This is a genomic window from Kitasatospora sp. NPDC088160 (assembly GCF_044741445.1).
Taxonomy (GTDB): Bacteria; Actinomycetota; Actinomycetes; order Streptomycetales; family Streptomycetaceae; genus Kitasatospora.
The window spans coordinates 237,521-350,345 of the sequence record NZ_JBIUSS010000007.1 but is presented as its reverse complement, the minus strand read 5'-3'; the positions used below and the strand labels follow the sequence as shown (position 1 = coordinate 350,345).

Sequence of the window (112,825 nt, the reverse complement as noted above, 5' to 3'; positions counted from 1 at the left end):
TTTTCCGCTCCGTTTCCGGCGCTTCGTTCATCCAACTCGCTGGTGTCTTCTGCGGCTTGACGCCCCGTCCGACGTTTCAAACTCTAGCCGATCCCTACTCCGAAAAGCGAATCGGCCGCAATCCAATAAAACGAACACGCCGAATAGGAACCAAGCCGCGACAAGACGCGACCCAGCCCGAACCAGGACATGGCATTTCAAGAGGATTGGCCGCCCCGGGACCGTCCGCGCCGACGCGTGTCCGGTGCTCCCTGCCGAGCGACTGGGAGACAGTACCCCCAATTCAGTGCCCGAAACAAACGCCCAGCCCCCGCCGCAACGTCGAGCGACGGACGTGCGACCGTCCCCGGTCACGGCGTCAGGTCGCAGCACCGTCGGCAGCCGTCCGGGCGAGGCACAGTTGTTCCTCCTCCACGATCAGCGCAGCCAGCGACTGCTCCGAGACGTCGACCGCTTCAGGAGTCGATTCGGCCACGTCACTGCGGCGCGCGTAGTCGTCGAACAGTCGGCTCTTCGCGCGGAGAATCTCCACCATCCGCTGGTCGACGCTGTCCGCGGCCAGCAGGCGGTGCACCTGTACACGCCGGACCTGGCCCATTCGATGGGCTCTGGCTATCGCCTGGCTCTCCAGGGTGGGCTTCACCTGGGGTTCACAGAGAATGACGACCGACGCCGCCTGGATGTTCAGTCCCACACCGCCGGCCTGGATCTGGCTCAGCAGCACCGCATGGCCCTGCACGGCGGCGAACTCGTCCACCACGTCCTGTCGTCGGACAGCGTCCAGGCCTCCGTCGAGCAGGCCGAAAGCACGCTGCCCCAGAGCGTCCTGGACGACCCGCAGGACATCCCGGAAGAACGAGAAGACAACGACCTTCAACCCGTTCTCCGCAGCCTCGTCGACGACCTCCATCAGCCGCAGCAGCTTCGCCGACCCTGCCGGGTCCGCGTACGCGGCACGGCGCATGGCCATGAAGTTCCCCTCGGCGACCGCCGAGCGGTAGGCGACGAGATCGGACGCGGACAGTTCCTCCCATTCGTCGACATGAACGACGTCGGGGAGTTCCGTCAGGACGTCCCGCTGGTTGCGGCGCAGGTAGGCCGGTGCAACGGCCTTGCGAAACGACGTCGGGCCTGCGGCGGCCGAACTGCTGTGGATTCCGGGCAGAAGATCAGGCTGCAGATAGCGGACCAGGTTCCGGAACTCCTCCACCCGGTTCTCCATCGGGGTGCCGGTGAGGAACAGGACGCGGTCGACGCGGTCGGTCCACTCGGCCACCGCCTGCGAGCGCTTCGTGCTGTGGTTCTTGACGTAGTGGGCCTCGTCCACCACGACCATGCCGACCGTGACGTCCTCCGGGACCTCCAGGCGACGCAGTCCGTCGAAGGTCACGACGGCGACACCTCCGCTGCCGAGCCATTCGGTGCGCGCCGCTTCCCGCTCCTGGCCGTGGAATCGGAACGCCCTCAGCGTGCTGCGCGACTCGATCTCCCTGATCCAGTTGATGAGGACGCTGGCCGGGCAGACGACGAGGAAGTGTGCGCTCCCGTGCGCCCGGAGATGCGCGAGCGCGGCGATCGCCTGGATCGTCTTCCCGAGGCCCATCTCATCGCCGATGATCACCCGCTTCTGCGCGAGGGCGAAGCGGGCACCGAACGCCTGGTAGCCACGGAGCGAGACCGTGCACCGGGTGTCGTCCAGCGGCTCGGCCCGGACCCGGTCCGACAGGCTCTCCGGGAGGAAGCCTTCGGAGGCGGTGAGCCCGTCGGAGCCGGATCCCGCGAACTCGCCCAGAATGCTGTAGAAGTCGGCCGAGCGGACCTCGAACTCCGCCCAGGCCTCGACGTCCGTGGCCAGTGGGCGGAGGAGGTCCACCGAGGCCTGGGCGAAGAGCATGGACGCTCCTCGGTCCTCCGTCTCCGCGAGCAGGGCGTCCAACCGATCGACCGCAGCGAACGCCTCCTGTCGGCGCTGCCGCCCGGCGAACAGGCCTCTCACAACGCCCCGGGCCGGCTGGGCGGCGGCGATCAGGGCGGCGGCCTCGCCGGCGACACGCTCCGCCAGTTCCCTGGCCCGTCTCGCCTCGGGCCCGGCGGCGACCAGCCGTTGGAGTGCGACGACCAACGCGGTGCCGGCCGCGTCCTGGTGGTCGACGTCCAGCCGGATCGCCACGGCCTGCTCGGCGGCCCGGGCGATCTGCCCGGCGGCGGCGATGGCCTGGAGAGCGCTCTGGGCTCCGATTCCGGGCAGCAGTTGGAGCGTGTAGGGCGTGGCGTCCACCACCTGCCGCACGGTCCTGATCCCGGCGGCCTCCAACGCTCCGACGCGCAGACGCCCCTCGGTGACGTCCTTCAGCCGGGCCACGGGAATGCCGTCCAGTTCGTCGCGGACCAACTGGCCCCGCAGACCGGCCGCGGCCCGGCGCACGTGCTCGACAGCACCCTGGTGATCGTCGACGACCGCGCGGGCGACCGCATGGAGCCGCTCCCCGTCCGCGAGCACGATCTTGGGCTTCCGGACGGCCCGCTGCCTCTCTCCCACCTACGGCTCCTGTCCCGACTCGACCATGCGGCACCCTCTCCGGGCGTCCACATGATTCCATCCAGGCACCGCCGACCGCCCCGGATTCCGAACCACACCCCGGCCACCGACTGCCCCGGCGGAGTCTCCGGGCCGGGTGCGTCCGTGCGTCCGTGCGTCCATCTCGATCGACGGCGGGCACACGGCCGTCAGCCGGCGGTCACAGCGCTGCCAGGCCTGCCTCCAGGTCGTCCAGGCCCAGGGAGCCCTGCCGCAGGGCCTTCATGTGCCAGCGCTTGAGGTCGAAGTCGGCGCCCAGCCGGCGGCGGGCCGCCTCGCGGCCGGCCAGCCAGGCGCGCTCGCCGAGCTTGTAGCCGATGGCCTGGCCGGGCCGGCCGAGGTAGCGGACGATCTCACTGTGCAGGTGGGCGGGCGCCAGACCGACGTAGTCGGCCATGAAGGCGGTGGCCAGCTCCGGGGTCCAGCGCTCGCCCGGGTGGAACGGGGAGCCCGCCGAAACGACGCTCTCCAGGTGCATGCCGAGGTCGACGATGACGCGGGCGACGCGCATCATCTGCTTGCCGAGGTAGCCGAGGCGGCGTCCGGGATCGGTGAGGAAGCCGAGCTCGTCCATCAGCCGCTCCGCGTACAGGGCCCAGCCCTCCACGTTGGCGCTGATCTTGCCGAGGGTGACCTGGTAGCGGGACAGCTGCTCCGCCGCCGCGGTCCAGGAGGCGAGCTGCAGGTGGTGCCCGGGGACGCTCTCGTGGTACCAGGTGCTGACCAGTCGCCAGGTGCGGAACCGCTCCTGCGCGTCGCCGTTGGCCAGCGGGAGGAAGGTCCGGCCCGGGCGGGCGAAGTCGAGGCTCGGCCCGCTGTAGTACGGCGCGGCGGCGCTGCCGGCCGGGGCGATCCTGGTCTCGACCCGGCGCAGCGGGCCGGTGATGTCGAAGTGGCGCCCGTCGAGTGCCTCGATCGCGTCGTCCGTGAGCTGCTGCAGCCAGCCGCGCATCCGCTCGGCGCCGCGCACGGTGTGTCCGTGCTGGTCCAGGTGGGCCCGGGCTTCCTGGACGGTGGCGCCGGGCAGCACCCGTTCGGCCTCCGTGCGCAGCTCGGCCCAGACCCGGTGGAACTCCTCCCAGGCCCAGTCGTAGGTCTCGTCCAGGTCCAGGTCGGCGCCGGTGTACCGGCGGGCCCCGAGCAGGTAGCGCTCGCGGCCGACGGCGTCGGGCGTGCCTTCCGCAGCGGACCGGTAGCTGTCGCGGAGCCAGTCCCGGAACGCGGCCACGGCGGCGGTCGCCTCGTTCGCGGCGGTGTCCAGTTCGGGGCGGAGCCGCTGCGGCGCGGGGGTGACGAACTCGGCGAACCAGCCGGGGCCCCCGGCCGTCTCGCCGGTCCACGCGGTGAGCTGCGCGCACAGCACGTCGGCCTGGCGGGGCGCGGCGAGCAGCTTGCGGGCGACGCCCTCCGCCAGCGTGGCCCGGTAGCCGTCCAGCGCGGCGGGCAGGTTGCGCAGCCTGCCCAGGACCGGGGCCCAGTCGTCGTCGGTGGCGGTGGGCATCATCGTGAAGATGCCCCGGAGCTGGTGCACCGGCGTGTGCAGGTTCCGCACGGCGCGGAAGTTCTCGCCGGCCTCGTGCACCCGCACCTCGGCGTCGAGCCGCTCGCGCAGCAGCCGCGCGCACACGAGCTCCGCCGGATCCCCGTCGGGCCCGGCCTCGGGGACGGCGTCCAGGCGCGCCAGCGCCTCCCGCGCGAGCCGGACTGTCTCCTCGACGCCGTCCGGCGACAGGTCGGGCATCCGGTCGTCGCCCGGGGCCAGGCCCAGGGACGTGGAGGTGACGGGATCGTGTGCGGCGACCCGGGCCACGTAGTCGTCGGCGATCTGTCGTGGAGTCATCGTCAGCTCCTTCGGTCGGCGATCGGTCGCGGTACCAGGCGTAGGAGGCCTTCGGGGTGCGCCACTGCGCCGCGAAGTCGCTGCGCCGCAAAATCGCTGCGCCGCGAAGCCGACGTGGACGAGTCCGGAGCGCCGGCGGAAGCCCTCAGGCCGTCGAACACGTCGTGATTGTAGCCAGGCTCCGCCCGCCCGCCCCGGACGGCCGCCAAGTCCGCACCGCAGCAGACGGGTTGGGCCACGGCCGGGCACGAACGGCCCGGCACGAACGGCCGGCCCCGACGAGACGGCCGGCCCCGACGAGACGGCCGCCCCCTCCGGCGCGCAGTGGCGCTGATCACAGCGGGTTTCGCGCCGTCGGCGAAATGCAGGGGCCGCCCGGGTTGTTTGCACAGGCAACCAATTCCGCCCCGGCGCACTCCACCGGCACCCACGAGGGATCCCATGACCGTCACCGAGCCCGCAGCCTCCCGCGCGGCCGAAATCCTGTCCCGGCCCGTCACGCTCAACGGGCTGACCGTTCCCAACCGCATCGCGATGGCGCCGATGACCCGCAGGTTCTCCCCTGGCGGCGTGCCCGGCGAGGACGTGCGCTCGTACTACGCCCGCCGCGCCGCCTCGGGCGTCGGCCTGATCATCACCGAGGGGACGTACGTCGGCCACGAGTCCGCCGGCCAGAGTGACGACATCCCGCGCTTCCACGGCGAGGAGCAGCTGGCCGGGTGGGCTCGCGTCGCCGAGGACGTCCACGCGGCGGGCGGCACCATCGTGCCGCAGCTCTGGCACATCGGCATGATGCGCCGGCAGGGCGACCCGCCGTTCGCCGACGCTCCCGCCGTCGGCCCGTCCGGGATCCGGCTGGACGGCACCGAGGGAACCGGCCGGGCGATGACCCGGGCCGATCTGGACGCCGTCATCGGCGCGTTCGCCGAGGCCGCCGCGGCCGCCGAGCGGATCGGCTTCGACGGCGTCGAGCTGCACGGCGCCCACGGCTACCTGCTCGACCAGTTCCTGTGGGCGGGCACCAACCGCCGCACCGACGCCTACGGCGGCGACCCGGTGGCCCGGACGAAGTTCACGGCCGAGCTCGTCGCCGCGGTGCGAGCGGCCGTCTCCCCGGAATTCCCGGTGATCTTCCGCTACTCGCAGTGGAAGTCCGAGAACTACGAGGCCCGCCTCGCCGAGACCCCCCAGGAGCTGGAGGCGGTCCTCACCCCGCTCGCCGAGGCCGGCGTCGACGCCTTCCACGCCTCGACCCGCCGCTACTGGGTCCCCGAGTTCGACGGCTCGGACCTCAACCTGGCCGGCTGGACCAAGAAGCTCACCGGCCGCCCCGCCATCACCGTCGGCTCGGTCGGCCTGGACGGCGACTTCGTCGGTGCCTTCAGGGGCGAGGGCTCCCCGGTCCAGGCCATCGACAACCTGCTCGACCGGCTGGAGCGCGACGAGTTCGACCTGGTCGCCGTCGGCCGTGCCCTCCTCCAGGACCCGCAGTGGGCCGCCAAGGTCCTCTCCGGCCGCCATGCCGAGCTGCGCCCGTACGACGCCGACGCGCTCCGCACCCTCAGCTGACCACCAGCCCCCGAGGACCCGGCCGCGCGGCAGGTACAGCGGCAAGTACAGCGGGGCCGGGTCCCTTCGGAGTCCCGCAGGATCGCGCCGGCCGTAAGAGATGTCAACAAGCTTGCGCGAGCCGTGTTTTCGGACGAAGTCGACACGGACGAGGCCGTGGCGCCGGTGGTGGCCCTCGGTCCGCCGAACAGGCCGTCATCAAAGCCGACACCGCCAACTCACCCCGCCGACCCGGCCGAATGCCTCCTCGGCCTGCTGCTCCCACTGCCCTGCGAAGGGTCCCGTGCGGCCTTATGGTGAAGAAAAGACCTCCCGGACGGACCCCTGAGCAGCCTGCCGACGCACGGCGGCGACTTCCCGGAGGAGCGCTGATCATCTTCCCGGAGGAGCGCTGACAATGAGTACCTATCGAGTGGCACAGGCGACCGCCCCGGGCGGTGCGCTCCGACCGGCCGAGCGAGAGGTGCCGCAGCCGGGACCCGGCCACGTGAGGATCGCCGTGGAGGCGTGCGGCGTCTGCCACTCCGACACACTCTTCGTGAACGCCGCGCTACCAGGCGTGTCGTTCCCCGAGGTACCCGGACACGAGATCGCCGGGCACATCGAGGAGTTCGGCGAAGGCACTCGGGACCGTGGATGGCAGATCGGTGACCGGGTGGCGGTCGGCTGGTTCGGCGGCAGCTGTGGCCACTGCAAGCCGTGCCGCCAGGGCGACTTCATCGTGTGCCGGAACTTGAAGGTCCCGGGATGGGCGTACGACGGAGGCTTCGCCGAGAAGGTGGTCGCGCCCGCCGACGCGCTGGCCCGGATCCCCGACGAACTGGCGGCGGGCGATGCCGGGCCGATGGCCTGCGCGGGCGTGACCACGTACAACGGGCTGCGGCGCAGCAGCGCCCGGCCCGGCGACCTGGTCGCGGTGCTCGGGCTCGGCGGCCTCGGGCACCTCGGGGTCCAGTACGCGGTCGCGATGGGCTTCGAGACCGTGGCGATCGCCCGGGGCGCCGAGAAGGCCGGCTTCGCCGAGCAACTGGGCGCCCACCACTACGTCGACAGCACCGCCGGCACCCCGGTCGCCGAGGCGCTGCAGTCCTTCGGCGGCGCCAGGGCCGTGCTGGCCACCGCCGGCAACTCCGAGGCCATCGCGTCCACCCTGGACGGGCTGGCCCCCCGCGGGGAACTGGTGGTGATCGGGGCGGACACCGCTCCGATGGCGATCAGTCCGGCCGGACTGCTCATGGGTGCCAACGTCGTCCGGGGCCACCCGTCCGGCACGGCGCAGGACGTGGAGGACACGATGGCGTTCAGCGCCCTGCACGGCATCCGCCCGATGACCGAGACCGTGCCGCTGGACCACGCCGAGGAGGCGTACCAGAAGATGCTCGCCGGGAAGGCCCGCTTCCGGATGGTGCTCACCACCGGCTGATCCGGCTCGACCACACGGGCTTCCCCCGGCTACTCGACCACCACAGGCCTCCCCCGGCTACTCGGGCTACTCGATCACGGGCTACTCGATCACGGGCCAGGCCATCGAGGCGCTCGGCTGCAGCGACTGCTCGGCCCAGATGATCTTGCCCCAGGGGGTGTAGCGCACGCCCCAGCGCTCGGCGAGCCGGGCGACGAGGAACAGGCCGCGACCGCCCTCGTCCTCGGCGGCCGCGTAGCGCAGGTGCGGGGCGGTGCTGCTGGTGTCGGCGACCTCGCAGATCAGCGTGCGGTCGTACAGCAGCCGCACCCTGATCGGTTCGGTCCCGTGGCGGATGGCATTGGTCACCAGCTCGCTGAGCACCAGCTCGGTGACGAACACGGCCTCCTCAAGGCCCCACTCGGTGAGCTGCCGGGTCGCCTCGGCCCGCGCCCTGCCCACGGCCTCGGGGGTCGCGGCCACGTCCCACTCGCTGGTCCGATCGGGCGCCAGCACCCGGGTACGGGCGACGAGCAGGGCGATGTCGTCGGTCTGGCGGACGGGCAGCAGGGCGTCGAGCACGGCGTCGCAGACCTCCTGGGGCGATCGGTCGGCGCGGGCCAGGGTGGCGGTGAGGACGTCCAGGCCGACACCGATGTCGCGGGTGCGGTCCTCGATGAGGCCGTCGGTGTAGAGGACCAGGTTGCTGCCCTGCGGCACCCGCACCTCCGTGGCTTCGAAGGGCATCCCGCCCAGGCCGAGCGGCGGACCGGCGGGAAGGGTGAGGACCTCCACCGTGCCGTCCGGGTGGACGAGGGCGGGCGGCGGGTGGCCCGCCCGGGCCAGGGCGCAGATGCCGGTGGTGGGGTCGTAGATGGCGTAGAGGCAGGTGGCGCCGGTGATCGCGAGCTCGCCCTCGGCTGCCGCCGTCTCCTGGTCGATGTGGGCGACCAGTTCGTCCAGGTGTCCGAGGAGCTCGTCCGGCGGCAGGTCGAGGGTGGAGAAGTTCTGGACCGCGGTGCGCAGGCGGCCCATGGTCGCGGCCGCGTGCAGGCCGTGGCCGACCACGTCCCCGACGACGAGCGCGACCCGGGTGCCCGACAACGGGATGACGTCGAACCAGTCGCCGCCGACCCCCGCCTGGGCGGGGAGGTAGCGGTAGGCGATGTCGAGGGCGCTCTGCTCGGGCAACGCGCGCGGCAACAGGCTGTGCTGGAGGGTGACGGCCATCGTGTGCTCGCGCGTGTAGCGGCGGGCGTTGTCGATGGACACGGCGGCCCGGGCGGCCAGCTCCTCGGCCAGGGACAGGTCCTCGTCCTCGAAGGGACCTCGGTCACGGCTGCGCCAGAAGCAGGCGATGCCCATCAGCACGCCCCGTGCCGACAGCGGAACGGCGATCAGCGATGCCAGGCCGAACTCCAGCACCGCCTGCGTGCGCTCGGTGTCCTGCATGCGCCAGCCGGCGTCGGTCGCCAGCTCGGCGACCAGCGTGGGGCGCCCCCTGACGAAACCCGCCGCCTGCGGGGTGCCCCGATCCCACCTGACCAGCTCCCCTTGGGGGTACAGCGGCGAATCGTCCCGGACGCCCGCGAGCGCCACCCGCCGCAGCTCCACCGGGGCATCGACCACCAGGGCCCGTGGTTCCTCGCCGTCCAGGACCGCCTCGGCGAGGTCGACGGTGGCGTAGTCGCAGAATTCGTGGGCGGCCGTCCGGACGAGCTCCTCCGCGGTGCGCCGGACGTCCAGGGTCGTGCCGATGGCCAGGCTCGCTTCGTACAGCAGCCTGAGCCGGCTGCGGGCGACCTCGGCCTTCCCCGCGAGGGCGCGCAGTTCGGTGGAGTCGCGCAGGGTGGTGACGCTGCCCGCCGGGCCTCCCCCGCTGTCGGTGGGGCGGCTGTTGACGGCCAGCAGGCGGTCTCCGACGGGGAGCACCTCGTCGGTGACCGCGCGGTCGGAGATCAGCAGTTCGGCCGTGCGGGGGGCGAGGCCGAGGTCGGCGACGGGAAGCCCCTCCACGTCGGCGGGCAGGTCGAGCAGGCGGCGCGCCTCGTCGTTGGCGAGCAGGACCCGGCCGTCGCCGCCGACGATGGCCACGCCCTCGCGCACCGCGTGCAGCACCGCGTCGTGGTGCTCGTACATCCGGGTCATCTCTTCCGGCCCCAGGCCGCGGGTCTGCCGCAGCAGACGCCTGCCCACCAGCGCCGTACCGGCCGTGGCCAGGCCGAGCGCCAAGGCGCCGACGCCCAGGACGACCGGCAGCTGGCGGTTGAACGCGCTGCTCACGTTGGAGACCTTCATCCCGGACGACACGATGCCCACGACCGCCCCGTGGGAGTCCTCCACCGGGACGACCACCTGGTACTCGGAGCCGAGTGGGCCGTGCACGTCCTCGACGGTGACCTGGCCGTGCAGCGACGGCCCGATGGTGCCGATGAACATCTTGCCGATCAGCTCCGGATCGGGGTGGGTGTACCGGATGCCGTTGCGGTCGGTCACCACGATGAAGTCGACCCCGGCAGCCGTGCGGGCCTCTTCGGTCAGCGGCTGGAGCACCGCGCTGGGGTCGGGGCCCTGCATCGTCGCCACCAGGCCGGGACCGTGGGCGAACGCCTGGGCCGCGGCGAGCGTGCGACCGCGCGCCGCGTCGAACCGGTCGCTGCGGGACTGGACCAGCAGCACGACGACGGCCGTCACCACGAGCAACAGCACGATGAGCACCTGTAGGACGAACATCTGACCGGCGACACTCCGGATGCTCATCACCGACCACAGGCGATGCGCCGACTGCTCCCGCGGGGCTGAGCGTGGGTGTCGCCGCTCACGACGGCTACCCGATCGGCGCAGGGGCAGCCAGGAGGAGCGGCCCGTGTCTCTGGCCATACACCCATGATCCACCGCGCCCCGGGCACGAGCGGGCCACACTACGCTGATGGGGGCGAAGCGCAGGTGGCAGCATGTCCCGCCGCAACACCGAACGGCTCACCCGCCCCGCGACCAACCGGGCACACGCCGTCGAAGGGACCGGACCCGGAGCCGGCCGGTGGGCAGGAGCGGCTCCGATCAGCTCGAACCGACGCCGAAGGTCCGCGGTTCGCAGGAGTCGCCGCGGCAGTGCGGGGAGGCACACCCGGTCGGTGCCGAGTGAGCCGCCAACCTGTCCGGGCCGACTGGACCCAGGTTCAGGAGTCGGCGGACAGCGACCACGGCCGGAAGGCGGGGTCGATCGCTGCGCCGGCTCGCCGACGGCTCCGGCCGCAACGGCTGCTACGACCTCGATCGGTGGGTCCGGTGGGCGGCGATCAGGTCGCGGTACCAGGTGTAGGAGGCCTTCGGGGTGCGCTGTTGGGTCGCGAAGTCGACGTGGATGAGGCCGAAGCGCTGGTGGTAGCCCTCGGCCCACTCGTAGTTGTCGAGGAGGGACCAGGTGTAGTAGCCGCGGATGTCGACGCCTTCGGCGATGGCGGCGGCGAGGGCGTCGAGGTGGGCGGACATGAAGTCGATGCGGGGTTGGTCGGGGGTGGTGGACTCGGTGACGGAGCAGCCGTTCTCGGTGATGGTGATGGGTGGGAGGGATTTGCCGTAGGTGTCGCGGAGGTTGAGGAGGAGTTGGCGGAGGGCGTCGGGGACGACGGGCCAGCCGAAGGCGGTGTGGGGGACGTCGGGGATGTCGACGAAGTCGAAGGGGAGGCCCGGCTCGGTGGGGGCGGCGATGCGGGTGGGGTTGTAGAAGTTGAGGCCGAGGCCGTCGAGGCCGGGGGCGGCGATGAGGTCGGTGTCGCCGGGGTGGATGGCGCCGTACAGGTCGTCGGGGACGCCGAGGGCGGAGAGGTCGGGGTAGCGGCCGAGGAGGACGGGGTCGGTGAACAGGCGGTTGTGGAGGGCGTCGTAGGCCTGGGCGGCGGCGAGGTCGGCGTCGGAGGGGGTGGCCGGCTCGACCGGGGTGAGGTTGTTGGAGAGCATCACCTCCAGGCCGCGGTCGTGGAGGATCGAGGCGGCCAGACCGTGGGCGAGGAGCTGGTGGTGGGCGGCCGGGAGGGCCTCCAGCATCAGGGTGCGGCCGGGGGCGTGGGTGCCGAGGGCGTAGCCGAAGACGGTGTGGACGAAGGGCTCGTTGAGGGTGATCCAGGCGGGGACGCGGTCGCCGAGGCGGTCGGTCACGATCGCGGCGTAGTCGGCGAAGTGGTGGGCGGTGTCGCGGTTCAACCAGCCGCCGCCGTCTTCCAGGGCCTGCGGGAGGTCCCAGTGGAAGAGGGTGGGGAGCGGGGTGATGCCGGCGTCGAGGAGGGCGTCCACCAGGCGGTCGTAGAAGGCGAGTCCGGCGGGGTTCACGGGACCGCTGCCTGTGGGGAGCACGCGGGGCCAGGCGATGGAGAAGCGGTAGCCGTCGAGTCCGAGGTTCTTCATCAGCGCGATGTCCTCGGGGTACCGGTGGTAGTGGTCGCAGGCCACCGCGCCCGTGTGGCCGTCGCGGACGGCGCCGGGGCGGGCCGCGAAGACGTCCCAGACGGAGGGCCCGCGGCCGTCCTCGGTCACCGCCCCCTCGATCTGGTAGGCGGCGGTGGCGGCGCCCCAGCGGAACCCCGTCGGCAGGTCGTAGCGGTCCGGCATGACTGCCTCCTGACGTGAACGTGAGGGGAACTCATGTTACTGACGCGACACCGAAACGCCAGGGGCAACCGGCCACCACGACAAGGGAAACCCGGCCGGAGGAGCGCGGCGCGCGCCCCGGCGGGAGTGGTCGGACGGGCCCCGACCGCCCGCGCGCCATCCCACCGGGCCCCGTCCGGTGGCCGACCGCCGGGGAGGGAGGTTGCATGGGGTGACCGGGCCCCAGCGATTCGGGAGGCTGCCGTGTACGAGATGTGGGCCGAGCACGACCCGGCGGTGTCACCGCCGGCCGTGGTGTGGCACGTGGTGACGAAGAACGACTCGTCGACGTCCCTGTGCGGACGTTTCCTCGAACCCGCCCAGCGCGTCGCGCCGGCCGCGGGCGGCGGGGAGTCGGCGGGCCCGGACCGCTACTGCGATCCATGCCTGATCACCGTTCGCGAGGCCATGGCCGCGGCGGCTCGGTGACCGACGCCGTCAGGTCGCCCCGGGTCCGTCCGACCGATCTTGGCGGGACAGGACCTGGGCGTCCGAGGGCGGCGACGGCAACGGCGACGGCGAGGGCGTGAACAGGAGCACCTGAGCGGGAGGTTGGGCGGTTCCGACCGTCCGGGCCGGTCAGTACGGCCCGGCCAGTGCGGCCACCCCCGGGAAGCGGGCGATCGCCTGGCCGGCGGTCGGCGGGTGGGCACGCCGGGGTCGCAGTGCGCCGAGGGCCACCGCGGGCCTGGCCAGCCGGGCGGGTCTGGCGGCGAGGGAGAACACCTCGAAGTAGGCGGCCGAGACGGCGGGGTCGGTGAGGGCCGCGCCCAGCACCCGGCGGGTGTACCAGCGGGTGAACACGGCGGCGGGCCCGGCGGCGGTGGCGGGGTGGCTCGACAGCGCGTCCGGGAAGCCCTCGTCCTGGTCCTTGGCCATGTCCCAGGGCGTGTCGACGACCCTGGCGATCCGCCGCTGGATCAGTGCGCTCACCCCTGGGTGCAGGCCTTCGCTGTCGACGGCGGCGCGGATGGCGGCGGCGCACTGGGCGGCGACCGTCATGCCGTGCCCGTACACCGGGTTCAGCGCCGCCACCGCGTCGCCGGTGGCGGCGAACCCGGCCAGCGGGCCGCCCTCGTAGCATTCGTAGCGGCGCCGGCGGTTCAGTGTCCCGTGGCAGGTGCGGATCGGGCCGAGCGGGCGGGCGGCACGGGCGAGGTCGTGGACGACCGGGTGGTCCAGCGCCTTCAGGAAGTCGTGGAACTCGCGCTCGCCCCTGGCGGGTTCGCCGCCCCGGGTGCCGGAGAGCGTGACGATCCAGCGCCCGTCCTCGATCGGGATGATGGTGGCGCCCCGACCGGGCCGGCCACGCCCCGGGACGGGCACGATGCTCACCACCGGGAAGCCCTCGTTTCCGCCCGGCGTCTCGAACACCCGGGCGGCGTAGGCGAGTCCGGCGTCCACCGTCTCCTCGCACAGGCCCTTGACCCCCAGCGCGCGCAGCCACTCCGGGGCGCGGGAGCGGCGGCCGGTCGCGTCCACGACCAGGTCGGCCCGCAGGGTCTCCCGCGAGCCGTCCGGGTTCTCGATGTGGACCCCGACGATCCGGCCCGGGCCGCCCACCAGGCCGAGGACGGAGGTGCGTTCGCGGACCGTCACGTTCGCCTGCTCGCGCAGCCGCCGCCGCACGACGTGGTCGAGCAGGTGGCGGCTGCACGCGATCAGGTAGGCCGGCGAGTCGAAGCCCTGGAGCCAGCCCGGCCCGAGGCGCATCAGCAGGCCGGCGGGGATCGAGCGGTAGTGGGCGCCGGCGGCAAGCAGGGCGTCGAGCGTTCCGGGCAGGACCTCCTCGACGGCGTCCGCGCCGCCGCCGAGCAGGATGTGGCTGAACTCGCCCTGCGGCAGGCCCCGGCGCGGGCCGGGCAGGACGGGCAGGACGTCCTGTTCGAGAACGGTGACGGTCCGGGCGTGCGGCGCCAGGGCGGCGGCGGCCAGCGTGCCGGCCAGGCCGCCGCCGAGGACGAGGGCCGTGCTCACCCGGCGGCTCCGGTGGAGGCGAGGCCGTCCCGGCGGGTCGCGCGCATCCACACCGGGCCGGGGCGCAGCGTGGCGAGCGGCAGCTCGCGGACGGTCCGGCCGGGGACGTGCTCCAGCCGCCAGGCCCGCATGATCGTGGCGAGCAGCAGGACGGACTCGGTCATGCCGAACTGCTCGCCGACGCAGCGGCGCGGTCCCGCGCCGAAGCCGATGAACGGGCCGCGCTGCGGGTGGACGCCCACCCACCGCTCGGGGTCGAAGCGGTCGGGGTCGGGGAACAGGGCGGACTGGCGGTGCAGGAGGTAGGGGCTGTAGACGACCGTCGTGCCCTCGCGCAGGCGGTGCGCGCCGAGTTCGGTGTCGGTGGCCGTGACGCGGGTGAGCAGCCAGCCCGGGGAGTACAGCCGGACGGCCTCGCGGACGACCCGGGTGGTGAGCTCCAGCCCGTCCACGCTCGCCGACGTGCCGGCCGCCGGGGTGGCGTCGGTCTCGGCCGCGTCCACACCGAGCGCGTCCGCCTCCGGCGCGTTCACCCCGAGCACGGTCACCCCGGTCGCGTCCACGTGGGCCGCGTCCACCTCGGCCCGGACCCGATCGGCGATGTCCGGGTGCTGGGCGAGCAGGTGCAGGGCCCACACGGTGGAGTTGGCGATGGTGTCGAAGCCGGCGGCGAAGATCGTCATCACCTGGTCGGTGACCTCCGCGTTGGAGAGCGCCTGCCCGCCCGCGTCGGCGGCCACCAGCGTCGACACCAGGTCGCCCCGGTCCTCCGGATCCGCGCGGTAGGCGGTGACGACCTCGTCGACCAGGCGCACCAGCCGGCTGCGGGCGGCGTCGTAGCGGCGGTTGGCCGGCAGCGGGATCCGGTTGAGCCGGTGGGGCAGCAGCATGCGCCGGTAGGAGCCGCCGATCAGCAGCACGAAGTCGTCGACGGTCTCCTGGAGGCCGGTGAACGGCAGCCGGGTGAACAGGGTCGAGACCAGGCTGCGCCCGGCGGCCAGGCTCAACTCGGCGGTGATGTCGACCTCCTGCCCGTCGCTCCAGGACCCGGCCAGCCGCCGGGCCTCCCGGGCCATCACCTCCGTGTACCGCGCGATCCGGTCGGCGCGGAAGGCGGGCTGGACGTAGCGGCGCTGGCGGCGGTGGTCGGCGTGGGGGCAGGTCACCAGGCCGTTGCCGGCGAAGTCGCGGACCCGTTCGAACAGGAACCCGCCCTTGTCGAAGACCCGGTCCTCGCGCAGGACGTGCCGGGTCAGCTCCAGGTCGCAGACCACCACCGCGGAGACCGGCCCCAGTCTGATCTGGACGAGGCCGCCGTACCGGGGCAGGGAACGCAGGAACGCCAGCGGGTCGCGCAGGAACGGCACCAGGTGCCCGAGCAGCGGCAGGCCGCCGGGCGGACGGGGGATCATCGCGGTGACTCCGTATGGTAGCGGGCGGCCGTCGCCGTCCAGTGGATGAGCGCGCGGGTGAAGCGGACCAGTCCGAGGGCGAAGGCCCGCACCTCGCCGGGCGACGAAGGGTCGCGGGCGATGCCGTCCGCCAGGAACTCCAGCGTCGTCGACTCGGCCTCGCACAGCGCCCCGAGCCGGGCCGACGCCTCTTCGGGGGCCAGGCCCTCGTGGACGGTGAACGAGCGCAGCAGGTTCTTGCCGTTCCCGGCGGCGGACTCCCCCTCTGCGGAGTAGAGGTCGTTGACCCAGCAGACGACGTGGTTGAAGCGCATCAGCAGGTCCGCCACCCTCGGGTGCCGGAACACCTCGTCGGCGAGGTCCAGGCCGTGGGCGAGCTCGATCCAGCCCGCCGCGCACGACACGGCACCGTCCTGGTCCCGTCGGCGGAGGTACTCGGGGACGGTCTGCACGGCGCCGGCCGGGGCGGCGGCCCCGAGGTCCTGGAAGGGGGTGTCACGGAAGGGGGTGTCGCGGAGCGGGGTCTCGTCGAGGTAGCCGAGCGAGGTGTCCAGGTACGCGCGGAAGTACGCCGCGTAGCGCGACCGCCACTGCGGCGGCGTCAGCTCGGCCGTCTCCCGCCACAGCACCGCGAACGCCTCGACGAGTGCGTCGCCGGGCGGCTCGATGCCATCCGAACCGCCGTCCGAAGCACCACCCGAGCCGCCGCCCGGAACGCTACCCAGAACGCCGTCCGAACCGCCGCCCGAACCGCCGCCCAGGACGTCCGTGAGTGCCCGGACGGTCCGCCGGGCCGCCGTGACGGGCCCGCCGATCCACTGGTCGTCGAAGCGGTCGTCGAGGATCCAGGTGAGCACCAGCCACTTCGCCGCCGCGACCAGCCGCGGACCCCGGGGAACATCGCCCCACGCCTCCGCCACCAGGTCCAGGTGGCCCTGTGCCAGGAACCCTTGGACGTCACCGCCGAGCACGCCGCTCGCCACCAGCCACGCCCCGACGTCCCGGCGGAGGGCGTCGGCCTCGCCGTGCGGCGCCGGTCTGGCGACTCCCGCGAGGAGGTCCGGGCCTCCGGGGTGCTCGGCGGCGAGGCCGCACATGCCGCGGTACGGCGAAATGCCCATGCCCGTGCTCCCCCTCGCTCACCACCTCCGACCGGCCGGTCGGAGAAGGACCAGTCTGGCCAGCCACCGCGACTGTTCAAAGCGCAACCATCGCTTTTCCCCCGCACGAGTGATCGCGCCGTCACCACGTCGACACGGACCGTGACCAGTCCCACCCCCTCCCGACGCGCCCCACCCCTCGGCGGCCAGGCTCTCGCCGGGCGTCCGATAACCGGTTGGGACGTGGTGCCGGAGTGGCTACGGTGGCGGGATGGCGACTCAGGTGATTGTGCTGAACGGCGGTTCCAGCTCGGGCAAGTCCGGGATCGCCCGGTGCCTGCAGGCGGTGCTGCCGGAGCCCTGGCTGACGGTCGGGGTCGACACCCTGATCGAGGCGGCGCCCGCGTCCCTGCACGATACGGACGGGGGCATCGGCTTCGCGGCCGATGGCGGGGTGAGCGTCGGGGCGGCGTTCCGGGCCTTGGAGGCGGCGTGGATCGCGGGGGTCGCGGCCATGGCGGGGGCGGGCGCGCGGGTGATCGTCGACGAGGTCTTCCTCGGCCGGTCGGAGTCCCAACTCCGCTGGGAGAAGGCACTCGTGGGCCTGGACGTGCTGTGGGTCGGGGTCCGCTGCGAGGCGGCGGTGGCCACCGGCCGGGAGCTTGCCCGGGGGAACCGGATCCTGGGGATGGCCGCTTCGCAGGCGGAGCTGGTCCACCAGGGCGTGCGCTACGACCTGGAGGTGGACACCTCGCGCACCGAGTCGCTGGAGTGCGCGCGGAGGATTGCCGCCCACCTCGGGGGCGGCGCCGCCGGATCCGCCCCCGTGGGCGGGTGACCTGGGCCTGGGCCCAGGCCCAGGTCAGGCCCCTGGCCCTGACCGACGCGGAGTCGGCGTCGGTCAGGGCCAGGGGCACGGGCAGGGCTCAGGCCTGAGGTCAGGGGTTCTCCCGGTGCCGCCACCGCACCGGGTCGGCGGCGCTCGGCACCGACGCGTCGGCTCCCGGCGCTCCGGCCCCGGTCCGCGCCAGCGGCCGGTAGTCGGCGCACGACAGCACGAGCAACTCGTTGTCACCGGGCTGGAATTCGTAGTCCACCCGCTCCACGCGGCTCGTGATCCCGAGGACGTCCAGGTGTTGGCGCAGCCCGTCCAGCTCCCCGTAGCGGACGCCGGTGTCGTACACCATGACGGGGAAGAGCCGGACTTCGCGGCGGGCGATCCGGGCGAGTTCCAGGAGGGCCGCCAGGTGGAAGTCCCCGTCCAGCCGGTTGCCGTACGAGAAGAGCAGGTGCGAGCTGAGGACCAGGTCGAAGGAGTCGTCGGCGAACGGGAGTTCGGGCAGTGAGCCGGCGACGTAGCGGTCCGGGCGGGCGGCGATGTCGGCCTGGAAGTCGCGGGCGTTGGCGATCCACTGCCGGGTGAGGCGGTCGGGGTCGCCGTACCACGTCCAGACGAAGTCCGATGCCTCTCGGACCAGTTGGTCGCGCTTGTGCCGGGTCTCCCGTTCGACGAGGACGCCGAGGTCCTCCCGGTGGCGGGCGTACTCGCGGTCGACGGCCACCGCGTCGATGCCGCGCCGGCCGGCCTCGGCCGTGAAGCTGGCCGCGCCGCCCGGGCAGTCCAGGATGCGCCGGCCGGGGGCGAGGTCGCCGTCGGTGAGCGCGAACATCGCGCGGTACTCGTCGAAGCAGCGTGCGCTGACCAGCACGGTTCAGCCCCTCCCGATGTACGGCATGGTGGTGGGCAGGACGGTCAGGGACTGGACGTTGGTGTCCGGCGGCATCGAGGCCATCAGCAGGACGGCCTCGGTGAAGCGTTCCACCGGGATGGTCGCCTCGACCGCCATCGTGCCGTCCGCCTGCATGGCGGCGGGCTGCGGGCCGCCGTCGACCGGGGTGACGTTGCCGACGTCGATCTGGCCGACCGCGATGCCGTGCGCGCGGCCGTCCAGGGAGAGCACCTTGGTGAGGCCGAGGACGGCGTGCTTGGCGGCCGTGTAGGCGATGGAGTTGGGCCGCGGGACGTGGGCGGAGGGCGCGCCGTTGTTGATGATGCGCCCGCCCTGCGGGGACTGGGTGCTCATCACCCGGAAGGCCTCACGAGCGCAGAGGAAGCCCCCGGTGACGATGGTGTCCAGGACGCGGTTCCAGTCCTCGAACGGGGTCTCGGTGATGGGTCGGCGCGGGGCGGCGGCGCCGGCGTTGTTGAACAGCAGGTCGACCCGGCCGAAGCGGTCGCGGACGGCGTCGAACAGGGCCGCGACCTCCTCCGGTTGGCGGATGTCGGTCGGGACGGCCAGCACCCGGGCGGGGTCGACCTCCGCGAGGGCGATGGTCTCCTGGAGGGCGTCCTTGCGTCGCCCGGCCAGCGCGACGGACCAGCCTGCGCCCAGCAGGGCCAGGGACACGGCCCGGCCGAGCCCGCTGCCGCCGCCCGTGACGACGGCCGTCCGCCCGTGCGGCGCCTGTACGCTCCCGGTCACATGTCCTCCGTGTTCATCCAGATCCGCAGCATCCGCCGGGAGTTCGGCGCAGGCTCGTCCACGTAGGCCGAACGCCCGTGCAGGACCCGGCTGTTGCGGATGATCAGCAGGTCTCCGGCGGCCATCGGGAGGCCGAAGGCGATCTCGGGCCGGTAGAGCACCTCGTCGAGCACACCGAGCGCGTCCCACTGGCGGTCCGTCAGCGGCGGGCCGCCGCGGTCGGGGGACGAGCGGACGGTGCGGGTCTGGTAGTAGCAGGCGATGGTCCCGTCCTTCTGGGTGTAGAGGATCGGGGAGACCACGACCTGGGGCCCGGCCCGACCGGTCCGGTCGAAGGTCCAGTCCTCGGTGAGGGTGGCGAGGGCGTCCGGCCGCTCCCGCTTGATCAGGTCGTAGACGTGCCGCGCACTCGCCAGCTTGGTCAACCCTCCACCGTTGTAGGCGGGTTGGATGCAGAGCAGGACGAGCAGGTCGCAGGTGTCGCAGTGGAATCCGAGCTCGGTGTTGCCGTCGCCGTCCTGGTCGTGCAGCACCTGGGTGAGGTCGCCGCGCCCGTTCTGCGGGACGATCTCGCCGAAGTCCCGCAGCAGGAACGACAGGGCCGCCGCGACCTCCTCCTCCGGGGCGGTCGGATCCATCAGCCCGGTGACGTGGGCGACGCCGACGGAACGGGCACCGCCCTGGACGAGCGCGCGCAGCTTCGCCCGGACCGGCTCGGCCGCGCCCCACCGCCCGGCCCGCGCGTCCGCCCAGAGCAGTTGTCGCTCGCCCTCGTCGAGCGGGAGCGACCACTGCTCCCGCCGCGCCTCCAACTCCTCGCTGCTCCAGCCGATTTCGGACACCGTGTCGTCGTACATGTGCGGAACCACTCCTCTCTACCGCTGGGCGGCGGCCGCCGCCACCGCCTTGGACCAGAGCGCCAGCGCCTCGTCGACCTGCCCGGCCGTGACGGTCAGGGCCGGGATCATCCTGACCACGTTCAGGTGGATACCGCAGATCAGCAGCAGCAGGCCGAGGTCGGCCGCCGCCTGCTGGGCGCGCTTGGCGGTGTCCGGGTCCGGAGAGCCGTCCGGGTGGCAGAACTCGTTGCCGATCATCAGTCCGAGGCCCCGGACGTCGGCGACGCCCGGCGCTCCGGCGGCGACCGCCCGCAGGCCGTCCAGCAGCCGCGATCCCTGTTCGGCGGCGTTGTCGACCAGCTGCTCGTCCCGGATGACGTCCAGCGTGGCCAGCGCGGCGGCGCAGGCCACCGGGTTGCCGCCGTAGGTGCCGCCCTGCGAGCCGGGCCGGGCCCGCCGCATCAGGTCGGTCGGCGCGGCGATCGCGGACAGCGGGAAGCCACTGGCCAGGCCCTTGGCCGTGATCAGGACGTCGGGCACCACGCCCTCGTGGTGCAGGTGGGCCCAGAACCGGCCGGTGCGGCCGAAGCCCGTCTGGATCTCGTCGACGACCAGCAGGATGCCGTGCCGGTCCGCGCGCTCGCGCAGCCCGGCGAGGAACCCGGCGGGCGCGGGCACGTAGCCTCCCTCGCCGAGCACCGGTTCGACGAACATCGCGGCGGTCTCGGAGGGGGCGCTGACGGTCGCGAGCACCTGGTCGAGTCCGCGCAGGGCGTGCTCCACGGCCTGCGCCTCGCTCAGCCCGAGGCTCAGACCGAGCCGGAAGGCGTCGGGGAACGGCGCCACCGCGACACCGGGCATCACCGGGCCGATGCCCGCGCGGAAGCGGCTGCCGGCCGTGGTGAGCGCGGCCGCGCCCATGGTGCGGCCGTGGAAGGAGCCCTCGAAGACGATCACGTTCTGCCGGCCGGTGGCGTGCCGGGCGAGCCGCAGCGCCGCCTCCACCGCCTCGGTGCCGGCGGTGGCGTAGAACAGCGAGTCCAGGCCTGGCGGCAGCACCTCGCCGAGCCGCTCGGTGAGGGTGAGCAGGGGGTCGTGCAGCACGGTGGTGTACTGGCCGTGGATCAGCCGGCCGGCCTGCTCGCGCACCGCCTCCACCACGCGCGGGTGGCAGTGGCCGGTGCTGGTCACCCCCACGCCGGAGGTGAAGTCGAGGTAGCGGCGGCCGTCGGCGTCGAAGAGGTGGAGTCCTTCGCCGCGGGTGGCGACGACGGGGGTGGCCTGCTTGAGCACCGGGGAGAGCTGGGACACGAGGTCCGCCTTCCATGGGTCTGGGGGTACGGGTCGGTGGGGGCGCGGCTCACGGGGCGCCGGCGCGGCGGACGGGTCGGTACGGCGGACGGGGGTCGGTCCTACGCACGGGAGTCAGTGCGGCGGACGGGAGTCAGTGCGGCGGTGCGACGGGCGGCAGGTAGCCGGCCTCGGCGGCCCGGGTGAGCGCGGCCGACCACCACTGCGAGGTGGGCTCGGCGAACCGGACGCCCAGCCGGTCCAGCACGGAGGTGGTGTACGCGCGGTCCACGAGGACGTTGCGCTCCTCCTGGAGGGACCACGCGGCGGCCAGCCCCGCCGCCGTCGGGTGGTCGCGTTCGGCCCGGGCGATCGCCGCCGCGAAGGCCTCGTCGTCGGTGAGCCGGACGGGGTGGCCGTGGCCGGCGAGCCAGCGGACGAGTTCGTCGTGCGGCGTCTCGTGCGGGCTCTCGACGTGGTAGGCGCCGGGCGCGGCGTACGGGTCCAGCGCGATCGCGGCGATCCCGGCGGCCACGGTGTCGACGTAGGAGAACGCGTAGGTGGTGCGCGGCCGGCGCGGGGCGGCGCCGGCCAGCAGGTAGCCGCGGATCAGCTGGTAGATCCGGTTGTCGCCGATGTTGGCCTGGAAGGCGCCGGTCCGGCTGTGCGCCGCGATGTGGCCGCTGCGGTACAGGTAGGCGGCCCGCCCGGTGGCCGCCCAGGCGCGGACGGTCTGCTCGGCGGCGAACTTGGTCCGCTCGTACGGGGTGCGGAAGTGCTGGCCGATCCGCAGGTCGGCCTCGCTGAAGCGGCGGGGCGGGCCGTCCACGCCGCCCGCGACGGCGAGCGTGGAGACGTGGTGGACGCGGGCCGCCGGGGCGTGCTCGTCGATCCAGCCGAGCAGCCGCCGCACCGCGGTGTGGTTGGTCCGCTCCAGGTCGTCGGGCGAGGCCACCAGCCGGACGTCCGCGGCGGCGTGCACGACGAGCTGCGCGCCCCGGGCCCACGCCAGTCCGGCCGGGGACAGGCCCAGCCCCTCCCGGTCGATGTCCCCGGCGACGACCTGGATCCGGCCGTCGTCGGCGCCCGCGCCCAACCGCCGGACGGCGCCGGCGTCGTGCTCGGCCCGGACCAAGCAGGTGACGTGGGCGCCCCGCTGGACGAAGGCGTCGAGCAGGTGCCGCCCCAGGTAGCCGGTGGCGCCGGTGAGCAGTACCCGGGCGGGTTCGCGCACCGTGGTGCGGGCCGCCGGTACGGCGGGTGCCCGGGTGCCGGGGTGGAGCAGCTGGCCGGAGGTCGACAGCGGCGCCCGGACGGGACGGGTGGCGGTACCGGCACCGACACCGGCCTCGGCGGCCACCGTCCCGGCGAACGCGGCGACGATCCGCTCGGCGGCTGGGTGCGGCAGACCGGGCCACCCGTACACCAGGTCGGCGACCAGCCGGTTCTCCACGATGCGGGCGGTGAGCCGCAGGTCGTACAGCGGGTCTCCGCCGGTGCAACGGGCCACTCCGGCCTGCTCGTCCGCGACGGTCCAGTCCAGTGCGGGCTCGTCGGGCAGCCGGAAGGTGCCGAGGAAGTTGAACCCGACGGCGGAGCGGGTGCCGGGTGCGTCCATCGCCTGGACGGGGGCCTCGCGCAGGCGCTGCGCGGCCCCCTCGGGGCCGGCCGACGCCTCGACCACCAGCCGCTTGACGGCGGTGAACCAGCCGACGGTGTCCAGGAATTCGCCCGGATCGCCGGCGGTGTCCCGGCCGTGGGTCTCCACCTCGACGGGCAGCCGCGGGTGGCCGCTCCAGCCGGTCACGGCGTCGGCGAAGGCCGCCAGCAGGAAGGCCTCCAGGCCGGTCCCGCCGCCGTGGCGGCCGACCAGCCGAGCGGTGCCGTCCTCGTCGAGCGTCCAGCCGACGGCCGCCGGCTGCGCGCGGACCACGGACTCCGGCGCGGACTCCGGAGAAGGCGACACCGGCGCCGGGGGCGGCGGCGCGGCAGCGGCCCACTGGTAGAAGTCGGGGGTCGGCGGCAGGTCGGCCGGCTTCTGGTCGAGCACCGCCCGGTAGGCGTGGGCGAGGTCGTCCAGCAGGATGCGCCACGACAGCCCGTCGACCACCAGGTGGTGCGCGATCAGGGCGAGCCGGTCGTCGGTGCCGGGCGGGCCGGTGAACAGGTGGGCGCGCAGCAGCCGGCCGGCCAACGGGTCCAGGCTGCGGTGGAGTTCGGTGCAGACCCCGGCGACGGTCTCGGCGATCGGGGCCGTCCCGCGCGGGATCCGGGAGAACGACAGCGGGTCGAGGTCGGCCACCGGCCGGGGTGCGTCGTAGCCCTCCGGCGAGACGGGCCGCCGCAGCGCCGGGTGGCGTTCCAGGACGGCCGCGAGCGCGGCCGAGAGCGCGGCCGGGTCGACGGCCGTCCGGCAGCGCAGCAGGACGGACTGGTTCCAGTGCCGCAGGTCGTCGACGGACCGCTGGAGGTACAGCCACCGCTGCGCGGGGGCGAGTTGACTCCCCCGGTCGCCGCTTCCGGTCCGCCCGGCCGGAGCGGAGGCCGGAACCGGTACGGCTGCGGCGGCTGCGGCCAGGCCGTGCGCGGTCGGGTGCCGGTAGAAGTCGTCGTAGTGGACGCGCAGGCCCGACCGGCGCAGGAAGGCGACGGTGCGCATGGCGAGGATGGAGTCCCCGCCGAGGTCCAGCACGTCGGTGTGCGGCCCGACCCCGGGCAGGCCCAGCGCGGCCGCCCAGAACCCGGCGATCGACCGGGCCAGCGCGTCCCCGTCCGAGGACGGCCCCGACTCCGCCCGGGCCTCGACCAGTTCGGCGACCAGCTCGGCCAGCCGATCCCGGTCGAGCTTGCCGTTCGGCCCGACCGGGAACTCCGGCAGGGTCAGGATCGGCTGCGGCACGGAGTAGCCGGGCAATCGGTCGCGCAGGTAGGAGCCGATCCCGGCCAGCCCGGCGCCGTCGGCCGACAACCGTACGGCGGCCAGGAGTTGGTTCCCCACGGCGGTCTCCCGGACCAGCACCGCGGACCGGGCGACGCCCGGGAAGTCGTCCATCGCCCGCTCGATCTCGGCGAGGTCGACCCGGTAGCCCCGGATCTTGACCTGGCGGTCCACCCGGCCGAGGAAGACCAGGCTCCCGTCCGCCCGGCGTCGACACAAGTCGCCCGTGCGGTACATGCGTTCACCGTCGTGGCGGACGAAGCCGCGCGCCGTCTCGGCGGGCCGGCCGAAGTAGCCCGCGCTGACGCCCCGGCCGCCGATCAGCAGCTCCCCCACCGCGCCGTCGGGCACCGGCCGCCCGTCGCTGTCCAGCAGGGCGAGCCGCACCTCGCCGATCCCGGTGCCGATCGGGACGGTCGGCTCCTCGGCCGGCAGCTGGCGGGCGGTGGCGGCGAGGAAGCAGGTGGCACCGACGGTCGTCTCGGTCGGGCCGTAGTGGTTGACCAGCCGGGCGGTGACGCCGGTGTCGAGCAGGGCGGCCGCGAACGGGCGCGGCAGCGCCTCACCGCCGAGCAGCACGGTGTGCAGGGGCGGGGCGTCGCCGGGCCGACCCTCCAGCAGGACGGTCAGGTGCGAGGGGGTGGTCTTCAGCACGGACACCCCGGCGCGCCGCAGCGACGCCCAGAACGCCTCCGGGTCGCGCACCTCGCCGTCCGGCACCACGTGCACCGAACCGCCGACCGCGAGGGCCAGCAGCCAGGCGGTGTGGCCGAGGTCGGCGGCCAGCGTGGTGACGTGCGCGACGCACGGGGCGTCGGCCTCGGTGAAGCCCAGCCGGTCGGCCAGCGCCCGCGCGTAGTGCACCGCGTTGGCGTGGGTGACGGCCACCGCCTTGGGCTCGCCGCTCGACCCCGAGGTGAAGGACAGGTACGCGGGGTCCTCGGCCGCACCGAACATCAGCTCCTCGGCCCCGCAGAGCATGAGGTCCTCGGCCCCGCCGGGCATGAGGTCACCGGTCGTACCGGGCACGCTGCCCGGCGCGTCGGGCAGGCCCTCGGGCCCGGCCAGCCGGTCGACGTCCACCACCTCGGCCGGATGGCCCTCCGGCCCTGGGAAGGCCGCCTCCGTGCTGAGCACCCGGCCGATCCGGACGGCCGCCAGCCTCCGGGCGAGGTCGGCCGCCGACCAGTCCGGGTCGGCCATCACCGCCGCCGCGCCCGAGCGCAGCACGCCGTGCAGCAGCACCAGCATGCGGGCGTCCCGGGGCCCGAGCAGGGCGACCCGGTCGCCCGGGCCGGTGCCGGACGCGGCCAGCCGGGCCGCGATCCGGCCGGCCGCGGCGTCGAGGGTGCGGTAGTCGAGGGTGCGGTCGCCGTCGGTCAGGGCGGTCCGGTCCGGGTGCTCCCGGGCGAGCCGTAACAGGAACCCGGACAGCGACCGGGCGGACGACGCGGCCCGGTTGGACGGCGTGGACGGTGCGGACGGCGTGGACCGGACGTGCTGCGTCGCGAAGGTCACTCCGGCTCGCCTCCCGTCCGGGCCGCCCGCCCGGCGCGGACCGGCCCCGTCGCGTGCGGGTCCACGACCAGGGGGTCGCCCGCGAGGAACGCGTCCAGGCGCGGCCGGTCGGGCAGGCGTCCGGCCAGCTCCCAGGCCAGCATGCGGTGCAGGCCGTCGATGTGGATCAGTCCCTCCCGGACCAGCAGGTCCGTGTAGTCGGGGTGGTCGACCGCGCCGGTGCTCAGGTAGACCGGGGTGAACGGGGCCCACCGCAGCAGCCGGAGCTTGGCGGCGCAGACCGGGTTCGCGGCCGACCAGGCGGCCTCGTCGGAGCGGATGCGCTCGGCCGCCTCGGCCACCGTCAGGCCGGAGCGGGGCACGAGTTCGCGCGCGCCGCCCTCGCTCAGGTGCCAGGGCAGGACGACGCCGAGGACGTCCGAGCGCGAGAGCCGGACGCGCCACCAGCCGCCGGGGATCCGGCCGGCGCGTTCGACGTTCTCCTCGCCGTCCCGGTTGCTGTTCGCCTCGTGGGCGCGCTCCACCGGGTGGTCCCGCAGGTAGGCGTGGTGGACCTCGGCGTAGGCGACGGCGGTGACGATCTCCACGCGGTGCTCCTCAGACAGTTCCGATCATGCTGTTCCGGCCAGGGCGTTCCGGTCAGGCGGTTCCGATCGAACAGTTCCGTCAGGCGGTTCCGACGTACTCGGTGAAGTGCCGTTCCGCGAACAGCTCCGGCCACCGGCCCTCCGCCAGGCCGAGTTCACGGGCCCGGGCGAGCATCAGCCGCCAGTGCGGCTTCACCGGGCGCCAGCGCGCCCCCACCTGGCAGTAGGACGCGTCGATGAAGTACCGGGGCCTGCCCGGGCCGTCCGGCGCCGGTCTGCGGGTGTGGAACAGCGCCGAGTTGAGAAGCACCGTGGAGCCGGGCGGCAGCCGGTCGATGACCACCTCGCCGGGCAGTTCGGCGGTGCCGTGGTGGGCGTACGCCGTCTTCCCGACGGTACGCCGGTGCGAGCCGGGCAGGACGGCCAGGCTGCCGACCTTCTCGTCGAGGCCGCCGAGGTAGTGCAGCGCGTGGACCATCAGCAGCGACGGGTCGGCGCGGTCGTTGGGCTCGCAGTCGTGGTGCCAGGCCTTGCCGGGGATCCCCGGGGCCTGGCGGTCGCTGTGCAGGTGGTGGAAGACGAAGGACGGCCCCATCAGACCGGACAGCGTCCGTAAGAGCGGTGGGTGGGTAAGGAGTTCGCCGTGGGCCGGCAGTTCCAGTTCCAGCACCGGGGGCGGGCCGTGCCGGGCGGGGTCGGTGCAGGCGGCGATCGAGCGGGCCCGTAGGCCCTCGTCCACCCAGCGGTCGACCTCGGGGGCCAGCCTGGCCCCGAGCGGCTCCGGCACCAGGCCGGGCAGGACCAGGTATCCGGATTCCAGGAACTGGCGGTGTTGCTCGGTGTCTAGGGCTTCACGCCCTCCGGAAGTCTGCGTCACCGAACCGGCCCCCTCCTTCCGGATGACGGGTCGCACAGTCGGGCACGGCGGATGGGACCTGAACGGGTTCTATGAAACGCACGGGATCATCCAGACCTCGGGTGGCGCCGGGTTCGTCCGTCGTCGCCACAGCTGACACACGTTCACCACGAAAGGGCACGAGTTGATCACGCAAGGTAGTCCGCTGAGGAGTATGAACCGTTGTTCGTGTCCACCACAAGACCATCGCCGACTCCTGGACATCTTCCCGCCACCGTGACGTTCAGCTCCAGCCACCGATCTACTCGTTCCCCACCCGAAACTCCGGACCCATTGAGCCCCGGTGATTCGCCGCTGGCACAGCGGATGCGGCACAGTGACGTCATGAGCGGCGACACCAGGAGTCACGAGAGCGCCGGGCGGGGCCCCGTGACCAGGCGCCGTCCGGTCCAGCAGCGCAGCCAGGAGCGGTACGGCCGGATCCTCGACGCCTGCGCCGGGCTGCTCGACGAGGTCGGCGCCACCGCGCTCACCACGAAGCAGGTCGCCCAGCGCGCCCAGGTGCCGATCGGCACCCTGTACCAGTTCTTCGCTGGCAAGGAGGACCTGCTGGCCGCCCTCGCCGGCCGCAACCTCGACCGCTACCTCCAGCGGCTCGACCACCGGCTGGCGACCGCCGCGCCCCTCGGCCCGGCCGGGTTCACCGACCTCGCGGTGGAGGAGTTCGTCGCGATGAAGCGCGCGGTGCCCGGATTCGGCCAGCTCGACTTCGGCCTCGCCGACGCGACCGCCCCCGCCGGGCTGCGGGACGACCGGCACCTGCTCGACCCGGGCGTGGACAACAACACCGCCGTCGCGCTGCGCCTCCAGGCGCTCGGCGGCGAGGTGTTCGCCACCGGCGACCCGGCGGCGCTCACCCTCGCCCTGCGGGTCGCCCTGGAGGCCGCCGACGCGGTGCTCAAGCTGGCCTTCCGCGGCGATCCGCAGGGCGATCCGGCGCTGATCGCGGAGTGCAAGCGGCTGGTCCGCGCCTACCTCGCGGAGCAGCCGCCCGTTGGCTGAGACCGGTCCCCGCACGCCCCTCGGGTCCCGCCTCGCCCCCGTGTCCCGCCCGCCCGCGCCGTTGCGAGCCCGCCGCCGCAGCAGCACAGTGGAAGGCGGAACGGCCGCGGAGGCGGCCGCCACGACCCGAGGAGCAGACCATGCACGCAGCGGTAGGTGACCAGCTCCACATCCACAGCAGGTCGGTGGGCATGACGGACCAGAAGGGAGAGATCGTCGAGGTGCGCGGCGTCGACGGCGAACCGCCGTACATGGTCCGCTTCGAGGACGGCCACGAAGGTCTGATCTACCCCGGCCCCGACTGCGCCATCGAGCACCGCCCGGCGGACCGCTGACCGACTCCCCCGCCGCCCCGCACCCCACCCGGGCGGGGTGGTGAGCAGCGGCGCGAGCCCGGCGAGCGTTCCGGGCAGCGGGGCCGTGGGGGCAGCCGGCCCATCCGGGTGGCCAGGTGGCTCAGCGCAGCGGGAACACCTCGAACGGCGCCGCGAACCGCACCCCGAGCCGGCCGCCCGCTCCCCGCCCGGCACCCTCCAGGAACTCGCGCGCGTCCGCCATCGCACCGCCCAGCCCGCCCAGCCCGGCCAGGTACGCCTTGTGCTCCTCCAGCGAGGCCACGCCCAGGTCGAAGTGCTCGGTGGTGTCCACCGCGTGGCCCGACTCCGGCGAGGCCGCCGCCCACACCTGCCGGACGCCGTTCCACGGCTCGTGGCCCTCGGCCAGCAACTCCCGGAACACCCACCGGTTACCGGCGTCCCGAGCCGCGTCCAGGGCGGCCCGCCCGACCGCGATGTGGTCGGCCTGGTTGGGGGCGGTCCCGCCGTACGTCTCCCGGAAGTTGCTGGTGATCACGATGTCCGGCCGGTGCCGGCGCACCGCCCGGGCGATGTCGCGGCGCAGCGGCAGCCCGTACTCCACCATCCCGTCCGGGTACCCGAGGAACTCGACCACGTCGACGCCGACCACCCGCGCCGAGGCGATCTGTTCCGCCTCCCGCAGCGGCCCGCACTCCTCGGGGTCCATCGAGTCGATCCCGGCCTCGCCGCTGGTGACCATCACGTAGACGACCTTCTTGCCCTGCGACGTCCACCGTGCGACGGCCGCGGCGGCGCCGTACTCCATGTCGTCCGGGTGCGCGACGACGGCCAGCGCGGTCCGCCAGTCCTCGTCGACGGGCTGGTAGGGCTCGACGGCCTGCTCACTCATGGTGCTCGTCCCTCTCGGCTCGGCTCACAGTCGCCTGGTCCTACGGTCGTTCCGCAGGCGACTCTAGAAGACCCCCACACCCACACCCCGTCGGACACCCTCCCGGGCCGGCGGGGTTGCCCCTGACGCACGGGTCAGGGGTTAGCGTCCGGGCACCCGCGGTGGATCGGCCGCCGCGTCGGTTCTGGAGGAGTGCTGCGATGACGCTGCCCACGACGGCCCGGGTCGTCCGGTTGGTCACCGAGCCGGGCGGGTTGCCCGGGCCCGGGGACTTCGCGGTGGTGGAGGAGCCGTTGCCGGCGCCGGGGACGGGCGAGGTGGTCGTCCGCAATCGGGCCTTCCTGGTCTTCCCGGGCCTGCGCACGCTGATCGGGGGCGAGCTCACGGGGGCGCCGTTGCCGGCGATCGGGCCCGGGGACGCGCTGTACGGGCCGGCCCTCGGGGAGGTGCTGGCCGCTCCGGCGGGCGGGCCCCTTCGGCCGGGCGACCTGGTCACCCACCTGCGGGGGTGGCGGGACCTCGTGGTCGCGGACGCCGCAGGGTTCACTCCGGTCGACCCGGGGTTCCCGGACCCGGTGGCGCTGCTCTCCCCCGGCACGGCCGGCTACGGCGGGCTGACCCGCTGCGCCGGGGTGCGCCCGGGGGACGTGGTGCTGGTGACCGGCGCGGCGGGCGCGGTCGGCACGCTGGCCGGGCAGGTCGCCCGGCTGCTGGGCGCCTCCCGGGTGATCGGCACCACCGGCTCCCCCGCCAAGGCGAAGCGGCTCACCGCCGAACTCGGCTACGACGCGGTACTGGTGCGCGGCGAGCGGCCGTTCGCCGCGCAGCTGGCCGAGGCCGCGCCGGAGGGCGTCGACGTGCTGCTGGACCTGGTCGGCGGGGAGCAGCTGACGGCCGCCGTCGACGCGGCCCGGCCGGGGCCCGGTTCGCCCTGGTCGGCGCGCTGTCCGGGCAGTTGGCGCCGGAGCGGCGGGGCGGCAGTTCGCCGGCTCTCGTGGACAGCTTCCGGGTGATCATGCTGGGCCTGACCCTGCGCGGCTTCACCGGCGTGGACCAACCGGACCTGGAGGCCGAGTGGCGGCAGCGGTTCGGCGGCTGGCTGCGCACCGGCGAGATCGTCTTCCCGTCGACGCGGGTGGCGGGCATCGACCAGGCGCCGCAGGCGTTGCGGAGGTTGTTCGACGGGGACACCTTCGGGGCGACGATCGTCGACCTCGCATAGCACCGAGGAGGAACGGCCATGCGGATCGGGGACGCGGCGGCAGCGGCGGGCACCACGCCCAGGGCACTGCGCTTCTACGAGCAGCGGGGGCTGCTGCCGCCGCCGGCCCGGTCCGCCTCGGGCCAGCGCGAGTACGGGCCGATCGAGGTCGCCCGGGTGCGGGCGATCCGCCGGCTGCTGGCCGTCGGGCTGACCGTCGACGACCTGGCCAGCCGCCCGCACCGCCTGGACCTGCTCACCGAGGAGCCGCCGCGCCGCTGCTCGGACTCCCCCGGCCTGGAGACCTTCGCCCCCGTGGTCACCGCCCGGCTCGCCGCCCTGGACGCCGAGATCGCCCGGCTGACCGCCCTGCGCGAGCGCCTCGCCCGGCACGTCGCCGCCGGGGGCGCGGACCTGCCGGGCTGACCCGGTCCACCGTCCGGAACGCGGCTCGCCCGGAACGCCGCGACGGGGCAGGCGCGGCGTTCCGGGCGAGGTCTGCGGGGGGAGCTAGCTGGCGTCCGGGGCGAGTCGGCCGTCGAGGGGCTCGGGGTGGGGCTCGGGGCGGGGCTCCGGGGCGGGCCAGCCGATCCGGGTGGCGCAGAGCGAGACGACCGCGGCGGAGACGGCGACGGCGGCCATGCCCCACACCAGGCTGGTGGCGTCGGCGATGAAGCCGATCACGGCGGGCCCGGCGAGCAGCCCGGTGGTGCCCATCGCGGCGACCAGGGAGAGCGCGTCCGAGCCCTGGCGGGCCGCGGCGACGTAGACGCACGGGGTGACCGCCGCGACGCCGAGGCCGACGCAGGCGAAGCCGATCAGGGTCGGCACGACGCCGCCGACGAGCAGCGCGAGGGCCAGTCCGGCGCCGGCCAGCAGGCTGCCGGTCCGCACGATCCGGCCGTCGCCGAAGCGGGTGCGCCAGCCGTCCGCGAAGATCCGGGCGAGCACCATCATCACCGAGACGACGGCGATGCCCAGCGGGGCGAGCCCGGCACCGGCGTTCACGACGTCCTTGAGGTAGAGCGCGGACCAGTCGTTCATGGCGCCCTCGGTGACGGTGCCGAACACCATCGCCAGGCCCATCCAGAGGGTCGCCGCGGCCGGGAGGACGAAGCGGCGGCGGTCCTTCTTCGCGGCCGGTGCCTGCTCCTGGTCCGGCCCGTCCTGCGCCGCGGCCGGCGCGTCGTCCGTGAGCAGTCCGGGCCGGGCGGCCACGACCAGCACCGCGAGCAGCGCGGCGGCGACCCCGAAGTGCACGGCGAGCGTGCCGGTGAAGGCGGTGACGCCGGAGGCGAGCAGCGCGGCGAGCAGCGAGCCGGCGCTGAAGGTGGCGTGCAGGCGGGACATGGTGGTCCGCGCGTAGCGGGCCTCCAGCGCCGCGCCCTGGGCGTTCATCGCGACGTTCAGGCAGCCCACGGCGACGCCGTCGCAGAACAGCACCAGCAGGGTGAGCGGGTAGTCGGGCACCACGGACAGGGCGACCAGGACGACGCCGAGGGCGAGCGCGGAGAGCACGGACAGCAGGCGGGAGCCGAACCGCCGCATCAGCACCGCGACCAGCGGGAAGGACACCGCGGCGCCGACCCCGCAGGTCATCAGCAGCAGGCCGATCTGGGCCTCGCCGAGGTCGAGCCTGGTCTTCAGCGCGGGGATCCGGGAGACCCAGGTCGCGTACTGGAATCCGAGCAGGAAGAACAGTGCGGCGATGGCCAGTTGGGACCGGCGGAAGTCGTCGCGAACGGGGGACATGTGCATCAGCCCACTTCGGCTCTGGGTGGGAACCCGGGGGACGGGTCGGTGGAGGAGGTCAACGCCTGGACGGCGGCCGGGACGGCGGCCGGGGCCTGGACGGCGACAGAAGCAGCGGCCGGGCCCAGCGGCATCGCCATGTAGAGCGCCTCGGGGCCGTAGCTCCCGGGCAGTCCGATCTCGGGGCGGGCGCGGTAGCCCAGTGGGGCCCACACCACCTGCGAGCCGCGGACGGCGACCAGGGACATGGTGCGGTAGCCGCGGGCCCGGGCGGTCTCCTCCAGGCCGCGCAGCATCCGGTGGGCCAGGCCGCGGCCGCGCAGCTCCTCGGCGACGACCAGGTCGTGGAGGTGCATGTTGGTCGCGCGGACCCCGCCGGCCTCGGCCCGGCTGAGGTCCGGGCACCGGAACAGCGGGTAGGGCAGGGCCAGCAGGTAGCCGCCGAGGCCGTCGGCGTGCTCCAGGACGAAGCAGGTGTCGGGCGAGGCGCGGTGGCGGGAGCGCAGCGCCTCGCGGCCTTCGGACAGGCCGCTGGCGGCGTAGGCGCGCTCCTCCAGCGCGACGACGCCGTCCCAGTCGTCCTCCTGGAGCAGCCGGATGCGGAGGTCGGTCATCTGCCGGTGTCTCCGTCCGGGCCGCCGGTCCCGCCGATGCAGGTGTAGGGCAGCGGCTCGAAGCCGTTGAACCCCTGGGTGGTGTAGGCGGTGGCGTAGGCGCCGCAGGAAAGGATCCAGACCGGTTCGCCGGAGGCGATCGCGCGCGGGACGCGGACCAGGCCGTCCTCCTGGGCGTACGCGTCGTCGCTGTCGCAGGTCGGGCCGGCGACGACGGCGTTGACGAACTGGCCGCCGGGGTGGGTGGGGAATTCGAGCCGGTACTGGAGCTCGTCCATCTCGTACAGGCCGTTGAACTTGCCGCAGCTCAGGAAGAGCCAGTCCTCGCGGGTGCCGTCGAGCTGGTGCCGGGAGGAGAGCCGGGCGACGTGGGCGCGGATGGCGCCGTGGTCGGCGACCAGGTGCCGGCCGGGCTCCAGCAGGAACTCCAGCGGCGCGGCGTTGACGGTGCGCAGCCGGTCCATGCCCTCGCGGATGACCGCGAACATCTTGTCCAGCGGTGGGTCGAGCGGGCGGCCGTGCCGGTCCAGGACGCCGAGGGCGGGCAGGCCGCCGCCGAGGTTGATCCGCTGCGGGGTGATGCCGCGCCAGTTGAGCGCCTCCAGGACGGCGGCGAGCGAGTCCACGGCGGCGCCCCAGGCTTCGGCGGTCATCTGCTGGGACCCGACGTGCACGGAGAGTCCGGACGGGGTGAGGCCGGCCGAGCGGGCGGCGTCCAGGACGCGCAGGGCGTCCTCGGGCGAGCAGCCGAACTTGCGGCTCAGGCCCCACAGGGCGCCGTCGCCCGAGGTGGCGACCCGGCAGAACACCCGGGAGCCGGGGGCGTGTTCGGCGATGGCGGCGACGTCCTCCAGGCTGTCGGTGGCGAAGTCGCGCACGCCCAGTCGGTAGGCCTCGGCGATGTTGCGGTCGGACTTGATGGTGTTGCCGTAGTGGATGCGGTCGGGGCTCACCCCGGTGCGCAGGGCCTGGGCGATCTCCTGGGGGCTGGCCGCGTCGAAGCCGGAGCCGAGGGCGGCGAGGCGCCCGAGCACCTCGTCCACCGGGCAGGCCTTCATGGCGAACCGGACGGCGACGTCGGGCAGTTCGCCGATCAGGTCGGTGTACTGGCGCTCGATGCCGTCGAGGTCGTAGATGATCCGGTCGTCGGTGGCGGCGGCGAGGGCGGCGCGGATCGCCGTCCGGTCGTGCGCGGCCGGGTCGGGCGCGACGCCGGTGTGGGCGGTGGTGTGGTGCGCCGGGGCGCGGTGGGCGATGGTCTGACGTATCACGAATGGCTCCCGGTGCGGCTACCGCGGCAGCCGGTCGGCGGGCGTGGCCTTGCTCGCCCGCATGAGCGGGCCCCACGCGTCGATCAGCAGCGCGAAGTCCTCGATGTCCGCCTGCGCTTCGTCGAGCAGACGCGCCCGCTGGGGCGCCAGGTGGTCGGCGAACTCGGCGTACTTCCCGCCGAGTCGCCGGTAGCAGTGGTCCAGCGCGTCGAGCCGTCGGTGGTTCTCCGCGCGGTCCGTCGCGGCGCTGCGGCGGGCGGAGTCGGCGATGACGTCGGCGCGGATGTGGTTCGCCTCGTCGAGGAGGGCCCCGCCGGCCGCCTCCATCTCGGAGTAGACCGGGTACAGGTAGAGCATGGAGAGCAGGAACTTGGCGTAGCGCAGCTGGTAGGCGGTGAAGCCCGCGCCGGTACGCCGTTCCGGGGTGTAGTAGTTGACGATGTGCCGGTTGTGGACGACGCCGGGCAGGGTGGCATCGCGGACGAGGTGCAGCAGGAAGTAGTCGCTGCCGATGGTGGCGGTGGCGGGCGGCAACGGGACGCGGTCGTAGACCTCGTGGTCGAGGGCGACGTTGCACATGTCGATCCGCCAGATGTCGGGCAGGTCGAGCACGGCGCGGTCGTGGCGGAACGGGTCGGTGCCGCCGCCGGTGAAGGAGTCGGCGACGAGTTCGCGGCGTTCCTGCTCGCTCGCGCCGGTGGGCGCCCAGAGCGCGACGACCTGGTGGTAGGCGTCCGGGTCGAGTTCGCGGATCTCGCCGATGTCGACGGAGAGTTCACCGACGAAGGAGCCGCCGACCAGGGCGACGGGCTTGTCGGTGTGCGCCGGGTCGAGGGTGACCTCGGTGACGGCGGCGGCCGCGTCGGCCGCCTTGAGGCCGAGCGTGGCGAGCTCGTGCTCGATCGGGAACACCGGTTCGCCGTCGAGCAGTTGGTACGCGCTGTCGGAGTCGCGGCGGTGCACGGAGGCGCAGCCGAGCGCGCCGGCGAGCAGGAACGCCCGGTTGGTGCAGGCGCCGTAGGAGACGGCGTCGGGGATCATCAGGTCGAGCAGCTGGTCGCCGAGCGGCCCGTCCGGGCCGGCGGCGCCGGAGCGCTCGATCACGTCGCGCAGGAAGCCGCGTTGGGCGGCCTCGTCGAGGTGGTGGACGACCACCTCCCCGGCCCCGGACGCGGTGCCGGAAGCAGCGCCGGAATCGGTGCCGGAGGCGGCACCTGACGCGGCACCGGACCCGACGGCGGGCAGCGCGGCGACGGCCTCGGCGTGCCGCCGGTAGGTGGCCGGGTCGGCGGAGTCCAGGATCAGCAGGTGCACCCGGACGCCGAACCGCCGTGCGGCGTAGGCTGCTTCGGCGCCGATCGCGGCGATGGTGGCCGCGCACTCGCGGTTGGTGGGCAGGGTCAGGCAGACGGCGCGCATGCCGGCTCCCCCGCGGACTCGGCGGGCTGCTGCGGGGCGGGCCGGTCGCCCGTGGAATCCGGGTCGTGCCAGGAGCGCAGTCCGAGCAGCCGCTCACCGAGTTCGGTGAGTTCGGCGGGCCCGTAGCGCAGCGACTCGTGGCGGGTCGCGTCGCCGACCAGGGTGCGGTTCCAGTCCGGGGTGGCGAGGGTGCGCCAGGATTCCACCCGGGAGCGGCGCATCTGCGCGGCCTCCTCCAGCGCGGGCATCATCGACAGGTACTGCACGGCGCGGACGCCGTTCTCGGAGGTGTTGCGGGCGACGCCGTGGGCGAGCAGGCCGTTCCAGATCAGCAGGTCACCGGCCTTCAACTCGGGCCGCACCACCGGGAACTCGGTGCGGTCGACGTCCGGGCGGATCGGGTCGCGGTCGGCGGCCTGGGCGGCCTGCCACTCGTTGAAGCGGCGGAACAGCTCCGGGTCGCACTGGAAGCCGCCGTGGTCGGGCCGGGTGTCGTCGAGCGCGATGATGCCCTGGACGCGCTGGGGCAGCATGCCCTGGGTGGTGTCGACGTCCCAGTGCAGTTCGATGTCGAAGCCCCGGTCGGTGGGCTCGATCAGCGCGCGGTCGCGGTTGCGGATGTTCGGTGGGTTGAGGTTGAGCCGGTCGAGGGTGACCCAGAGCTCCTCGCAGTCCCAGACGTCGACGAAGGCGTCGTAGACCCTCCGGGCCTGTCTGCTGTCCCAGATCAGCTGGTGGTGGTAGGCCTCGACGAAGCCGTAGATGTGCAGTTCCCGGTCGAGTTCGTCGCGGTAGTCGCGTTCGCGGTACCAGTCCTCGGGGCGGTCGGGCGAGAGGCCCTGGAAGTCCCAGGCGAAGTCGAGCAGGCGCCGTGCGGCCTCGGCCGGGATGGCCTCCTTGACCACGATGTAGCCGTAGGTCTGCCAGAACGCGAAGTCCTCCTCGGAGAGCACCCGCAGTGGGCGCTCCTTGCGGACCTCGCGCAGCGCCGTGCGCGCGAGGTAGCTCTCCCCGTCCTCGCTGAAGTAGGGGCGCGCCGAGGCGGCTCGGTGCAGATATCCGTCAGGGCTCGGCATGGGCAGTCACTCCATGGTTCGTAGTCGACGCAGCGCTTCCTGGACGCACAGTGCGGGCACGGCGAGCCGACGGCCCGTCACCGGCCGTGCGTGGAATTCAGCCCGTGGACCGCATGCCGTCCGCATACGCTCCGCCTCGCCCGGGCCCCGACCGTGCAAGGTTCCGCCACGTCAGGGGGCCAACTCGTCCGTCCGGCACGGCCTCTCACCCTGCCTCAGCCCCGGCCGAACCGCGCCCCTCATACGTTGGACTAGACCAACTAATGGTGTCAACCCTCGACGGCTGGTTACCAATAGGGAAATCCGCGCAGTTCAGATGACCCCTCGGGGTTCGCTTTATGTTTCGGAGAGTGACATAAGCCGGAGTATGTTTCGGGAATTGACATACCCGGACGTGAACCGAAACGAGTTCCCCAGCGTTGCGCCCCGTCCTTCGCGCCGTACGTTGGGCCTATGGCACACCGCCCCGCCGCCACCCGGCTCACCCCGCCCGGCTGGCTGACCGCGAGCCTGCGCCCCAAGGCCGCGCCGGTCCCCTGGGCCGCCGCCGCCCGGGCCTCGGTGGCGCTGGCCGCGCCGCTCGCGGTCGGCACGGCCACCGACCGGCCCGGGTACGGCGCGCTGGTGTCGATGGGTGCGCTGTCCGGGGTCATCGGGGACACCGCGGACGCCTACCGGATGCGGGTGTTCAACATCGCCGTGCCGCAGCTCTTCGGCGCCCTCGGGATCCTGCTCGGCACCCTGGTGTACGGTGCGGGCTGGACGGCCGTCGCCGTACTGACCACCGTCGCCCTGGTCTCCGGCATGATCTCCTCGATCGGCGCGGTCGCCTCGGTGTCCGGACTGCTCCTGCTGCTCAACGCGGTGGTCGGCGCCGGACTGCCGCTGCCCTCCCCCTGGTGGCTGCCGCCCGGACTGCTGCTGCTCGGCGGCCTGTTGGTGCTCGGCCTCACCCTGCTCGCCTGGCCGCTGCGCGGCGGCGCGCCGGAGCGCTTCGCCGTGGCCGGCACCTACCGGTCGGTCGCCGACTTCCTGGAGGCCGCCGGCACCCCCGGAGCCGACGACGCGCGGCAGGCGCTCACCCAGTCGCTGAACCAGTCCTACGATCTGCTGCTCGCCCGGCGGGCCCGCCGGCACGGCCGCTCCCCCACCCTGGTCCGGCTGCTCGCCCAGCTCAACGCTGCCATCCCGGTGGTGGAGGCCGCCTCGGCGGCACAGCTGCGCCCGCGCGAGTACGGTCCGCTGCCGCCCGCCTACCCGGCGGCGGTGCGCGAGCTGGCCGCGGCCGTCGAGCGGGGCCGCGTCGGGTCGACCCCGCCGCCCGGACTGCCCGATCCGGCCGGACCGTCCACCCGCGCCCTGGTCGCCGCGATCGGCCACGCCCGGGCCGTCGCGCACGAGCCCGCACCCGACCCGTACGCCGGCGACGACCCGCTCGGCCGGCCCGCCGCACTGCAGGTCCGCGCCCGCCGGGCCGCCCACGCGCTGCTGCTGTCCCGGGCGTCCTGGCGGTACGGGCTGCGGCTGGCGCTGTGCATCGGCCTCGCCCAGATCCTGGTGTCGGTGATCGCGGTGCCCCGCTCGTACTGGGTGTCGCTGACCGTCACCTTCGTGCTGAAGCCCGACTTCGGCTCGGTGTTCTCCCGGGCGGTGCTGCGCGCGCTCGGCACCGCCGCCGGGCTGCTGATCGCCATTCCGGTGCTGGCCGAGGTGCCGCACGGCTGGTGGGACGTGCCGGTGATGGCGGCGCTGGCAACCCTGATCCCGGTGCTGTCGGCGAAGGGGTACGCGTTCCAGACCGCGGCGATCACCCCGGTGATCCTGCTGCTCTCCGACCTGCTCAACCACCGGGGCTTCCACCTGGTGCTGCCCCGGCTGTACGACTCGCTGATCGGCTGCGGCATCGCGCTGCTGACCGGCTACCTGCTGTGGCCGGATTCCTGGCACACCCGGATCGGGGAGCGGCTGGCCGACGCCGTCGCGGACACCGCCGCGTACGTCTCGCTGGCCTTCACCACCGCGCCCGGGGCCGACCAGCCGGCCCGCGCCCGGTACCGGCGGCGGCTCTACCGGGACCTGTCCGCCGTGCGCAGCGAGTTCCAGCGGGCGCTCACCGAACCGCCACCGGTCGGGGCCCGGGCCGAGGCCTGGTGGCCGCTGGTGATCGCGGTCGAGCGGATCGTGGACACCACGACCGCCACCCGGGTCCGGGTCGAGCACGGCGCTCCGGCGCCGTCCCCGGCCGAGGTCGGCGCCGTCGTCCGGGAGCTGGGCGACCTGGCCGGGGCGCTGCGCGGCGGCGGGCCGCTGCCCGAGGCCGGGCCGGACGCCCTCCCGCCCGACTGCGCGCTGGGCCGGCTGCACCGCGAGGTGCAGGCGGCGCGGGCGGTGGTGCCCGTCTGAGGGCCGGGCCGGCCGGGGGCCGGGTCAGTCCTGGAGCGCCCGCCCTGGCGTCCGCCCCGCGAAGGCCCGGTCAGTCCTGGATCCGCCGCCAGGGCCGGTCCGCCTCCAGTTCGAAGGCCAGCTCCAGCAGCAGCCGCTCCTGCCCGTGCGCGGCCGAGAGGTGCACACCGATCGGCAGGCCGCTCGGCGCGGCGCCGGTGGGCAGGGCGATGCCGGGGCCGCCGGTCACGTTGTTGACCGGGGTGAAGGCCACGTAGCGCTGGAGGCGCTCGATCAGCTCGTCGAAGGCCACGTTCGGGCTGAGGTGGCCGATCGGCGGGGCGGCGTGCGCGAGGACCGGCGAGAGGATCACGTCGTGGGTGCGGAAGAGGCCCGCGTACGCGGCTTCGGCGCCGCGCAGTCGGCGCAGCACGGCCGGGGTGTGCAGGAACTCCCGCTGGTAGAGCCTGCGCAGCCCGGTGGTCAGGCCGTCGAGCCGGTTGATCCGGAAGCTGCGGTCCAGCATCAGCCGGCCGCTGACCGCGATGGCGAAGGCGATGTAGCCCCAGTAGAGGACGAAGTCGCGGGAGATCTCCTCGCCGAACGGCAGGGTGGTCTCCTCGACGTGGTGGCCCAGTGCCTCCAGCCGGGCGGCGGTCTGCTCGACGGCGGTGCGGGTGGGTCCGTCGGTGGTGGCGAGCGGCGAGTCCACGACCAGTCCGATCCGCAGCCGGCGCTGCCCCGGGCCTTCGACCAGGCCGAGCGGGGGCAGCGCGGGGTTGCGGTGGTGGCGCTCGGCGGCGGCGTAGAAGGCGGCGGTGTCGCGGACGGAGCGGGTGAGCACGCCGTCGGTGACGAGGTCGATCGGCAGCTTGCCGCCCTGGGCGTTGGTGACCAGGCGGCCCCGGGTGGGCTTGAGTCCGACCAGTCCGCAGCAGGCGGCCGGGATCCGGATCGATCCGCCGCCGTCGTTGGCGTGCGCGATCGGCACCACTCCGGCGGCGACCAGCGCGGCCGAGCCGCCGGAGGAGGCGCCGGCCGAGTGCGAGGGCTTCCACGGGTTGCGCACCGGCTGGGCGGTGGCGAACTCGGTGGAGGCGTTGAGGCCGAACTCGGGCAGCCGGGTCTTGCCGAGGACGGCCAGGCCGGTGGCGAGGAACTGGTCGGTGAAGCGGGAGTTGCGCCGGGCCGGGCGGGCCTGGAAGGCCTCGCTGCCCATGCCGGTCGGCAGGCCGCGCAGGTCGACGTTGTCCTTGAGGAAGGTGGGGACGCCGTACAGCGGGCCGTCGGTGCCGTCCGGGCCGAGCCGGGGCCGGTCGTAGGACGGGTGGGCGACGGGGGTGAGCGTCCGGTCGACCCGGGCGGCGCGGGCGGCGGCGGCCGCGGCCAGTTCAACGGGGGCCACCTCGCCGGCGCGGACGAGGGCGGCCAGGGCCACGGCGTCGTGCGCGCCGAGGGCGTCGTCGGTGAACCCGTGGGCCCGCTCGTCGGTCATCCGAACTCCCCAATCCCTACTGACCGGTAGTCGCGCAAGAGTTCGCAGTGTAGGCGCGGGGCCGCGCCGAGGGATACCCCACCCCCGGCTCCCGCCGCCGAACCCTGACGGCGCACGGGCGTTCGGCATGCGCCCCCGTGTTCACCCCACCCGCCGGTCGGAGATCGTTTCGCCGACGGCCCCGGGGAAAGGCCGGATCACGAACCGATCCGGTCCACCCCCCACCCCAAGGTGACGCCCGTGCCCACCCAGTACACCTCGGCCACCGCCCCCGGCGCCCTCCCCCTGCTCGGCCACGCCCCCGCCTTCGTCCGCCGGCCACTGGAGTTCGTCGCCGGCCTGCCCGCCCACGGCGACCTCGTCCGGCTGCGGCTCGGCCCGCTGGACGCGTACGTCGCCTGCCACCCCGAGCTGGTCCGCCAACTGCTCACCGAGGACCGCACCTACGACAAGGGCGGGCTCGTCCTCGACAAGGCCCGCGAGGTCTTCGGCGACGGCCTGGCCACCTGCCCGGCCGCGGCGCACCGGCGCCAACGCCGCATGCTGCAACCCGCGTTCCACCGCGACCGACTGCCCGGCTACGCCGCGATGATGGCCGAGGAGATCGCCGGCACCACCGCCTCCTGGAGCGACGGCGACGTGGTCGACGTCCCCGCCGCGATGTACCGCCTCACCACCGCGGTGACCGCCCGCTGCCTGTTCGCCGCCCACGAGCGGGCCGGCGCGCTGCCCGTCCACGACAGCATGGACGTCATCACCCGCGGCGTCGGCCGGCGCGTCATGATGCCGCTGCCCGGCGCCGACCGCATCCCCACCCCGGGCAACCGCCGCTTCCGCCGCGCCCGGCAGGACCTGAAGGAGGTCACCCGGCGGCTGATCGCCGACTACCGCGCCGCCGGCACCGACCACAACGACCTGCTGTCCATGCTGCTCAGCGCCCGCGACGAGGACGGGCGGGGGCTCACCGACGCCGAGATCCACGACCAGGTGGTCACCTTCCTGCTCGCCGGCATGGAGACCACCGCCGCCACCCTCTCCTGGGCCTGGACCCTGCTCGCCGCCCACCCGGCCATCCGCGACCGCCTGCACGCCGAGCTGGACACCGTGCTCGACGGCCGCCCCGCCCGCCACGAGGACCTGCCCGCCCTGCCGCTCACCGCCCGGGTGGTCACCGAGACGCTGCGGCTCTACCCGCCGGTGTGGATCCTCAGCCGCGTCGTCGCCGCCGACGCCGAACTCGGCGGCCACCGCGTCCCGGCCGGCGCGACCATCCTGTTCAGCCCGTACCTGCTGCACCGCCGCGCCGACGTCTTCGCCTGCCCCGCCCGCTTCGACCCCGACCGCTGGCTCACCAACACCCGCCCCTCCCCCGGCACCTACGCCCCCTTCGGCCTCGGCCCCCGCCGCTGCATCGGCGACGTGTTCGGCACCACCGAGGCCGCCCTCGCCATCGCCACCATCGCGGCCCGCTGGACCGTCACCCCCACCCCCGGCCGCCCGGTCCGCCCGACCCGCAGCTCCTCGCTGTCCCCCCGCCCCTTCACGGCCACCCTCGCCCGCCGGCCGTGGTGACCGGGGCTCCCGCCCCGCGCGGGCGGCGGACGGGAGCCTTGCCCGACGATGCGTCACATGGTGCGCGGCGGGCGGGGGACGCCCTGCCAGCGGTAGAGCATGGAGTCCCACGTGTAGGTGTAGGCGAAGGTGACGTCGAAGCTGGTGGTCCGCTCCAGGTGCGGCTGGCCGGGGGTCTCCGGGTCGAGCCAGGTGGTCGCGCCGTAGACGGACGCCCGCGGGTACACGCAGATCGTCCAGCGGAACCAGCCCGAGGAGAGCTGGACGTCCTGGGACGGCACGTTGCCGCCCGGCGTGCCGAAGCTCCAGGCGTACGTGCCGGCGTCCAGGAACAGCCGCCGCTCGACGCATTGCTGCGCCGGCGTCACCGAGGCCGGCAGCGGCACCAACTGCCCGTAGCCCTGGAGGAATTCACGTTCGGTCGCGGCGGATGCCGTACCGGCCGTCGGCCCGGCCACCAGGGCGAGCAGGACGGCCGTCAGGGCCGGGATCCAGGAGAGTCTGCGCAGCATGCGTTCCTCCGGCCGGACGGCGGTCCGGCGAGCGTGGACGGAAGTGGTCTACGCCAATTTTGCCGGGCCGGGTGCGGCCGTTCCCATCCCAGACCTCTGGGGTGGCCGCCGGGTCAGTCCTCGCTGCGCCGGTCGGCCGCCAGGGTGGTGAGCAGCCGCTCGATGGCCTCCAACCGTCGGTGCAGGTCCTCGACGTCGCCGCGGGTGGCGCTCTGCTCGGCGGGCTTGAGGGTGATCACCAGCTGGCCGTCGGGCTCCAGCCGCCCGACCGCGACGTCGCGGATGGTGTCGCCGTTCTGGACGCGGACGGCGTGCTCGATCTCGGACGCGCGCAGCGCCAGCCCGCGCAGCGCGCCCGGGACGAGCTTGCCGTCGCGCACCACGGTGGTCGGGGTGCCCTCCAACAGCCGGGCGGCACGCGGGTCGTGGGCCAGCCAGCGGGTGACGGCGGCGTTCACCGCGATCAGGGTGACCGCGCCGATGGCGCCGCCGAGCAGGCTGTTGTCATTGCCGATGATCGCGTTCTGCACCACGTTGGACAGCAGGAAGATGACCACCATGTCGAAGGTGTTCAGGCCCGCCAGCCCGCGCTTTCCCGCGATCCGGAACAGGATCAGGATCAGGGCGTAGACCGCGATCGTGCGGAGGATCTTCTCCACGATCGGAATCTGGACGATCACCAGGTCGTGCCACATGGCCCCGCTCCTTCAACCCCTCGGCCGGACGGGGCGGGCAGCGCCCGGGCCCGACGGTACGCGCCCCGCCGGGCCCCGGCCAGCACCCGGACGAACCCGGGCTTCCGACTAGGAGCGGCGCTTCGGCTTGCCGCGCTTGGCGGCGGCCGCACCCCGGCCGCCCGCCGCGGGCTTCGGCCGGCCCTTCTGCTGGCCGCCCTTGTGCTGACCCGCCTTCTGCTGGCCGGACTTCTGCGGCTGGGACTTGCGCGGCGCCGCGGCCTTCTGGGGCTCGGCCGCCGGCTGGGCGCCGCGCCCGCGCGAGCTGTTGACCGTGCGGCCCCGGACGATGCCGATGAACTCCTCGACCAGGTCCGTCGTGCGCTCCTCCAGCCAGGCGAGCGCCACCTGGGACTGCGGCGCCTCGGCGACCGGCCGGAAGGTGAGGTCCTTGCGGTGGTGCAGCCGGGCCAGCGACTGCGGCACCAGCAGCACGCCGACGTTGGCCGCGACCAGCTCGACGGCGTCGGCGGTGCTCGCCGGGCGCTCGATCGCCGGGCGGCCGGGCAGCCCGCCCGGCCAGCCGAGGGTGTCGTCGAGCGGGTGGAACACCACCTCCTCCGCGAGGTCGCCGAGCGCGACCTCCTCGGCGGCCGCGAGCCAGTGGTCCTTGGGGAAGACCACGACGGTGGTCTCGGCGTAGAGCGGGATCGCGCTGAGCACGTCCCGGTCGACGGGCAGCCGGACGAGCCCGGCGTCCGCGGTGCCCTCGCGCAGGGTCGCCTCGCCGTCCCCGGCCGGGACGGCGAGGAGGTCGAGCGGCACGTCCGGGAGCCGCTCGGACCACACCCGGACCCATTTGCCGGGGGTCACGCCCGGGACGTACGCGAGCCGGAAGGACGGGTTCACCTGCATGTCTGTCACAGGGCAAGGCTACCGACCGTGACCGGGAGCGCCCGCGCACTCCCTTACCCTTGTCACCATGACATCGCTCAAGCAGAAGACCAGCCAGACCATGAAGCCGGCCACCGCCGCCAAGAAGCTGGGGATCTACCTCGACGCGGCGCCGACCGGCTTCCAGGAGGGTGTGGTCTCCCGCGAGGAGCTCAACGCGCTTCAGGCCGACCCGCCGCAGTGGCTCCAGGAGCTGCGCCAGAACGGCCCGCACCCTCGCCCGGTGGTCGCCGCCAAGCTCGGCGTCTCCATCGCCGGCCTGGCCCGCGGCGGCGTGACCGAGGCGCTCACCACCGAGCAGATCGAGGCCGTCAAGGCCGAGAACCCGCTCTGGCTGCAGCACGAGCGCGCCAACCAGGTGGACGTCCGCAAGGAGGCCGCCCGGATCAAGGAGAAGCAGGAGAAGGACGCCGCGGCGCTTGCCGCCAAGGCTGCCAAGGCCGCCAAGGCCGGCTGACCCGCGCGCTCCGGCCGCCGGCCGGGCCCGATTGTCAGACCCCTGCGCAAGGCTGGTGCCGACGTCCGTTCCACGGGCGTCGGCACAGTCGTCGGCGGACATGCGGACAGGGAGCTTGCGGATGGCACAGACAGCAGGGGCAACAGGGGCGGCGGGAGTGCTGGACGGTCGGATCGCCCTGGTCGCGGGGGCGACCCGGGGGGCCGGGCGGGGCATCGCGGTGGAGCTGGGCGCCGCCGGGGCGACGGTGTACGTGACCGGGCGCAGCACCCGCGAGAAGCGCTCGGAGTACGACCGGCCGGAGACCATCGAGGACACCGCGGACCTGGTCACCGCGGCCGGCGGCCGGGGCATCGCGGTGCCGACCGACCACCTGGTCCCGTCCCAGGTGGCCGCCCTGGTGCAGCGGATCGACGCCGAGCAGGGCCGGCTGGACGTCCTGGTGAACGACATCTGGGGCGGCGAGAACCTGTTCGGCTGGAACGTCCCGGTCTGGGAGCACGACCTGGACGACGGCCTGCGGCTGCTCCGCCTCGCGGTGGAGACGCACGCCGTCACCAGCCACCACGCCCTCCCGCTGCTGCTGCGCCGCCCGGGCGGCCTGGTCGTCGAGATGACCGACGGCACCGCCGAGTACAACCGCGACACCTACCGCAACTCGTTCTTCTACGACCTCGCCAAGGCCTCCGTGCTGCGGATGGCCTTCGCTCTCGGCCACGAGCTGGGTCCGCGCGGCGCCACCGCCCTGGCGCTCACGCCCGGCTGGATGCGCTCGGAGATCATGCTGGGCCACTTCGGCGTCACCGAGGAGAACTGGCGCGACGCCGTGGCCCGGGAGCCGCACTTCGGCATCTCCGAGAGCCCGTACTTCGTCGGCCGGGCGGTCGCCGCCCTCGCCGCCGACCCCGAGGTCTCCCGCTGGAACGGCGGGTCGGTGTCCAGCGGGCAGCTGGCCCTGGAGTACGGCTTCACCGACCGCGACGGCAGCCGGCCGGACTGCTGGCGCTACCTGGTCGAGGTGCAGGACGCGGGCAAGCCGGCCGCGCCGGAGGGCTACCGCTGACGGGGCGTCGGCGGCGGCGCCACCGGGCGCCGGGGAGAACCCCTTTCTCCGCGCCGCGTATTGACCGCGCCGCCGCCGACTCCGAATAATCGGCGCCACCGGGGCGCCCAGGCAACCCTCGTCACTCTGACCACACCGGACCGGGGAGCGCGCATGACCGACCAACCGCACCACGACCGACCCGCCGCGCTCACCGCCCCCACCGCACTCGCCGCCCTGGCCGAGGAGTACTTCGCCGCCGAGAACGCCCACGCCCCGTTCGACGCGACGCTGAGCGGGGTCGAGGGCTACGCCCACGAGGTGCCCGACCCGTCCCGCGCGTCCGCGCTGCGCCACCGGGACGCGCTGGCGGGCTTCGGGGCGCGACTGGCCGCGATCCCGGTGGACGCGCTGGCCGGCGAGGACCTGGTCACCCACCGCGTGCTCGGGCGGCTGATCGACAACGGCACCGGCCGGATCACCCACGGGCTGGGCGACTTCAGCATCTCGGCGACCATCACCGCACCGCAGAACGAGGCCTTCACCTCGCTCGCCATGACCTCCGTCGACCAGGAGGGCGCCGACGCGTACCTGGAGCGGCTGGCCGGCCTGCCGGGCTACTTCGACGCCGCCCTGCAGCTCCACCTGGACGCTGCGGCCGAGGGCCGCACGCCACTGCGCAGCGGCGTCGACGCCGCCCTCGACCAGCTCGACGCGTACCTGGTCACCGGCCCGGACGACGACCAGCTGCTGCGCGCGCTGCACGGCCGCCCGGAGTTCGACCGGGGCCAGGTGATCGTCCGCGACGGCGTGCGCCCGGCCGTGGCCCGCTACCGGGCCGGCCTGGCCCAGCGGCTGGCCGCGGACGCCCGGCCGGACGACCGGGCCGGGGTCTGTCACGTGCCCGGCGGCACCGAGGGCTACGCCGACGCCGTCACGCGCTACACCCGGCCCGGGCTCACCCCGGAGGAGGTCCACCGGATCGGCCTGGACACCCTGGCGCAGCTGCGCGCGGAGTTCGCCGAGCTGGGCGGCAAGGTGCTCGGCATCACCGGCCCCGACGCCGTGCTGGCCGCGCTGCGGGAGGACCGCGCGCTGCGCTTCGACAGCGCCGAGGAGATCATCACCCTGGTCGACGAGGCGCTGGAGCGCGCCCGCCGCGCCTCGGCCGACTACTTCCGGGCCTACCCGATCGCCGACTGCGTGACCCGGGAGATCGACCCGATCGAGGCGGAGACCGGGCCACTGGCCTACTACCAGCCGCCGGGCCCGGGCGGCCTGCCCGGCACCCACTGGATCAACACGCTGCGCCCGCAGACCAGGTTCAGGTACGAGTACGAGGCGATCGCCTTCCACGAGAGCGTGCCCGGGCACCACCTGCAGATCGCCGTCGCCCAGACGCTGCACCACCTGCCGGAGTTCCGGCGCCGGCCGAGCGGCCAGCTGACCGCCCACGTCGAGGGCTGGGGCCTGTACACCGAGCGGCTCGCGGACGAGATGGGGCTGTACAGCTCGGACCTCTCCCGCTTCGGCATGCTGTCGCTCGACGCGCTGCGGGCCGTGCGCCTGGTCGTGGACACCGGGCTGCACCACTACGGCTGGTCCCGGGAGCGGGCGATCGCCTTCATGCGGGACAACACGGCCACCACCGAGGCCAACGTCCGCAACGAGATCGACCGCTACCTCGCCTGGCCGGGCCAGGCGACCGCGTACCTGATCGGCCGCCGGGAGATCGTCCGGCACCGCGAGCGCGCGCAGGCGTCGCTGGGCGCCCGGTTCGACATCCGGGAGTTCCACCACCAGCTGATCGGGCACGGCAGCCTGCCGCTGGGAGTGCTGGACACGCTGGTCACGGACTGGATCGCGACGCAGTAGGGCCCGTCGACGCAGTGGGGCCCACCGCTGCGGGGCCGGGTTCAGCCCCGCAGCGGCACCGCGGTCAGAAGCCGACCACCCGGAGGGACGAGCCGTCGCCCTTGGGCCCGACCAGGTACACCTCGGCCACCTCGTAGCCGGTCAGGGTCACCGCACCGGCGAACTTCCGCTGGACGGCGTCGTAGCCGAGAACCCGGCCGTCTCGGCTGCCCAGGCGCACGGCCCAGGGACCGTACTGGTCAACGATTCCGCACGCCCTGAGCGGTCCTCCCGCGCCCGGACGTGCCGTCACCCCTTCGGCCCCTCCAGGCGGTAGTGTCCGCTGGCGCGGCAACCGGCAGGTCCGTCGGCCCGCCCCGCGCCCCACCGCCCCGATCTGGAGGAACCCGTGCCGGCTCCCGCCCGCGCCGCCCTGGCCATAGCCGTGGCCGCCCTGCTCGCCGCAGCCTCAGGCTGCTCGTCCGGCGGCGGCCACACTGCCCGGCCGGCCGGACACGGCCCGGCCTCTTCCGCCACCGACGCCCCGCCCGCAGCCGACGCCGCAGCCGCCGGAGCGCCGCCCGCCCCGGCGGCGATCGTAACCGGCGCCGGCCCGAAGAGCTCCTACGACGTCCAGCCGCAGCCCGCGCCGGGCAGCTGCACGTACCGCTACACCGCGGACAAGCAGCCGCTGCCCGACCCGAAGTGCACCCCGGGCGCGATCAGCCCGGCGGTCAACCAGGGCAACATCAACGACACCATCTGCAAGCCGGGCGGCTACACCTCGACGATCCGCCCGCCGGCGAACATCACCGGCAAGGAGAAGGCCGAGAACGCCAAGTCCTACGGCTACACCGGCCCGATGGGCGACGCCGAGTACGACCACCTGATCAGCCTGCAACTCGGCGGCGACCCCAACGACCCGCGCAACCTGTGGGTGCAGCCGCCCTCCCCCGGCCATGTCCCGGGCAAGGGCCCCAACAACCCCAAGGACTCGGTGGAGACGCACCTGCACACCGCGATCTGCAAGGGCCAGGCCACCCTCGCCGCCGCCCAGCAGGCCATCGCCACCGACTGGACCACAGCCGAGGCCAAGCTCGGCATCAAGTCCGGCGGCTCCCCCACCGCGGCCGCCGACACCGACGGGGACTGACCGCCCGCCCCTGGGGCCCGTCTCGGCGACGTCGGCGGGGGTGCCGGCACGGCCCACCAGGGTGTCCGCGACCTCCCCGGCGTGAACTCCTCACCCCAACCGGCGCCGACCCGTCCGTGCGTCAGTCCGTCTCGGCGACGTAGTAGGCGCGCATCAGCTCGGCCGACCAGGCGGGCTGACGGACCTCTCCGCGCGGGCCGAACTCGGCCAGGTAGGGCTTGATGTCGAGCACCGGCGTGCCGGCCACCGCGTCCAGCCCGGTCACGTGCAGGTCCAGGCCCTCCACCCGGACCAGTCGGCAGCGCGAGACGCCGAGCCGGTTGGGGCGGTTCTTGCCGCGCTGGGCAAAGATGCCGACCAGCGGCCAGTCCGGGTTGCCGCGCGGGCGCCGGGCACCGGTCTCCACCCTGTCGGCCGGCACCCGGTCGAAGTGGTACACGATCTCCAGGTGCGAGAAGTCCGCCAGCCCGTACAGCGCCTCCTCACCGAACTGCGCGCCGTCCACCCGGATCACCGCCCCGACGCTCCCCCAGCCGTCGTCCCGGACTTCCTCCCGACCGCCGACCACCCATGCCACCGGACGCGATGTCACCTCGTCCACGCCGTCCCCCTTCGATGTCGAAGCCTGTTCCCCGTACGTAACCACGCCCCCGCCCGGGTCGTCACCGGGGCTGCCGACGGTGGTGTCCCCACCCGGCCTGAAGACACGCCCTACGCCGGGGTGGCGGGCGGGCGGCGCTTGTGCTCGGTGCGGCGGTAGTGGCCGAGGACGGTGCGGAAGACCTCCTCGCTCACCGGCCGCTCCTCCAGGAAGTCGTCCAGGGCCTCGTAGGGGACGCCGAGGGCGTCCTCGTCTGGGCGGCCGGGGGCGAGGGTCTCCAGGTCGGCGGTGGGAGTCTTGTGGACGAGGTCCGCTGGAGCCCCCAAGGCCTCGGCCAGGGAGCGGACCTGACGCTTCGTCAGTCCATCCAGGGGCATCACGTCGGCGGCGCCGTCACCGTACTTGGTGAAGAAGCCGACGGCCGCCTCGGCGGCGTGGTCGGTGCCGACGACCAGGCCGCCGGTGGCGCCCGCGACGGCGTACTGGGCCACCATCCGCTGGCGGGCCTTGACGTTGCCGCGGACGAAGTCCTCGTGGGAGCGGTCGGCGAAGGTGAGGCCGGCGGACGCCAGCGCGTCGAGGGCGGCGTCGGTCGCGGGCCTGATGTCGACGGTCAGGGTCCGGTCCGGCTGGATGAAGTCGAGTGCGCGGCGGGCGTCCGCCTCGTCCGCCTGGGTGCCGTAGGGCAGCCGCATGGCGCAGAACTCGGCCTGGTGTCCGGCGGCGCGCAGCCGGTCGACGGCGAGCTGGCAGAGCCGCCCGGCGGTGGTGGAGTCGACGCCGCCGCTGATGCCGAGCACCAGCGTGCGGGCGCCGGCCGCCCGGAGCTGGTCGGCGAGGAAGTCGGCCCGGCGCTCGGCCTCCTGCTCGGGGCTCGGGACGGGGGCCACCCGTAGGGTGCGGGCGATCTCCCGCTGGAGGTCGGCGGACAGGGTTTCGGTCATATCGACTCCCGGGTGAAGGTGACACGGTGGGTGCCCGCCCTGGACGCTACCAGCGGGTTCGACGCGTTCGACGAGGTGGTGGCGGTGCTGCGGCGGGCCGGGGCGAGCGCCTACGCGGGGTGCCGCAGGATGTCGAGGACGACGGCGCCGTCGACGGTCTCCTGGGCGACCAGCAGGGCGGCCAGTTCGTCGAGGTGGTGGCGGTGTTCGCGGAGCAGGTCGACGGCGCGGCGTTCGGCGCGGCGCAGCAGGCGGGCCACCGCCTCGTCGACGGCGCGCTGGGTCTGCTCGGAGTACGGGCGGCGGAACAGGTCCTCGGGGCCGTCGCCGAGGTAGTTCGGGGAGCCGCTGGAGTAGCCGACCGGGCCGAGTTCCGGGGAGAGGCCGAATTCGCGGACCATCCGGGTGGCGACGCCGGTGGCGTGGGCGAGGTCGTTGGCGGCGCCGGTGGAGCCCTCGCCGAAGACCACCAGCTCGGCTGCCCGCCCGCCGAGCTGGACGGTGATCAGGTCGATCAGGTAGCCCTCGGTGTACAGGTGGCGTTCCGCTTCGGGGAGTTGTTCGGTCGCGCCGAGGGAGACGCCGGCCGGGAGGATGGTCACCTTGGCGACGGGGTCGGCGTGTTCGCACAGCGCGGCGGTCAGGGCGTGCCCGGACTCGTGGACGGCGACGGCGTGGCGCTCCTCGGGCAGCAGCGCGTTGGAGGAGTCCCGGCGGCCGAGCAGGACGCGGTCGCGGGCGGTGTCGAGGTCGTCGGCGGTGAGGGTGGCGCGGTCGGCGCGGACGGCGTTGATGGCGGCCTCGTTGACCAGGTTGGCGAGGTCGGCGCCGGAGAAGCCGGGTGTGCCGCGGGCGATGCGGTTCAGGTCGGCATCGGGGGCGAGGGTCTTGCCGCGGACGTGGACGGCGAGGATCGCGGCCCGTTCCGCCTGGTTGGGCAGCGGGACGGTGACCTGGCGGTCGAACCGGCCGGGGCGCAGCAGGGCCGGGTCGAGGGCGTCCGGGCGGTTGGTGGCGGCGATGACGACGATGCCGGTGGTCGGGTCGAAGCCGTCCATCTCGGAGAGCAGCTGGTTGAGGGTCTGTTCGCGCTCGTCGTTGCCGCCGAGCCGGGTGCCGCCCGCGCGGCGGCCGCCGACGGCGTCGATCTCGTCGATGAAGATGATGGACGGCGCGCGTTTGCGGGCCTCGTCGAAGAGGTCGCGGACGCGGGAGGCGCCGACGCCGACGAACATCTCGACGAAGCCGGAGCCGGTCACGGAGAGGAAGGGCACCTCGGCCTCTCCGGCGACGGCCCGGGCGAGCAGGGTCTTTCCGGTGCCGGGCGGGCCGACCATGATCACCCCGCGCGGGCCCTTGGCGCCGGCGGCGGCGTAGCGTTCGGGGCTGCGCAGGAAGTCGACCACCTCGCTGACCTCCTGCTTGACGCCCTCGTACCCGGCGACGTCGGCGAAGCGGGTGGCGGGCCGCTCGGCCTCGATGATCTTGGCGCGGGAGCGGCCGATGGCGCTCAGGCCGCCGCCGAGCGAGCGGGCGGCCATCCGGCCGGACCACAGGAACAGCCCGCCGAAGAGCAGCAGCGGCAGGAACAGCAGCAGCGTGGACCAGATCGAGCTGCCGCCGCTGCGGCTGGCGGTGACGTCGACGTGCTGGCCGGCCAGCTCGCCGCTGAGCTGGGAGGTGTCCAGGGCGGTCGGGATCTGGCTGGTGAAGTGCGTGCCGTCCTTGAGGGTGCCGGTGACCCCGCCGGTGTCGGTGATGTCCACGGTCTTCACCTGCCCGGCGCCGACCCGGTTGAGGAAGTCGGTGTAGCCGTAGCTGGCGCCGGTCGAGCCGGAGCGCGAGAACAGGATGAGCAGCAGCAGGGTCACCAGGACGGCGACGGGCAGCAGCCAGCGGCGCATCGCGGGCGCGGGCGGCTTGGGCGGCGGGCCGCCGGGGGTGCGGGGCCGCTCGGGGCCCCCGCCCGGGGGCGGCGGGGTCGCGGGGTGGCGGGCGGCGCGCAGCCGGATTCGGGTGATCATCCACGCTCACCGCCTCTCCGCCGCCGGGCCCTCCTCTCCATGGTGGGGCGAGAAGGGCCCGGACGGGAGGTCCAGGACGAACCGGCCGGCCCCGGCGCGGGGGCCGGCGGCGCCGTCAGGAGAAGTCGAGCGAGCCGGTCCGGGTCCGCTTGAGCTCGAAGAAGTTCGGGTAGCCGGCCAGCAGACGCACCCCTTCGAAGACCCGGACGGCGTCCTCGCCGCGCGGGATGGCGCTCAGCACCGGGCCGAAGAAGGCGACGCCGTCGACGTGGATGGTCGGCGTGCCGACCTCCTCGCCGACCGGGTCCATGCCCTCGTGGTGGCTCTTGCGCAGCGCGACGTCGTACGCCGTGCTGTCGGCCGCGGCGGCGAGTTCCTCCGGCAGTCCGGCCGCGACCAGGGCCTCCCGGATGACGGCGTCGTCGGCGGGCCGGTCCTGGTCGTGCAGGCGGGTGCCGAGTTCGGTGTACAGGTCGCGCAGCACGTGCTCGCCGTGCTGTTCGGCGGCGGCGATGCAGACCCGGACGGGGCCCCAGCCGGTGGTCATCAGGCGCTGGTAGCGCTCGGGCAGGTCGGTGCGGCCCTCGTTGAGGACGGACAGGCTCATCACCCGGAACGTGAGGTCGAGCTCGCGGTGGCGCTCGACCTCCAGGATCCACCGGGAGGTGATCCAGGCGAACGGGCAGATCGGATCGAAGTAGAAATCGACTTTGGTGGTCACGGTGAAGAGCCTAGGCGCCGAGTGGACCGCTTTCCAGGGCCAATCGATCACCATCGTGGTGGGCCACTTCTCAGCTGCAGGTCTTCCCGTCGGCCGGCACGGTGCCGTCCAGCAGGTAGGCGTCCACGGCCTGCTTCAGGCACGGGTCGCCGGTGTTGTAGCCGCCGTGGCCCTCGCCCTGGAGGGTGATGTTGACGCCGACGCCCGGGCCGAGCTGCTGCGCCATCGCGTGGGCGCCCTCGACCGGGGTGGCCGGGTCGCCGGTGGTGCCGACCACCAGGATCGGGGCCGCGCCGGCGGCGGAGACGTCCGGGTGGTCGGCCTTGCCCGGCACCGGCCAGCCGGTGCAGCTCGTCAGGCCCCAGGCGGAGTAGGGACCGAACACCGGGGAGGCGGTGCGGAACTGCGGCAGCTGCTGTTCGACGTCCTGGTCGGAGTAGCGCTGCCGGGCGTCCACGCAGTTGATCGCCCGGTTGGCGGCGCTCAGGTTGGTGTAGCGCCCCTGCGGGTCGCGCCCGAACATCGCGTCGGAGAGCTGGAGCAGTGTGTTGCCGGTGCCCTGCTGCATCGCCTCGGTGAGCCCGGCGGCCAGGACGGGCCAGGTCTCCTCGCTGTACAGGGCCGCGGCGATCCCGGTGACGGCCAGGGTCTCGGTGAGCTGCCGCCCGCTGGTGGTGGGCAGCGGGGACTGCTCCAGCTTCTGCAGCAGCGCCGTGACCGCCGCCGTGCCCTCGACGCCGCCGGCACCCGTCGGGCAGGCGGCGGCCTCCTCGGCGGCGCAGGCCTTCATGAAGTTGTCGAACGCGAGCTGGAAGCCCTGGGCCTGGCCGAGCGCGGCCTGCTGCGGGTCCTTCGTCGGGTCGACGACCGAGTCCAGGACGATCCGGCCGACCTCCTGCGGGAACAGGTGCGCGTAGACGCCGCCGAGCTGGGTGCCGTAGCTGATGCCGAAGTAGAAGAGCTTCTGGTCGCCGAGCACCTGCCGCATCAGGTCGAGGTCGCGGGCGGCGCTCTCGGTGTCCACGTAGGGCAGCACCGGACCGGAGTTGTGCTCGCAGGCGGCGGTGAACTGCGCGTTGCTGGCGTCCAGCGCCTTCACCGCGTCGGGGGTCCCGGGGGTGTTGTCGATTTCCAGGGTGGTGTCCATCGCCTTGTCGTCCAGGCAGCTCACCCCGGCGCTGGCACCGACCCCACGGGGGTCGAAGCTCACCAGGTCGTAACGGGCGTTGAGGGAGGCGTAGTCGGCGGCGAGGGCGGGCAACGTGGCGACGCCGGAGGCGCCGGGGCCGCCGAAGTTGAACAGCAGCGAGCCGATCCGGTGCTTCTCGTCCTTCGCCCGGCTCCGGATCATGGCCAGGTCGATGGTCGGGCCGTCCGGCTTGCCGTGGTCGAGCGGCGCCTTGAGGGTGGCGCACTGCCAGTCACCGGCGGGCGCGGTGCCGCTGCCCTGCGCGGGGCTGGGGGCCGGGCAGGCCTGCCAGTCGAGCCGCTGGGCCGCGAGCCCGGTCGCGGACGCGGCGGGCGAACCGGGCGAACCGGCCGGGGAGGCCGGGGAGGTCGGCGCGGGCTCGACGGCGGAGCGGGCGTCGCCCTGGCAGCCGGCGGCGGAGGCGAGCAGCAGCGCGGCCAGGCCGAAAGCGCCGGCGCCGCGGACGACGGTGTGCATGGAGCGGTCCACCTCTCGGGTTACCGGGCGCGCCCCGGCGGACGGCGGGGCGGCGTGCGCCCCGGCGCTCGGCACGGTCAACGCACCACAGACCCTAGGGGCGGTGGGGCGGTCGCGCCCGTCGGAAGGCCCGGTGGAGGGGCGTGCGCCGGTCCGGCTGCCACCCGCCGTCCGGGTGAGGTGACCCCCGCTCCCGCGGCCCTCGGCCGCGAGCAGCGTCCGGATCGCCCACTACCTGGCGTCGCATGCTATCTTGCATCGCATGGTACCTGGCATCACACACCACGACGGCGACGCCGGTACGGCCGACGGACCGGTGGCGACGCAACTGCGCAAGGGCGTACTGGAGTACTGCGTCCTGGCGCTGCTGCGGGACGGCCCCCGGTACGGGGTGGAGCTGCTGCAGGAGCTCGGCCGGTTCCCGATGCTGGCGACCAGCCAGGGCACCATCTACCCCCTGCTGTCCCGGCTGCGCCGGGCCGGCCTCGCCGACACCTTCCTGCGCGACTCGGCCAGCGGCCCGTCCCGCCGGTACTACACCCTCACCGACTCCGGCCGCAGCGCACTGGAGGAGTTCGCCACGCTGTGGCCCGCCTTCCGCGAAACCGTCGACCACGTCCTGGCCCCGGGAGAGACCCCGTGAACAACCCCATCGAGCACCCCCTGGTCCGCGCCCACCTGGACGCGGTCGCCCGGTACACCGCCCCGCTGCCCGAGGAGCGCCGCCGCGAACTGCTCGCGGACCTGCGCGAGCACGTCGAGGTCTCGCTCGCCGAGTGCGACCCCGCCGACGAGGCCGCCGTCCGGCGGGTCCTGGAGCAGTTGGGCAGCCCCCGGCGGATCGCCGACGCCGCGCTCGACGAGGAGGGCGGCACCCGACCGGAGCCGGAGAGCCGCGGCCGCACCGTCCGCACCCTGGTCTTCGCGGTGCTGCCGGTTCCGCTGTCGTTCGTCCCGGTCGTCGGGCCCCCGCTCGCGCTGGCCGCCGCCGTCATCGCCGCGAGCAGGGTCTGGCGGTCCACGCAGTGGAGCCGCCGGGAGAAGCGGCTGGCGGCCCTGCTGCTGCTCTCCCCCGTCCTGGTCACTCCGCTGGCCGGCATCGCCGCCGCCGTCGTGTCCCCGGTCGGCCTGACCGTGGCAGCCGTCCTCGCCGCCTGCGCGGTGGGCTTCTGCCCCGCCCTGCTCGCGGCGTTCTTCCTGGCCCGGTCCGCCGCCCGGCTGCGCAACGCCGCGCTCATGGCCTGAACCGGCTTCATCAAGAAACACCGACGTTTCGCCAGCCCCCCCTGGTGATGTTGGAGACCGCCCCCCACATACAAGGGAGGCGGTCTCCACACGTCGGAGGCTCGCGCTTGCGCGCGTGCCTGCCCGGCGACTAACGTCTTACCTGTTTCTCACCATCAAATCCGTTTTTGGCCAAGGCCGTTCATACGGTTAACGGAAACCCGCATACAGTGTGCGGGCTCGGATAATCCGAACCGCCGCCCCCTCCATCTGGGGGCTTTTCCATTACGCGGGAATCAAGGCAACTCACTTTACCGTCAGGCTCGTTGACCCAGTTCTCCGGCGGCTGCTTTGCTTCTCGGCGGCCGAGGCGGGCCTGTTTCCCCCCGGTGATCCGTTGTGCGGCGGGTCATCCAGGCGTTCCACCGCCTCCGGCCTCTCCCTGTCCTTCGCGACCACCCGTCACCCACCGGTGCCCGGGCGGTCGGCATGAGAGAGGCAACCCTCACATGGGCCGAACCCCCACGTTCCGTCACGCCGGACGGGCGGCGCTCACCGGCGTCGCCGCGCTCGCCCTCGCGGCGGCCGGCTTCACCGCAGCACCCGCCCAGGCGCAGCCCGACGACGCCGCGCACCCCGCGGCGTCGGCGAACCACCCGTACCGGCACGGCGCCGTCCCGCTCCGCGGCCAGCAGGCCGCACCGAACGCCACCTCCGCCAACAACCTCAACTACGGTGGCGGGGCGGGCAGTCCGAGCATCGGCGTGACCACCGGACCGGAGCACGTCTACCTGGTGTTCTGGGGCTCCCAGTGGGGCAGCTCCGGCACCGACGCCAACGGCAACACCACGCTCAGCGGCGACGCCAAGGGCATGGCCCCGCGCCTCCAGCAGCTGTTCAAGGGCATCGGCGCGGGCAGCGAACTCTGGTCCGGCGTCATGACGCAGTACTGCGAGGGCGTCGCCACCGGCTCCCAGACCTGCCCGGGCAGCTCCGCGCACGTCGCCTACCCCACCGGCGGCGCGCTCGCCGGCGTCTGGGTGGACACCTCCGCCGCGGCGCCCGCCGCCGCGACCGGCAACCAGATCGGCGCCGAGGCGGTCAAGGCGTCCGGCCACTTCGGCAACACCACGGCCGCGGCCAACCGGAACGACCAGTACGTCGTCGTCTCCCCCACCGGCACCACCCCCGACGGCTTCAACACCGCGTCCGGCAACTTCTGCGCCTGGCACGACTACACCGGCGACACCACGCTCACCGGCGGCGCCGTCTCCTCCCCGTACGGCGAACTGGCCTTCACCAACCTGCCGTACGTGACCGACGCGGGCTCCGGCTGCGGCCAGGGCTTCGTCAACGCGGGGACGGCCGGCACCCTGGACGGCGTCACCATCGTCGAGGGCCACGAGTACGCCGAGACCATCACCGACCAGAACCCGGCCGGCGGCTGGACCGACAGCAGCGGCGCCGAGAACGGCGACAAGTGCGCCTGGGTCAGCAGCGGCCAGGGCGCGTCGGCGAACGTCGGCTTCACCACCGGCAGCTTCGCCATGCAGTCGACCTGGGCGAACGACTTCAACAGCGGTGCGGGCGGCTGCGAGATGTCCCACCCGATCGTCGGCGGCACGACCGGCAACACCGTCACCGTCACCAACCCTGGCGCCCAGGCCGGCACCACCGGCAAGGCCGTCAGCCTCCAGATCGCGGCGACCGACAGCGCCTCCGGCCAGACCCTCACCTACACGGCGAGCGGCCTGCCGGCCGGCCTGTCCATCTCCGCCTCCGGCCTGATCAGCGGCACCCCGACCACCGCCGGCACGGCGAGCGTCACGGTCACCGCCAAGGACGCCACCGGCGCCTCCGGCTCCGCCGCCTTCGGCTGGACCGTCACCTCCGCGGGCGGCGGCGGCCTCACCAACGGCGGCTTCGAGACCGGCACCCTGAGCGGCTGGACCTCCACCGGCAGCGCCGCCGCCGCCAGCGCCGCCAAGCACACCGGCGGCTACGGCGCGATGCTCGGCTCCACCGGCCCCACCACCACGTCCACGGCCGGCCAGACCTTCACCGCCCCGGCCGGCAGCAGCAAGGTCGCCTTCTGGTACGACGTCACCTGCCCGGACACCGTCACCTACGACTGGGCGACCGCCACCCTCAAGGACAACACCACCAACACCACGACCACGGTGCTCGCCAAGACCTGCACCAGCGGCCTCGGCTGGAAGTCCGCCTCCGGCACCGTCACCCCGGGCCACAGCTACACGCTCACCCTCACCAACGTGGACGACAACTACCCGGGCGACCCGACCTACACCTACTACGACGACGTGACCGTCTCCTGACCACCGCCCGTCCACGCCCCTGACGCCGCCGGGGCGGGCCACCACGGCCCGCCCCGGTGACACTGCGCCCGGTGGCACTGCGCCCCGCGCCTCGCACCCCGCGAAGGAGGAGAGCCGTGACCGTGCGAACGCTCGCGGCGGCCGCCCTGCTCGCCCTGGCGGCCGGCTGCTCGTCGAACACCGGCCCCGCCACACCGGGCCCGCCCACCCTGGTGCTCGACGAGCACGCCGACGGCACGACCGTGCCGGTGGCACCCGGCACCGTCATCCGGGTGGAGCTGCACAGCACCTACTGGTCCCCGGCCGCCGGCGACAGCCCGCGGACGCTGCGTCCGACCGCCACCGCGACCACCCCCGCCCCCTCCTGCCGGCCGGGCGGCGGCTGCGGCCGGGTCACCGCCGGTTTCCTCGCCACCGCCCCCGGCACCGCCCGTCTCTCCGCCCACCGCACCACCTGCGGCGAGGCGCTGGCCTGCCCGCCCGGGCAGCGGGCCTTCACCGTGACGGTGACGGTCGGCTGACGGTCAGTGCTGGACGCCGGAGGACAGCGAGAAGTCCGCGAAGTAGGCGCGCTGGGTGCTCGCCGGGCCCCAGCTGGTGTCGTGGCCACCGTAGAAGGTGGAGAAGAACACGCCGCCGAAGGGGATCCTGCCGATGCCCGAGGCCACCCCGCGCGCCGCGTAGACCTGGCGGCCGTCGTACCAGACGGTGACATCCCCGGTGCCGCGGTCGACCAGCTGCTCGACGCTGTGCCACGCGCCGTCGGCCTGGAACCGCCAGTCACCGAGCCCCTCGTCCACCCCGTAGCCGGTCGGGCCGGAGTTGGTCGGGGTGTAGAGGTAGACCTCGCCGTTGTCCGGCACGCCCTTGGCGCCGCGCCACATGTAGCGCGTCGACCAGCCCGCGCCGTGGTTGCCGCCCGACTCCTCGCCGATCTTGCCGCCGTACAGCCCGGGCAGCTTCCCCGCCTTGCCCCAGTCCCGGCCGGCCGGGAACTTGAGGGAGTACTTCAGGTCCAGCGTCTGGCCCTGGGCCAGGGCGGACAGGCCCAGGCTGGTCAGATCCGTGTAGAACTGGCCGCCGCCGGGATTCGGGCAGTCGGTGCACTGGTTGGAGGAGGACCCGGCACCGTAGGTGACCTGGAGCGCCGAGCCGCCCCCGGGAGCGGCCGCGTCGTCGACCGCGCTCAGGTCCGAACCGCCCCACGTCCCCTGGTCGACCGCGCCCCAGGCGTGCTTCCACTGGTCCGTCCCGTAACCGCGGAACTGGCCGGTCCAGGCCGCCTTCCCGCTCGCCACCGCGGCCGGCGCGGCTCCCCTGGCTCCCTCGGACCCCGAGGCGGCCGGCGCGGCGATCGAGGCCGCAGCGGGCGACGTCGACGGGGCGCAGGCGGCCAGGGCGGCGGCGGCGAGCACCGCTCCGAACACACGACGAGTGCTTTTCATGACTGCCCTTCCCGACGGGACCGGCCGGGACGGCCCACCCGCTCCATGTGACGCTCCGCCACCGGGCCACAGTAGCGGCGCCCGAGGTGACGTGACCATCACACTCCCGGGTGACGGCGGGACGATTCCCGGCCCCCGGCCCTCCCGATGCGGGCCATGCGGAGATGTGCGAGGTGCGAGGTGGCGATCCGGCCGCGAAGATTCCTCCGAACGTCCGGCGGAGGACGTCAAGACCGCGGCGACGGCTCCGACCACCGGTCGAGGAGCCCAGCCGGGCCCGCGAACCACGAGGAGCACGAGGAGCACGAGATGAAGTTCCTGATCAGCCTGCACATCAACCCGGCCGTGATGGACGCGCTGACCGACGAGGAGAAGGCGGCGATCGGCCACGGCCACGGCGAGTTCATCGAGGCGCTGAAGGCGTCCGGAGAGCTGATCACCACCCAGGCACTGGCCGATCCGGCCCAGGCCGCCGTGGTGACCGTGCGCAACGGCCAGCCGGTGGTGACCGACGGCCCGTTCCTGGAGGCCAAGGAGTACCTGGGCGGCTTCTACCTGATCGACTGCGAGGACAAGGAGCGGGCGATCGCGCTGGCGGCGCTGATCCCGGACACCGCGATCGAGGGCCTGGGGGTCGAGGTGCGGCAGGTGATGTTCGCCGACGGACACTTGGAGGCATGACAGCACCGGACTTCGAGGACCTGCTGCGTGCGCTCACGCCGCAGGTCCTCGGCACCTTGGTTCGCCGGTATGGCCGGTTCGAAGGGTGCGAGGACGCCGTCCAGGAGGCCGTCCTCGCCGCCACCGTGCAGTGGCCGTCCGAGGGCATGCCCGACAATCCGCACGGCTGGCTGGTGACCGTCGCCGCCCGGCGGCTCATCGACCAGCTGCGCCGCGACCGCGCGCGCCGCGAACGGGAGTCGGCGACGGCCACCGAGGTGGTGCCGCCGGAGGTGCCGGACACCGACGACACGCTCGTCCTGCTGTTCCTGTGCTGCCATCCGACGCTCACCGCGGCCTCCCGGACCGCCCTGACGCTGCGGGCGGTCGGCGGTCTGACCACCGCCGAGATCGCCCGCGCGTTCCTGGTGCCGGAGGCCACCATGGCGGCCAGGATCAGCCGGGCCAAGCAGCGCATCAGGGCCGCCGGCAGCTCGTTCGCCCTGCCGGACGGCGCGGAGCGCGAGGAACGGCTGCGGGTCGTGCTGCACGTGCTCTACCTGATCTTCAACGAGGGCTACACCGCCACCTCCGGACCGGAGTTGCACCGCCCCGACCTCGCGCACGAGGCGATCCGGTTGACCAGGACGGTGCACGCGCAGCTGCCCGGGGACGACGAGGTCACCGGGCTGCTCGCACTGATGCTGCTGACCCACGCGCGCCGGGAGGCGCGGACCACCCCGGCCGGCGACCTGGTGCCGCTGGACGAGCAGGACCGCAAGGCCTGGGACCGGGCGCTGATCGACGAGGGCGTCGCACTGGTCGAGGCGGCGCTGGCCGGGCCGACCCTGGGGCCCTACCAGTTGCAGGCCGCCATCGCGGCCACGCACGCCGACGCGGCCACCGCCGAGGAGACCAACTGGCCCCAGGTGCACGCCCTCTACCTGATCCTGGAACGGATCGCGCCCAATCCGATGGTCACCCTCAACCGGGCGATCGCGCTCGCCGAGACCGACGGCCCGGCGGCCGGACTGGCCCTGCTGTCCGCCCTGGACGGTGACGGGCGGATGGCCGGGCACCACCGGCTGCTGTCCGTCCGGGCGCACCTGCTGGAGAAGGCCGGCGACCCGGCCGGCGCCCACGAGCACTACCGGCGCGCCGCGAAGGCCACCGCCAGCCTCGCCGAGCGGCGCTACCTGGAGGCCCGGGCCGGCCGGACCGGGCCACGCTCCGGCTGATCACGCGTCCGGGACGTCCGGCACGCAGCCCGGGGCGGGCCCGGGGACGGCAGGGCTCAACTACCCTGCGGCTCCATCCCCGGCCTGCCCCGCACCGCGTACGCCGGCAGCCGCAGCTCGCCGAGGACGGCCCGGGGCAGGCTCAGCCCGAACCGCCGCCCGACCACGCCGAGGGTGCGGCGGCGGACGGCCGCGGGCGGCTCGCCCCCGGGGCCGCGGGTGATCCCGTCGGGCTCCAGGACGCCCGCGGCGACCAGCTCGGGGACCAGCAGGTCGGGCTCCCGGCCCCAGCGCCAGCGCTCCTCGGCGAGGCCGAACCCGCACAGCACCGCGCCGTCGCGGGCGTAGTCGAGCAGTGCCGGCGGGTGGTCCGGCATCGGGCGGAAGTGGACCACCTCGACCCCGTCGCGCGCTATCTCGGTGAGCCGTTCGCCGCCGGTGGAGTCGCCGTACTCGACCGCGAAGGACCAGTCACCGGACTCGCCGACCCGGATCACGCCGTCGCCGTCGTCGCTCGGGCGGAACACCTCGATGTCGAGGTCCCACACCTCGGTGCCGCTGAGCGGCCCGGCCGCGGCGGCCGGATCGGCGCCCATCCGGCGGGCGAGCTCCTGCGGCGGTATCCCCCGGGCGAACAGGACGCCGTCGACGGAGCACCCGGCGTCCGCGAGCCACCGGATGCCCTCCTCGCCCCCCGCCCCTTCGGTACCGCCCGTCATGACGCCCCCTCACCTCGCGCCGGCCCGCGTGGCCGGGCCGCCGGTCCGCACCCTAACGGACGCCACTGACACTGATAGTGGTAACCGGGTCTCCGGTGGTCGTGGCTCTGCCACTGACTGACGCCCTGCTGGGCTGTCCTCCGGTTGTTCCGTCCGGCTGCCGGGGCCCGTTCCCAAGGCCCCGGCCGGGCGGAGCATGACCTTATAGGAGCCTGGCCAGAGGCCCCCTCAGTGTCCTGTCTGCCCCACCCGGCGGAGCCCGCATCGACGCAGGTCGGGGGTTATCCCCCCGAGGAACCCGGCGGTCGGCCCCAGCGCGCCGCACCCCCGCCGCGAACGATGATCTTCTCACCGAGCTTTCGGGACAAGGAAACTGAGGAGAGATCGTGACCACGGCGAACAAGCGAACGGTCGGCCGACGCGGACTGATCGCGGTGACGGTGGCAGCCGCCGGCACCGCCCTGCTGGCCCCGGTGGCCTCCGCCGCCCCTGCGGCGGACGGCCAACGGAGCACGGTGGTCCGCGCGTTGGAGCGGTCCGCGCACCCGCTGCGGTCGACCGAGCCCGGCGGCAGCACCAGCGACCTGCGGGCGCTCGGCGCGATGGTCGGGGACGCCAAGGTGGTGGGCCTCGGCGAGGCCACGCACGGCTCGCACGAGTTCTTCACCATGAAGCAGCGGGTCTTCCGCTACCTGGTCCAGGAGAAGGGCTTCACCACCTTCGCCCTGGAGATGAGCTGGTCGGCGGGCCTGAAGATCGACAAGTTCCTCCAGGACGGCAAGGGCGACGCCCGGCAGATCGTCAAGGACGAGCTGGGCCAATCACCTTGGGAGCGCCAGGAGTTCGTGGACCTGATCAGCTGGATGCGCGAGTACAACCGCCAGCACCCGGAGCGCCCGGTCCACTTCATGGGCGACGACGTCGGCGCCCCCAAGCTCGGCGAGGAGGTCTTCGCCCGGGTCGACGCCTACCTGCGCAAGGCCGACCCCGCGGCCCTGGCGCGCGTGGACGGGCTGTACGCGGGCCTGCGCCCGCTCGACGACACCGTCGGCTACCTGAAGCGGCCGGTGGCCGAGCGGAAGGAGAACGCCGCCAAGGCGCAGCAGGCCCTGGACCTGGTCACCGCCGCCAGGGGCAACGGCGGCGAGGAGTACGACTGGGCCGTGCAGCACGCCCGCATCATCGCCCAGACCTTCGCCTTCGCCACCTTCGAACTCACCGACCCGGCCTCGGTGAACGCCGCGGAGGTCATCCGCGACCAGGCCATGGCCGACAACACCGCGTGGTGGCAGCGCCACACCGGCGACCGGATGCTGCTCTCGGCCCACAACGGGCACGTCGGCTACCTGGCCAGCGATCCCGAGATGTACCCCAAGACGCAGGGCTCGATCCTGCGCGACACCTTCGGCCCGGAGTACCTGAACATCGGGTTCACCTTCGACCGGGGCTCCTTCCTCACCATGGGCGCCGCCCTCGGCACCGACTGGGAGAAGAACACCGTGCCCGCGGCCACGCCCGGCATGAACGAGTACACCCTGGACCAGGTCCGCCGCCAGGACTACTACGTCGACCTGCGCACCGCCCCGCGCGTGGTCCGCGACTGGCTGGACACCGCCCGCCCCGTCTACGAGGCCGGGTCCACGTTCACGAAGGACCCGCTGCCCTCCGTCGCTCTCGGACGGGCCCACGACGTCCTCGTCCACCTCCACCAGGTCCACGAGGCCGAGAAGCTCTGACCGGGCTCCGGCCCCGCCTCGGATCGGCGGCCCGGCCTCAGGCCGGCGGGGTCGCCGTCTCGGGGAACGCCCGGTCCAGCAGCGCGCCCAGGGCGGCCCGGTCCTGGCCGGAGAGCTGTTCCAGCGCGGTCAGGCCGGACATCAGGTCGGCCCGGATCAGCCGGACGGTCTGCTCGCCCCGGTCGGTCAGGGCGATGCTCTTGACCCGGCGGTCGGCGGGGTCGGGCTCGCGGCGGACCAGGTCGCGGCCCTCCAGCCGGTCGACGATGCCGGTGACGTTGGAGGCGTCACAGGACAGCAGACCGGCGAGGGCGCGCATGGAGCGCGGCCGGGTGAGCAGGCTGAGGGTCTTGCCCTGCATCAGGGTCAGCCCGTGCCCGGCCGCGGCGGAGGCGAAGTGGCGGTAGTAGGCCGCGGCCACCCGGGCGAGCTGATCCATCAGCTCGCCCGGCGTGGCCGGTGGGTCCGGGTGGGGGTTCTGGTGCACGGTTCGAGCATAGGCACATTGCTTGACACCCTCAACCATTGAGGTTTACCGTCCAAGAATGCTTGAGGTCATAAACCATCGACGACCTCAAGGCAGCTGGAAGGACCGCGAGACCCTCATGAACCACACCCCCGCCGCCACCCCGGAAGCCGCTTCCGAAGCCACCCCGGAGACCGCCGCCGCCACGGTCACCCGCCTGCGCGCCGCCTTCGACACCGGCCGGACCAAGCCGCTCGCCTGGCGCCAGGCCCAGCTGGCAGCACTGCGCTCGCTGCTCACCGAGCAGTCCGAGGCGTTCCTCCAGGCCCTGCACGAGGACCTCGGCAAGAGCACCGCCGAGGCCTACCGCACCGAGATCGGCTTCACGCTCAACGAGCTCGACCACACCGTCACCCACCTGGAGCAGTGGCTGCGGCCGAAGCCCGCCGCCGTGCCCGAGTTCTTCCAGCCCGCCGCGGCCCGCGTGGTGCGCGACCCGCTCGGCGTGGTCCTGATCATCGCGCCCTGGAACTACCCGTTCCAGCTCGCCCTGTCCCCGCTGGTCGGCGCACTGGCCGCCGGGAACGCGGCCGTCCTCAAGCCCAGCGAGCTCGCCCCCGCGACCTCCGCCGCGCTCGCCCGACTGCTCCCGCGCTACCTCGACCCGGCGGCCGTCGCGGTCGTCGAAGGCGCCGTCCCGGAGACCACCGCGCTGCTGGAGCAGCGCTTCGACCACATCTTCTACACCGGCAACGGCGCCGTCGGCCGGATCGTCATGGCAGCCGCCGCCCGGCACCTCACCCCGGTCACCCTGGAACTCGGCGGCAAGAGCCCGGTGGTGGTCGAACCCGGCGTCGACCTCGCGGTCACCGCCCGGCGGATCGCCCGGGGCAAGTTCCTCAACGCCGGCCAGACCTGCGTCGCCCCCGACTACGTCCTCGCCATCGGCGAGAGCGCGCCCGCGCTGGAGGCACACCTCGCCGACGCCGTCCGGGAGCTGTACGGCGACGACCCGGCGACCGGCGGCGAGTACGGCCGGATCGTCAACGAGCGCCACTTCGACCGGCTCACCGCGCTGCTCGGCGACGGTCGGACCGTCACCGGCGGCACCCACGACCGCGCCGACCGCTACCTCGCCCCGACCGTCCTCGCCGACGTCTCCCCCGAGGCCCCCGTGATGCGGGCGGAGATCTTCGGCCCGATCCTCCCCGTCGTCTCCGTGCCCGACCTCGACGCGGCGATCGCCTTCATCAACGAGCGCGACAAGCCGCTCGCCCTCTACGCCTTCACCGAGTCCGCGCACACCAAGCAGCGGCTGACCGAGGAGACCTCCTCCGGCGCGCTCTCCTTCGGACTGCCGGTCTCCCACCTCGCCATGCCCGAGCTGCCGTTCGGCGGCGTCGGCGAGAGCGGCATGGGCCGCTACCACGGCGAGTACTCCCTCGACACCTTCAGCCACGCCAAGGCCGTCGTCGACAAGCCCCTCGCCTGACCGCTCCCCCTCGTCCGATCGTTTCTCCCCTCCCCGCCACCCCGACACCGAGCGAGCATCCTCATGACCACCATCGACCACGGCGCCGCCGTCGCCGCGGAGACCGCCCGCCTCGTCGCCGCCCTCCAGGACGCCGACCCGGCCACCCCGGTGCCCACCTGCCCCGGCTGGACACTGACCGACCTCACCCGCCACACCGGCAGCGTGCAGCGCTGGTTCACCGTCCTGCTCCGACAGCGGATCCAGCAGCCGCCCCGCAGCCGCGAGGTCGACCTGCGGCTGCCCACCGGGCCGGACGGCTACCCCGCCTGGCTGGCGGAGGCCGCGGCCGAGGCCGGCGCCACGTTCGCGGAAACCGACCTCGACGCCCCGATGTGGGCCTGGGGCGCCGACCAGCACGCCCGCTTCTGGGTACGGCGGATGCTGTTCGAGACCCTGGTGCACCGCGCCGACGCGGAACTCGCCCTCGGGCGCACCCCGGTACTCGACCCGGAGCTGGCCGCCGACGGGGTGTCCGAATTCCTCACCAACCTGCCCTTCGCCGCTTTCTTCGCCCCGGGGATCGCCGAGCTGCGCGGCGAGGACCGCACCATCCGCTTCACCCGCACCGACGGCAGCGCCACCTCCGCGGACGGCGACTGGCTGATCCGCCTGCGGCCCGACGGCTTCGGGCTCGACCGCTTCGGGCTCGACGCGGATGGCCCGGGCCCGGAGGCCGACGTGACCGTCCGCGCGAGCGCCGCCGATCTGCTGCTGCTCCTGTACGGCCGCCTCGACCTGGCCTCCGCCCGCCTCGACGTGCGCGGGGACGAGGAAATGCTCGCGCACTGGTGCGCCAACTCGGCGTTCTGACCTGCCCGGACGAGGGGCGGCGGCCGGGCCGCCGCCCCTCGTCCGTACGGGTGATCGACTGTCGGTGGCCGGTGCTAGCGTGCCGTTCCGTCAACAGACGATCAAGGAAAGGCGGCATCGGATCGTGGACGTCGAGGTCACGCGCCACCAGGTCGCACCCCAGCGGATCACCCAGGCCCTGGAGGGCATCGAGGACCGGGCCCTCACCAGCTGGTACCGGATCCACTACGGCCGCCTGGCCATCCAGGAGATCCGGACGATGGGCGAGGAGCTCCTCGACCACATCGGCGCGCTCACCCTGGAGGGCCGGCCGCTCAGCGGCTACCCCGCCCGAGTCATCCTGGAGACCGCGGCCGAGTGCTCCCTCGGTGTGCTGTCCCTCGGCTGCTTCCCCCGCGGCGACTTCGAGGTCCCCTTCCCGTTCATCGGCGAGACGCTGACCAGCGAAGAGACCAGCTTCGGCGACACCATCGACTTCGCCCCCACGGCCGCCACCTGGGTCGACGCCTTCGCGATGTGCGTGATCAGCGGCCTGATCCAGGAGCGCCACCGCATGCTCGGCCCGCTGCTGAAGGACGACTACGGGCCCTCGGTCCGCAAGGGCCTGCCCCACTCGGACCTGGACTCGACCTCCGATCCGGCGAGCCTCGCCGAGCTGGACGCGCTCTGCTCCTACCTCCACGTCGTACCGACCGCCGTCTCACCCTGGGTCGCCCCCGGCCCCGTGCCCCTGCGCAAGCCGGACGCCGAGGAACGCGCCACGGCCGCCCGGGCGCTGGACGCCGCCGGTCCGCTCACGCCGGACCAGCAGCTGCTGCGCGTCCTGCTCGACGACGACCGGAGCACCTTCGAGCGGGCCCTCGCCGCCCGCCTCGGCCAGCACCGCGAGAGCAGCGCTCCGGACGCGGCCCCGCGCAGCCTGCTCCCGGTCCTCCCGATCGCCCTGGCCGCACTCGCCGTCCAGGCGCACGGCTGGCAGCTCGGCCTCTCCTCCGGCTACCTCCCGGCGACGCTCATACAGCCCCCGGTGCTCTGACCGCCCCACCCCCAGCCATCCGCCCGTCCGTCCGTCCGTCCGTCCGTCCGTCCACGGAGTGTCCAACGGTTGCCCAACAGACGAAACATCCCACCTATAGCCGCCGGTCTCGCACTGGGCGCGATGATGCTCACCCACCTCTCCCACTCCCCGGCCGTCGGCACGGTGGCCGCGAAGCAGGCCGCCTCGACGGCGAGGCCCTCGTCGATCGGCAGGTTGATGCCACGGGTGACGGCCCGCAGGCAGGCGGACACTGCGGTCGGCACGTGCCGGATGATCCGGTCGACCAGGCCCCGTGCCGCGTCGAGCAGTTCGCCGGCCGGGACGACGGCGTTGACCAGTCCGATCTCGGCGGCACGGACGGCCGGGACCGGGTCCCCGGTCAGGATCAGCTCCAGGGCGCGCTTGCGTCCGACGTGCCGCGGCAGCCGCTGGGAGCCGCCGAACGGCGGCGGGAAGCCGAGCGAGATCTCCGGCTTGGCGAAGGTCGCGTGCTCGGCGGCGACGGCCAGCGGGGCGGCCTCGGTGAGCTCGCACCCTCCCCCGTAGGCGAGGCCGTTGACGGCGACGACGATCGGCTTCGGGAACTCCTCGATCCGCCGGGTCAGCGCGTGGCCGCGCCGGACGACCTCGCGCAGCGCCCGCTCGGGCCCGCCCGTGATGCTCCCGGCCAGCGACGGGATGTCGGCGCCCGCGCTGAACGCCCGCTGCCCGGCGCCGGTCAGCACGACCGCTCGGACGGTGTCGTCGGCGTCGACGCGGTCGAGTTCGGCGAGCAGCACGTCGATGGTCGGGTAGTCGAGCGCGTTGAGCTTGTGCTCGCGGTCGATGGTCAGGGTGACGACGTGCTGGTCCCGCTCGCTGCGGACGGTCATGCCGGGTGCTCCGTTTCGCGCTGTGGGGCCGACCCGCCGCACGCGCAGCACCCCACCGCACCCGCAGCACCAACCGCGCAGCACCGCCCGCACGAGAAGTCGGCCCGCCCGACGTCCTGCCCCGGTGCCCTACTCCCCCACACCGCCCCGCGCGGCCCGGGTGAACCGCGCGCCCCACTCCTCGACGAGGTCGAGCAGTTCGGGCGGGCCGAGGACGCGGAAGTCCGCGCCCAGCGAGCCGAGCGCCATGGCCGGCCAGTCCAGGGAGTCGGCGGTCATCTCCAGGTGGCAGCGCCCGGCGTCGACCTCCTCGACGGTGCCCCACCGGCCGACCCGTGCGCGGACGGTCGCGGCCGGGGCGTTCACCAGCGCCGCCACCCGGTACGGGCGCGGTACGCCGTTGAGACCGGCCCGGACGAACTCGGCGGCGTCGGCGGCGGGCAGCGAACGGGGCCCGAACCGGACGCCGCCGCCCTGCGGCGCGCTCAGCCGGTCGAGCCGGAAGGTGCGCCAGTCCTGCCGGTCGAGGTCGTAGGCGACCAGGTACCAGCGGCGGTGCAGGCACACCAGCCGGTGCGGTTCGACCTGCCGTTCGGCGTGCCGGCCGTCGGCGGCGGTGTAGGAGAAGCGCAGCCGCTCGGTGTCCCGGCAGGCCAGCGCGACCACGGTGAGCCGGTCCGGATCGACGCCCGGCCCGGCCGTGGCGCCCCCGCCGACGGGGACGGTCACCGCGCGCAGCGCCTCGACCCGGTGCCGCAGCCGGGCGGGCATCACCTGCACCACCTTGGCCAGCACCCGCACCGAGGCCTCGGCGATGCCCTCCACCGGGCTCTCCGCCGCGGCCTGGAGGCCCACGGCCAGGGCGACCGCCTCCTCGTCGTCGATCACCAGCGGGGGCAGGGCGGCGCCCGCGGCGAGCTGGTAGCCGCCGTCGACGCCGCGCTGCGCCTCCACGGGGTAGCCGAGTTCGCGCAGGCGGTCGATGTCGCGGCGCAGGGTGCGGATCGAGACCCCGAGCCGGTCGGCCAGTTCCTCGCCGGGCCAGTACCGGTGGGTCTGGAGCAGGGAGAGCAGTCTCAGCGTCCGGGTGCTGGTGTTCGCCATGACTCCGATCATCCCGGAATTCAGGCCAGAAAGTGGCCGCTATCGCGTTTAGCGTGGACCTTGTCCGAAGGAGCAGGAACCGAACGGAAGGCCACCACCATGACCAGCACCGCGACCCCGAACAACAGCACCACCACCGGCGAGCGCGCCGACCTGCTGGCGGCCCTGGCCAAGCAGCGGCACTTCCTGCGCTTCACCACCCGCGACCTCACCGACGAGCAGGCCGGCCTGCGGACCACCGCCAGCGCACTGTGCCTGGGCGGCCTGATCAAGCACGTGAGCGCGGTCGAGCGGTTCTGGGTGGCCTTCATCGTGGAAGGCCCGTCCGCCATGCCCGATTTCAGCAGCTTCACCGAGGCCGACTTCGCCCGCCGTGCGGACGAGTTCCGCCTGCTGCCCGGCGAGACGCTGGCCGGCGTCCTGGCCGAGTACGCCGAGGTGGCCCGCCGCACCGACGACCTGGTCGCCACCCTCCCCGATCTGGGCGCCACCCAGCCGCTGCCGAAGGCCCCCTGGTTCGAGGCCGACACCGAGTGGTCGGCCCGCCGGGTGCTGATGCACATCGTCGCCGAGAGCGCCCAGCACGCGGGCCACGCCGACATCATCCGCGAGGCCCTGGACGGCGCGAAGAGCATGGGCTGACGCCGGTGGACGGCCCGGGCGCCCGGGGCCTGTCCGGCGGATCCGCCGGACAGGCCCCGGGCCGCCCCTCCCCCTCGGCCGGTTGCCGGGGGCGGGTCAGCCCCGGCCGACGAAGGTGAACCCGGCCCCGGCGACCGCGCCACGGAGCACGGCGTCGTCGAGCGGTTGCGCGGACGCCACGGTGACGCGGCCGGTCGGCGCGTCGGCGCTGACCCCGGTGACGCCGGGGAGGGCGGCCAGCCCGGCGCTGACCGTCCTCTCGCAGTGGCCGCAGCTCATGCCGTCGACGGTGAGGACGGTGGTGATGGACATGGTGGTGCCTCCGGTGAGGTGGGGTGGGGTGGGGTGGGGAAGCCCGGCCGGGCCCGCTCGGACGCGGCCGGTGATCAACGTGCACCACGACAGCGGAAAGCGCCGCCGACGCCGAGGGACACGCCGCACGGGTGGCACCTTCGAGTGGTTCCGGGAACCGATCGGTCCGCGCGACCGACGGGTCGTCACCGACCGGCTGAACCGGTGGTCCGCTTTCGCCCGTTCCTCCCCATAACGCCCTTCCTTTCCGCGACCGAACCCCGTCCGAACCTGCCTGAACCCGTCCGAACTCCGCCTAGACTCGTCTGATCCCGACCGGACCCGCCCAGGAGCCCTTCACCGCCATGCCCACCCCGACGCCCCACACCTCCATACCCGGCGGGTCCACCGGACCCGACCCGACCACCGGAGCGAGGGCGCGCCTCGCAGCCGGGGGCAGCCGATGAAGAGGTTCACCGGATTCCGGCGCCTGCGGCTCTGGCACGGCGCGCTCGCCCTGGTGGTGGCCGGCGCCGTGACCGCCGGCCTGCTGTGGTGGCACCCGTGGGCCCCGGGCGAGGGGCAGAAGCCGATGCAGTTCACCACGGCCGCCGGCGACTCACCCCGCTTCGGCACCGGCGAGCACCTGTACCGCTACAAGGTGCGGGCGGAGAACGGGATCGCCGAGAGCCCCGGGCAGTTCGCCACCGAGGTCGACGCGGTCCTCGGGAACGTCCAGTACGGCTGGGCCGCCGGTGGCACCGCCTCCTTCCAGCGCATGCCCGCCGACCCGGTGGACTTCACCGTCTACCTGGCCACCCCGGAGACCACCGACCGGATCTGCGGCCAGTACGGCCTGGACACCGGCGGCACGGTGAACTGCGGCGTGGGCCACCAGGTCGTCATCAACCTCAAGCGCTGGACGGAGCTGTCGGAGTTCTACGTCGGCAAGCCCGAGCTCTACCACGCGCTCGCCGTCAACCACGAGGTCGGCCACATCCTCGGCAACGGCCACGTCGACTGCCCGGGCGCGGGCGCGCCGGCACCGGTGATGATGCAGCAGATCAAGGGCCTGCACGGCTGCGTCCCGAACGGCTGGCCCTACTCCGACACCGGCACCCTGCTCACCGGCCCGCCCGTCCAGGCCCCCACCTCCGCTCCCTGACGGCCCACCCCTCCCGTCCGCGGCCGGCCGCCCGGCTGGCGTCAGGACCAGGCGGCCGGCAGCGGACGGGCGTGCAGTACGTCCAGCCGGGACACCGCCCGGGTCACGACCACATAGAGGCGGTGCAGGCCGCGCGGTTCGGCCTCGACGATGGCGGCGGGCTCCAGCACGATCACATGGTCGTACTCAAGTCCCTTGACCAGCGAGGCCGGTAGCACCGTGACCCGCGCCGAGGTGCCGACCTCCGCCGCCGACGCGGCCGCCACCCCGGCCTCCCGCAGTGCCGAGGCGGCCCCCGGGGCCTCCGCGTCCGCGGCGATGACCGCGATCGACCCCTCCCGCTCCAGCGCGCCGCGCACCGCCTCCACCACCGACCGCCCCGGGTCACCGACTTGACGTACCGTCAGTTCGCCGTCCTGGCGCAGCGAGCGGGCCGGCGGGACTCCCACGTCCAGCGCGGCGAGCAGTTGGTTGGCCAGGGCCAGCACGGCCGCCGGCACCCGGAAACCGGTGGTCAGCGGGACCACGGCCGCCTGCGGCTTGCCCAGGTGGGCCAGTTGCTCGGGCCAGCTGCGCGCCGACCACGGCGCGGTCGCCTGCGCGAGGTCGCCGAGGACGGTGAGCGAACCGAAGGCACTGCGGCGGGCGATCGCCCGGCACTGCATCGGCGAGAGGTCCTGCGCCTCGTCGACCACCACGTGGCCGAAGCCGGCCGGCCGCTCGATCAGCCCGGCCACCTCGTCGAGCAGCAGCAGGTCGTGCCCGGACCAGCGTGCGCTCTTCGGCGAGCGCGGCGGCCGGTGCCAGCGGATCGCCGCCTGCTCGGCCGGGGCGAGCAGGCCGTCCGCGGCCTCGGCCAGGACGGCGGGGTCACCGAGCAGGGCCGCCAGCACCGCCTCCGGGCGCAGCGCGGGCCACGCCGCGTCGAGGAAGGCCGCCACCGGCCGGCAGCGGCCGATCCTCGTCCGCCAGGCTCCACCCTTGATCCCGGACCGCCGCTCGGCCCGGTCCTGGAGTGCGGCCACCACCCGGGTGCGGAGGTTTTCCCGGCCGATCGCGTACGGCGCGTCCTGCTCGCGCAGTTCGGCGACCATCCGGTCCAGTTCGTCCGCCGGGACGCGCCAGCGGTAGGAGCCGTCCGGGACGACCAACGCCTCGGAGCCGGTCGCGCCGACCCGCCCGTACAGCGCCCGGCGCAGCACGGCCGCCATCCGGGCGTCCTGCTTGACCACGGCGGCCCGCTCGTCGTCGTCCGCCTGGACGGGGTGCGTGGCCACCAGGTCCTCGACGGTGCACTGGGCGATGTCGATCTCGCCGAGCGCGGGCAGGACTTCGGCGATGTAGCGCAGGAAGGTCGGGTTCGGGCCGACGACCAGCAGGCCACCGCGCTGGATCCGCTGGGGGAAGGTGTAGAGCAGGTAGGCGGCGCGGTGCAGGCCGACGGCGGTCTTGCCGCTGCCCGGCGCGCCCTGGACGCACACCGACTCGGTCAGCCCGCCGCGCACCAGCGTGTCCTGCTCGGGCTGGATGGTGGCGACGATGTCACGCATCGGCCCGGTCCGTGGGCGTTCGATCTCGGCGGTGAGGATGCCGCCGGCGCCTCGCCGCCCACCCCGCGCCTCGGCGCGGCTCAGGTACTCGTCCTCCAGGCCGGTGAGGTCCTCGGGCGCGCCGGGGCTCGACGGCGCCCAGCCGAAGCGCCGTCGCCTCGCGAGGCCGAGCGGCCGGTCGGCGCTCGCCTGGTAGAACGCCCGGGAGACGGGGGCCCGCCAGTCGATCACCAGCGGCGGCGCGGCCGGGTCGGCCGAGATCCGGCGGCGGCCCACGTGGTAGCGCTGGCGCCGGTGGTCGCCGGTCTCCGGGGCGTCGTCGAAGTCGAGCCGGCCGAAGAATGCCGGGCTCTGCGGCAGTTCCCGCATCCGCCGGGCCCGGGTCCGCAGGTAGCGGCCGAGGGCCTCCGCGCCGGCACCGTCGCCGGAGACGTCCTCCGCGGCGACGACCTGGTGGTCCGCGTCCTCGACCTGCCGGGCCAGTGCCGCCCGGCAGGCCTCGACATGGGCCCGTTCGCCTTCCAGCTCCCCGTCGAGGCCGGCCGCCTTCCGCTCGCCGTCCGCGCGCCGGAGGTCTCCCGCCATCGCCGCACCCCTTTCCCCGTCACTTCCCTGCCACCGGTTCCGCCCGGCCGTGCGCCCGCAGCACGTACGCACGGAGCACGTACGCACGGAGCAGCATAACTGAACCCAGTTAAGAGAATGACCGAGTTGTGTTTTGGGCGGGTCCGGGGATCGACGGACGCCCGAGGCCTCCCCGGCCGCCCCTCCCGCGGGCGCCGACCTCGCCCTCGGTGCTCATCCGCGCATGCCGGAGCACGGATAATCCTGTATCGGACCAGGTCGTGGTCCTGATCGTGCCCATGGAGGAACAGCGTTGAACGGTATGCCCGCCGGAGAGAACCTCGACTACCGGCTGCTGCTGGATGCCGCGGCGGCGGCCGCGCGGGCGACCGGCGACCAAGGGCATGTCGCCGACTACATCCCGGCCCTCGCCACGGTCGACCCGGACGCCTTCGGCATGGCGGTGGCCACCGTCGACGGCGAGCTGTACGGGGTCGGGGACTGGGAGCAGCCGTTCTCCGTCCAGAGCGTCTCGAAGCTGTTCACCCTGGCACTGGCCCTGGCGTACGGCGGGGACACGGTCTGGCGCGGGGTGGGGCGGGAGCCGTCCGGCAATCCCTTCAACTCGCTGGTGCAGTTGGAGAGCGAGCACGGCATCCCGCGCAACCCGTTCATCAACGCCGGCGCGCTCGTGGTGACCGACCGCCTGCAGACCATGACGGGCGACGCCGCCGGGACGGTCCGCGAGTTCCTCCGCCGGGAGTCCGGCAACCCGCTGCTCGACACCGATCCGGTCGTGGCCGCGTCCGAGGCCGAGCACGGCCACCGCAACGCCGCCCTGGCCCACTTCATCGCCAGCCACGGCAACCTGGAGAACCCGGTCGAGACCGTCCTCGACCACTACTACGCGCACTGCGCGGTGTCCGCCAGCTGCCGGGACCTGGTCCTGGCCGGCTCCTTCCTGGCCCGCTACGGGGTGCGCACCGACGGCACCCGGCTGATGTCGCGCAGCGAGGCCAAGCGCGTCAACGCCGTCCTGCTCACCTGCGGCACCTACGACGCGGCGGGCGAGTTCGCCTTCCGGGTCGGGCTGCCGGGCAAGAGCGGCGTGGGCGGCGGCGTCCTCGCCATACTGCCCGGGCGGGCCGCGGTCTGCGCCTGGGGCCCCCGGCTGGACCAGGCCGGCAACTCGGTGGCCGCGGTCACCGCCCTGGACGCCCTGACCACCCTCTCCGGCTGCTCGATCTTCTGACCTCCCGACGGCCTCCCGACGGCCTCCCGACCGCCTCCCGACCGCCGCCCCGCGCCCCGGCGCTCCGGCATTCCGCGGGCTCCGCGCGCCGCACCCAGCCGTCGCCCAACTTGTGGCGTTGATCCGACTGTTGGGCACCGACCGGCCGGTCGTCCATGGCATGCTCCAGGCGGGGGCGCCGATCGTGATGACGATCGGCCGGCCATGAGGAACACGACCAAGAGGAAAGTGGGGGTCCCGTCCCATGCGAACCGTCGTAGCAAGCTTGTTGGCCCTGGCCGGCGCGGCAGGGCTGGTGCTCAGTTCGTTCCAGCCCTGGTACGCCAAGAGCGATCCGAGGTCCGTACCGGTCGCCGACCTGTTCCGGGGCATGTCACCCACCCGCACCACGTCGACCGGCATGTCGATGTTCCTGCTCCTGGCCGTCGCCGCGGCGATCGCGGTGCTGGCGCTGCTGGTGCGCTCGCGCCCGGGCCTGCTCCTGGCCGCCGTGGTCGCGGTGGTCACCGGCGTGCTCTGGGTGTACCAGAAGGGACGGGAGGTGAAGCCGCTCTCGCTCGGGATCGGCGATCTGGAGAACGGCTTCTGGAACGCCTGCGGCGGCGTCCTGGTGCTCCTCCTCGCCCTGGCCGTGCTGCCGCCCAAACGCTCCTGAGCCTTCCCGCCTCCCGGCCCGGTCGCCCCCACGGCGGCCGGGCCGGAGTCGTTTCCACCCAAGGTGATCCACTCCCCATCACTCCCTAAAATCACCTTTACTTCACTCCTCACGGTAGCTTAAGGATAGATACCAACCTATCGAGCGAGCTGGAGTACGGCATGACCATCTACACCTCCGACGAGGGCGCCCGCGTCCTCGCCCAGGAGTACACCGCCCTCCTGGACCGCTGGCCCGTGCCCGCCGAACGGCTGCACGTCCCCACCCGCCAGGGTTCGACCTTCGTCCTGGCCTGCGGCCCCGAGGACGCGGCGCCCCTGGTCCTGCTGCACGGGTCCGGGGCGAACGCGGCGATGTGGGCGGACGACATGGCCCTGTGGGCCCGCCACTTCCGCGTCTACGCCGTCGACGTGATCGGCGAGCCCGGCCTGAGCGCCCCCGTGCGCCCCGACCTGCACTCCGACGCGCACGCGCTGTGGCTGGACGACGTGCTGGACGCGCTGCGCGTCGAACACGCCGCCTTCGTGGGGACGTCGCTGGGCGGGCTGCTGGCCCTCGACTACGCCATCCGCCGCCCGCAGCGGGTGGACCGGCTGGCGCTGCGCTGCCCCTGCGGGATCGGCCGCCAGAAGCGGGGGGTCCTGGTCGCCGCGTTGTTCGTGCTGCCGTTCGGGGACTGGGGGCGGCGCACGATGCTGGGGCTGGCCCTGGGCCCCGCCCCCACCACCGTCCCGCCCACGGCCGAGGAACGCGCCTTCGGCGAGTACGTGCTGCTCATCCACCAGCACTTCCGGCCGCGCCGGGAGAAGCTGCCGGTCGTCACCGACGACGACCTGGCGGGCCTGGAGATGCCGGTGCAGGTCACCATCGGTGGCCGCGACCGGCTCATCGACTCGCACGGCACCCGCCGCCGGCTCCAGCGGGCCGCCCCCCGGGTGTCGGTCACCTTCCTCCCCGAGGTCGGCCACCTGCTCAGGGACCAAACCCGGCCGGCCCTCGACTTCCTCCTCGCCGAGGAAGGCGGCCCGCCCCGGGCCTGAACGCGAGCGGCCCCGTGCTCCGCCGCCCGTCGGGGCGAGGAGCACGGGGCCGTCGTACCGGGACCGGCACGAACCGGGTCAGGACCGCGCGGCGGACCTCACGGAACGCGGATGACGGGCGGCGGCAGCGCCGGCAGGGCGGCGGCGCCCGCCACCGACGGCGCCCCGGGCGGAGCGGCGGGGACGCTCGACGACCGGGTCGGGGATCGTCACGGGGATGCCGGTCGGAACGCGGGCGCCGGTGAGGCGGGCGAGTTCGTCGTCGTCGGAGTGGACGCGGGTGGCCGTGGGGGCGATCCCGGCGGTGGCCGCCAGCCGGGCCATCTGGCGGCGCTGGCTGGGCAGGACGAGGGTGACGACGGTACCGGACTCGCCGGCCCGGGCGGTGCGGCCGCCCCGGTGGAGGTAGTCCTTGTGGTCGACCGGCGGGTCCAGGTTGACGACCAGGTCGAGGCCGTCGACGTGGATCCCCCGCGCGGCGACGTTGGTGGCGATCAGCGCGGTGACCTGGCCGGTGCGGAACTGCTCCAGGGTCCGGGTGCGCTGGGGCTGGGACTTGCCGCCGTGCAGGGCCGCGGCCTTCACCCCGTTGGCGAGCAGGTCATCGACCAGCGCGTCGGCACGGTCCCGGGTGTCGGTGAACATGATCACCCCGCCGTCCCGGGCCGCGATGCGGACGATCAGGGTGTTCTTGTCGTGGTTCTGCACATGCAGCACGTGGTGCTCCATGGTGGTGACCGCTCCGGCCGACGGATCCACCGAGTGGGTGACCGGGTCCTTGAGGAAGCGGCGCACCAGCCGGTCGACGTTGCGGTCCAGGGTCGCGGAGAAGAGCAGCGTCTGGCAGTCCGCGGAGACCTGGTCGAGCAGCTCGGTGACCTGCGGCAGGAAGCCGAGGTCGGCCATCTGGTCGGCCTCGTCCAGGACCGCGATGCCGACGTCGTCCAGTCGGCAGTGGCCGCGCTGGATCAGGTCCTTCAGCCGGCCGGGGGTGGCGACGACGACCTCGGCGCCCCGGTGCAGCACCTGGGACTGGCGGCCGATCGACATCCCGCCCACCACGGTCGCCATCCGCAGCCGCACCGAGTGCGCGTAGGGGGTGAGCGCCTCGGTGACCTGCTGCGCGAGTTCGCGGGTGGGGACCAGCACCAGGGCCAGCGGGCTGCCCGGCTCGGCCCTGCGGCCGGCGGCACGGGCGGCGGTGCGGGCCAGCACCGCGAGGCCGAAGGCGATGGTCTTGCCGGAGCCCGTCCGGCCCCGGCCGAGCACGTCACGGCCGGCCAGCGAGTTCGGCAGCGTGGTGGCCTGGATGGGGAACGGCGAGGTGACGCCCTGGCGGGTCAGCGTCTTCAACAGGGCCGCGGGCATGTCCAGTTCGTCGAACGACTCGACGGCGGGCAGGGCGGGGGTGGTGCTGACCGGGAGTTCGAATTCCTGCTGGGAGGAGCGGCCCTGGGCCCGGTTCGGGGCTCCGGTCCGGCGGTGCGGGCTGCGGTGCGACGGGCGATTCGAGCGGTTCATACGGAACCTTCCTCAAGACGGCACGTCGCGAGGAAGGCTCCGCTGCACGGGCGCGCGGAGATCACAAGAAACGGGCCGGAGATGTGCCGGGCGGGGCGCGAACGATGCGGCCGGGCGAGGCATGGACGGTGCAGCCGCCGGTGGGCGGGCGCCGGTGCGCGGTCGGCACGACACGGCCCGCGCGGGACGGCGGACGACGGCCGAAGGCGGATCCACAGGGCCCGGTACGGCCGGGGCGGCCTGGCGGCCAGGACGGCCGGAGGCGATTCGGGGGTGGAACGGCCGAGGGGCCCGCACCGGGCGTAGTGCACGGTGCGGGCCCCTCGCTACCAGGCGAGTGCCGTGGCAGAGAACTACAGCGGGCGAATGTTCTCGGCCTGCGGGCCCTTCTGGCCCTGCGTGACGTCGAACTCGACCTTCTGGCCCTCGAGCAGCTCACGGAAGCCCTGGGCGTTGATGTTCGAGTAGTGGGCGAAGACGTCAGCGCCGCCGTCCTCCTGCTCGATGAAGCCGAAGCCCTTTTCCGCGTTGAACCACTTCACGGTACCAGTAGCCATAAAAAAATCTCCTTCGAGAGACTGTACGAAGTCCGCACCGTGCGGACCGTCGAGTCGCCGCGATGAGCACCCGCCGGGGAAAGAGCCGGAAAACAAAAAATGCGCCTGCAATACATCAGCAGGCGCACACAAAGTTCATGGGAACCACTACTGCAACTAAATCGACTGTAGCAGGCCCGGGCTCGTCGCGGTGGACATTCCGCGGCCGGTCCTTCCGGCCCCTCCCCCACGGGAGCGGCTCGCCCGCCGACGGGCTCGGCAACGGGTGGTGCCGCCACGGCAGTTGGGACACCGGCGGCGGGGCCCGGTCGGGCGAAGAATTTTTTCGGGCCGGGCGGGTCCGCCGAGCCAGGGCCGGCTGGTCGTGCCCTGTCACCCGGCGGGGTTCCGGCCCTCCGGAAGGGTCCGCTCCCCGGTTTTTCGGAGCATACTGATCGGGATGACGAAATCACCGGCAGTCCGGCGCCACCTGCCCACCAGTCCCTTCAAAGCCCCGGCCGAGGTGCCCCGCAAGCGGTTCGCCGCGGGCGACCGGGTCACCCACGACAAGCACGGCCTCGGCCGGGTCGTCGACGTCGAGGACGGCAGCGACATCGCGGTCCTCGTCGACTTCGGCTCCCGCCAGGAGCGACTCACCCCTCCGTACGCCGAGATGTGGAAGCTCTGACCCGGGGCTCCCCCCGGGACACCAGGGCCCGGGCCCCGGAACGATCCACGAGACCTTCCCCAGGACGCCGGACCGTGCGTAGGCCGTAGGACAGGCCGCGCGCACGGTCACGCGCCCGGCCTGCGCCGAACCGTGCACGAGGCCACCGAAGCCGGCGGCGGCGCAATAGTCTGGGTGCATGTCGAACTCTGATGAGCTCCTCGTTGACATCGCCGCCATGGTGGAGTCCGAGCACAGCAACCAGATGTCCTTGACCGTGGTCGTCCCCGGAGCGGTCATCACCGGCCGGCTCGCACCGATGGACCTCTGGTTCGAGCGGGTGTCGGAAGTCCTGCACACCTCACAGCACTTGAAGCCGTTCGCCGCCCTCTTCTCCCCGCCCTCCGCCGGCGCGCCCGCACGGCCGACGCACCTGCACCTGCACCGGGCGCGGATCCTCCAGGGCGACTTCGGACTGCCCCATACCGGCGGCATGTACCGGATCGCCATCGAGGACGTGAGCAGTTGGACGGTGGGTGACCTCAGCTACTCCGACGCCTGACCTCCGACGGGCCCCGGGCGCCACACGGCCGCCCGGGGCCCTGTCCGTCCGCGAACACGGGCCCGCGCCGCGCCGTCAGCGGCCGGTGAGCGAGCGGAGTTCGGCGGCGTAGAGCTCGGCGGGGTCGAATCCCATGCCGGTGAAGTGGCCGGCGAGTTCGAGGGAGAGCACGCCGTGCAGCCGGGTCCAGACGGCGAGGGCCAGGCGGAGGACCGCCGGCGGGGCCGGGTGCCCCCCGGCCCAGGCCCGGTGTTCGGCGAGGTGGGCGTCGAGCGGGGACGGCGGCACGGCCGGTGACTGCTCCGCGGGTGACTTCTCGACGGGCGGCTGTTCGGCGGCGCAGGCATCGAGCAGGACGGCCATGATCTCGACGGAGATCCGGGTGGTGTCCTCGGGCGCCCGGTAGCCGGGCACGGGGGTGCCGTAGACGAGCAGGTACCGCTGGGGGTCGTCCAGGGCCCACCCGCGCAGGGCCTGCGCCAGCCCGGCCACGTCGGCACCCGCGGCGGCGCGGGCCTGGAAGGCGTCGGCGAGGCTCCGGTAGGCGTCCCGGACGAGTTCGGTGATCAGCTCGTCGCGACTGGCGAAGTACCGGTAGAGGGCCGGGCCGCTCATGCCCATCCGCTTGGCGATGGCGTTGAGGGACAGCGCGGAGGCCCCGGCGGTGGCGATCTGCTCCCAGGCCCGCTCCTTGATCTCCTCCTGCACCTGGGCGCGGTAGCGCTCCCGGGGAGTCCTCACATCCGACGCGCCCATGGCCGCCTCCAGACCTCACGACGACGACATCACCATCTCGTTAGAGGCTATCACTCCCCCTCTTGACTCTCACCGACGCCGTTCGTTATAACTTCTAACGAAGGCAACAACATCTACCGAGAAGGAGGGCGTCATGGACACCGAACGCCTCGTCCAGGTCGTACTGCCGGGCATCGTGGCGCCGGAGGGCCTGGAGATCCGGCACGGAGCCGTACCGCGGGCCGGCCGGGGGCAGGTCCTGATCGCCATGGAGGCGAGCGGCGTCTCGTTCGCCGAGCAGCAGATGCGCCGCGGCCGGTACTACGACCAGCCGCCGTTCCCGTTCGTCCCCGGCTACGACCTGGTCGGCCGGGTGCTGGCCATCGGCGAGGGCGTCGACCCGGGGCTGGCCGGGCAGCGGGTGGCCGCGCTGATGAAGGTCGGCGGATGGGCCAGCCACGTGACCGTCGACGCCGCCGACGCCGTGCCCGTCCCGGACGGCCTCACCGCAGCCGAGGCGGAGACCGTGGTGGTCAACGGCATCACGGCCTGGCAGCTGCTGCACCGCCGGGCACGGGTGCGCGCCGGGCAGCGGATCCTGGTGCACGGCGCCTCCGGCGGGGTGGGCTCCGTCCTGGTCCAGCTGGCGCGCGCGGCCGGCGTGCAGGTGATCGGCACGGCGTCCGCGCGACACCACGACGCCCTGCGGGAGCTCGGCGCGACCCCGGTCGACTACCGCACGGAGGACGTGGCGGCCCGGGTCCGGGAGCTGGCGCCCGGCGGGGTGGACGCCGTGTTCGACCACGTCGGCGGGCGCAGCGTGATCGACTCCTGGCGCCTGCTCGCCCCCGGCGGCACGCTCGTCGCCTACGGGAGCGCCTCCACCCGCGACGACACCGGCTCCAAGCAGTGGCCCGTGCTGAAGATCCTTGCCCGCACCTGGCTCTGGAACACCCTGCCCAACGGCCGCCGCGCCCACTTCTACAACATCTGGGCCGGCCGCGCCCTCGGCCGGGACCGCTTCCGCGCCCGCCTCCGGTCCGACCTCGCCCAGGTGTTCGCCGCCGTCGCCCGCGGTGACGTCACCGCCCGGATCGCCGCCCGGCTCCCGCTCGCCCGGGCGGCCGAGGCCCTGCGGCTGGCGGAGTCCGGGACCGTCAGCGGCAAGATCGTCCTGGTTCCCTGACCCGCGGGGCACGGGGGCACGGGGCCCGGCGACGACTCGGCAATGACCCGGCAATGACCCGGCAATGGTTCAGACCATTGACGGCCCGGACGGGGGCTTCTACGGTGTCAGCACCGACCTGACGCAGGCATGCCACGATCTTCGGCCGCGCCCCCACGCGCGCGCCCTACGTCGGGCGCACACTCCATCCACCCCCACGGAGGAGCACCATGCGCAAACGTCATCTCGCCGGCGCGGCCTCGGCCGCGATCGCGCTCCCGCTCGTGCTGGCCCTGCCCGCCCAGTCGCACGGCTACATCAACCTGCCGCCCAGCCGGTCCGCGCTCTGCGGAGCGGGCGGGGTGCCGTGGGACTGCGGCGACATCCAGTGGGAACCGCAGAGCGTCGAGGGCCCGAAGGGCTTCCCCGGCCGGGGCCCGGCCGACGGCACCATCTGCGCCGGCGGGGACGCCCGTTGGGCCCCGCTGGACGACCCGCGCAACGGCACCTGGCCGACCACCCGGGTGACGGCGGGCCAGCAGCTCACCTTCACCTGGTACATCGAGGCCCGGCACTCCACCACGAACTTCAGGTACTACCTCACCAAGCCCGGTTACGACGCCGGCCAGCCGATCACCCGGGCCAGCCTGGATCTCACCCCCTTCCTGACCGTCCCCTACAACGGCCGCCAGCCCGCCGCCACCACCACCCACACCGCGACCCTCCCCAGCGGTCGTACCGGGCACCAGGTGGTGGTGGCGGTCTGGGACGTCGCCGACACCGGCAACGCCTTCTACTCCTGCACCGACGTCCAGTTCTGACGGTCCTGACCGCTGCACCGTACTGACGGCCCCGGTCCCGCCGCCCCTCGCCGGGGCGGCGGGACCGGGGCCCCAGCCGTCAGCCGTCAGCCGTTGGGGAGGATGACGGCGCGCCCGTTGATCCGGCCGCTGTGCAGGCGCTCGTAGGCGAGCGGCGCCTCGTCGATCCCGTAGGTCTCGACGTGCACGTCCACCGCGCCGGCCCGGGCGAGGTCGAGGACCTCGATCAGCTCACCGCGGGTGCCCCAGTACGGGGAGGACACCGAGACCTCGTACGGCAGGGCGCCGAAGCCGACGGCCAGGGTGCCGCCGCCGAGGCCGACGATCGTCACGTCGCCCTCCACCGCCGCCATCGCTCCGGCCGCGGCCGCCGTGGGCGGGGCGCCGACGAAGTCCAGCACCACCTGGGCGCCGATGCCGCCGGTGAGTTCACGCACCCGGGCGGGCGCGGAGGCGTCGGAGCGGACCGTCTCGTGCGCGCCGACGCCGCGGGCCAGCGCGAGCTTCTCCTCCGTCACGTCCAGGGCGATCACCCGGGCCGCGGTCATCGCGCGCAGCAGCTGGATCGCGACGTGGCCCAGGCCGCCGGTGCCGATCACCACGGCGGTGCTGCCGGGCGTCAGCTTGCCGAGCGAGCGCTTGATGGCGTGGTACGGGGTCAGGCCGGCGTCCGTGAGCGGCACGGCCCGGACCGGGTCGAGGCCGCCGAGCGGCACCAGGTGCCGGGGGCTGTCCACCACCATGTACTCGGCCATCGCCCCGGGGGCGCCCAGGCCGGGCGGGCGGATGCCCAGTTCGGCGGCGCGCAGGCAGTAGTTCTCCTTGCCCTCCGCGCACTTGGCGCAGTTGCCGCAGCCCCACGGCCCGTAGACGGCGACCGGTTCGCCCTCGGCCAGGCCGGTCACGCCCGCGCCGAGCGCGGCCACGGTGCCGACGCCCTCGTGCCCGAGGGTGAGCGGCAGGGGGAAGGAGAGGCGCTCGGCGGGCATGCTCATCACGGCGATGTCGGAGTGGCACACCCCCGCCGCGGTGACCTTGAGCAGGACCTGGCCGGGGCCGGGCTCCGGATCGGGGACGGTGACCACCTCGGGGGCGGCGCCGACGCTGCGGTACTGGACTGCCTTCATGGGTTTCGGACTCCCTCTCTCGGTCCCCCCGGACTTGCCTGTCCCCCCGGTTGCGCTGCCCCGGCTCCCGGACGGGCCGGTGGCGGGCCGGTCAGCGGGCCGCGTAGGCGCCGTCGACCAGGTGGTAGCTGCCGTGGATGAAGGAGGCCCGGTCGGAGAGCAGGAAGGCGGTCAGTTCGGCGACCTCCTCGGCGCGACCGAGCCGGCCGGCCGGGTGCAGGGCGACCAGTGCCTGACGGGCCTCCTCGTCGGCCGCGCTCAGCAGCGGGGTGTCGATGAAGCCCGGGCCGACGGCGTTGATCCGCACGCCCTGCGCGGCGTACTCCAGGGCGGCGGTCTTGGTCAGGCCCACCACACCGTGCTTGGCGGCGGCGTAGGCGGGCGAACCGGCGAAGCCGTTGGTGCCCAGGATCGAGGCCATGTTGACGACGGCGCCGCCGCCGGCCGCCAGGATGGCGGGGATCTCGTAGCGCAGCGAGTAGAAGACGCCGTCGAGGTTGGTGGCCAGGACCCGGCGCCACTGCTCGGGCTCGTACGCGCCGGTGGGGGCCTTCGCGCCGCTGATGCCGGCGTTGTTGACGGCCAGGTGCAGGGCGCCGAGACCGTCCACGGTGGCCTGGACGGCGGCCCGCACCGACTCCGGGTCGGTGACGTCCGTCCCGATCGCCAGGGCCCGGGCGCCGGCGGCCTCCAGTTCGGCGGCGGCCTTGCGGGCGCCCTCCAGGTCGAAGTCGGCGACGGCGACGGCCGCGCCGCCGGCCGCCAGGCGGCGGGCCACGGCGAGGCCGATGCCGGAGGCACCACCGGTGACCAGTGCGGCCTTGCCGGTGAACTCCTGGGGGTGGTCGGTGCCGGTCATGGCGTACGTCCTTTCGTGCGGGTGCGCCGGGGGGGCGCGGTGGTTCAGGCCGGGCCGTCGGGGGGCGGTTCGGCGGCGAGCAGGTCGAAGGCCCGTTCCACGAGGTCGGGCAGATCCGGTTCGTCGGCGCCGACGGGGTGGCGGACCCAGGCGCGGGAGGCGGCCTGGAGGGCCGCCACGCCGAGGCCGACGGCGACGGCCGGGCGCAGGTCGTACTCCGCGTCCAGGCCGAGGCGGGCGGCGGCGATCCGGATGGAGGCCTCCTCCTCGTCGACGCAGATCCGCCGGTAGGCGGCGGTCAGCGAGGGCTCGGCGGCGATCAGGCCGAACAGCTCCCGCACGCCGGGGCGCCGGTGCCAGGCCGGGTCCCGCTCGTCGCCCAGCCAGACCCGCAGCGCCGCGCGGTAGGCGGCCACCGGGGCCTCGGCGGCGGGGCGGGCCGCCAGCGTCGCGTTGATCCGGCCGAAGTCGGCGCGCAGGCAGTCCAACACGGCGTCCTCGCGGGAGGCGAAGTATCGGCTGAAGGTGCGGCGGGAGACGTCGGCCCGGTCGGTGACGTCCTCGACGGAGACGGCGGCCAGGCCGCGGTCCAGCACCAGCTGGAGGGCGGCGGCGGCCAGTGACTCGCGGGTGCGGCGCGCCTTGCGGTCACGCCGCCCCTCGGTGCTGTGCTCGGCCTTCTCGGTGGTCACGGGAGCCACCGTACACCCGGAAATGTCTCATTGGGACATGAGTCCCGACGGGACGCGAACCCGCCCCGGGCCCCGCGGGAAGGCGGGGGCCGGGGCGGGCTCGGAGGCGGGTCGAGTGGAACGGGTCAGACCGACGGTTCAGGCGGCCGGGTCAGGCGGCCGGGTCAGGCGGGGACTATCGCGAAGGAGCCGTTGCTGAGCGGGGTCTCGGTGTAGGGGCCACTGTTGATGGCCTGCGGGGAGTAGCCGTCGAAGACCTGGCCGTTGACCGTGACGCCGGAGAAGTCCAGGCGGCTGAAGGAGGGGTAGCTCTGGCTCGGGGACTCGATCACGGCCTCGGCGCTGACGTTCTGGCCGTCGAGCTGCTGGCGGGTGCTCTCGCTCCAGCCCTTGGTGGTGTCGGTGATCTGCAGGGTGTAGCCGGAGCCGCCGTCGTTGACCACCGAGGCGGTGAAGCTGTCACCGGCGTCCACCGGGTCGCTGAAGTACTGCGGCGGGGCCGGGTACATCTCGTACCAGGCCGAGTAGACCGGGGAGCCGCTGGAGCAGTCGGCCTGGACACCGGTCTGCTCGACGGTCTGCGAGCCGTAGCCGTCGATGCCGACCCACGGGGCGAACAGGTCGTTGGCGGAGTTGCACTGCACGGCGGGCATGGTCCAGGAGCCGGAGACGCTCTGGAAGCCGCTGCCCTGGGCGACGTAGCCGCCCCAGACTCCGCCGTCGTAGCGGGCGCCGTGGCCGAAGCGATGCGCGGCGCCGTAGCCGTGCGCGGCGGTGTGGGTGGCGGGGGCGGCGGTCGCGGGGGTCACGGCCGCGGCGGCCGGGAGGGCCAGCAGGGCGGCGAGCACGAGCCGGCCGGTGCGGGAAAGGGCCATGGGGGGCTCCTTCACTGGGGGTTGAGGGGGTGCCGCCCAGCTTGCGGGCGTCGCGGGCGGGCCGGGAAGGGAGCCGCGTGGGCAGGAACCCGACATGGCGGGAACATGTCGACCGATCAATCCCTTGATTTCGGGCACCGAGTGGCGCACAGTCGGCTCGTCCACTGGCGGTGGAGGGCGAGGAGGGCGCAGTGTCGGGGACGGGCATGCTCGCCGGACTCGGCCTCGGCACGGTCGAGGAACAGCTCTACCTGCGGCTGCTCGGCGTCCAGGCCGCCGACCCGCAGTGGTTGGCCGCCCAGATGAACCTCCAGGCCTCGATCGTGCTCGCGGCGCTGGTCTCGCTGGCCGCTCAGGGGCTCGTGGAGGCCTGCGCGGCCGGGGCCTGGGCGGCGGTGCCGCCGGACGTGGCGGTGGAGGAGCTGCTGCTGCGGCGCGAGGTCGAACTGCGGCGCGCCCGGGGGCGGATGGGCGAGCTGATGCGCGCCTACCGGCAGGGCCGGGACGGCAGCGGCTCCGACGGGCCGGCCGAGGTGATCTGCGGGCGCAGGTCGGTCGCCGAGCTGTGGCGCACCCTGCAACAGGGGGTGCGCCGGCAGTTGCGGGTCCTGGACCGGCCCCCGTACATCCGGCGCAGCGATCCGCAGACCGAACTGGCCCTGCTGGCAAGGGGGGTGACGACCAGGGTGGTGTACCACAGCCAGGTGCTGCGCGATCCGGAGCGCCTGGCGGAGATCCACTCCTTCACCACGGCCGGGGAGCAGGCCCGGGTGCACACCGAACTGCCGCTGAAGCTGGCGCTGTTGGACGACCGCTGGGCGCTGCTGCCGGTCAGCGCGGGCACCGAGCTGCAGAGCGTGCTGCTGATCCGGCCCTCCACCCTGCTGGACGCGCTGGCCGGGCTGTTCGAGCTGTACTGGGCGCAGGCGATGCGGCTGCCCGCCCTGCCGGAGGAGAACCCGGAGGACCGGCACCGCCGGCTGCTCCCGCTGCTCGCGGCGGGGCTCACCGACGAGTCGATCGCCCGCCAGCTGGGGGTGTCCACCCGGACGGTGCAGCGCTGGGTGCGGGAGCTGATGGACCGGTTCGGGGCCCGGACCCGGTTCCAGGCGGGCATCCAGGCCGCCCGGGCCGAGCTGCTGTGAGCCGGCTGCGCCACCGTCGGGCCGGCCGCCGGGGCCGGAGGCCTGGCCGAGCGGCCTGAAGGCCGCCGCCGAGGGCGGTACCGCGGGCGGTACCGAGGACATCGCCGACGACGCCCGGGCCGGCTCCCGCACACGCGGGCCCCGCCCCGCTCCGCGCGAGTGCGCAGGTCAAGGCCGGGCCGGGTGCGCGCGGGAGGCCCGGTGACCGGGAGAATGGTGCGGACAGTTCACCGGAAGTACAGAGAAAGCGAACCCCCACCATGGATCTCGGCGTGCGCTGGAAGCTGCACGGTGACGGGCGTACGCCCGCGCCGGGGGCGGTCGTCCGCCCCGACGAACGGCTCTCCTGGCCCCGCACGGCAGGGCTCGGCGCCCAGCACGTGGTGGCCATGTTCGGCGCGAGCTTCGTGGCGCCCGTGCTGATGGGGCTCAACCCCAACCTCGCGATCATGATGTCCGGCGTCTCGACGATCATCTTCCTGCTGGCCACCCGCGGCCGGGTGCCCAGCTACCTCGGCTGCTCGCTGTCCTTCGTGGGCGTGGCCGCGGTGATCCGGGCGCAGGGCGGCACCAGCGCGACCGTGACCGGTGCGGTGTTCGTGGTGGGCGCGGCACTGTTCCTGGTGGGCCTCGCGGTCCAGCGGTTCGGGGCGCGGATCATCCACGCGGCGATGCCGCCGATCGTGACCGGCGCGGTCGTCATGCTGATCGGCTTCAACCTCGCCCCCGTCACCGCGTCGACCTACTGGCCGCAGGACCAGTGGACGGCGCTGCTGGTGATGCTGTTCACCGGTCTGGCCGTGGTGTGCCTGCGCGGCTTCTGGTCGCGCGTGGCGATCTTCCTCGGGCTGCTCTTCGGGTACGGGATCTCCTGGCTGTTCGACCAGGTCTTCGGCAAGATCCACTCGGTGGACGCGGGCGGCCACCTCACCGACCACTGGCGCCTGGACCTGTCGGGCGTCGGCAAGGCGGACTGGATCGGCCTGCCCGCCTTCCACGGCCCCTCCTTCCAGTGGTCCGCGATCCTGGTCGCCCTGCCCGTGGTGATCGCGCTCGTCGCGGAGAACGCCGGGCACGTCAAGGCCGTGGGCGAGATGACCGGCCAGACCCTGGACGACAAGCTCGGCGTCGCGATCTCCGCCGACGGCGTCGGCTCCATGCTCTCCACCGCGCTCGGCGGCCCGCCGAACACCACCTACTCCGAGAACATCGGCGTCATGGCCGCCACCCGGGTCTACTCCACCGCCGCCTACTGGGCCGCGGCCGGCTTCGCGCTGCTGTTCGGCGTCTGCCCGAAGTTCGGCGCCGTCGTCGCCGCGATCCCCGGCGGGGTGCTCGGCGGCATCACCGTCATCCTGTACGGCATGATCGGCCTGCTCGGCGCGCAGATCTGGATCAAGTCCAAGGTGGACCTGCGCAACCCGCTGAACCTGGTGCCGGCCGCCGCGGGCATCATCATCGGCATCGGCAACGTCACCCTGAAGTTCACCGACACCTTCAGCCTCAGCGGCATCGCGCTGGGCACCCTGGTCGTCATCACCGGCTACCACACGCTGCGGGCGCTGGCCCCCGCACACCTCAAGACGCAGGAGCCGCTGCTGGACGAGGGCACCTCCTCCTACGACGAGGGGTCCGGCGAGGACGGCGAGTCGGGCGGGGCGCAGCGGCGCACCCCGTAAGCGGGGCGGTGGCCGTGGCCGTGGCGGTGCCCTCGGCCACGGCTACGGCTACAGCTACAGCTACGGCTACGGCTACGGCTGGAGCCGACCGGCGGAAGTGACCGAAAGGTACTTCCGCCCGTGCTTCCGCCTGGCCCGACGGGCCGTCAGGTGGTCGAATCGCTCCGTGCGCCCGGGCCGGCCGGCCCGGGCGCGTCCGTTCCGGCCACTCATCCCCCCGGGAGAGGCATGTCCCTTCTGTCGCACCACCGCAAGGTCGCCGTCGGCGCCGTGGCCCTCGCCACGCTCGCGATCTCCTGCGGCTCGGCCACCGCGAGCAGCTCCGCCGTCGTCGCCGGCCCGACCGGGGCCGCCGCGGCGGGCAAGGTCCTCTGGACCCCGAGCACCAGCAAGGGCCCGTCCTCCTTCGCCTCCGTCCAGTGCGCGTCGGGGAACTTCGACGTCGTCAAGGACCCCGCCAAGGGCAGTGTGTGGCGGGCGTTCCAGGCCGCGGGCGAGGAGCGCTGCGAGACGCTCAGCCCCAACCTGAAGGAGGGCGACACCTTCTACCTCGGCTGGTCGTCCAAGGTGGACATCCAGGACTCCAACAGCCGCTACGTCTTCCAGCTCAAGTGCTCGCCGAGCACCGACACGGCGAACCACCCGATCGAGATCGACGCGACGACCGGACGCATCCGCCTCCAGGAGTGGGACACCGACCACGTCGCGCACTCGCTGTGGACGGCGCCGACCACCAACGGCCAGTGGCACTCGTACGCGCTGAAGATCCGCCTGGGCCGCACCGACGGCACCATCGACTTCTGGTTCGACGGCGTGAAGCAGACCTTCACCACCGGCTCGGGCACCTTCACGGGCACCACCTGGGACGGCGACCGCAACTACCTCAAGTGGGGCTCCTACCACCCCTCCTCGGGCGACGCGACGAACACGTTCACCAGCCCGATCATGGCGACCACCCTGGAAGCGGCCACGGCCGGCTCGTAACGACGCCCGGCCCAGATCCTGTCCGGAGGCCCGGACCGCAGCTCGCGGTCCGGGCCTCCGGCCTTTTCCGGCACGGCGCCGGAGCTCGTCACGGCCGCCCGCCGCCGGGCCGACCCGCCCTCCCCCGCCGGCCGATCAATTCGCAGCACCCGAGCGGCCCGATCGGTGAATTCCCCCGGACATCGACCGGTGCGACATGACCCCGGTCACACGATCGGGGTCCTCGGGGGCCTCCGGGTGAGAAGGGTCACGCCCGGCGGGCGGGCGGGCGCCCGGACGGCGACAGGGCCCGGCAGGACTGGGCGGGCGGGGTCGCGACACGGTCCGAGGTCCTGTCCGCTTCGGGACCTTGGTCGCGACTTCGGCCGACCTTCGGCCCGGTGGCGCCCCCCTCGCACCCGGGCAACCGTGGACGGTCGCCCGGTGTGAGCGGGCGATGGCGCCGTCCGCCGGACGGCGTCCTTCCCTGCCGTCTACCCGGCGCACGGTGAGCGGGCCATCCGCCGCCGTACGCTCCGGAGGACCCCCAGCACATGTCCCAGACCATCGACAACGCCCCGTATACCGCCTTCCACCGGAGACTGGCCCTCGCCTGCTCCGGTGGGCCGCTGCTCGACGGCTACATCCTGAGCATCGTCGGCGTCGCCCTGATCGGGATGCGACCCGAGCTCGGCCTGTCCACCGCGGAGGTCAGCCTGATCGGCGCCGCCGCGCTGGTGGGCATGTTCGTCGGCGGCGCGCTCTTCGGCGTGCTGACCGACCGGATCGGCCGGGAGGTGATGTACACCGCCGACCTGCTCGTGATGGTCGCCTGCTCGGTGCTCTCCTTCTGGGTCGACACGGTGTGGGCGATCGCCGTGCTGCGCTTCGTGCTCGGCATGGCCGTGGCCGCCGACTACCCCATCGCCACCTCCCTGCTCGCCGAGTGGCTGCCCGCCAAACAGCGCGGGCGGCTGCTCGGTCAGCAGATCATCGCCTGGTACGCCGGCTCCGTGCTCGCCTACGTGGTGGGCTACGCGTTCCTGGAGCTGGCCGGGCCCGGCAGTTGGCGGTGGATGCTCGCGAGTTCCACGGTGCTGTGCGTGGTGTTCCTGGTGATCCGCCGCGGCACGCCGGAGTCCCCGCGCTGGCTGGCCGCCCACGGGCGGGTCGGCGACGCGGTGCGCGTGGTCGAGAAGCACCTCGGCGTACGGGTGGACGGCCGCGAGCTGATGCCCGACCCGGCCGAGCGCGGCCGCCCCGGCGGGCTGCGCCTGCTGATGACCCCGCCCTACCGGCGCCGCACCCTGTTCTGCGGCCTGTTCTTCCTCTGCCAGGTCGGCCCGCTGTTCGCGATGCTCACCTTCGGCCCGCAGATCCTCTCCTCCTTCGGCATGCCCGGCGGCACCGTGATGGAGACCCTGGGCACCGGGCTGATCAGCCTCGTCTTCCTGCTCGGCTGCTACCCGGCCCTGCGCCTGATCGACACCCGCGGCCGGCGCCCCGTCATCATCTGGTCGTTCGCCCTGATGGCCGTCCCGCTGGCCCTGCTGGGCGTGTGGCCCACCGCCCCGGCGGCCGTCGCCCTGACGGCGCTGTGCGCGTACGCCTTCCTGTGCGGCGGGCCCAACGTCCTCGACTGGACCTACCCCAACGAGCTGTTCCCCACCGAGATCCGGGCGACGGCGGTGGGTGTGGCGACCTCGGTGAGCCGGATCGGCGCGGCCGTCGGCACCTACCTGCTGCCGCTGTCGCTGTCCGGACTGGGCACCGGTCCGACCATGCTCATCGCGGCCGGCACCACCGTGGTCGGCCTGCTGGTGTGCGTTCTGTGGGCCGAGGAGACCCGGGGCACCGCCCTGGGCGCCGCCCCGGCCGCCGGCCGCACGGCCGCCAGGCCGGCCGTCCCGGGCCAGCGCGTCCCGCAGACGGCGCGCTGAGGGTGCGCCGAGGTGCACTGACGGCCACCGCGTGACGCACCGGCGGCGCTGTCCGGGACCTTCCGGGCAGCGCCGCCCGGCCGACCGGACCTGAGGTGTGACGCTCGTCACAGGCGATCGGAACGGCTCGCCGACACCCTCGGGGCGGTGCGGGGCGGCCGGCGCCCCGGCGTCGCCGCCTGTCGCACCGGAGGGCGGGCGGGCTGTCGCAAGAACGGGCCGCGCCCGCCGCCGCCGGCCGCCCGACCTGCGGGGGTGGGACTCGCCGGCCGGAGCCGGCACCGGCGCCGCTCGCCGGCTTCACCCCTCGGCCCGTCCGCCCGCGACGGGCCGCCGCAGCGCATCGCGGTGGTCACCCCGTGGCGCGAAGCTGGCCGATCCCGGGCTGGTCGGCGGATTCTCGCTGAACCCGACTCAGATGTTCATCCGTAGGTTATGCGACGGTCGACCGGTGGTGGGCCGCTGGACGGAGGGATGGACGATGGGACGAGTTCTGACCGAATTGGTGGGCGACGCGGCGACGTTCGCCGAGGCGCTGGAAGAACGCCGGCCGCAGGTGTTCCGCACCGCGGGCTGGCCGGCGGGGCTGCCCCGGCCGGGCGAGTTGGACGAGGCGCTGCGCGGCGGACTGCTGCGGGTGCCCTACGTCGAGATGGTCCGGGCGGGTGCGGTCGTACCGCCCGCGGAGTTCTGCACGACCCGGGTGGTCGCCGGGCGCCGGGAGGAGGGCTTCGCCGACCCTGACCGGATCGCCGCCCTGCTGGCCGGCGGCGCCACGCTGCTGCTGCCGCAGCTGGACCAGTGGCACGCGCCGGTGCGCGCGCTGGCCACCGACATCGCGGTCGAACTCGGCCGCCGGACCGAGGCGTTCTGCTTCGCGACGGGTGCCGGCCGGCGCGGGCTGGACGTGCACCGGGACGACGCGGACGTGCTGGTCGTCCAGCTCGCGGGGAAGAAGGAGTGGACAGTCCACGAGGCCCCCGCCGACGGCCGCTGGCGCCCGGGGCTGGCCCCCGAACCCGGCGCGGTGGCGCTCAACTCGGTGCTCGGGCCGGGCGAGGTGCTGTACGTGCCACGCGGGGCGCCGCACACCGCGACGGGCCACCAGGGCCTGTCGGTGCACCTCTCGTTCACGATCCGGGAGGCGGGCACGGGGCAGCTGCGCGGCGCCGTCGGCGAGTGGCTGGCCGGCGGCGACTGGGCGGCCGGGCTGCCGGAGCGCCCGGCGAAACCGGCGGAACTGCTGGACACGGCCGCGGAGGTGCTGCGACTGGGCCGCGCCCGGCTGGCCGAACTGACCCCGCAGGAGCTGCTGCGGCTGGCCCGGGGGCCGCTGCCCGCGCCGGTGACGGACGACGGTCAGGCGGCGCCGGGTCACGGACCGCTGGCCGCCGGCGGCTGAGCCGGGCCGAGACCGGGCGGGGCCTGAACGCACGAGGGCGCGGTTGCCCGGACCGTCTGGTCCGGGCAACCGCGCCCCGTAGTGCCGGTACTGCTACCGGACTAGATGCACCACGGACGGGTGCAGGACCCCTCACAGGAGATGCTGAACGCGGACTCCTCCTGCTCGCCGAGCTCGGTCGAGACCAGGTCCTGCACGTCAAGGTCGAACAGCTCCAGCATGTTGTCGGCCATGAGGGCCTCCCTTCGTCAGTGCCACGGTTGACCGCGGCGGACTGCAGCGGACGTTAGGCACTCCTGCATGGGCCCAGCAATGGTTCTGCACGGATGAATGGATTAACTCAGCCAAAAATCGAAACAGTTCGATCGATGGTGGACAGTTTTCGATCGCCGAGGTAGACACGACCCGACCCGCCGTCAGGAGTGCGAGCCGCGTGGCGGCATCGGTACGGGGCGTGTGGCATGAGGCACCGAGGCACGAGGAGCACAGTGGTCGAGACGCACGGAGCGCCCCAGGACGGACTCTTCACCGCGACCGGCCCGGTCCTGCTGCGGACACCCGCGCTGCCGCGCTCGCACCGCCACACCGTCCCGGCCGACCCCGCGCACCCCGCGCCGGGGTCCGCCGAGACCGCGCCGGGGTCCGCCGAGACCGCGCTCCTGACGTACCTCGCCGAGGCCGCCGCCGACCCGGCCCTGCGCGAGGCGATCGAGCTCTCCAGCCCCTCCCTGGCCGACCTGCTCGACCAGGTCGCCGCAGGCACCGTGCCCCGCCCGGCCGCGCTGCGCCGGGCGGCCGAGGCGGTCAGCCGCTACCGGTTGCGGATGGCCACCCGGCCGACGCCGTTCGGGCTGATGGCCGCGGTGGTGCCGGCGCGCTTCGGCGCGGCGGCCAAGGTCCGCTGGGGCGGGGCCGACCGCCGCGCCCTGCGGCCCGACCTGGGCTGGCTGCTCCCGCTGCTCGACCGACTGCGGACCGACCCTGCGGTGCTGCCCGGCCTGCGGCTGGCCGTGGACCAGCAGGCCCGGCTGCGCGGCGGTCGCCTGGTGCTGCCGTACCTGCCCGAGCGTCGGCCCGCCGCCGCCGGTGCCGAGGCGGAGCCGGTCGCCGAACGGACCGTACGGGCCACCGCCGTCGTCCGGGCCGCGATCCGGACCGCCGCCGAGCCGGTCCGGCACTGCGACCTGCTGGCCGCGCTGACCGCCGACTTCCCCACGGCCCCGGCCGAGGCCGTCGCGGCCCTGGTCCGCTCGCTGGTCGGCCAGGGCTTCCTGCTCACCGACCTGACGCCTCCGGCGGACAGCACCGACCTGCTCGGCCATGTGCTCGACCGGATACCCGCCGACCACCCGGTGCACCCCGAACTGGCGGCCGTCCGGAGCGCGTTGGCGCAGGCCGCCGCCCTGCCCGGCGGGCAGGCCACCGACCTGCTGCGCGAACTCCGGACCCGGATGACCCGGCTCGCCCCGGCCGACCGCCCGCTCCACGCGGATCTCGCCCTGGACGCCGAGGTGGTCCTGCCGGACCAGGTCCGCACCGAGCTGGAGAGGACCGCCGCGCTCCTCTGGCGCCTGTCGCCGCCGGCCCCCGGGCCCGAGCACCTGCGCGCGTACCACGCGGAGTTCGTCGAGCGGTACAGCACGGACAGCCCCGTCCCGCTGGCCGAACTGCTCGACCCCGACACCGGCCTGGGCCCGCCGGCCGGCTACCGGCGCCCGGCCGGCCCCCGCGGCACGGCCAACCCCCAGCCCGCCCGGGCCCGCACCGACGCCGACGCGGCCCGCGACCGGTTGCTGGCCGAACTGGCGGCGGGCGCCCTCGCCGACCGGGAGCCGGACGGCGCGCTGCCCGAAGTGCTCCTGGACGACGACCTGCTGGCCCGGCTGGCCCCGCCGCGCGACGAGGCGGGCGGCGCCGTCGACACCCCGCCCGCATCCCTGGAGCTGTACGCCGAACTGGCGGCGGACTCCCTGGAGGCGCTGGACGCCGGGGACTTCCGACTCGTGCTCTCCCCTGTCGCCGGCAGTGACCGCGCCGGAGCCACCTTCGGCCGCTTCGCCACCCTGCTCGCGGGTGCGGGGGGCGACCGCGGCCCGGGTGCCGAACCGGGCGCGGACCCGGGCCGGTCGGCGGACGACCCCGCGGCGGCCGGCGGGGCACTGCTGGCCGAGGCCGCCGGGTCCGTGCAGTCCGCTGGGCCCACCGGATCCGGCGACCACGGCGCACTCGAAGCGCACCTGGAGTTCACCCCGTACCGCGCGCGCCATGCCAACATCGCCCTGACCCCGCGCTGGCTCGACCACCGGGTGGTGGTCAGCGCCTTCGCCGACCCGGGCGGCCCCTCCGTACTTCCGTTGGACGACCTGGTCGTGCTGGCCGACCCCGACCGGCTCGCGGTGTACTCCCGCCGCCTCGGCCGCGAGGTCCGCGTCGCCACCCATCACGTGCTCAACCTGCGCAGCGGTGCGCCCAACGCGGCCCGTTTCCTCCAGGAGGTGACGCTGACCGGGCAACGGCCCTGGCAGCCCTGGGACTGGGGGGCGGCGAGCAGCGCGCCCGTGCTGCCGCGCGTCCGCCGGGGCCGGGTGGTGCTGGCCCCGGCCACCTGGCGGCTGACCGCGCCCGTCCCGGCGGCCTCCGCCCCGTTCGAGCAGTGGGACGAGGGCCTGGCCCGCTGGCGCCGACGCTGGGGAGTGCCGGCCGCCGTCCGCCTGATCAGCGGCGACCAGCGGATCAGCCTGGACCTCGACCTCCCGTGGCACCGGCGGCTGTTGCACAGCCAGGCGCGGTCCGCCGAGCCCACCGTGCTCCAGGAGGACCCCAACCCGGCCGGCGACGGAGGCTGGCTGTGCGGACCGGATGGTGCGCGGACCGCCGAACTGGTGGTCCCGCTGCGCCGCAGCACGACCGGGCCGACCGCGTCCGGACCTCGCCGCCCGCTGCCCGCCCGGCGCGACCGGACCGTCGAACTCCCCGGCGGATCCTGGCTGTTCGCCCGGCTGGCGGCCACCGAGGCGCGCCAGGAGGAGATCCTGGTCGAACACCTGCCCCGGCTGCTCGACGCCCTGCCCGCCGACGTGGACCGCTGGTTCTTCATCCGCTATCAGGACTCCGCGCCGCATCTGCGGCTGCGTTTCCACGGTGCGCCGCCGGTCCTCGCCGCCCGACTGCTGCCCACCGTGCACGACTGGGTGCGGGAGCTGCACCGGGCCGGGCTCGCCGCCGACCTGCGCCTGGAGGGGTACGCGCCGGAGACCGACCGCTACGGCGGCGCCGAGGTGCTCGCCGACGCCGAACGGGTCTTCCAGGCCGACAGCCTGGTCGCGCTGGCGGCGCTGCGACTGGCCCGGGCGGAGCGCTCGCTCTCCCGGGACCTGCTCGCCGCCGTGAACCTCGCCGGCACCGCGCAGGCCTTCCTGGCCGGCCGCGCGGGGCAGTCGGCGGGGCAGCCAGCGGGGCAGCCGGTGGGAGACCGCGTTCCTGACGACGGGCCCGAGGGCCGCACCGACCTCCCCACCAGTCTCTCCGCCGACCTCCCCGCCGGCCTCCCCGCCGACCGGCAGGCCGTCGCGCCGGCCGTCCCCGGCGTGCCCTCGGTCGGGGCCTGGCTGGCGGGGGTGTATCCGAAGTCGGAGCGCCACCACCAGGCGTTCCGGGCCCAGCGCGCGGCCGCGTTGCGGGCGATCGGCCCCGACGGGCCGACCGTCCCGGCGGGCGGCCTGCTGCCCGCCGACCCCGCGCTGGCCGACGCCTGGCGGCAGCGGGCCGTCGCACTCGCGCGGTACGCGTCCCGGGTGGAGCCGTCGTCGGCCGACCCGGTGCTGGCCTCGCTGCTGCACATGGGCCACAACCGGCTGATCGGGATCGACCGCGAGGCCGAACGCCGGGCCTACGCACTGGCCCGAGGCGCTGTCGAGGCCCACCGGGCCCGCCGCTCCAGCCCGCGGGAGGGGCGATGAACACGACGGATCCGATCCGCGCCGTGGCCGAGTCGCTCAGCAGGCCCGGTGCGCTCGAAGAACCGGCCGCCGGCACCACGACGCCCTCGGCGTCCGCGCCGCCCCCAGCGGCGCACGCGCTCGGGGCCGGCCGCAGCGGCGCCGCGCTCGCACTCGCCGTACTGGCCGACCGCGAGGACGACGCCGCGCTGCGCCGCGCCGCGCACGGGCACCTCACGGCCGCCGTGAAAGCCCCCGGGGCGATGCGGGGCGGCGGACTCTTCTCCGGCGCCGCCGCGATCGCCTTCGCCGCCCGCACCATGGCGCGGCGCCCCGGCGAGTACCGCACGCTGCTCGACGGGCTGACGCCCCGGGTCCGGCAGGCCGCGGCCGGGCGCGTCGCCGACCTGCGCGCCGATCTGGCCGCCGGCACGGGCCTGCGCGCACACACCTTCGACGCCGTCTCGGGCGCGGCGGGCCTGGGCCGGCTACTGCTCGCGCTGGAGCCGGCCGGACCGGCACTGGCCGATCTGCTCACCGCGCTGGTCGCGCTGGCCGAGCCGACCGGCGGTGTGCTGCCGCGCTGGTGGACCGCCGGTGGACCGGGACTGCCCGGCGCGGATCCCGGGTTCCCCCGGGGGCACCTCAACCTGGGCCTGGCCCACGGGGTCCCGGGCCCGCTCGCCCTCCTGGCGCTGGCCAGGCTGCGCGGTGTGGAGGTGCCCGGGCAGGACGAGGCGATCGAGGCGCTGGCGAGTTGGCTCGCCGCCCGGCGGATCCCCGGCCCGGTCGACCCGGTCGATCAGGGCGCCCCGGTCGATCCGGTCAGGCCCGTCCCGCCGGCCGCTTCGGGGCCCATGGATCGGCCCGGCGTGGGCGGCTCCTGGCCGATGACCGTGCGCGTCGAGGACGAGGAGGCCGGCCGGCTGCCGGCCGACCAGCCGACGCGGGCGGCCTGGTGCTACGGAACCCCCGGTGCGGCCCGCGCGCTCTTCCTGGCGGGCGCGGCCCACGGCCGCTCCGACTGGCGGACCACCGCCGTCGCGGCGCTGACCGACACGCTGCGCGACCCCGCCGGCTGGAACCTCCAGGGCCCCGGACTCTGCCACGGCACCGGCGGCCTGCTGCGGATCGCCCAGCGGATGGCCGAGGACTCCGGCTCCGTCGAACTGACCGCCCGCCTGCCCGCGCTCGCCGCCACCGTCGCGAGCCGGCTCGACACGGCACTCGGCGCCGGAGACCCGCCCGGCCTCCTGGAGGGGACGGCAGGCGCGGCCCTCGCCCTGCACGCCCACGCCCGTGCCCGTACCGCTGCGCGGGCGTCCTCGGCGGGCACCGGCGACGCCGCCGAGGAGTGGGACGCCTTCCTGCTGATCTGCTGAGCTGCTGAGCTGCTGAGCTGCTGAGCTGCTGAGCTGCTGAGCTGCTGAGCTGCTGAGCTGCTGAGCTGCTGATCATCAGGAAAGCCGTCCCACCCGCCGGGCCGTCACTTCTCGGGGGCGCCCTACTCCACCGTCACGCTCTTCGCCAGGTTGCGCGGCTTGTCGACATCGCGGTCGAGGGCCACGGCGGCGTGGTAGGCGAGGAGTTGGAGCGGGATGTTGAGCAGCAGCGGGTCGAGCTCGGGCTCGCTCTTGGGGACGAGGACGCAGTGGTCGGCGAGCTTGTCCTCGGGGCGGCGGTGCGCGATGGCGATCACGCGGCCGGAGCGGGCCTTGATCTCACCGAGGGTGGTGAGGTTCTTGTCGAGCAGTTCGTCGTCCGGGACGAGTGCGACGGTGGGCAGTTCGGGGCTGATCAGCGCCAGCGGACCGTGCTTCAGCTCGCTCGCCGGGTAGGCCTCGGCGTGCACGTAGGAGATCTCCTTGAGCTTCTGCGCGCCCTCCCGGGCGACCGGGTAGCCGCGGACCCGGCCGATGAACATCATGCCCGCCGATCCGGCGTACTCGGCGGCGAGTTCGGCGATGGCCTCGGTCTGCGCGAGTACCTCGCGGATCTGGTCCGGCAGCGCCTTCAGGGCCGCGACGATCCGGCGGCCGTCGGCGGGCGACAGGTCGTGGATGCGGCCGAAGTGCAGGGCGAGCAGCGCGAAGGCGACCACGGTGGAGGTGAAGGCCTTGGTGGAGGCGACCGAGATCTCCGGCCCGGCGTGCAGGTACATGCCGCCGTCGCACTCGCGGGCGATGGCGCTGCCCACGGTGTTGACGACGCCGAGCACCCGGCCGCCCTTGCGCTTGATCTCCTGGACGGCGGCCAGCGTGTCGTAGGTCTCGCCGGACTGGCTCACCGCGATGTAGAGCGTGTCCGCCTCGATCACCGGGTTGCGGTAGCGGAACTCGGAGGCGGGCTCGCTGTGCGCGGGGATGCGGGAGAGTTCCTCGATCAGCTGGGCGCCCATCTCGCCGGCGTAGTAGGCGGATCCGCAGCCGAGGATCTTCACCCGGCGGATCTCGCGCAGCTCCCGGGCGTCCAGGTTGAGGCCGCCGAGGTGCGCGGTGGAGAAGCGCTCGTCGAGCCGGCCGCTGAGCGTGCGCTCGACCGAGCCGGGCTGCTCGTGGATCTCCTTGAGCAGGAAGTGCTCGTAGCCGCCGGTGTCGTAGGAGTCGATCTCCCAGTCCACGGTGGACGGCTGGTGGTGGGTGGTGCGGGCGTCGGTGGTGAAGGTGCGGAAGCCGTCGGCGCGGACGGTGGCCAGCTCGCCGTCCTCCAGGTGGACGACCTGGCGGGTGTAGCGGACGAGGGCGGAGACGTCGGAGGCGACGAACATCTCCTTCTCACCGAGGCCGAGCACTATCGGGCTGCCGTTGCGGGCGGCCACGATCCGGTCCGGCTGCTCGGCGTCGAGCACCGCGATGCCGTAGGTGCCGACCACCCGGGCGAGCGCGGCGCGCACCGCGTCCTCCAGCTCGACTCCCTCGCCGACGTGCGCGGCGATCAGGTGGGAGAGCACCTCGGTGTCGGTCTCGGAGCGGAACACGACGCCGTCGGCGGTGAGCTTGGCGCGCAGTTCGTCGGCGTTCTCGATGATGCCGTTGTGGACGACGGCGATCCGCTCGGCGCCGTCCAGGTGCGGGTGGGCGTTGGCGTCACTGGGCACGCCGTGGGTCGCCCAGCGGGTGTGGCCGATGCCGGTGCCGCCCTTGAACCGGGCCGGGACGGCGGCGGCCAGGTCGGCGACCCGGCCCTTGACCTTGCGGACCTTGAGCCCACCGGTGCGCCCGGTGACGGCCACGCCGGCCGAGTCGTAGCCGCGGTACTCCAGCCGGGCCAGGCCCTCCAGCAGGAAGGGGGTCGCGTCCTTGGGGCCGATGTAGGCCACGATTCCGCACATGCGTGGTCTCCTCTTCGTGAATGCCGTAAGTGCCGTGAATGCCGTGAATGCCGCGAGTGCTGCGAATGCTGCGAATGCGCCAGTGCCGCGCCCCCGCCCCGGCAGCGCTCAGCCGTAGACGATCCGGCGCAGCTGGCGGGCCGAGAGCTCGGGTGCCGCGACCCGGCGGGCGGGGAGTTCCTCGGCGAGCCGGGTGAAGATCCGTTCGTTGGTCAGTCCGCGTGCCTGGAGCTCGCCGTGGCGGCGGCGGACGTACTCCTCGGTGCTCTCGGAGAAGTACGCCAGCACCTCCGCCACGACCCGCGCCGCCTCCCGGGGCCCGAGCGGGCTGGTCCGGGTGAGGTGGGCGAGGAGGTCGTCGTGAGGGTGGGGTGAGCTCGGCACGAGTGAGGAGCCTAGGCCGCGCCGCCTCTGGGGCCAAGAATCCTGCCCGAAATCGGGCAGACTTTACGACTTTCAGCTCAAACAATCAGTCACATCGTCCTCCCGAGCCCCTTCCGACTCCTTCCCGACGCACCCTTGTAGCCGCACCCCTCCGACACGTAGCGTCATTTTCCGCATACGTAGCGGAAGACCGGAGGCTTGCTGATGTGCGGGATCACCGGATGGGTCGCCTTCAACCGTGACCTCACCGCCGAACGGGCCGTCGTCGACGCCATGACGGCCACCCAGATCTGCCGCGGCCCGGACGCCGGCGGCGTCCACCTGGAGCGACACGCCGCCCTCGGCCACCGCCGCCTCGCGGTGATCGACCTGGAGGGCGGCGTCCAGCCCATGACCGTCGAGCACGACGGCCGGCTGCTGGCGGCGCTCACCTACAGCGGCGAGGTCTACAACCACCGCGAGCTGCGCGCGGAACTGAAGGCGGCCGGACACCGCTTCCGCACCCGCAGCGACACCGAGGTCGTGCTGCACGCCTACCTGGAGTGGGGCGAGGGCCTGGCCGAACGCCTCAACGGGATGTTCGCCTTCGCGATCTGGGACGCCCGCAGCGAGGAACTGCTGCTGGTCCGCGACCGGATGGGCGTCAAGCCGCTGCACTACCACCTCACCCCCGACGGCGTGATCTTCGGCTCCGAGGTGAAGGCCATCCTGGCCCACCCCGCCGTCCGCCCGGTGGTCGACCTGGACGGGCTGCGCGAACTGCTCGCCTTCACCCGCACCCCGGGCATCACCCCCTACCGGGGCATCGTCGAGGTCCGGCCCGGGCACGTCGTCCGGGTCCGCCGCGAGGGCGTGTCGGTGCGCCGCTACTGGGCGCTGGAGGCGCGCGAGCACACCGACACCCTCGAGGCCACCGTCGCCACCGTCCGGGCCCTGCTGGACGACATCGTCCACCGCCAGCTCGATTCGGACGTCCCGCTCTGCTCGCTGCTCTCCGGCGGTCTGGACTCCAGCGCCGTCACCGCCCTCGCCGCCCGGGTCCTGCGGGCCGAGGGTGCCGGCCCGGTGCGCTCCTTCGCCGTCGACTTCGCCGGCCAGAGCGAGAACTTCCACGCCAGCGAGGTCCGGCCGACCCTGGACGGCCCGTACGCCCGGCTGCTGGCCGAGCACGTCGGGGCCGACCACAACGTGATCGAGCTGGACGCCGCCGCGCTCACCGACCTCGCCCAGCGGGACGCCGTCCTGCGCGCCCGCGACCTGCCCGGCGGCTTCGGCGACATGGACATCTCGCTGTTGCTGCTCTTCCAGGGCGTGCGCCGCCAGTCCACCGTCGCCCTGTCGGGCGAGTCCGCGGACGAGCTGTTCGGCGGCTACCGCTGGTTCCACGACCCGAAGGCCGTCGCCGCCGACGACTTCCCCTGGGCGGTCTCGCTGACCGGCCTCGGCGGCCAGGGCACAGGGCCGCGCGAACACCTGCTCGACGCCGGCCTGCTCGCCGAGCTCGACCTGCCCGGCTACCGGCGGGCCCGCTACCACGAGGCACTCGCCGAAGTCCCGCACCTGCCGGACGCCGATCCGCTGGAACGGCGGATGCGCGAGATCTCGTACCTCCACCTGACCCGCTTCGTCTGCATCCTGCTCGACCGCAAGGACCGGATGAGCATGGCCAACGGTCTGGAGGTGCGGGTGCCGTTCTGCGACCACCGGCTGGTCCAGTACGTCTTCAACACGCCGTGGGCGATGAAGCACTTCGACGGCCGGGAGAAGAGCCTGCTGCGCGCCGCCGTCCGGGACGTGCTGCCGGACGCCGTCGCCGACCGGGTGAAGAGCCCGTACCCGGTCACCGAGGACCCGCACTACCCGGCGCTGCTGCGGGCCGAGCTCGCCCGGCTCGCCGCCGAGCAGAAGTCCCCGGCGCTCGCCCTGCTCGACCGGCGGCGCCTCGCCGACGCGCTCGATCCGGGCACCGACCCGCAGTCCGTCCGGCTGGCCGTCGACTTCGCGCTCGAACTGCACACCTGGCTGACGGACTACCAGGTGACGCTGGACATCTGACGGCGGGCCGCCCCGGGCGGCGCGGCGGCCTCGACGGCGGGCCGCTGCGCCGTTCGGGTGATTGATCCGGGTGACGAATCCCGGGTGATCATCCGGAACCAACCCGCCGCGCCCGGGCGTCGGACGGTGCGGTAGCGTCGCCGACACCTCCCGAATGGCGGGCGATAACGCGGATTCCCGCCGCCGTGCCGTCAGGATGGGAGCGAACCGTCCACCTCGATCCGCCGGGGGATCACCTCATGCAACCGCGGGTATTCGCGATTCTCACCGCCCTGCTCCTGGGCGTCCTGGGCCTCGGGTCGGTGGCCGTCACCGACTGGTCGCCCGCGACCGCCACCGTGGCAACGACCCCGGCCGCCACCGCGGGCTCCGGCGCCGCCGCGCCCGGCGTCGCGCCGGCGGCCGCGAGCGCCACCCCGACCGGCGACCCGGCGGTGTGGACCCGCTCGACGCTGCGCAACAAGCTGATGGCCGAGATGGACGCCAGCGACCCCGGCGTCGCGCTCGCCGACCTCGACAAGATCACCAAGGAGAAGCCGTACACCGTGCGCTTCTGCCACCCGATCGCGCACGAGCTCGGCCACGCGGCGGTCAAGCGCTTCAACGCCGACTTCCAGAAGGTCATCTCCTTCCCGCACGAGACCTGCGCGGCCGGCTACCTGCACGGCGCGGTCGAGGAGATGCTCAACGCCTCCGCCCAGCCCGAGGTGGACCTGCTCAAGCTCTGCGCGCCCAAGAACACCGGCCCGTGCATCCACGGTGTCGGCCACGGCACCATGTTCGTCGCCAAGCAGGACGTCCCCAAGGCGCGCGAGCTGTGCAGCAAGTTCCCCAGCGACCAGAACAAGATCCGCTGTTCCGAAGGACTGTTCATGCAGCTCTTCGGCCCGGACGAGGAGGACGAGAAGGCCAAGGCGAACCTGCCCGCCGACAAGCTCGCCCAGGACCCGCTGTACCCGTGCAAGGACCAGCCGGGCCTGTTCCAGTCCGCGTGCTTCTTCTACGCCCCGACCTTCTACCTCTCCTCGCACGACTACCCGAACCACCCCGAGGTCTACGCCGACGCCCTCAAGTGGTGCCTCAACGGCAAGGCCAGCGGCGGGGCGACCGACTGCAGCCGCGGCGTCGGCTCGCGGACGATGAAGTACAACCTCGACCGCGAGGACTGGGCCGCCCAGCAGTGCGGCACCGCCGCCGACGGCTGGCAGCGCAAGGCCTGCGCCGAGGGCCTGGTCAGCTACTACACGGTGAACTACACCGACGACGGCGCGGCCGGCCGGCTCTGCGCCAAGATCACCGACAGGGAGATGCAGGGCTACTGCCGCTCCGCCAGCGGCCTGTCCAGCTCGCTCGACTGACCTCGCCCGTCCCACCGGGACCGACCGCCCCGTCTCACCTGGAGGGCCCGCGCCGCACGGCGCGGGCCCTTTCCGTAGGATCGGCCGACCGGTCCACCGGACCGGACGATCAGGGTGCGCCGAGGACGCCGCGCCTCCCCCGCCCCTGGAGAGCCGCCATCATGACCGCCGAGGACTTCCGCGCCGCCGCGCACACCGCCGCCGACCTCGTCTCCGACTACCTCGCCGAACTGCCCGGGCGCCCGGTCTGGCAGCCGATGGACGACACCGCCCGCCGGGCCCTGCTCGACGCCCCGCTGCCCGCCGCCGGCCGCCCGCTCGCCGACCTCCTCACCGCCATCGGGCAGGACGTCCTCCCCCACCCGATGGGCAACGGCCACCCCCGCTTCTTCGGCTGGGTCAACTCCGCCCCCGCCCCCGCCGGAGTCCTCGCCACCCTCGCCGCCTCCGCCATGAACCCCAGCTCGGCCGGCGGCGACCACGCCGACGTCCACCTGGAACGCGCCGTGGTCCGCTGGATCGCCGAACTCGTCGGCTTCCCACACCCGGCCGGCGGCGGCCTGCTCACCTCCGGCACCTCGATGGCCACCATCGTGTGCCTGGCCGCCGCCCGCAACCGCGCCGCCCGCCGGGCCGGCTGGGACGTCCGCGAGGACGGCCTGGCCGGCCTGCCGCCGCTGGTCGGCTACGTCACCGGCGAGACCCACTCCTGCGTCCGCAAGGCCGCCGAACTCCTCGGCCTCGGCAGCCGGCACCTGCGCACCGTCGCCACCGGGCCGGACGGCCGCCTCGACCCCGCCGAACTGCGGGCCGCCGTCGAACGCGACCGGGCCGCCGGACTGCTGCCCTTCCTGGTCGTCGCCTCGGCCGGCACCGTCGGCACCGGCGCCGTCGACGACTTCGGCCCGATCGCCGACCTCTGCGCCGAGCAGCGCCTGTGGCTGCACGTCGACGGCGCGTACGGGGCCTTCGGCAGGCTCGACCCGGCCATCGCCCACCGCTACGCCGGCCTGGAGCGCGCCGACTCCCTCGCCCTCGACCCGCACAAGTGGCTGGGCGTGCCCGTCGACTGCGGCTGCGCGCTGGTGCGCGACACCGAGGAACTGCGCGCCACCTTCAGCCTCGTCCCCTCCTACCTGCGCGACGAGGCGGCCGGCGCGCTCGGCTGGTTCTCCGAGTACGGCACCGAGCAGACCCGCCCGTTCCGCGCGCTCAAGGTCTGGGCCACCATCGCCCACAAGGGCCGCGACGGCATCGCCCGGGACATCGCCCGCTGCACCGCCCTCGCCCGCCGCCTCGGCGAACTGATCGGGGCAGACGGGGAGTTGGAGCTGCTGGCCGAGGTCCAGACCTCCATCGTCGCGTTCCGCCACCGCACCCCCGGGCACGACGAGGCCGCCGTCGACGCCCTCAACCGCGAACTCCCCGCCGTCGTCCAGCGGCGCGGCCGGGTCTTCGTCACCGGAGCCCGCCTCGGCGACCGCGAGATGCTCCGCGCCTGCCTGCTCAACGCCGCCACCACCGAGGCCGACCTGGAGCTCCTGCTCACGGAGGTCAAGGCGGCGGCTGCGGACCTGCAACCGTAACGCGGGCCCGGCGACCTTAACCACCAGGTCACGGCGGGTTCGTGGACAGGAAACACCCGTCGGGCAGAGTGCTGTCATGGAGCAGACGGAGCACACGGAGCACCCGACCATGCAGCCGACGCCCACCCTCCCCCGGGCCCGACGACGCGGCGCCGGCACCCACCGCTGGCGCCGCGACAGCGTCGAACTCGCCGCCGTCTTCGTCTCGGTCACCGCGGCCGACCTGGTCGCCAAGATCGTCGTCCGCGGCCCCGACGGCCCGGTGGTCCTCGCCGCCGCCGCCCTCGCCCTCCTCGCCACCGCCCTCTTCCACACCTGGTGGTCCCAGCGCCACCACCCCCACTCCCCCGCGCCCCCGACCACCCTGTGGCGCGTCCGCACCGCCGCCCGCAGCACCCCCGACGACCTGGCCCGCGTCCACACCGCCCTGGCCGACCAGCACGTCGCCGTCCTCTCCCGCCAGCCCCACCCCCTCCCCGGCACCACCGTCGACGAGCTCTACCTCCGCGCCCCCCACACCCTCACCCCCACCGACCTCACCACCCTCCTCGCCACCACCGGCCACCCCCTCCTCGACACCCCCACCCGCATCGGCTGACCGCGGCGCGACCACGGCGACGCGGCGGGCTCCCCAATACCGCTCCGCAGGAGGGGGTTCGACGCCCCTCCCGCGAGCCCGCACGCCGCGTCCGGCTCAGGACTGCGGGGCGGCCGGAGTGAGACGGTAGGCGGGCAGGCCCCGGCGGCGGATGAGGAATTCGGCGACTATCAGGTTGGGCAGCCAGCTGAGGAACGGGACGGCGGCGTAGGCGTTGTCGAAGAAGCGCTCGCCGTCGACGTGTCCCTGGGCGGTGAGCGTCTGGAGGAGGATGAGGACGCCGAGCCAGGACCGGAGGGTGACGGCGGCGTAGGTGAGGGCGAAGCTGCGGATCATCCAGGCGCGGTGGCTCGGCAGGTCGCGGTCGCGGACGGCGCGGTAGCCGCGCCAGGTGGTCCAGGCCCAGAGCAGGGCGAGCCCACCGAAGCCGAAGAAGCCGTTGAAGGCGGCGGAGTTGAAGAACGCCATGACGAACGCGGCCAGGGATCCCACCGCGACCCCGAAGACGTAGACGCGGCCGGTCCAGCGGTGGACGGCGGGGGATCGCCGGCGCAGCGTGGTGGAGAACTGGAACGGGCCGACCAGCAGCGCCAGCGCGGCCGTCACGATGTGGACGTAGAAGGTGACTTGGACGGCCGTCGGGCGCTCGGCGTAGGTGGCGGACACGCCGCCCTCCGACGCGGCGATGGGCAGGCCGGCCTGGGCGTACGTCCCCACGGCGTACCCGACGATCGCGAGCGAGGTCAGCAGGACGACGGCCCAGCGGACGCGCCCTCCCCTCCTGCTCGTCGGGGCGGGGGCGGTCGCGGCGCGGGCGGCGGTACTGGTCATCGGTGACCCCGATCGGCTGGAGGTGGGACGGCATCACGTGCACGGTGCGCGTCGCGCGGTCGGCCGGCGCTCTGCTCGCGGCGCCCACCACCACCCCGGAACTGGGGCCTACCACCACGCTGTTCGAACCGCAGCCAGTGTGGCCGGGCCCGCGGCCCCGGGCCATGGAGCGGCCCCCCGGGCCGGGAGGGGGGTTACCCCCACGACCCGACGCGACGTCAACCGGACGGCCTCCCACCGCACGGGCACCGCCGCCGCCAGCTTGACCGCAACGGGCCCCGGGGTTCGTTACGCAGCCGATGGGCGGCCGTGACACGACCGGCCGGGGACCGCGACACGGGCCTCCTACCGTCATGGACGACGCACCGGCCACCCCGGCCGGGAGGCGTCCATGACGAAGGAGAACACCGTATGAGCAGGAGCCGTACCCACCGCTCCCCCGCCCGCCGCGTGCTGGCCGTCTGCGCCCTGACCGGCGGCGCGCTGCTGACCGTCGTCACCGGCGGACAGGCCTTCGCCGACGGGACCCCGTCCGCCGCGCCTGCTGCGGGTGCCGGCGTGTCGGCCGCCCCCACCTCTACGCCCACCCCGGCCCGCCCCGCCCCGGCCGCCCCCTCGGTCGCGGGCAAGGACGCCTCGACCACGCCCACGGCGAAGCCCAGCGCGCAGCCCGCCGTCAGTGGCGCGCCCACGGCGCAGCCCGCCGCCGGCGGCGCCGGAGTCTCCAGTGACGGCAAGGCCCAGGTCCGTGAGGTGCCCAAGGGCGCGGCCCAGGCCGGCGACGGGTCCGGCGAGACCGACAGCAACGGCCTGATGCTGGCCGGTGGCGGGGCCGTCGCGGCCGTCGGCGCCGGTGCGCTGGGCTTCGCGATGCTGCGCCGCCGCTCCGGTGCGCGCGGCTGACACCGGCCCCGAGTCCGCCTGGCACCCCGGCGCCGCCTCCCCGCCCTTGACCGGGCGGGGAGGCGGCGCCGGGGGCCCGGTGGGTACCGGGGCCCCGGCGGGCGGCGGGCAGCCCGACAGCACGCCCGGCGCCGACGAGCCGGCCCGCCACGGCCGCCCGCGCGGTGGCCGCAGCCGGCGGCGCCGCAAGGCCTCCCCCGGCCCGGGCACACTGCGCCGGACGGCGTTCGGCGCGGCGGGCCTGGCCTGCCTGGTGCTGGGCACCACCGTGGCGTTGTCCGGCCAGCAGACCCCGGTGGTGCGGGTCGAGCCCTCGGTGCACGGCAGTACCGACAACCCGGCGGCCGCGCCCTCGGGAGGCCCCGGAACCACCGGGACGGCCGGGAGCACCGGGAGTCCGGCCGGCGCGCCGAAGCCGTTCGCCGCCTCGGCGCCGACCCGGCTGCTGGTCCCGGCCGCCGGGGTGGACGCCCCCGTGACCGGCCTCGGGCTGAATCCCGACGGGACGGTCGAGGTGCCGGCCGCCGACCGGGCCGACGAGGTCGGCTGGTACCGCAACGGGCCGACGCCCGGGGAGGCCGGCCCCGCCGTCCTCATCGGGCACTACGACACCGCGCACGGCCCGGCGGTCTTCCACGGCGTGCCGAAGCTGCGGCCGGGCGACCTGATCCAGGTGCGGCGCGCGGACGGCAGCACCGTGGACTTCAAGGTCCGCTCGCTGCTCCAGGCCGCCAAGGACCGCTTCCCGACCGAAACGGTCTACGGTGACACTCCCGAACCCGCTCTCAGGCTCATCACCTGCGGCGGGCGGATCGGCTCGGACGGGCACTGGACGGACAACATCATCGTCCTGGCGGACCTGGCCGGTCCGGGCGGCGCGACCGGCTGAAGCCACCGCGCCGCCCCGGTCGTCCCGGCCGTCGGGTCGTTTCGACTGTCGAACCGGCGCGGCGGCCGGGACGGCGGGACGGGAACCACCGACCGCCGTCCACGCGACCTACCACCGAAGCCGGTGCGGGGACGAACCGGCGCATCGCCGCAGACCAGGAGGACGAGCACCGACCGTGGCAGCAGCATCCCCACCCCGCCGCCGGCCCGTCGCCGTGCCGGTGGCGGCCCTCGCCGCCCTGGCCGTCCTCGTGACGCTCGCGGCCCTGGCCCTCGGCCGTGCCACCCCCGGCGGGCTCCAGGACCACGGCGCCACCCAGCCGGTGGCACCGCCGCTGGTGGCCCAGCCGCTCTGGCCCGACCTTGCGGCCTCCCCGCCGCCGCGCCCTCCCGCCACCGGCGCCGGGGCCGCCACGCAGGCCGCGCCGCAACCCGTCCCGGACGTGACCGTCCCCGGGCACGACATCAGGACGGTCGACGTCCGCACCGTCCTCGCCAAGGACTCCACGGTGGGCCCGGAGGAGCGGCGCGCCCTGGACTCCTGCCCCGCCTGCGACGTCCGCAGCCCCGAGTTCCGTGACCTCACCGGCGACGGGCGGGACGAACTGGTCGTCGCCGTCGTCACCCCCGGGCCCGTGGTCCTGCACGTCTACCTGCTGGCCGACGACCGGCTGCTGCCCATCCTCCAGGTCGAGGTGCTGAAGGGGTTCAGCGCCGCGACCGTGGGATCCGACCTGTGGCTCTACGAGCCGACCGGCGCGTTCGTCCGGACCAGCAGCCACTACCAGTGGGACGGCGTCCGGCTCGGCCTGCTGGAGCGGAAGGTCGAGGACACCGGCCCGATCGCCGGCCCGGGCGGCGGACCCGCGAACGGCAGTGCACAGACGCCCACCAGCACGCCCAGCGCCGGCCCCGCCGTCTCCCCGCACGACGGCCACGCATCCGCCCAACCGAAGCCCGCCATACCCGAGCCGGGCGCCGGCGCGGGCGTCTCCTCCCCGAGGACGGCCGTCCCGGTCCCCATCCGCCCGTCCTCGGCTCCCTCGGAAGCGAAGCCATGAACCCCCCAGCCGCGCCCGCCCACCCGCACATCCTGCTCGTCGAGGACGACGAGGTGATCCGGGAGGCCACCCGGATGGCCCTGGAGCGCTACGGCTTCCCGGTCACCACGGCCGCCGACGGCCTGGAGGGTCTGGAGGCCTTCCACGCCGTGCGCCCCGACCTCCTCCTGCTGGACGTCATGCTGCCGCTCCTCGACGGGGTCGGCCTCTGCCGCCGGATCCGGGAGGAGAGCCAGCTGCCGATCCTGATGATGTCGGCGCGCACCGACCCGGTCGACGTGGTGTCCGGTCTGGAGGCCGGGGCGGACGACTACGTCGTCAAGCCCTTCGAGAGCGCCGTGCTGGTCGCCCGGATCCGCACCGTGCTGCGCCGGGTGCGGGTGGTCCCGGCCGAACCCGCGCTGCCCGAGGAGCCGGTGGACCCCGCCGTCCCCGTCGCAGCGCCTGCTGCCGTCCCCGCCACCGCCGTCCCCGCCACCGCCGTTCCCGCGGACACCCCCTCCCCCGCGCTGCGCAGCTTCGACGGCATGCAGGTGGACACCGACAGCATGGAGGTGCGCGTCGACGGCCACCTCGTCCCGCTCACCCCCACCGAGCTGCGGCTGCTGCTGGAGTTCACCGCCGCGCCCGGCATCGTGCTGGAGCGCTCCACCCTGCTGGAACGCGTCTGGGACTACGACTGGGGCGCCGACACCCGGGTGGTGGACGTCCACGTGCAGCGGCTGCGCGCCAAGATCGGCTCCGGCCGGATCGAGACCGTCCGCGGGTTCGGCTACAAGCTGCGGCGTCCGGCATGACCCTGCGCCGTCAGATCGCCACCGCCGTCGCCGCCATCGCCGTCCTGGTGGCGGTGGCCGTCGGCCTGCTGGTCCACCAGGCGATGATCCGTCAGCACGTGGACCAGGCCCGCGCCGCCGCGCTCGCCGCGCTCGGCTCGGCCGTGGACACCTACAAGCGCGGCGAGGTCACCGACCGGTTCGCCCTGGACGACCCGGCGCTGCCCGAGGGGCTGCGGACGCTCGCGGCCGGCGGCCGCGAGGGCTCGCTGCTCGCCGGCGGTCCGCAGGGCGAGTCGATGTGGGCGGCCCGACCGGTCCAGACCGGGGTGCTCTCCGTGCGGGTGGACTTCACCCAGGACCGGCAGGCGATCGCCGACCTCGACCGGATCATCCTGATCACCGTCGTCGCCGCCGTCTTCACCACGGTCCTGGCCGGCGTCCTGGTCGCCGACCGGATCAGCCGCCGACTGCGCACCGCGGCGACGGCCGCCCGGGGCATCGCCGCCGGCCGGACGGACACCCGGATCGGCGAGCTCGTCGACGGGAAGGACGAGGTCGCCGACCTCGCCGCCGCCGTCGACCTGATGTCCCGCACCCTGCACCAGCGGCTGGAGGACGAGCAGCGCTTCACGGCGGACGTCGCCCACGAACTGCGCACCCCGCTCACCGGCCTGGTCACCGCCGCCGAGTTGCTCCCGCCCGGCCGCCCCACCCAGCTCGTCCAGAACCGGGTACAGGCCCTGCGCTCGCTGGTCGAGGACCTGTTGGAGGTCTCCCGCCTCGACGCCGACGCCGAGATCCCGGACTTCGCCCCCGTCCCGCTGGAGCGGGCGGTGCGCCGCACCGTCACGCTCACCGGCCTGGAGGTCGACGTGGACGTGGACGTGGCCGCCGACCGCCAGGTCCGCACCGACCTGCGCCGCCTCGACCGCATCCTCGGCAACCTGCTGATCAACGCCCACCGGCACGGCACCGCGCCGATCCGGCTGCACGTCGACGGCCACCGGATCACCGTCCGCGACCACGGCCCCGGCTACCCCGACGACCTCCTCGCCCGCGGCCCCCAGCGCTTCCGCACCAACGCCCCCGAACGCGGACGCGGCCACGGCCTCGGCCTCACCATCGCCACCGGCCACGCCCGCGTCATCGGCGCCGGCCTCACCTTCACCAACCACCCCGACGGCGGCGCCCTCGCCACCCTCACCCTGCCCGACGACCCGTCCCACCCCTGACCGCTCGACCGCAGCCGTGAGACATGGCCGCCGTGGGGGCGCCGCGGGGGGCGCGGCGGCCCCCCCCCCGCCCGGGGGGGGGGGGGGCCCCCCCCGGGGCCCCCCGCCCGGGGGGCGCGGGAGGGCCGCAGCGGTAGCGCGGGGGGTCCGCGCGCGCCGCGG

At 74.1% G+C, this 112,825-nt stretch carries 96 protein-coding genes and 1 pseudogene; 49 read left to right on the top strand and 48 right to left on the bottom strand.

The genetic code is table 11. The annotated features are described in order from the left end of the window. Positions 1–358 precede the first annotated feature (358 nt). Positions 359–2,539 (bottom strand): DEAD/DEAH box helicase, encoded by a 2,181-nt coding sequence (locus ACIOGZ_RS13680; RefSeq protein ID WP_400986005.1) that lies wholly within the window; start codon positions 2,537–2,539, stop codon positions 359–361. Between the two features lie 199 nt (positions 2,540–2,738). After that, the gene (locus ACIOGZ_RS13675) at positions 2,739–4,418 is read right to left on the bottom strand and encodes a DUF885 domain-containing protein (RefSeq protein ID WP_400986003.1); all 1,680 of its coding nucleotides are present in this window, start codon (positions 4,416–4,418) and stop codon (positions 2,739–2,741) included. A gap of 441 nt (positions 4,419–4,859) precedes the next feature. Here ACIOGZ_RS13675 and ACIOGZ_RS13670 point away from each other — a divergent pair, with 441 nt between their 5' ends. Both ACIOGZ_RS13670 and ACIOGZ_RS13665 read left to right on the top strand, forming a co-directional pair. After that, complete coding sequence (locus ACIOGZ_RS13670; RefSeq protein ID WP_400986001.1) at positions 4,860–5,987, top strand: NADH:flavin oxidoreductase; 1,128 nt, start codon at positions 4,860–4,862, stop codon at positions 5,985–5,987. 397 nt (positions 5,988–6,384) lie between these two features. Beyond that, positions 6,385–7,410 (top strand): alcohol dehydrogenase catalytic domain-containing protein, encoded by a 1,026-nt coding sequence (locus ACIOGZ_RS13665; protein WP_363588518.1) that lies wholly within the window; start codon positions 6,385–6,387, stop codon positions 7,408–7,410. Between the two features lie 81 nt (positions 7,411–7,491). Here the strand turns inward: ACIOGZ_RS13665 and ACIOGZ_RS13660 are convergent, their stop codons facing one another. Together ACIOGZ_RS13660 and ACIOGZ_RS13655 are read right to left on the bottom strand one after the other, a co-directional pair. Next, positions 7,492–10,149: a SpoIIE family protein phosphatase gene (locus ACIOGZ_RS13660; protein WP_400985998.1), complete on the bottom strand. Its 2,658-nt coding sequence runs from the start codon at positions 10,147–10,149 to the stop codon at positions 7,492–7,494. A gap of 504 nt (positions 10,150–10,653) precedes the next feature. Next, entirely contained in the window at positions 10,654–11,997 is a 1,344-nt protein-coding gene (locus tag ACIOGZ_RS13655; RefSeq protein WP_400985996.1) for a GH1 family beta-glucosidase, read from the bottom strand. A 243-nt stretch (positions 11,998–12,240) separates the two neighbouring features. Here ACIOGZ_RS13655 and ACIOGZ_RS13650 point away from each other — a divergent pair, with 243 nt between their 5' ends. After that, positions 12,241–12,465: a hypothetical protein gene (locus tag ACIOGZ_RS13650; protein WP_363585767.1), complete on the top strand. Its 225-nt coding sequence runs from the start codon at positions 12,241–12,243 to the stop codon at positions 12,463–12,465. A gap of 150 nt (positions 12,466–12,615) precedes the next feature. Here ACIOGZ_RS13650 and ACIOGZ_RS13645 read toward each other — a convergent pair whose 3' ends face one another. From ACIOGZ_RS13645 to ACIOGZ_RS13635, 3 genes are read right to left on the bottom strand one after another with little or no spacing between them, the layout of a single operon-like run. Continuing rightward, a complete protein-coding gene (locus ACIOGZ_RS13645; RefSeq protein WP_363585768.1) occupies positions 12,616–14,013 on the bottom strand; it encodes an FAD-binding protein in 1,398 nt (465 codons plus the stop codon). Next, positions 14,010–15,425, bottom strand: coding sequence for a cytochrome P450 (locus ACIOGZ_RS13640; protein WP_363585769.1), 1,416 nt, complete (start codon positions 15,423–15,425; stop codon positions 14,010–14,012). The genes ACIOGZ_RS13645 and ACIOGZ_RS13640 overlap by 4 nt, the downstream gene beginning before the upstream one ends. Then, a complete protein-coding gene (locus tag ACIOGZ_RS13635) occupies positions 15,422–16,546 on the bottom strand; it encodes a terpene synthase family protein (protein WP_400985994.1) in 1,125 nt (374 codons plus the stop codon). The genes ACIOGZ_RS13640 and ACIOGZ_RS13635 overlap by 4 nt, the downstream gene beginning before the upstream one ends. Positions 16,547–16,796: 250 nt before the next feature. On the opposite strand from ACIOGZ_RS13635, the gene cpt reads away from it, so the two are divergent. After that, on the top strand, positions 16,797–17,363 hold the full coding sequence (cpt, locus tag ACIOGZ_RS13630; RefSeq protein ID WP_363585771.1) for a chloramphenicol phosphotransferase CPT: 567 nt from the start codon (positions 16,797–16,799) through the stop codon (positions 17,361–17,363). Between the two features lie 100 nt (positions 17,364–17,463). Here the strand turns inward: cpt and ACIOGZ_RS13625 are convergent, their stop codons facing one another. The 7 genes from ACIOGZ_RS13625 to ACIOGZ_RS13595 form a co-directional block, all read right to left on the bottom strand. After that, entirely contained in the window at positions 17,464–18,234 is a 771-nt protein-coding gene (locus ACIOGZ_RS13625; protein WP_363585772.1) for a methyltransferase domain-containing protein, read from the bottom strand. Positions 18,235–18,237: 3 nt separating this feature from the next. Next, entirely contained in the window at positions 18,238–19,008 is a 771-nt protein-coding gene (locus ACIOGZ_RS13620; protein ID WP_363585773.1) for an SDR family oxidoreductase, read from the bottom strand. After that, entirely contained in the window at positions 19,005–19,865 is an 861-nt protein-coding gene (locus ACIOGZ_RS13615; RefSeq protein WP_363585774.1) for a TauD/TfdA family dioxygenase, read from the bottom strand. The genes ACIOGZ_RS13620 and ACIOGZ_RS13615 overlap by 4 nt, the downstream gene beginning before the upstream one ends. Positions 19,866–19,883: 18 nt before the next feature. Then, on the bottom strand, positions 19,884–21,158 hold the full coding sequence (locus ACIOGZ_RS13610) for an aminotransferase class III-fold pyridoxal phosphate-dependent enzyme (RefSeq protein ID WP_363585775.1): 1,275 nt from the start codon (positions 21,156–21,158) through the stop codon (positions 19,884–19,886). Between the two features lie 133 nt (positions 21,159–21,291). Then, positions 21,292–25,593: an amino acid adenylation domain-containing protein gene (locus ACIOGZ_RS13605; RefSeq protein WP_400985992.1), complete on the bottom strand. Its 4,302-nt coding sequence runs from the start codon at positions 25,591–25,593 to the stop codon at positions 21,292–21,294. Continuing rightward, positions 25,590–26,180, bottom strand: coding sequence for a DUF6309 family protein (locus ACIOGZ_RS13600; RefSeq protein ID WP_363624497.1), 591 nt, complete (start codon positions 26,178–26,180; stop codon positions 25,590–25,592). The genes ACIOGZ_RS13605 and ACIOGZ_RS13600 overlap by 4 nt, the downstream gene beginning before the upstream one ends. A 79-nt stretch (positions 26,181–26,259) precedes the next feature. After that, the gene (locus ACIOGZ_RS13595) at positions 26,260–27,057 is read right to left on the bottom strand and encodes a phytanoyl-CoA dioxygenase (protein ID WP_363585778.1); all 798 of its coding nucleotides are present in this window, start codon (positions 27,055–27,057) and stop codon (positions 26,260–26,262) included. Between the two features lie 363 nt (positions 27,058–27,420). On the opposite strand from ACIOGZ_RS13595, the gene ACIOGZ_RS13590 reads away from it, so the two are divergent. After that, entirely contained in the window at positions 27,421–28,098 is a 678-nt protein-coding gene (locus ACIOGZ_RS13590) for a TetR family transcriptional regulator (protein WP_400807840.1), read from the top strand. Positions 28,099–28,238: 140 nt separating this feature from the next. Next, complete coding sequence (locus tag ACIOGZ_RS13585) at positions 28,239–28,433, top strand: DUF1918 domain-containing protein (RefSeq protein ID WP_363585780.1); 195 nt, start codon at positions 28,239–28,241, stop codon at positions 28,431–28,433. Between the two features lie 121 nt (positions 28,434–28,554). Here ACIOGZ_RS13585 and ACIOGZ_RS13580 read toward each other — a convergent pair whose 3' ends face one another. Continuing rightward, a complete protein-coding gene (locus tag ACIOGZ_RS13580) occupies positions 28,555–29,304 on the bottom strand; it encodes a PIG-L family deacetylase (protein WP_363624503.1) in 750 nt (249 codons plus the stop codon). Between the two features lie 200 nt (positions 29,305–29,504). On the opposite strand from ACIOGZ_RS13580, the pseudogene ACIOGZ_RS13575 reads away from it, so the two are divergent. Both ACIOGZ_RS13575 and ACIOGZ_RS13570 read left to right on the top strand, forming a co-directional pair. After that, positions 29,505–30,526, top strand: a pseudogene (locus tag ACIOGZ_RS13575) (zinc-binding dehydrogenase). An 18-nt stretch (positions 30,527–30,544) separates the two neighbouring features. After that, positions 30,545–30,931 carry a MerR family transcriptional regulator gene (locus tag ACIOGZ_RS13570; protein ID WP_363585783.1) on the top strand — a complete coding sequence of 129 codons (387 nt, stop codon included), beginning with the start codon at positions 30,545–30,547 and terminating at the stop codon, positions 30,929–30,931. A gap of 84 nt (positions 30,932–31,015) precedes the next feature. Here ACIOGZ_RS13570 and ACIOGZ_RS13565 read toward each other — a convergent pair whose 3' ends face one another. From ACIOGZ_RS13565 to ACIOGZ_RS13545, 5 genes are all read right to left on the bottom strand, one after another. Further along, on the bottom strand, positions 31,016–32,257 hold the full coding sequence (locus tag ACIOGZ_RS13565) for an MFS transporter (protein ID WP_400985990.1): 1,242 nt from the start codon (positions 32,255–32,257) through the stop codon (positions 31,016–31,018). A 5-nt stretch (positions 32,258–32,262) separates the two neighbouring features. After that, positions 32,263–32,871 (bottom strand): GNAT family N-acetyltransferase, encoded by a 609-nt coding sequence (locus ACIOGZ_RS13560; RefSeq protein WP_363585785.1) that lies wholly within the window; start codon positions 32,869–32,871, stop codon positions 32,263–32,265. Next, complete coding sequence (locus ACIOGZ_RS13555) at positions 32,868–34,046, bottom strand: type III PLP-dependent enzyme (RefSeq protein WP_363585846.1); 1,179 nt, start codon at positions 34,044–34,046, stop codon at positions 32,868–32,870. The genes ACIOGZ_RS13560 and ACIOGZ_RS13555 overlap by 4 nt, the downstream gene beginning before the upstream one ends. Positions 34,047–34,160: 114 nt before the next feature. Further along, positions 34,161–35,561, bottom strand: coding sequence for a DUF6271 family protein (locus ACIOGZ_RS13550; RefSeq protein WP_400985988.1), 1,401 nt, complete (start codon positions 35,559–35,561; stop codon positions 34,161–34,163). Beyond that, a complete protein-coding gene (locus ACIOGZ_RS13545) occupies positions 35,543–36,637 on the bottom strand; it encodes a YbiU family protein (protein WP_363585787.1) in 1,095 nt (364 codons plus the stop codon). The genes ACIOGZ_RS13550 and ACIOGZ_RS13545 overlap by 19 nt, the downstream gene beginning before the upstream one ends. 453 nt (positions 36,638–37,090) lie before the next feature. Here ACIOGZ_RS13545 and ACIOGZ_RS13540 point away from each other — a divergent pair, with 453 nt between their 5' ends. Continuing rightward, on the top strand, positions 37,091–39,040 hold the full coding sequence (locus tag ACIOGZ_RS13540) for an FUSC family protein (RefSeq protein WP_363585788.1): 1,950 nt from the start codon (positions 37,091–37,093) through the stop codon (positions 39,038–39,040). Between the two features lie 70 nt (positions 39,041–39,110). Here ACIOGZ_RS13540 and ACIOGZ_RS13535 read toward each other — a convergent pair whose 3' ends face one another. Beyond that, the gene (locus ACIOGZ_RS13535; protein ID WP_400985986.1) at positions 39,111–40,514 is read right to left on the bottom strand and encodes an amidase; all 1,404 of its coding nucleotides are present in this window, start codon (positions 40,512–40,514) and stop codon (positions 39,111–39,113) included. Positions 40,515–40,754: 240 nt separating this feature from the next. Between ACIOGZ_RS13535 and ACIOGZ_RS13530 the strand changes: the two genes are divergently transcribed. Continuing rightward, positions 40,755–42,086, top strand: coding sequence for a cytochrome P450 (locus ACIOGZ_RS13530; protein ID WP_363624514.1), 1,332 nt, complete (start codon positions 40,755–40,757; stop codon positions 42,084–42,086). A gap of 53 nt (positions 42,087–42,139) precedes the next feature. Here the strand turns inward: ACIOGZ_RS13530 and ACIOGZ_RS13525 are convergent, their stop codons facing one another. From ACIOGZ_RS13525 to ACIOGZ_RS13515, 3 genes are all read right to left on the bottom strand, one after another. After that, entirely contained in the window at positions 42,140–42,598 is a 459-nt protein-coding gene (locus ACIOGZ_RS13525; RefSeq protein WP_400985984.1) for a hypothetical protein, read from the bottom strand. Between the two features lie 113 nt (positions 42,599–42,711). Further along, positions 42,712–43,293, bottom strand: coding sequence for a DUF421 domain-containing protein (locus ACIOGZ_RS13520; protein WP_380491134.1), 582 nt, complete (start codon positions 43,291–43,293; stop codon positions 42,712–42,714). A 108-nt stretch (positions 43,294–43,401) separates the two neighbouring features. Then, positions 43,402–44,196, bottom strand: a complete 795-nt coding sequence (locus ACIOGZ_RS13515) for a LysR family substrate-binding domain-containing protein (protein ID WP_363585793.1) — start codon at positions 44,194–44,196, stop codon at positions 43,402–43,404. Between the two features lie 58 nt (positions 44,197–44,254). Between ACIOGZ_RS13515 and ACIOGZ_RS13510 the strand changes: the two genes are divergently transcribed. The 3 genes from ACIOGZ_RS13510 (at position 44,255) to ACIOGZ_RS13500 (ending at position 47,600) form a co-directional block, all read left to right on the top strand. After that, a complete protein-coding gene (locus ACIOGZ_RS13510) occupies positions 44,255–44,683 on the top strand; it encodes a DUF5997 family protein (RefSeq protein ID WP_363624519.1) in 429 nt (142 codons plus the stop codon). Positions 44,684–44,804: 121 nt separating this feature from the next. Then, positions 44,805–45,746, top strand: coding sequence for an SDR family oxidoreductase (locus ACIOGZ_RS13505; RefSeq protein ID WP_363585795.1), 942 nt, complete (start codon positions 44,805–44,807; stop codon positions 45,744–45,746). Between the two features lie 153 nt (positions 45,747–45,899). Beyond that, positions 45,900–47,600 carry a DUF885 domain-containing protein gene (locus ACIOGZ_RS13500; protein ID WP_363585796.1) on the top strand — a complete coding sequence of 567 codons (1,701 nt, stop codon included), beginning with the start codon at positions 45,900–45,902 and terminating at the stop codon, positions 47,598–47,600. Between the two features lie 64 nt (positions 47,601–47,664). Here ACIOGZ_RS13500 and ACIOGZ_RS13495 read toward each other — a convergent pair whose 3' ends face one another. Further along, positions 47,665–47,820: a hypothetical protein gene (locus ACIOGZ_RS13495; protein ID WP_363585797.1), complete on the bottom strand. Its 156-nt coding sequence runs from the start codon at positions 47,818–47,820 to the stop codon at positions 47,665–47,667. Positions 47,821–47,988: 168 nt separating this feature from the next. On the opposite strand from ACIOGZ_RS13495, the gene ACIOGZ_RS13490 reads away from it, so the two are divergent. Beyond that, the gene (locus tag ACIOGZ_RS13490) at positions 47,989–48,732 is read left to right on the top strand and encodes a hypothetical protein (RefSeq protein WP_363585798.1); all 744 of its coding nucleotides are present in this window, start codon (positions 47,989–47,991) and stop codon (positions 48,730–48,732) included. A 121-nt stretch (positions 48,733–48,853) separates the two neighbouring features. Here ACIOGZ_RS13490 and ACIOGZ_RS13485 read toward each other — a convergent pair whose 3' ends face one another. From ACIOGZ_RS13485 to ACIOGZ_RS13465, 5 genes are all read right to left on the bottom strand, one after another. Further along, positions 48,854–49,324 (bottom strand): SAM-dependent methyltransferase, encoded by a 471-nt coding sequence (locus tag ACIOGZ_RS13485; protein ID WP_400807868.1) that lies wholly within the window; start codon positions 49,322–49,324, stop codon positions 48,854–48,856. Between the two features lie 119 nt (positions 49,325–49,443). Further along, positions 49,444–50,277, bottom strand: a complete 834-nt coding sequence (nadE, locus tag ACIOGZ_RS13480; protein WP_363585799.1) for an ammonia-dependent NAD(+) synthetase — start codon at positions 50,275–50,277, stop codon at positions 49,444–49,446. 110 nt (positions 50,278–50,387) lie between these two features. Beyond that, positions 50,388–52,301, bottom strand: a complete 1,914-nt coding sequence (ftsH, locus tag ACIOGZ_RS13475; RefSeq protein ID WP_400985980.1) for an ATP-dependent zinc metalloprotease FtsH — start codon at positions 52,299–52,301, stop codon at positions 50,388–50,390. A 115-nt stretch (positions 52,302–52,416) separates the two neighbouring features. Beyond that, the gene (locus ACIOGZ_RS13470; RefSeq protein WP_400985978.1) at positions 52,417–53,076 is read right to left on the bottom strand and encodes a DsbA family protein; all 660 of its coding nucleotides are present in this window, start codon (positions 53,074–53,076) and stop codon (positions 52,417–52,419) included. A 16-nt stretch (positions 53,077–53,092) separates the two neighbouring features. Then, on the bottom strand, positions 53,093–54,688 hold the full coding sequence (locus ACIOGZ_RS13465) for an alpha/beta fold hydrolase (RefSeq protein ID WP_400985976.1): 1,596 nt from the start codon (positions 54,686–54,688) through the stop codon (positions 53,093–53,095). 262 nt (positions 54,689–54,950) lie between these two features. Here ACIOGZ_RS13465 and ACIOGZ_RS13460 point away from each other — a divergent pair, with 262 nt between their 5' ends. From ACIOGZ_RS13460 to ACIOGZ_RS13445, 4 genes are all read left to right on the top strand, one after another. Continuing rightward, on the top strand, positions 54,951–55,331 hold the full coding sequence (locus ACIOGZ_RS13460; RefSeq protein ID WP_400985974.1) for a PadR family transcriptional regulator: 381 nt from the start codon (positions 54,951–54,953) through the stop codon (positions 55,329–55,331). Beyond that, positions 55,328–55,933: an HAAS signaling domain-containing protein gene (locus ACIOGZ_RS13455; protein WP_400985972.1), complete on the top strand. Its 606-nt coding sequence runs from the start codon at positions 55,328–55,330 to the stop codon at positions 55,931–55,933. Before ACIOGZ_RS13460 ends, ACIOGZ_RS13455 begins: the two co-directional genes overlap by 4 nt. Positions 55,934–56,421: 488 nt before the next feature. Then, positions 56,422–58,248 carry an Ig domain-containing protein gene (locus tag ACIOGZ_RS13450; protein WP_400985970.1) on the top strand — a complete coding sequence of 609 codons (1,827 nt, stop codon included), beginning with the start codon at positions 56,422–56,424 and terminating at the stop codon, positions 58,246–58,248. Positions 58,249–58,364: 116 nt separating this feature from the next. Beyond that, positions 58,365–58,769, top strand: a complete 405-nt coding sequence (locus tag ACIOGZ_RS13445; protein ID WP_363585806.1) for a hypothetical protein — start codon at positions 58,365–58,367, stop codon at positions 58,767–58,769. A 3-nt stretch (positions 58,770–58,772) separates the two neighbouring features. On the opposite strand, the gene ACIOGZ_RS13440 is transcribed toward ACIOGZ_RS13445, so the two are convergent. Then, positions 58,773–59,693, bottom strand: a complete 921-nt coding sequence (locus tag ACIOGZ_RS13440) for a polysaccharide lyase (RefSeq protein ID WP_400985967.1) — start codon at positions 59,691–59,693, stop codon at positions 58,773–58,775. A 309-nt stretch (positions 59,694–60,002) separates the two neighbouring features. Here ACIOGZ_RS13440 and ACIOGZ_RS13435 point away from each other — a divergent pair, with 309 nt between their 5' ends. Then, the gene (locus tag ACIOGZ_RS13435; protein WP_350883944.1) at positions 60,003–60,374 is read left to right on the top strand and encodes a YciI family protein; all 372 of its coding nucleotides are present in this window, start codon (positions 60,003–60,005) and stop codon (positions 60,372–60,374) included. Next, positions 60,371–61,591 carry a DUF6596 domain-containing protein gene (locus ACIOGZ_RS13430; protein ID WP_363585808.1) on the top strand — a complete coding sequence of 407 codons (1,221 nt, stop codon included), beginning with the start codon at positions 60,371–60,373 and terminating at the stop codon, positions 61,589–61,591. Before ACIOGZ_RS13435 ends, ACIOGZ_RS13430 begins: the two co-directional genes overlap by 4 nt. Positions 61,592–61,647: 56 nt before the next feature. Here the strand turns inward: ACIOGZ_RS13430 and ACIOGZ_RS13425 are convergent, their stop codons facing one another. Further along, positions 61,648–62,310 (bottom strand): DUF6461 domain-containing protein, encoded by a 663-nt coding sequence (locus ACIOGZ_RS13425; protein WP_363585809.1) that lies wholly within the window; start codon positions 62,308–62,310, stop codon positions 61,648–61,650. Positions 62,311–62,696: 386 nt separating this feature from the next. On the opposite strand from ACIOGZ_RS13425, the gene ACIOGZ_RS13420 reads away from it, so the two are divergent. Then, on the top strand, positions 62,697–64,046 hold the full coding sequence (locus tag ACIOGZ_RS13420) for an erythromycin esterase family protein (RefSeq protein ID WP_363585810.1): 1,350 nt from the start codon (positions 62,697–62,699) through the stop codon (positions 64,044–64,046). A gap of 37 nt (positions 64,047–64,083) precedes the next feature. On the opposite strand, the gene ACIOGZ_RS13415 is transcribed toward ACIOGZ_RS13420, so the two are convergent. Continuing rightward, positions 64,084–64,533: a MarR family transcriptional regulator gene (locus tag ACIOGZ_RS13415; protein WP_363585811.1), complete on the bottom strand. Its 450-nt coding sequence runs from the start codon at positions 64,531–64,533 to the stop codon at positions 64,084–64,086. Positions 64,534–64,651: 118 nt separating this feature from the next. Here ACIOGZ_RS13415 and ACIOGZ_RS13410 point away from each other — a divergent pair, with 118 nt between their 5' ends. The 3 genes from ACIOGZ_RS13410 (at position 64,652) to ACIOGZ_RS13400 (ending at position 67,892) form a co-directional block, all read left to right on the top strand. Beyond that, complete coding sequence (locus tag ACIOGZ_RS13410) at positions 64,652–66,004, top strand: aldehyde dehydrogenase family protein (RefSeq protein ID WP_400985965.1); 1,353 nt, start codon at positions 64,652–64,654, stop codon at positions 66,002–66,004. A 63-nt stretch (positions 66,005–66,067) separates the two neighbouring features. Further along, a complete protein-coding gene (locus ACIOGZ_RS13405) occupies positions 66,068–66,856 on the top strand; it encodes a maleylpyruvate isomerase family mycothiol-dependent enzyme (protein ID WP_400985963.1) in 789 nt (262 codons plus the stop codon). Positions 66,857–66,980: 124 nt separating this feature from the next. Beyond that, positions 66,981–67,892 carry an immunity 49 family protein gene (locus tag ACIOGZ_RS13400; RefSeq protein WP_363631724.1) on the top strand — a complete coding sequence of 304 codons (912 nt, stop codon included), beginning with the start codon at positions 66,981–66,983 and terminating at the stop codon, positions 67,890–67,892. Here ACIOGZ_RS13400 and ACIOGZ_RS13395 read toward each other — a convergent pair. Both ACIOGZ_RS13395 and ACIOGZ_RS13390 read right to left on the bottom strand, forming a co-directional pair. Then, the gene (locus ACIOGZ_RS13395) at positions 67,853–68,767 is read right to left on the bottom strand and encodes an enoyl-CoA hydratase-related protein (protein WP_400985961.1); all 915 of its coding nucleotides are present in this window, start codon (positions 68,765–68,767) and stop codon (positions 67,853–67,855) included. The genes ACIOGZ_RS13400 and ACIOGZ_RS13395 overlap by 40 nt on opposite strands. A 129-nt stretch (positions 68,768–68,896) precedes the next feature. Further along, complete coding sequence (locus tag ACIOGZ_RS13390) at positions 68,897–69,871, bottom strand: YafY family protein (RefSeq protein WP_363631725.1); 975 nt, start codon at positions 69,869–69,871, stop codon at positions 68,897–68,899. Positions 69,872–69,970: 99 nt separating this feature from the next. On the opposite strand from ACIOGZ_RS13390, the gene ACIOGZ_RS13385 reads away from it, so the two are divergent. Continuing rightward, complete coding sequence (locus ACIOGZ_RS13385; RefSeq protein WP_363585817.1) at positions 69,971–70,513, top strand: DinB family protein; 543 nt, start codon at positions 69,971–69,973, stop codon at positions 70,511–70,513. Between the two features lie 96 nt (positions 70,514–70,609). Here ACIOGZ_RS13385 and ACIOGZ_RS13380 read toward each other — a convergent pair whose 3' ends face one another. Further along, positions 70,610–70,825 carry a heavy-metal-associated domain-containing protein gene (locus tag ACIOGZ_RS13380; protein WP_363585818.1) on the bottom strand — a complete coding sequence of 72 codons (216 nt, stop codon included), beginning with the start codon at positions 70,823–70,825 and terminating at the stop codon, positions 70,610–70,612. A 442-nt stretch (positions 70,826–71,267) separates the two neighbouring features. Here ACIOGZ_RS13380 and ACIOGZ_RS13375 point away from each other — a divergent pair, with 442 nt between their 5' ends. Beyond that, on the top strand, positions 71,268–71,969 hold the full coding sequence (locus ACIOGZ_RS13375) for a DUF3152 domain-containing protein (protein ID WP_363585819.1): 702 nt from the start codon (positions 71,268–71,270) through the stop codon (positions 71,967–71,969). Positions 71,970–72,010: 41 nt separating this feature from the next. Here the strand turns inward: ACIOGZ_RS13375 and ACIOGZ_RS13370 are convergent, their stop codons facing one another. Further along, the gene (locus ACIOGZ_RS13370; protein WP_400985959.1) at positions 72,011–74,104 is read right to left on the bottom strand and encodes a HelD family protein; all 2,094 of its coding nucleotides are present in this window, start codon (positions 74,102–74,104) and stop codon (positions 72,011–72,013) included. A 301-nt stretch (positions 74,105–74,405) separates the two neighbouring features. Between ACIOGZ_RS13370 and ACIOGZ_RS13365 the strand changes: the two genes are divergently transcribed. The 3 genes from ACIOGZ_RS13365 (at position 74,406) to ACIOGZ_RS13355 (ending at position 77,030) form a co-directional block, all read left to right on the top strand. After that, positions 74,406–75,335, top strand: a complete 930-nt coding sequence (locus tag ACIOGZ_RS13365) for a glutaminase (RefSeq protein ID WP_400986011.1) — start codon at positions 74,406–74,408, stop codon at positions 75,333–75,335. 244 nt (positions 75,336–75,579) lie between these two features. Then, positions 75,580–75,990 carry a hypothetical protein gene (locus ACIOGZ_RS13360; RefSeq protein ID WP_363585821.1) on the top strand — a complete coding sequence of 137 codons (411 nt, stop codon included), beginning with the start codon at positions 75,580–75,582 and terminating at the stop codon, positions 75,988–75,990. Between the two features lie 161 nt (positions 75,991–76,151). Then, complete coding sequence (locus tag ACIOGZ_RS13355) at positions 76,152–77,030, top strand: alpha/beta fold hydrolase (protein ID WP_400985957.1); 879 nt, start codon at positions 76,152–76,154, stop codon at positions 77,028–77,030. A 78-nt stretch (positions 77,031–77,108) separates the two neighbouring features. On the opposite strand, the gene ACIOGZ_RS13350 is transcribed toward ACIOGZ_RS13355, so the two are convergent. Together ACIOGZ_RS13350 and ACIOGZ_RS13345 are read right to left on the bottom strand one after the other, a co-directional pair. Beyond that, positions 77,109–78,551, bottom strand: a complete 1,443-nt coding sequence (locus ACIOGZ_RS13350) for a DEAD/DEAH box helicase (RefSeq protein ID WP_363585823.1) — start codon at positions 78,549–78,551, stop codon at positions 77,109–77,111. 353 nt (positions 78,552–78,904) lie between these two features. Beyond that, positions 78,905–79,108 carry a cold-shock protein gene (locus ACIOGZ_RS13345; protein WP_063350360.1) on the bottom strand — a complete coding sequence of 68 codons (204 nt, stop codon included), beginning with the start codon at positions 79,106–79,108 and terminating at the stop codon, positions 78,905–78,907. Between the two features lie 439 nt (positions 79,109–79,547). Between ACIOGZ_RS13345 and ACIOGZ_RS13340 the strand changes: the two genes are divergently transcribed. Further along, entirely contained in the window at positions 79,548–79,775 is a 228-nt protein-coding gene (locus tag ACIOGZ_RS13340; protein WP_063350359.1) for a hypothetical protein, read from the top strand. 178 nt (positions 79,776–79,953) lie between these two features. Further along, positions 79,954–80,316, top strand: a complete 363-nt coding sequence (locus ACIOGZ_RS13335; RefSeq protein WP_363624569.1) for a hypothetical protein — start codon at positions 79,954–79,956, stop codon at positions 80,314–80,316. A gap of 75 nt (positions 80,317–80,391) precedes the next feature. On the opposite strand, the gene ACIOGZ_RS13330 is transcribed toward ACIOGZ_RS13335, so the two are convergent. Then, positions 80,392–81,072 carry a TetR/AcrR family transcriptional regulator gene (locus tag ACIOGZ_RS13330; RefSeq protein WP_400985955.1) on the bottom strand — a complete coding sequence of 227 codons (681 nt, stop codon included), beginning with the start codon at positions 81,070–81,072 and terminating at the stop codon, positions 80,392–80,394. Positions 81,073–81,205: 133 nt separating this feature from the next. Between ACIOGZ_RS13330 and ACIOGZ_RS13325 the strand changes: the two genes are divergently transcribed. Then, positions 81,206–82,237 carry a medium chain dehydrogenase/reductase family protein gene (locus ACIOGZ_RS13325; RefSeq protein WP_400985953.1) on the top strand — a complete coding sequence of 344 codons (1,032 nt, stop codon included), beginning with the start codon at positions 81,206–81,208 and terminating at the stop codon, positions 82,235–82,237. Between the two features lie 209 nt (positions 82,238–82,446). Continuing rightward, positions 82,447–83,037 (top strand): lytic polysaccharide monooxygenase, encoded by a 591-nt coding sequence (locus tag ACIOGZ_RS13320; protein WP_400985951.1) that lies wholly within the window; start codon positions 82,447–82,449, stop codon positions 83,035–83,037. 86 nt (positions 83,038–83,123) lie between these two features. Here the strand turns inward: ACIOGZ_RS13320 and ACIOGZ_RS13315 are convergent, their stop codons facing one another. The 4 genes from ACIOGZ_RS13315 to ACIOGZ_RS13300 form a co-directional block, all read right to left on the bottom strand. Continuing rightward, positions 83,124–84,164, bottom strand: a complete 1,041-nt coding sequence (locus tag ACIOGZ_RS13315) for an NAD(P)-dependent alcohol dehydrogenase (protein ID WP_363585828.1) — start codon at positions 84,162–84,164, stop codon at positions 83,124–83,126. A gap of 91 nt (positions 84,165–84,255) precedes the next feature. Then, positions 84,256–85,023 (bottom strand): SDR family NAD(P)-dependent oxidoreductase, encoded by a 768-nt coding sequence (locus tag ACIOGZ_RS13310; protein ID WP_363629396.1) that lies wholly within the window; start codon positions 85,021–85,023, stop codon positions 84,256–84,258. A gap of 44 nt (positions 85,024–85,067) precedes the next feature. Continuing rightward, positions 85,068–85,715, bottom strand: coding sequence for a TetR family transcriptional regulator (locus tag ACIOGZ_RS13305; RefSeq protein WP_363585830.1), 648 nt, complete (start codon positions 85,713–85,715; stop codon positions 85,068–85,070). 164 nt (positions 85,716–85,879) lie between these two features. After that, positions 85,880–86,590, bottom strand: a complete 711-nt coding sequence (locus ACIOGZ_RS13300; protein WP_400985949.1) for a G1 family glutamic endopeptidase — start codon at positions 86,588–86,590, stop codon at positions 85,880–85,882. A 191-nt stretch (positions 86,591–86,781) separates the two neighbouring features. Here ACIOGZ_RS13300 and ACIOGZ_RS13295 point away from each other — a divergent pair, with 191 nt between their 5' ends. The 5 genes from ACIOGZ_RS13295 (at position 86,782) to ACIOGZ_RS13275 (ending at position 93,719) form a co-directional block, all read left to right on the top strand. Beyond that, a complete protein-coding gene (locus tag ACIOGZ_RS13295) occupies positions 86,782–87,735 on the top strand; it encodes a helix-turn-helix domain-containing protein (RefSeq protein WP_400985947.1) in 954 nt (317 codons plus the stop codon). A gap of 260 nt (positions 87,736–87,995) precedes the next feature. Beyond that, entirely contained in the window at positions 87,996–89,414 is a 1,419-nt protein-coding gene (locus ACIOGZ_RS13290) for a solute carrier family 23 protein (protein WP_363585833.1), read from the top strand. A 228-nt stretch (positions 89,415–89,642) separates the two neighbouring features. Further along, a complete protein-coding gene (locus tag ACIOGZ_RS13285) occupies positions 89,643–90,398 on the top strand; it encodes a heparin lyase I family protein (protein ID WP_363585834.1) in 756 nt (251 codons plus the stop codon). A gap of 533 nt (positions 90,399–90,931) precedes the next feature. After that, positions 90,932–92,317, top strand: coding sequence for an MFS transporter (locus ACIOGZ_RS13280; RefSeq protein ID WP_363585835.1), 1,386 nt, complete (start codon positions 90,932–90,934; stop codon positions 92,315–92,317). 481 nt (positions 92,318–92,798) lie between these two features. Beyond that, the gene (locus ACIOGZ_RS13275; protein WP_400985945.1) at positions 92,799–93,719 is read left to right on the top strand and encodes a JmjC domain-containing protein; all 921 of its coding nucleotides are present in this window, start codon (positions 92,799–92,801) and stop codon (positions 93,717–93,719) included. A 101-nt stretch (positions 93,720–93,820) separates the two neighbouring features. Here the strand turns inward: ACIOGZ_RS13275 and ACIOGZ_RS13270 are convergent, their stop codons facing one another. Continuing rightward, entirely contained in the window at positions 93,821–93,952 is a 132-nt protein-coding gene (locus tag ACIOGZ_RS13270; protein ID WP_363629406.1) for a hypothetical protein, read from the bottom strand. A gap of 255 nt (positions 93,953–94,207) precedes the next feature. On the opposite strand from ACIOGZ_RS13270, the gene ACIOGZ_RS13265 reads away from it, so the two are divergent. Both ACIOGZ_RS13265 and ACIOGZ_RS13260 read left to right on the top strand, forming a co-directional pair. Next, entirely contained in the window at positions 94,208–97,678 is a 3,471-nt protein-coding gene (locus ACIOGZ_RS13265) for a lantibiotic dehydratase (RefSeq protein WP_400985943.1), read from the top strand. Further along, a complete protein-coding gene (locus tag ACIOGZ_RS13260) occupies positions 97,675–99,039 on the top strand; it encodes a lanthionine synthetase LanC family protein (RefSeq protein WP_400985941.1) in 1,365 nt (454 codons plus the stop codon). Before ACIOGZ_RS13265 ends, ACIOGZ_RS13260 begins: the two co-directional genes overlap by 4 nt. 122 nt (positions 99,040–99,161) lie before the next feature. On the opposite strand, the gene glmS is transcribed toward ACIOGZ_RS13260, so the two are convergent. Together glmS and ACIOGZ_RS13250 are read right to left on the bottom strand one after the other, a co-directional pair. Further along, on the bottom strand, positions 99,162–100,988 hold the full coding sequence (glmS, locus tag ACIOGZ_RS13255; protein ID WP_363629411.1) for a glutamine--fructose-6-phosphate transaminase (isomerizing): 1,827 nt from the start codon (positions 100,986–100,988) through the stop codon (positions 99,162–99,164). Positions 100,989–101,096: 108 nt separating this feature from the next. Continuing rightward, on the bottom strand, positions 101,097–101,372 hold the full coding sequence (locus tag ACIOGZ_RS13250; protein ID WP_063350341.1) for a hypothetical protein: 276 nt from the start codon (positions 101,370–101,372) through the stop codon (positions 101,097–101,099). Positions 101,373–101,576: 204 nt separating this feature from the next. On the opposite strand from ACIOGZ_RS13250, the gene asnB reads away from it, so the two are divergent. The 4 genes from asnB to ACIOGZ_RS13230 all read left to right on the top strand — a co-directional run bounded on the left by asnB (position 101,577) and on the right by ACIOGZ_RS13230 (position 106,969). Further along, the gene (gene asnB, locus ACIOGZ_RS13245; protein WP_363585840.1) at positions 101,577–103,427 is read left to right on the top strand and encodes an asparagine synthase (glutamine-hydrolyzing); all 1,851 of its coding nucleotides are present in this window, start codon (positions 101,577–101,579) and stop codon (positions 103,425–103,427) included. 239 nt (positions 103,428–103,666) lie between these two features. Beyond that, on the top strand, positions 103,667–104,785 hold the full coding sequence (locus ACIOGZ_RS13240) for a hypothetical protein (protein WP_363585841.1): 1,119 nt from the start codon (positions 103,667–103,669) through the stop codon (positions 104,783–104,785). Between the two features lie 161 nt (positions 104,786–104,946). Further along, positions 104,947–106,371: a pyridoxal-dependent decarboxylase gene (locus tag ACIOGZ_RS13235; protein WP_363585842.1), complete on the top strand. Its 1,425-nt coding sequence runs from the start codon at positions 104,947–104,949 to the stop codon at positions 106,369–106,371. 76 nt (positions 106,372–106,447) lie between these two features. Then, positions 106,448–106,969 carry a hypothetical protein gene (locus tag ACIOGZ_RS13230; protein ID WP_363585843.1) on the top strand — a complete coding sequence of 174 codons (522 nt, stop codon included), beginning with the start codon at positions 106,448–106,450 and terminating at the stop codon, positions 106,967–106,969. A gap of 96 nt (positions 106,970–107,065) precedes the next feature. On the opposite strand, the gene ACIOGZ_RS13225 is transcribed toward ACIOGZ_RS13230, so the two are convergent. Further along, a complete protein-coding gene (locus tag ACIOGZ_RS13225) occupies positions 107,066–107,800 on the bottom strand; it encodes a DUF2306 domain-containing protein (RefSeq protein ID WP_363629418.1) in 735 nt (244 codons plus the stop codon). Positions 107,801–108,211: 411 nt separating this feature from the next. On the opposite strand from ACIOGZ_RS13225, the gene ACIOGZ_RS13220 reads away from it, so the two are divergent. The 5 genes from ACIOGZ_RS13220 to ACIOGZ_RS13200 all read left to right on the top strand — a co-directional run bounded on the left by ACIOGZ_RS13220 (position 108,212) and on the right by ACIOGZ_RS13200 (position 112,663). Next, positions 108,212–108,703 carry a sortase-dependent protein gene (locus ACIOGZ_RS13220; RefSeq protein ID WP_363629420.1) on the top strand — a complete coding sequence of 164 codons (492 nt, stop codon included), beginning with the start codon at positions 108,212–108,214 and terminating at the stop codon, positions 108,701–108,703. A 79-nt stretch (positions 108,704–108,782) separates the two neighbouring features. Continuing rightward, positions 108,783–109,592 (top strand): class F sortase, encoded by an 810-nt coding sequence (locus ACIOGZ_RS13215; protein WP_363629421.1) that lies wholly within the window; start codon positions 108,783–108,785, stop codon positions 109,590–109,592. Between the two features lie 175 nt (positions 109,593–109,767). Beyond that, a complete protein-coding gene (locus ACIOGZ_RS13210; protein ID WP_363589698.1) occupies positions 109,768–110,652 on the top strand; it encodes a hypothetical protein in 885 nt (294 codons plus the stop codon). Continuing rightward, complete coding sequence (locus ACIOGZ_RS13205) at positions 110,649–111,449, top strand: response regulator transcription factor (protein ID WP_363589697.1); 801 nt, start codon at positions 110,649–110,651, stop codon at positions 111,447–111,449. The genes ACIOGZ_RS13210 and ACIOGZ_RS13205 overlap by 4 nt, the downstream gene beginning before the upstream one ends. Further along, entirely contained in the window at positions 111,446–112,663 is a 1,218-nt protein-coding gene (locus tag ACIOGZ_RS13200) for a HAMP domain-containing sensor histidine kinase (RefSeq protein ID WP_363589696.1), read from the top strand. Before ACIOGZ_RS13205 ends, ACIOGZ_RS13200 begins: the two co-directional genes overlap by 4 nt. The last annotated feature ends 162 nt before the right edge of the window (positions 112,664–112,825 follow it).

Bases quoted from the DNA above. Each gene is read 5' to 3' on its own strand.
- ACIOGZ_RS13340 (WP_063350359.1), top strand. From the start codon at position 79,548: ATGACGAAATCACCGGCAGTCCGGCGCCACCTGCCCACCAGTCCCTTC.
- ACIOGZ_RS13290 (WP_363585833.1), top strand. From the start codon at position 87,996: ATGGATCTCGGCGTGCGCTGGAAGCTGCACGGTGACGGGCGTACGCCC.
- ACIOGZ_RS13360 (WP_363585821.1), top strand. From the start codon at position 75,580: ATGCGAACCGTCGTAGCAAGCTTGTTGGCCCTGGCCGGCGCGGCAGGG.
- ACIOGZ_RS13220 (WP_363629420.1), top strand. From the start codon at position 108,212: ATGAGCAGGAGCCGTACCCACCGCTCCCCCGCCCGCCGCGTGCTGGCC.
- ACIOGZ_RS13675 (WP_400986003.1), bottom strand. From the start codon at position 4,418: ATGACTCCACGACAGATCGCCGACGACTACGTGGCCCGGGTCGCCGCA.
- ACIOGZ_RS13330 (WP_400985955.1), bottom strand. From the start codon at position 81,072: ATGGGCGCGTCGGATGTGAGGACTCCCCGGGAGCGCTACCGCGCCCAG.
- ACIOGZ_RS13375 (WP_363585819.1), top strand. From the start codon at position 71,268: ATGAAGAGGTTCACCGGATTCCGGCGCCTGCGGCTCTGGCACGGCGCG.
- ACIOGZ_RS13270 (WP_363629406.1), bottom strand. From the start codon at position 93,952: ATGGCCGACAACATGCTGGAGCTGTTCGACCTTGACGTGCAGGACCTG.
- ACIOGZ_RS13390 (WP_363631725.1), bottom strand. From the start codon at position 69,871: ATGGCGAACACCAGCACCCGGACGCTGAGACTGCTCTCCCTGCTCCAG.
- ACIOGZ_RS13260 (WP_400985941.1), top strand. From the start codon at position 97,675: ATGAACACGACGGATCCGATCCGCGCCGTGGCCGAGTCGCTCAGCAGG.
- ACIOGZ_RS13325 (WP_400985953.1), top strand. From the start codon at position 81,206: ATGGACACCGAACGCCTCGTCCAGGTCGTACTGCCGGGCATCGTGGCG.
- ACIOGZ_RS13235 (WP_363585842.1), top strand. From the start codon at position 104,947: ATGACCGCCGAGGACTTCCGCGCCGCCGCGCACACCGCCGCCGACCTC.
- ACIOGZ_RS13535 (WP_400985986.1), bottom strand. From the start codon at position 40,514: ATGACCGACGAGCGGGCCCACGGGTTCACCGACGACGCCCTCGGCGCG.
- cpt (WP_363585771.1), top strand. From the start codon at position 16,797: ATGGCGACTCAGGTGATTGTGCTGAACGGCGGTTCCAGCTCGGGCAAG.
- ACIOGZ_RS13670 (WP_400986001.1), top strand. From the start codon at position 4,860: ATGACCGTCACCGAGCCCGCAGCCTCCCGCGCGGCCGAAATCCTGTCC.
- ACIOGZ_RS13565 (WP_400985990.1), bottom strand. From the start codon at position 32,257: ATGTCCCCCGTTCGCGACGACTTCCGCCGGTCCCAACTGGCCATCGCC.
- ACIOGZ_RS13280 (WP_363585835.1), top strand. From the start codon at position 90,932: ATGTCCCAGACCATCGACAACGCCCCGTATACCGCCTTCCACCGGAGA.
- ACIOGZ_RS13585 (WP_363585780.1), top strand. From the start codon at position 28,239: ATGCACGCAGCGGTAGGTGACCAGCTCCACATCCACAGCAGGTCGGTG.
- ACIOGZ_RS13500 (WP_363585796.1), top strand. From the start codon at position 45,900: ATGACCGACCAACCGCACCACGACCGACCCGCCGCGCTCACCGCCCCC.
- ACIOGZ_RS13615 (WP_363585774.1), bottom strand. From the start codon at position 19,865: ATGTACGACGACACGGTGTCCGAAATCGGCTGGAGCAGCGAGGAGTTG.
- ACIOGZ_RS13660 (WP_400985998.1), bottom strand. From the start codon at position 10,149: ATGAGCATCCGGAGTGTCGCCGGTCAGATGTTCGTCCTACAGGTGCTC.
- ACIOGZ_RS13635 (WP_400985994.1), bottom strand. From the start codon at position 16,546: ATGGGCATTTCGCCGTACCGCGGCATGTGCGGCCTCGCCGCCGAGCAC.
- ACIOGZ_RS13450 (WP_400985970.1), top strand. From the start codon at position 56,422: ATGGGCCGAACCCCCACGTTCCGTCACGCCGGACGGGCGGCGCTCACC.
- ACIOGZ_RS13580 (WP_363624503.1), bottom strand. From the start codon at position 29,304: ATGAGTGAGCAGGCCGTCGAGCCCTACCAGCCCGTCGACGAGGACTGG.
- ACIOGZ_RS13540 (WP_363585788.1), top strand. From the start codon at position 37,091: ATGGCACACCGCCCCGCCGCCACCCGGCTCACCCCGCCCGGCTGGCTG.
- ACIOGZ_RS13230 (WP_363585843.1), top strand. From the start codon at position 106,448: ATGGAGCAGACGGAGCACACGGAGCACCCGACCATGCAGCCGACGCCC.
- ACIOGZ_RS13435 (WP_350883944.1), top strand. From the start codon at position 60,003: ATGAAGTTCCTGATCAGCCTGCACATCAACCCGGCCGTGATGGACGCG.
- ACIOGZ_RS13460 (WP_400985974.1), top strand. From the start codon at position 54,951: ATGGTACCTGGCATCACACACCACGACGGCGACGCCGGTACGGCCGAC.
- glmS (WP_363629411.1), bottom strand. From the start codon at position 100,988: ATGTGCGGAATCGTGGCCTACATCGGCCCCAAGGACGCGACCCCCTTC.
- ACIOGZ_RS13405 (WP_400985963.1), top strand. From the start codon at position 66,068: ATGACCACCATCGACCACGGCGCCGCCGTCGCCGCGGAGACCGCCCGC.
- ACIOGZ_RS13355 (WP_400985957.1), top strand. From the start codon at position 76,152: ATGACCATCTACACCTCCGACGAGGGCGCCCGCGTCCTCGCCCAGGAG.
- ACIOGZ_RS13470 (WP_400985978.1), bottom strand. From the start codon at position 53,076: ATGGTGATCGATTGGCCCTGGAAAGCGGTCCACTCGGCGCCTAGGCTC.
- nadE (WP_363585799.1), bottom strand. From the start codon at position 50,277: ATGACCGAAACCCTGTCCGCCGACCTCCAGCGGGAGATCGCCCGCACC.
- ACIOGZ_RS13370 (WP_400985959.1), bottom strand. From the start codon at position 74,104: ATGGCGGGAGACCTCCGGCGCGCGGACGGCGAGCGGAAGGCGGCCGGC.
- ACIOGZ_RS13285 (WP_363585834.1), top strand. From the start codon at position 89,643: ATGTCCCTTCTGTCGCACCACCGCAAGGTCGCCGTCGGCGCCGTGGCC.
- ACIOGZ_RS13310 (WP_363629396.1), bottom strand. From the start codon at position 85,023: ATGACCGGCACCGACCACCCCCAGGAGTTCACCGGCAAGGCCGCACTG.
- ACIOGZ_RS13510 (WP_363624519.1), top strand. From the start codon at position 44,255: ATGACATCGCTCAAGCAGAAGACCAGCCAGACCATGAAGCCGGCCACC.
- ACIOGZ_RS13560 (WP_363585785.1), bottom strand. From the start codon at position 32,871: ATGACCGACCTCCGCATCCGGCTGCTCCAGGAGGACGACTGGGACGGC.
- ftsH (WP_400985980.1), bottom strand. From the start codon at position 52,301: ATGATCACCCGAATCCGGCTGCGCGCCGCCCGCCACCCCGCGACCCCG.
- ACIOGZ_RS13225 (WP_363629418.1), bottom strand. From the start codon at position 107,800: ATGACCAGTACCGCCGCCCGCGCCGCGACCGCCCCCGCCCCGACGAGC.
- ACIOGZ_RS13545 (WP_363585787.1), bottom strand. From the start codon at position 36,637: ATGCCGAGCCCTGACGGATATCTGCACCGAGCCGCCTCGGCGCGCCCC.
- ACIOGZ_RS13425 (WP_363585809.1), bottom strand. From the start codon at position 62,310: ATGACGGGCGGTACCGAAGGGGCGGGGGGCGAGGAGGGCATCCGGTGG.
- ACIOGZ_RS13525 (WP_400985984.1), bottom strand. From the start codon at position 42,598: ATGCTGCGCAGACTCTCCTGGATCCCGGCCCTGACGGCCGTCCTGCTC.
- ACIOGZ_RS13240 (WP_363585841.1), top strand. From the start codon at position 103,667: ATGCAACCGCGGGTATTCGCGATTCTCACCGCCCTGCTCCTGGGCGTC.
- ACIOGZ_RS13320 (WP_400985951.1), top strand. From the start codon at position 82,447: ATGCGCAAACGTCATCTCGCCGGCGCGGCCTCGGCCGCGATCGCGCTC.
- ACIOGZ_RS13300 (WP_400985949.1), bottom strand. From the start codon at position 86,590: ATGGCCCTTTCCCGCACCGGCCGGCTCGTGCTCGCCGCCCTGCTGGCC.
- ACIOGZ_RS13520 (WP_380491134.1), bottom strand. From the start codon at position 43,293: ATGTGGCACGACCTGGTGATCGTCCAGATTCCGATCGTGGAGAAGATC.
- asnB (WP_363585840.1), top strand. From the start codon at position 101,577: ATGTGCGGGATCACCGGATGGGTCGCCTTCAACCGTGACCTCACCGCC.
- ACIOGZ_RS13505 (WP_363585795.1), top strand. From the start codon at position 44,805: ATGGCACAGACAGCAGGGGCAACAGGGGCGGCGGGAGTGCTGGACGGT.
- ACIOGZ_RS13395 (WP_400985961.1), bottom strand. From the start codon at position 68,767: ATGACCGTCCGCAGCGAGCGGGACCAGCACGTCGTCACCCTGACCATC.
- ACIOGZ_RS13205 (WP_363589697.1), top strand. From the start codon at position 110,649: ATGAACCCCCCAGCCGCGCCCGCCCACCCGCACATCCTGCTCGTCGAG.
- ACIOGZ_RS13275 (WP_400985945.1), top strand. From the start codon at position 92,799: ATGGGACGAGTTCTGACCGAATTGGTGGGCGACGCGGCGACGTTCGCC.
- ACIOGZ_RS13640 (WP_363585769.1), bottom strand. From the start codon at position 15,425: ATGATCCCCCGTCCGCCCGGCGGCCTGCCGCTGCTCGGGCACCTGGTG.
- ACIOGZ_RS13410 (WP_400985965.1), top strand. From the start codon at position 64,652: ATGAACCACACCCCCGCCGCCACCCCGGAAGCCGCTTCCGAAGCCACC.
- ACIOGZ_RS13365 (WP_400986011.1), top strand. From the start codon at position 74,406: ATGCCCGCCGGAGAGAACCTCGACTACCGGCTGCTGCTGGATGCCGCG.
- ACIOGZ_RS13655 (WP_400985996.1), bottom strand. From the start codon at position 11,997: ATGCCGGACCGCTACGACCTGCCGACGGGGTTCCGCTGGGGCGCCGCC.
- ACIOGZ_RS13335 (WP_363624569.1), top strand. From the start codon at position 79,954: ATGTCGAACTCTGATGAGCTCCTCGTTGACATCGCCGCCATGGTGGAG.
- ACIOGZ_RS13200 (WP_363589696.1), top strand. From the start codon at position 111,446: ATGACCCTGCGCCGTCAGATCGCCACCGCCGTCGCCGCCATCGCCGTC.
- ACIOGZ_RS13465 (WP_400985976.1), bottom strand. From the start codon at position 54,688: ATGCACACCGTCGTCCGCGGCGCCGGCGCTTTCGGCCTGGCCGCGCTG.
- ACIOGZ_RS13350 (WP_363585823.1), bottom strand. From the start codon at position 78,551: ATGAACCGCTCGAATCGCCCGTCGCACCGCAGCCCGCACCGCCGGACC.
- ACIOGZ_RS13385 (WP_363585817.1), top strand. From the start codon at position 69,971: ATGACCAGCACCGCGACCCCGAACAACAGCACCACCACCGGCGAGCGC.
- ACIOGZ_RS13570 (WP_363585783.1), top strand. From the start codon at position 30,545: ATGCGGATCGGGGACGCGGCGGCAGCGGCGGGCACCACGCCCAGGGCA.
- ACIOGZ_RS13315 (WP_363585828.1), bottom strand. From the start codon at position 84,164: ATGAAGGCAGTCCAGTACCGCAGCGTCGGCGCCGCCCCCGAGGTGGTC.
- ACIOGZ_RS13665 (WP_363588518.1), top strand. From the start codon at position 6,385: ATGAGTACCTATCGAGTGGCACAGGCGACCGCCCCGGGCGGTGCGCTC.
- ACIOGZ_RS13380 (WP_363585818.1), bottom strand. From the start codon at position 70,825: ATGTCCATCACCACCGTCCTCACCGTCGACGGCATGAGCTGCGGCCAC.
- ACIOGZ_RS13550 (WP_400985988.1), bottom strand. From the start codon at position 35,561: ATGCGCGCCGTCTGCCTGACCCTGCCCACCAACCGCGAGTGCGCGGCC.
- ACIOGZ_RS13440 (WP_400985967.1), bottom strand. From the start codon at position 59,693: ATGAAAAGCACTCGTCGTGTGTTCGGAGCGGTGCTCGCCGCCGCCGCC.
- ACIOGZ_RS13345 (WP_063350360.1), bottom strand. From the start codon at position 79,108: ATGGCTACTGGTACCGTGAAGTGGTTCAACGCGGAAAAGGGCTTCGGC.
- ACIOGZ_RS13430 (WP_363585808.1), top strand. From the start codon at position 60,371: ATGACAGCACCGGACTTCGAGGACCTGCTGCGTGCGCTCACGCCGCAG.
- ACIOGZ_RS13590 (WP_400807840.1), top strand. From the start codon at position 27,421: ATGAGCGGCGACACCAGGAGTCACGAGAGCGCCGGGCGGGGCCCCGTG.